The sequence below is a fragment of the Eilatimonas milleporae genome (assembly GCF_003688555.1).
GTDB lineage: Bacteria > Pseudomonadota > Alphaproteobacteria > Sphingomonadales > Kordiimonadaceae > Eilatimonas > Eilatimonas milleporae.
The window spans coordinates 1-115,343 of the sequence record NZ_REFR01000011.1; the positions used below are offsets into that span (position 1 = coordinate 1).

The 115,343-nt window shown below is 58.9% G+C and carries 78 protein-coding genes and 1 pseudogene (1 of these 79 running past the window's edge); 39 read left to right on the forward strand and 40 right to left on the reverse strand.

Annotated features, from left to right (window positions below; all coding sequences use genetic code 11):
• The first annotated feature begins 531 nt into the window (after positions 1-531).
• The 5 genes from BXY39_RS08320 to BXY39_RS08345 all read left to right on the forward strand — a co-directional run bounded on the left by BXY39_RS08320 (position 532) and on the right by BXY39_RS08345 (position 9,623).
• Positions 532-1,140, forward strand: coding sequence for an RNA polymerase sigma factor (locus tag BXY39_RS08320; protein ID WP_121938416.1), 609 nt, complete (start codon positions 532-534; stop codon positions 1,138-1,140).
• Positions 1,130-2,200, forward strand: coding sequence for a FecR family protein (locus BXY39_RS08325; RefSeq protein WP_170163707.1), 1,071 nt, complete (start codon positions 1,130-1,132; stop codon positions 2,198-2,200). The genes BXY39_RS08320 and BXY39_RS08325 overlap by 11 nt, the downstream gene beginning before the upstream one ends.
• 127 nt (positions 2,201-2,327) lie before the next feature.
• Positions 2,328-5,009, forward strand: a complete 2,682-nt coding sequence (locus BXY39_RS08330) for a TonB-dependent receptor (protein ID WP_147453517.1) — start codon at positions 2,328-2,330, stop codon at positions 5,007-5,009.
• Between the two features lie 1,179 nt (positions 5,010-6,188).
• Complete coding sequence (locus BXY39_RS08340) at positions 6,189-7,757, forward strand: FAD-binding protein (protein ID WP_121938419.1); 1,569 nt, start codon at positions 6,189-6,191, stop codon at positions 7,755-7,757.
• 285 nt (positions 7,758-8,042) lie between these two features.
• Positions 8,043-9,623 carry an FAD-binding oxidoreductase gene (locus BXY39_RS08345; protein ID WP_121938420.1) on the forward strand — a complete coding sequence of 527 codons (1,581 nt, stop codon included), beginning with the start codon at positions 8,043-8,045 and terminating at the stop codon, positions 9,621-9,623.
• 377 nt (positions 9,624-10,000) lie between these two features.
• On the opposite strand, the gene BXY39_RS08350 is transcribed toward BXY39_RS08345, so the two are convergent.
• Together BXY39_RS08350 and BXY39_RS08355 are read right to left on the reverse strand one after the other, a co-directional pair.
• Positions 10,001-10,792 carry a DUF2306 domain-containing protein gene (locus BXY39_RS08350; RefSeq protein WP_211332148.1) on the reverse strand — a complete coding sequence of 264 codons (792 nt, stop codon included), beginning with the start codon at positions 10,790-10,792 and terminating at the stop codon, positions 10,001-10,003.
• Positions 10,792-11,205, reverse strand: a complete 414-nt coding sequence (locus tag BXY39_RS08355) for a hypothetical protein (protein WP_147453518.1) — start codon at positions 11,203-11,205, stop codon at positions 10,792-10,794. Before BXY39_RS08355 ends, BXY39_RS08350 begins: the two co-directional genes overlap by 1 nt.
• A gap of 135 nt (positions 11,206-11,340) precedes the next feature.
• Here BXY39_RS08355 and BXY39_RS08360 point away from each other — a divergent pair, with 135 nt between their 5' ends.
• Both BXY39_RS08360 and nhaA read left to right on the forward strand, forming a co-directional pair.
• The gene (locus tag BXY39_RS08360; RefSeq protein WP_121938422.1) at positions 11,341-12,363 is read left to right on the forward strand and encodes an AraC family transcriptional regulator; all 1,023 of its coding nucleotides are present in this window, start codon (positions 11,341-11,343) and stop codon (positions 12,361-12,363) included.
• Positions 12,364-12,584: 221 nt separating this feature from the next.
• Positions 12,585-13,952, forward strand: coding sequence for a Na+/H+ antiporter NhaA (gene nhaA / locus BXY39_RS08365; protein WP_121938423.1), 1,368 nt, complete (start codon positions 12,585-12,587; stop codon positions 13,950-13,952).
• Between the two features lie 97 nt (positions 13,953-14,049).
• Here the strand turns inward: nhaA and BXY39_RS08370 are convergent, their stop codons facing one another.
• A complete protein-coding gene (locus BXY39_RS08370; RefSeq protein ID WP_121938424.1) occupies positions 14,050-15,183 on the reverse strand; it encodes an aromatic ring-hydroxylating oxygenase subunit alpha in 1,134 nt (377 codons plus the stop codon).
• A gap of 96 nt (positions 15,184-15,279) precedes the next feature.
• On the opposite strand from BXY39_RS08370, the gene BXY39_RS08375 reads away from it, so the two are divergent.
• The 7 genes from BXY39_RS08375 (at position 15,280) to BXY39_RS08405 (ending at position 23,544) form a co-directional block, all read left to right on the forward strand.
• Complete coding sequence (locus BXY39_RS08375; protein ID WP_121938425.1) at positions 15,280-15,897, forward strand: TetR/AcrR family transcriptional regulator; 618 nt, start codon at positions 15,280-15,282, stop codon at positions 15,895-15,897.
• A gap of 374 nt (positions 15,898-16,271) precedes the next feature.
• Positions 16,272-17,165, forward strand: coding sequence for a LytTR family DNA-binding domain-containing protein (locus BXY39_RS08380; RefSeq protein WP_170163708.1), 894 nt, complete (start codon positions 16,272-16,274; stop codon positions 17,163-17,165).
• Positions 17,166-17,460: 295 nt separating this feature from the next.
• A complete protein-coding gene (locus tag BXY39_RS08385) occupies positions 17,461-19,896 on the forward strand; it encodes a TonB-dependent receptor (RefSeq protein WP_121938427.1) in 2,436 nt (811 codons plus the stop codon).
• 136 nt (positions 19,897-20,032) lie between these two features.
• Positions 20,033-21,526, forward strand: a complete 1,494-nt coding sequence (locus BXY39_RS08390; protein ID WP_121938428.1) for a flavin monoamine oxidase family protein — start codon at positions 20,033-20,035, stop codon at positions 21,524-21,526.
• Positions 21,527-21,552: 26 nt separating this feature from the next.
• Positions 21,553-22,365 (forward strand): DUF1838 family protein, encoded by an 813-nt coding sequence (locus BXY39_RS08395; protein WP_121938429.1) that lies wholly within the window; start codon positions 21,553-21,555, stop codon positions 22,363-22,365.
• A 45-nt stretch (positions 22,366-22,410) separates the two neighbouring features.
• Complete coding sequence (locus tag BXY39_RS08400; RefSeq protein WP_121938430.1) at positions 22,411-22,644, forward strand: hypothetical protein; 234 nt, start codon at positions 22,411-22,413, stop codon at positions 22,642-22,644.
• Positions 22,645-22,794: 150 nt separating this feature from the next.
• Positions 22,795-23,544: a hypothetical protein gene (locus BXY39_RS08405; protein ID WP_147453519.1), complete on the forward strand. Its 750-nt coding sequence runs from the start codon at positions 22,795-22,797 to the stop codon at positions 23,542-23,544.
• A 244-nt stretch (positions 23,545-23,788) separates the two neighbouring features.
• On the opposite strand, the gene BXY39_RS08410 is transcribed toward BXY39_RS08405, so the two are convergent.
• The 4 genes from BXY39_RS08410 to BXY39_RS08425 form a co-directional block, all read right to left on the reverse strand.
• Entirely contained in the window at positions 23,789-24,820 is a 1,032-nt protein-coding gene (locus tag BXY39_RS08410) for an ATP-grasp domain-containing protein (RefSeq protein WP_121938432.1), read from the reverse strand.
• Positions 24,821-24,827: 7 nt separating this feature from the next.
• Entirely contained in the window at positions 24,828-28,268 is a 3,441-nt protein-coding gene (locus tag BXY39_RS08415) for a hypothetical protein (RefSeq protein WP_121938433.1), read from the reverse strand.
• Positions 28,269-28,595: 327 nt separating this feature from the next.
• Positions 28,596-29,888, reverse strand: a complete 1,293-nt coding sequence (locus BXY39_RS08420) for a Vgb family protein (RefSeq protein WP_211332149.1) — start codon at positions 29,886-29,888, stop codon at positions 28,596-28,598.
• Between the two features lie 137 nt (positions 29,889-30,025).
• Complete coding sequence (locus BXY39_RS08425; RefSeq protein ID WP_170163709.1) at positions 30,026-31,390, reverse strand: methyl-accepting chemotaxis protein; 1,365 nt, start codon at positions 31,388-31,390, stop codon at positions 30,026-30,028.
• Between the two features lie 512 nt (positions 31,391-31,902).
• Between BXY39_RS08425 and BXY39_RS08430 the strand changes: the two genes are divergently transcribed.
• The 4 genes from BXY39_RS08430 to BXY39_RS08445 all read left to right on the forward strand — a co-directional run bounded on the left by BXY39_RS08430 (position 31,903) and on the right by BXY39_RS08445 (position 36,421).
• Entirely contained in the window at positions 31,903-34,107 is a 2,205-nt protein-coding gene (locus BXY39_RS08430; protein ID WP_121938435.1) for a dehydrogenase E1 component subunit alpha/beta, read from the forward strand.
• A gap of 2 nt (positions 34,108-34,109) precedes the next feature.
• Positions 34,110-35,141 carry an ACP S-malonyltransferase gene (locus tag BXY39_RS08435; protein WP_121938436.1) on the forward strand — a complete coding sequence of 344 codons (1,032 nt, stop codon included), beginning with the start codon at positions 34,110-34,112 and terminating at the stop codon, positions 35,139-35,141.
• A gap of 181 nt (positions 35,142-35,322) precedes the next feature.
• Entirely contained in the window at positions 35,323-35,502 is a 180-nt protein-coding gene (locus BXY39_RS08440; RefSeq protein WP_121938437.1) for a hypothetical protein, read from the forward strand.
• Positions 35,495-36,421, forward strand: coding sequence for a trypsin-like serine peptidase (locus BXY39_RS08445; protein ID WP_121938438.1), 927 nt, complete (start codon positions 35,495-35,497; stop codon positions 36,419-36,421). The genes BXY39_RS08440 and BXY39_RS08445 overlap by 8 nt, the downstream gene beginning before the upstream one ends.
• A gap of 192 nt (positions 36,422-36,613) precedes the next feature.
• Here the strand turns inward: BXY39_RS08445 and BXY39_RS08450 are convergent, their stop codons facing one another.
• Both BXY39_RS08450 and BXY39_RS08455 read right to left on the reverse strand, forming a co-directional pair.
• Positions 36,614-37,774 carry a FecR family protein gene (locus BXY39_RS08450; protein ID WP_121938439.1) on the reverse strand — a complete coding sequence of 387 codons (1,161 nt, stop codon included), beginning with the start codon at positions 37,772-37,774 and terminating at the stop codon, positions 36,614-36,616.
• Between the two features lies 1 nt (position 37,775).
• A complete protein-coding gene (locus tag BXY39_RS08455; RefSeq protein ID WP_170163710.1) occupies positions 37,776-38,306 on the reverse strand; it encodes an RNA polymerase sigma factor in 531 nt (176 codons plus the stop codon).
• Positions 38,307-38,612: 306 nt separating this feature from the next.
• On the opposite strand from BXY39_RS08455, the gene BXY39_RS08460 reads away from it, so the two are divergent.
• The 3 genes from BXY39_RS08460 (at position 38,613) to BXY39_RS08470 (ending at position 43,047) form a co-directional block, all read left to right on the forward strand.
• Complete coding sequence (locus BXY39_RS08460) at positions 38,613-41,414, forward strand: TonB-dependent receptor (RefSeq protein WP_170163711.1); 2,802 nt, start codon at positions 38,613-38,615, stop codon at positions 41,412-41,414.
• Between the two features lie 30 nt (positions 41,415-41,444).
• Positions 41,445-42,497: a phytase gene (locus BXY39_RS08465; RefSeq protein ID WP_121938442.1), complete on the forward strand. Its 1,053-nt coding sequence runs from the start codon at positions 41,445-41,447 to the stop codon at positions 42,495-42,497.
• A gap of 247 nt (positions 42,498-42,744) precedes the next feature.
• The gene (locus tag BXY39_RS08470; RefSeq protein WP_211332150.1) at positions 42,745-43,047 is read left to right on the forward strand and encodes an antibiotic biosynthesis monooxygenase family protein; all 303 of its coding nucleotides are present in this window, start codon (positions 42,745-42,747) and stop codon (positions 43,045-43,047) included.
• A gap of 154 nt (positions 43,048-43,201) precedes the next feature.
• On the opposite strand, the gene BXY39_RS08475 is transcribed toward BXY39_RS08470, so the two are convergent.
• From BXY39_RS08475 to BXY39_RS08490, 4 genes are all read right to left on the reverse strand, one after another.
• On the reverse strand, positions 43,202-45,661 hold the full coding sequence (locus tag BXY39_RS08475; protein ID WP_170163712.1) for an ABC transporter permease: 2,460 nt from the start codon (positions 45,659-45,661) through the stop codon (positions 43,202-43,204).
• Between the two features lie 52 nt (positions 45,662-45,713).
• On the reverse strand, positions 45,714-48,188 hold the full coding sequence (locus tag BXY39_RS08480) for an ABC transporter permease (protein ID WP_170163713.1): 2,475 nt from the start codon (positions 48,186-48,188) through the stop codon (positions 45,714-45,716).
• Positions 48,189-48,270: 82 nt separating this feature from the next.
• A complete protein-coding gene (locus BXY39_RS08485; protein WP_121938445.1) occupies positions 48,271-48,951 on the reverse strand; it encodes an ABC transporter ATP-binding protein in 681 nt (226 codons plus the stop codon).
• 67 nt (positions 48,952-49,018) lie between these two features.
• Complete coding sequence (locus tag BXY39_RS08490) at positions 49,019-50,368, reverse strand: efflux RND transporter periplasmic adaptor subunit (protein WP_170163714.1); 1,350 nt, start codon at positions 50,366-50,368, stop codon at positions 49,019-49,021.
• A gap of 272 nt (positions 50,369-50,640) precedes the next feature.
• Here BXY39_RS08490 and BXY39_RS08495 point away from each other — a divergent pair, with 272 nt between their 5' ends.
• Positions 50,641-52,077, forward strand: a complete 1,437-nt coding sequence (locus tag BXY39_RS08495) for a sigma-54-dependent transcriptional regulator (RefSeq protein WP_121938447.1) — start codon at positions 50,641-50,643, stop codon at positions 52,075-52,077.
• A complete protein-coding gene (locus BXY39_RS08500; protein WP_121938448.1) occupies positions 52,067-53,563 on the forward strand; it encodes a sensor histidine kinase in 1,497 nt (498 codons plus the stop codon). The genes BXY39_RS08495 and BXY39_RS08500 overlap by 11 nt, the downstream gene beginning before the upstream one ends.
• 107 nt (positions 53,564-53,670) lie before the next feature.
• Here the strand turns inward: BXY39_RS08500 and BXY39_RS08505 are convergent, their stop codons facing one another.
• On the reverse strand, positions 53,671-54,279 hold the full coding sequence (locus BXY39_RS08505; RefSeq protein WP_121938449.1) for a TetR/AcrR family transcriptional regulator: 609 nt from the start codon (positions 54,277-54,279) through the stop codon (positions 53,671-53,673).
• Positions 54,280-54,408: 129 nt separating this feature from the next.
• Between BXY39_RS08505 and BXY39_RS08510 the strand changes: the two genes are divergently transcribed.
• From BXY39_RS08510 to BXY39_RS08520, 3 genes are read left to right on the forward strand one after another with little or no spacing between them, the layout of a single operon-like run.
• Positions 54,409-56,751 (forward strand): efflux RND transporter permease subunit, encoded by a 2,343-nt coding sequence (locus BXY39_RS08510; RefSeq protein WP_245999075.1) that lies wholly within the window; start codon positions 54,409-54,411, stop codon positions 56,749-56,751.
• An 11-nt stretch (positions 56,752-56,762) separates the two neighbouring features.
• Positions 56,763-57,605, forward strand: a complete 843-nt coding sequence (locus BXY39_RS08515) for an outer membrane lipoprotein-sorting protein (protein WP_121938451.1) — start codon at positions 56,763-56,765, stop codon at positions 57,603-57,605.
• Between the two features lie 15 nt (positions 57,606-57,620).
• The gene (locus BXY39_RS08520; protein ID WP_121938452.1) at positions 57,621-58,823 is read left to right on the forward strand and encodes a hypothetical protein; all 1,203 of its coding nucleotides are present in this window, start codon (positions 57,621-57,623) and stop codon (positions 58,821-58,823) included.
• A gap of 29 nt (positions 58,824-58,852) precedes the next feature.
• Here BXY39_RS08520 and BXY39_RS08525 read toward each other — a convergent pair whose 3' ends face one another.
• Genes BXY39_RS08525 through BXY39_RS08535 form a run of 3 tightly spaced genes read right to left on the reverse strand, consistent with a single transcriptional unit; the run spans position 58,853 to position 62,417 of the window.
• Positions 58,853-60,271 carry a DUF3526 domain-containing protein gene (locus BXY39_RS08525; RefSeq protein ID WP_121938453.1) on the reverse strand — a complete coding sequence of 473 codons (1,419 nt, stop codon included), beginning with the start codon at positions 60,269-60,271 and terminating at the stop codon, positions 58,853-58,855.
• Positions 60,268-61,701 (reverse strand): DUF3526 domain-containing protein, encoded by a 1,434-nt coding sequence (locus BXY39_RS08530; RefSeq protein ID WP_121938454.1) that lies wholly within the window; start codon positions 61,699-61,701, stop codon positions 60,268-60,270. Before BXY39_RS08530 ends, BXY39_RS08525 begins: the two co-directional genes overlap by 4 nt.
• Positions 61,698-62,417, reverse strand: a complete 720-nt coding sequence (locus tag BXY39_RS08535) for an ATP-binding cassette domain-containing protein (protein WP_121938947.1) — start codon at positions 62,415-62,417, stop codon at positions 61,698-61,700. The genes BXY39_RS08530 and BXY39_RS08535 overlap by 4 nt, the downstream gene beginning before the upstream one ends.
• 338 nt (positions 62,418-62,755) lie before the next feature.
• On the opposite strand from BXY39_RS08535, the gene BXY39_RS08540 reads away from it, so the two are divergent.
• The gene (locus tag BXY39_RS08540) at positions 62,756-63,748 is read left to right on the forward strand and encodes an NAD(P)H-dependent flavin oxidoreductase (protein WP_121938455.1); all 993 of its coding nucleotides are present in this window, start codon (positions 62,756-62,758) and stop codon (positions 63,746-63,748) included.
• Positions 63,749-63,897: 149 nt separating this feature from the next.
• Here BXY39_RS08540 and BXY39_RS08545 read toward each other — a convergent pair whose 3' ends face one another.
• From BXY39_RS08545 to BXY39_RS08555, 3 genes are all read right to left on the reverse strand, one after another.
• Positions 63,898-64,659 (reverse strand): isocitrate lyase/PEP mutase family protein, encoded by a 762-nt coding sequence (locus tag BXY39_RS08545; protein ID WP_121938456.1) that lies wholly within the window; start codon positions 64,657-64,659, stop codon positions 63,898-63,900.
• 153 nt (positions 64,660-64,812) lie between these two features.
• Positions 64,813-65,445, reverse strand: coding sequence for a bifunctional transcriptional activator/DNA repair enzyme AdaA (locus tag BXY39_RS08550; protein ID WP_121938457.1), 633 nt, complete (start codon positions 65,443-65,445; stop codon positions 64,813-64,815).
• 184 nt (positions 65,446-65,629) lie between these two features.
• Positions 65,630-66,421, reverse strand: a complete 792-nt coding sequence (locus BXY39_RS08555) for a hypothetical protein (protein WP_121938458.1) — start codon at positions 66,419-66,421, stop codon at positions 65,630-65,632.
• 275 nt (positions 66,422-66,696) lie between these two features.
• On the opposite strand from BXY39_RS08555, the pseudogene BXY39_RS20010 reads away from it, so the two are divergent.
• Positions 66,697-67,249 (forward strand): annotated as a pseudogene (locus BXY39_RS20010) (N-acetyltransferase family protein).
• A 122-nt stretch (positions 67,250-67,371) separates the two neighbouring features.
• Here the strand turns inward: BXY39_RS20010 and BXY39_RS08565 are convergent.
• Both BXY39_RS08565 and BXY39_RS08570 read right to left on the reverse strand, forming a co-directional pair.
• A complete protein-coding gene (locus BXY39_RS08565; RefSeq protein WP_170163716.1) occupies positions 67,372-68,265 on the reverse strand; it encodes a DNA/RNA non-specific endonuclease in 894 nt (297 codons plus the stop codon).
• A gap of 341 nt (positions 68,266-68,606) precedes the next feature.
• Complete coding sequence (locus tag BXY39_RS08570; RefSeq protein ID WP_121938460.1) at positions 68,607-69,386, reverse strand: crotonase/enoyl-CoA hydratase family protein; 780 nt, start codon at positions 69,384-69,386, stop codon at positions 68,607-68,609.
• Between the two features lie 1,217 nt (positions 69,387-70,603).
• On the opposite strand from BXY39_RS08570, the gene BXY39_RS08580 reads away from it, so the two are divergent.
• From BXY39_RS08580 to BXY39_RS08600, 5 genes are all read left to right on the forward strand, one after another.
• Positions 70,604-71,719 carry an S-(hydroxymethyl)glutathione dehydrogenase/class III alcohol dehydrogenase gene (locus BXY39_RS08580; protein WP_121938462.1) on the forward strand — a complete coding sequence of 372 codons (1,116 nt, stop codon included), beginning with the start codon at positions 70,604-70,606 and terminating at the stop codon, positions 71,717-71,719.
• The gene (gene fghA, locus BXY39_RS08585; protein ID WP_121938463.1) at positions 71,716-72,612 is read left to right on the forward strand and encodes an S-formylglutathione hydrolase; all 897 of its coding nucleotides are present in this window, start codon (positions 71,716-71,718) and stop codon (positions 72,610-72,612) included. The genes BXY39_RS08580 and fghA overlap by 4 nt, the downstream gene beginning before the upstream one ends.
• A gap of 554 nt (positions 72,613-73,166) precedes the next feature.
• Complete coding sequence (locus BXY39_RS08590) at positions 73,167-73,883, forward strand: RNA polymerase sigma factor (RefSeq protein ID WP_170163717.1); 717 nt, start codon at positions 73,167-73,169, stop codon at positions 73,881-73,883.
• On the forward strand, positions 73,870-75,015 hold the full coding sequence (locus tag BXY39_RS08595) for a FecR family protein (protein WP_170163718.1): 1,146 nt from the start codon (positions 73,870-73,872) through the stop codon (positions 75,013-75,015). Before BXY39_RS08590 ends, BXY39_RS08595 begins: the two co-directional genes overlap by 14 nt.
• A gap of 576 nt (positions 75,016-75,591) precedes the next feature.
• Positions 75,592-75,873, forward strand: coding sequence for a hypothetical protein (locus BXY39_RS08600; protein WP_121938466.1), 282 nt, complete (start codon positions 75,592-75,594; stop codon positions 75,871-75,873).
• Positions 75,874-76,347: 474 nt separating this feature from the next.
• Here BXY39_RS08600 and BXY39_RS08605 read toward each other — a convergent pair whose 3' ends face one another.
• The gene (locus tag BXY39_RS08605) at positions 76,348-76,617 is read right to left on the reverse strand and encodes a hypothetical protein (protein ID WP_121938467.1); all 270 of its coding nucleotides are present in this window, start codon (positions 76,615-76,617) and stop codon (positions 76,348-76,350) included.
• 375 nt (positions 76,618-76,992) lie between these two features.
• On the opposite strand from BXY39_RS08605, the gene BXY39_RS08610 reads away from it, so the two are divergent.
• Both BXY39_RS08610 and BXY39_RS08615 read left to right on the forward strand, forming a co-directional pair.
• On the forward strand, positions 76,993-80,271 hold the full coding sequence (locus tag BXY39_RS08610) for a TonB-dependent receptor (protein WP_121938468.1): 3,279 nt from the start codon (positions 76,993-76,995) through the stop codon (positions 80,269-80,271).
• A 50-nt stretch (positions 80,272-80,321) separates the two neighbouring features.
• On the forward strand, positions 80,322-82,931 hold the full coding sequence (locus tag BXY39_RS08615; protein WP_121938469.1) for an alpha/beta hydrolase family protein: 2,610 nt from the start codon (positions 80,322-80,324) through the stop codon (positions 82,929-82,931).
• A 376-nt stretch (positions 82,932-83,307) separates the two neighbouring features.
• Here BXY39_RS08615 and BXY39_RS08620 read toward each other — a convergent pair whose 3' ends face one another.
• From BXY39_RS08620 to BXY39_RS08675, 10 genes are all read right to left on the reverse strand, one after another.
• Positions 83,308-85,137, reverse strand: a complete 1,830-nt coding sequence (locus tag BXY39_RS08620; RefSeq protein ID WP_121938470.1) for an asparagine synthase-related protein — start codon at positions 85,135-85,137, stop codon at positions 83,308-83,310.
• A gap of 14 nt (positions 85,138-85,151) precedes the next feature.
• Positions 85,152-85,928, reverse strand: coding sequence for a lasso peptide biosynthesis B2 protein (locus tag BXY39_RS08625; RefSeq protein ID WP_170163719.1), 777 nt, complete (start codon positions 85,926-85,928; stop codon positions 85,152-85,154).
• A gap of 277 nt (positions 85,929-86,205) precedes the next feature.
• On the reverse strand, positions 86,206-88,272 hold the full coding sequence (locus BXY39_RS19705; RefSeq protein ID WP_245999021.1) for an ABC transporter transmembrane domain-containing protein: 2,067 nt from the start codon (positions 88,270-88,272) through the stop codon (positions 86,206-86,208).
• Between the two features lie 43 nt (positions 88,273-88,315).
• Positions 88,316-89,089 carry a GntR family transcriptional regulator gene (locus tag BXY39_RS08635; RefSeq protein ID WP_121938473.1) on the reverse strand — a complete coding sequence of 258 codons (774 nt, stop codon included), beginning with the start codon at positions 89,087-89,089 and terminating at the stop codon, positions 88,316-88,318.
• Between the two features lie 45 nt (positions 89,090-89,134).
• Positions 89,135-89,887 (reverse strand): hypothetical protein, encoded by a 753-nt coding sequence (locus BXY39_RS08640; protein WP_121938474.1) that lies wholly within the window; start codon positions 89,885-89,887, stop codon positions 89,135-89,137.
• 998 nt (positions 89,888-90,885) lie between these two features.
• Positions 90,886-91,602: a LuxR family transcriptional regulator gene (locus tag BXY39_RS08655; RefSeq protein WP_170163720.1), complete on the reverse strand. Its 717-nt coding sequence runs from the start codon at positions 91,600-91,602 to the stop codon at positions 90,886-90,888.
• A 521-nt stretch (positions 91,603-92,123) separates the two neighbouring features.
• The gene (locus tag BXY39_RS08660) at positions 92,124-92,363 is read right to left on the reverse strand and encodes a hypothetical protein (protein WP_121938478.1); all 240 of its coding nucleotides are present in this window, start codon (positions 92,361-92,363) and stop codon (positions 92,124-92,126) included.
• A gap of 349 nt (positions 92,364-92,712) precedes the next feature.
• Positions 92,713-95,865, reverse strand: a complete 3,153-nt coding sequence (locus BXY39_RS08665) for an efflux RND transporter permease subunit (RefSeq protein WP_121938479.1) — start codon at positions 95,863-95,865, stop codon at positions 92,713-92,715.
• 53 nt (positions 95,866-95,918) lie between these two features.
• Positions 95,919-97,067: an efflux RND transporter periplasmic adaptor subunit gene (locus BXY39_RS08670; RefSeq protein WP_121938480.1), complete on the reverse strand. Its 1,149-nt coding sequence runs from the start codon at positions 97,065-97,067 to the stop codon at positions 95,919-95,921.
• Position 97,068: 1 nt separating this feature from the next.
• A complete protein-coding gene (locus BXY39_RS08675) occupies positions 97,069-97,428 on the reverse strand; it encodes a hypothetical protein (protein WP_147453520.1) in 360 nt (119 codons plus the stop codon).
• A gap of 370 nt (positions 97,429-97,798) precedes the next feature.
• Between BXY39_RS08675 and BXY39_RS08680 the strand changes: the two genes are divergently transcribed.
• Positions 97,799-98,416, forward strand: a complete 618-nt coding sequence (locus tag BXY39_RS08680; protein WP_121938482.1) for a TetR/AcrR family transcriptional regulator — start codon at positions 97,799-97,801, stop codon at positions 98,414-98,416.
• A gap of 62 nt (positions 98,417-98,478) precedes the next feature.
• On the opposite strand, the gene kynU is transcribed toward BXY39_RS08680, so the two are convergent.
• The 5 genes from kynU to BXY39_RS08705 all read right to left on the reverse strand — a co-directional run bounded on the left by kynU (position 98,479) and on the right by BXY39_RS08705 (position 108,003).
• Positions 98,479-99,720: a kynureninase gene (gene kynU, locus BXY39_RS08685; RefSeq protein ID WP_121938483.1), complete on the reverse strand. Its 1,242-nt coding sequence runs from the start codon at positions 99,718-99,720 to the stop codon at positions 98,479-98,481.
• 82 nt (positions 99,721-99,802) lie between these two features.
• A complete protein-coding gene (locus tag BXY39_RS08690) occupies positions 99,803-101,773 on the reverse strand; it encodes an ATP-binding protein (protein ID WP_147453521.1) in 1,971 nt (656 codons plus the stop codon).
• Between the two features lie 666 nt (positions 101,774-102,439).
• The gene (locus tag BXY39_RS08695) at positions 102,440-105,631 is read right to left on the reverse strand and encodes an efflux RND transporter permease subunit (RefSeq protein ID WP_121938485.1); all 3,192 of its coding nucleotides are present in this window, start codon (positions 105,629-105,631) and stop codon (positions 102,440-102,442) included.
• Positions 105,632-105,667: 36 nt separating this feature from the next.
• Positions 105,668-106,894: an efflux RND transporter periplasmic adaptor subunit gene (locus tag BXY39_RS08700; RefSeq protein ID WP_121938486.1), complete on the reverse strand. Its 1,227-nt coding sequence runs from the start codon at positions 106,892-106,894 to the stop codon at positions 105,668-105,670.
• A 161-nt stretch (positions 106,895-107,055) separates the two neighbouring features.
• The gene (locus BXY39_RS08705) at positions 107,056-108,003 is read right to left on the reverse strand and encodes a LysR family transcriptional regulator (RefSeq protein WP_121938487.1); all 948 of its coding nucleotides are present in this window, start codon (positions 108,001-108,003) and stop codon (positions 107,056-107,058) included.
• A 135-nt stretch (positions 108,004-108,138) separates the two neighbouring features.
• On the opposite strand from BXY39_RS08705, the gene BXY39_RS08710 reads away from it, so the two are divergent.
• Positions 108,139-108,774 carry an NADPH-dependent F420 reductase gene (locus BXY39_RS08710; RefSeq protein WP_121938488.1) on the forward strand — a complete coding sequence of 212 codons (636 nt, stop codon included), beginning with the start codon at positions 108,139-108,141 and terminating at the stop codon, positions 108,772-108,774.
• A 110-nt stretch (positions 108,775-108,884) separates the two neighbouring features.
• On the opposite strand, the gene BXY39_RS08715 is transcribed toward BXY39_RS08710, so the two are convergent.
• Together BXY39_RS08715 and BXY39_RS08720 are read right to left on the reverse strand one after the other, a co-directional pair.
• A complete protein-coding gene (locus BXY39_RS08715) occupies positions 108,885-111,134 on the reverse strand; it encodes a TonB-dependent receptor (RefSeq protein WP_170163721.1) in 2,250 nt (749 codons plus the stop codon).
• A 174-nt stretch (positions 111,135-111,308) separates the two neighbouring features.
• On the reverse strand, positions 111,309-112,559 hold the full coding sequence (locus BXY39_RS08720; protein WP_121938490.1) for a cytochrome P450: 1,251 nt from the start codon (positions 112,557-112,559) through the stop codon (positions 111,309-111,311).
• A 267-nt stretch (positions 112,560-112,826) separates the two neighbouring features.
• On the opposite strand from BXY39_RS08720, the gene BXY39_RS08725 reads away from it, so the two are divergent.
• Both BXY39_RS08725 and BXY39_RS08730 read left to right on the forward strand, forming a co-directional pair.
• Positions 112,827-114,377, forward strand: a complete 1,551-nt coding sequence (locus tag BXY39_RS08725; RefSeq protein ID WP_121938491.1) for a class I adenylate-forming enzyme family protein — start codon at positions 112,827-112,829, stop codon at positions 114,375-114,377.
• 69 nt (positions 114,378-114,446) lie between these two features.
• Positions 114,447-115,343 carry the 5' portion of a thiolase family protein gene (locus BXY39_RS08730; RefSeq protein ID WP_121938492.1) on the forward strand. It continues 360 nt past the right edge of the window, so 897 of the gene's 1,257 nt are visible here — the first part of the coding sequence; it begins with the start codon at positions 114,447-114,449; its stop codon lies beyond the right edge, outside the window.

Consider the following 115,343-nt stretch of genomic DNA (forward strand, 5'->3'; position numbering starts at 1 on the left):
GCAGCCCGGTAGCTCGTCAGGCTCATAACCTGAAGGCCGCAGGTTCAAATCCTGCCCCCGCAACCATTCAAAACCCCCGCCAAAACAGCGGGGGTCTTTCTTTGAGACCGCGACCCAGAAGGCGATGCCGCCTAAAACACCCCAACAGAACAAAACAACTGACTGACCAGTCAGTCAACGTTTCCTAAAGTTCCCACATACCACCAATCAACAGGGTACTTCGCACGGAGACACACTAATCTATGAAAAGGTCCGATGAGGCCCCGTTCTCTCAGTCGGCCAATCCAATTCAAGGGAAGGCTTCGTGGAGCGCTTCCATCTATATCGTTTTCATGCTTGTAAACGCATCGTCATTGCCTAAAGTGCGAGTCACTCGCAATGGTGGGCCGCGCGCGTCACCGAGACGATGTTGAAACGGGCCCATGCATCAGACACGGCAGTCAATAATCAGGCAGATACAATGCCCATCGTCTTCGGCCGGAATTGAGCCGGCAGGGACTTGCCGTGCCTAGAAGTCCAGCTAGGCTGAAGATGAAAACCACGCCGGCGAAACCGGCACGGGTCAGCGCCCAAGCTTCGCATTGTTCGGCTTTATCGAAACAAGACCAGCGTAATCAGGACATTGCCGCGCTTTATGGCCAGCACGCACCTCAGCTCATCGCCACGCTGCGCACAATGTTCGGCAGCGGTCCTCCAGATCCGGAGGATGTCGCCCAGCAGGCGTTTGAGAAGATTTTGGCGCGCGACCATTTGAATGACATCAGGAACCTGAACGCATTTCTATGGCGGACCGCGCGCAATATCTGCCTGAAAGGCCGACGCCATGAAGATGTAAGATCGAAATTTGATTTCGAAATCGAGCACCTTTTTTTCCCGCGCCGAGGGGACGATTCCACGGCGGAAGGGGTCTTAAGGTCGAAACAGGAGTTGCAGGCAATCAACGACGCCTTGAGGCAGATGCCGGATAAACGCCGTCGCGCCTTTCTTTTGAACAAGGTGGAGGGCCTGAGCGTGACTGAGGTAGCGGAGCGCCTGAATATCGGCCGCAGTCCGGCGACCCGTCATATTTCCCGCGCCTATCGCGACATCGAATTGCATCTCGCGCGGCAGAACGCAGAGACGGATGACAATGACCGCTAACTCCGAGTTCGAACGGCTTTGCCATCTCGCCCATGATTGGCGCGAGCGGATCGAGGACGACAAGGCTTCCGATGCCGATCGCGCCGCGTTCGAGCGCTGGCTCGACGAAGATATCCGGCACGTGGAGGCGTGGGAGAAAAGCAAGACGCTGATCGCCGCCTATGACCATCTCCAGCCGGACGATATCGACGTTGATCTGCTGCGTCCCTTGCCGGAAGAAGGCCGGAGCGCAGGTATTCGATTTGCCGACGGTTTCCGTCATCAGTCCAAACCTGAAGTCTGGGCGGCAGCGGCGGCGGTGCTTGCCTGTATTGTCATCGTCCCGGTTTACCAGTCGATTTTCAATTCTGAAGATCCGGCGCAGTCCAGCGCCGCCGTGGTCGACGTCCGTTATACGACGGGCATCGCAGAGGCCGACGCTTTAGTTCTATCCGATGGTACCGAAATCACCATCGGGGCGGCAACGGATGTGCGGATTTCGTTTTCAGGCAGCGCGCGATCCGTCGAACTGGCCGCCGGCGCAGCGATTTTCGACGTGGCAAGCGATCCGGCACGTCCGTTTTCCGTTACAGCGGGCGACCTGACCGCCACTGCGCTTGGCACTGAATTTGAGGTGCGCGGAAATGGCGGCGTTTACCGGGTCGCCGTGTCCGAGGGTCGTGTCGACGTCGCCTACCCCCTCCTCCTGAATGGTGCGCCAAGCGGCCTGACAATGCGCCGTAAGCTGGCTGCGGGAGAACAGATCGCCGCCACACGGGCCAAAGGCCTGCGCGCCGTAACGCCCGTTCAGGTCTCAAGAATCGGGGCCTGGCGCAATCACAAGCTTGTTTATGACGGCGCGACCATCGAAGAACTCGTCGCCGACGCCAACCGCTATTTCGATGGCGAGATTGTTCTCGATGAAACCATCAACACTCTCGGTCAAAAGACGATCACGGCGTCGTTCGACGTGCGCGACCGCGATGCCATGCTGGAAACGCTCGCCTACGCCTTTCCCATCCGGATCGACGCTTCCGACCGCGATCGCATTATCCTTAAAAGTGACGACGACGCGCCATAAACTTTTCGGCTCCGCAAGCGAAAAAATTTGTTCTCCTAGGGGGTCACGCCGCTGTCTTCAAGGGTCATCATTTTGTAAATGCGAATGATCGGCGTTCGCATGATGTGGCCTGAGGGGGATCAGACCCGTGCCTTTTATCACGTTAAATCAAAAAACGAGGATTGCTTTTGCGGCTGGGACGGCGTTACTGGCGCTGAGTATCGCGGGGGTGCCGGCCTTCGCACAGGCGAGCGATCCTGAGGCTATGGAACGCTGGATCGACATCCCCGCCGGCCCGCTCGGTCAGTCGGTCCTTGCCCTGTCGGAGGCCTACGGTATTCAGGTTCTGGTGCCTAACGATCTTATCGCGGGCAAGCGCGCGGCGCCGCTCTCGGGCACGTTCAGCGCTTCAGTGGCGCTTGTGAGGCTGTTTGAAGATGCGAACCTGAAAGCCGAACGGCTTCCCAACGGGAATTACGTCGTCAGCGTACGAGCGGCGCAAAAACGATCCGCGCGCGAAGAGGCGCCGGCGGCGGACGTCATCCTGGTCGATACAATCACTGTCACCGGTGAGAAAATCGACCGCACCCTTCAGGAAACGGTCAGCTCTGTCGCTGTTTTCGATGAAGAGACGATCGACACGCAGAATTTTGTCGATCTGTTCGACCTGATCAACCAGACTGCCAACGTCGCGGGTATTGGCGACGATACCGGCTTCAGCATTCGAGGGCTTCGTAATGTGGGTGCGGGGTTTGGCGCGATCACCAGCGATGTGGCGACCGTCTATCTCGATGGTGTTTTTCTGCCGAGCGGTCTGTTCGCGAGCAGTCCGCTGAACCTTTGGGACATTGAGAGCGTCGAGATATTTCGCGGACCGCAATCGACCATTCAGGGGCGCAATGCACTGATCGGCGCAGTTGTGGCGCGCACCGTTGATCCGGGATCGGAGTATTCAGGTAAGGCCCAGTTTCGCTATGGCGAATTCAATTCATTAAGGGGTTCGGCTGCCCTGACCGCGCCGATCCTGCGCGACCAGGTCTCGCTGCGTCTCGCCAGCGATTACACCGAAACGGAAGGGTTCGTGGAAAACCTGAACCTGGATGAAGATGATGCAGCCGGCCGGAAGGCGCTGACGGCGCGCGCCAAGCTGCTCATTACGCCAGACGCCGTGCCTCGCCTCACGGCGCGGCTGAACTTCACCTATTCCGATGTCGATGAGCAGACCGCGTTTATCGCGGAAGGACTTTTTCCCGAGCAGCGCGTGACCTTCCAGGACGAGCGCAATATCGATCAGTCGGAGACTTTCCTCACATCGGCGGAGATCGATTATGCGTTGACGGACAGGTTAAGCGTGACCAGCGTCAGCGCTTTTATCGACACGGACCGCGCGGGGGCTTCTGATCTCGACCGGGGGCCGTCCGTATCTCCATCTAATGCAACATCTATCGGACGTGACAGGATATTCAGCCAGGAGCTTCGCTTTTTCTATGACGGCGACCGGTTGGATTTCATTTTGGGTGGTTATTATTTCAACAGCGACAATACTACCCGGCAGGGGAGCAGCGTGTTCCGCCCGTCCGGCGTACTGGTTCCTGCTCCTGAGATTCTGGCGAGACTGCTTTTGATGACGCCAACGCCAAATCCTGCTCAAGTCGCCCAGGCCAACGCGTTGCGAAACAGGCTTATTGCGGCGGTACCGACGACCGGGGTCGACACGCGCTTTCTCCAGAACAATGACATCGAAAACGTCGCCGTTTTCGGTGAAGCGACTTACGCCGTGACCGACAGATTGACGTTTACCTTTGGCGGACGGTTCGACAGCGAAAACATCGATCAGTCCCCTGCCTTTGCAGTGCAGATCATTCCAACGCCGCCCACGGGCGACCCTGCTGTGGATACGTTAATCGGTCTTCTGGCGACGGGTTTCAGCAGCGAAACCGACCTTCAGGCGACAAACGATTTCAACGCTTTTCTACCTAAAGGCGTTATCACCTATGACTGGACTGACGACCTGTCGACAAGCATCAGCGTACAACGCGCCTATCGGGCGGGCGGACTGTCGTTCAATCAGTTGCGTATCAATGTGGCCGGCGCGCTGCAGGGCGTCGAAACGCAGGAAGAACTGGAAAGGCTCGGTGTCGTTAACAGGTTCGATCCCGAATTCACAATGAACTACGAGTTTTCCCTGCGTTCGCAATGGTTCGACCGCAGGCTGACCGTCAACGCCAATGCGTACTACATCGATTACAATGATCAGCAGGTCGGCGTCGTTCTGAGCTCCAATCCAAGTGATCTGCTCACCGCGAATGTCGGCAATTCGCGATTGTTCGGTTTTGAGCTTGAAACTTTCGCCAGACCTTTCGACGGACTTGACATCTTCGCTAATGTCGGTTTCGCTGACACGAAGTTCCTTGATAACGCTAATATTCTGGACGTTATCGGCCGTGATATCGTCGACACCGGCGATGTTGATCTGAGCAATGATCTTGTAGGCGCCAGATTCGCCAACTCGCCGCGCTGGACCGGAGGTCTCGGCGGGCGCTACACGCATTCCACGGGGCTTTTTGCGAACATGCGTCTTCGTTATACGGGTAGGTCATTCTCGTCGGTCTTTAATGAACCAAGCTCCGTCAATGACCGTTTCGTTATCGCCGATATGATAATCGGCTACACGCAGGACCGTTACGCGATTGAGCTGTTCGGAGATAATCTGTTCAACAATGATTACCTGACGTTCAATCCTCGCGGCGAACTTGAAGATGGTTCGGTCGCCTTCGCCATCGCCGGGCCGCCGCGCGTCCTCGGCGTGCGCGTAACGGCGAACTTCTGACAGCGCCCTGTCCTCGCGCGTCGCAGTCACGGCGCATACTGATGACAGACAGCGCAAAGAGTGCTTCGGTGCGGGCTCTTAGCGGACGGAATGACCGCGTGCGGGACAAACCGGACTTTCGCCCGCAATTGCACCACTGTCGGCTTTGGGGACGGCATTCAACATACGGTCGTTTTCAGTGTGCTTCTGCCAAAGTATGAATGATGACATCAGGTCCCTGGCCGCAATATGTCTAAATGGTCGATCATGCGGCGTTTCTTGTTGCGGTTATTGAACCGAATTGTGTGTTGTCCTGCCAACACACGGTAAACTCGTTTCAGTGTCCAAACTGCCGAAAAAGAACACGCAGCATAATTGCCTATGTCACCGTCGGTGACGATGACATCGCTCGCGCGAAACAGTTTTACTCTGCGTTTCTGCCGTCCCTTGATTGCGAGCTGAAGAGGGTCCTGCGGGTTTCATCTACGCGCTGCCCGAACAACCGGGTCAGTCAGTCGCTCTGCCGGAATTCTACCTTAAATCAACCTTCAATGGACGACACGGACGACGAAAGTACATTATCCGCATGCCAGACTTGGGGACCGCGCAGCAAAGGCTCGTTTGCGGAGTGTGGCGTAACTGCTTTTTTACGCCACCATAATCCTTGTTCAAAACCAAAGCGGTTATCGAAGGTTTTTTCTCTCGCGCGATAGAAGCCATTCGCCGCGTTGCAGAAGATCGGTGAAACGGTCTCTTTCCGGTCATTGCTAAGTCCGCTGCCAATGATCGCCTCAGGCCGAACCCCACACCCGGGCGCTCTCATAGATTGGATTGACCTTTTATGTGGCTGCTTGGAAAAGACCATGCGGCTGTCGACGGTTGCGCTCGCCCGCAATCAGTTAAAGGGCTATCCTCCCTCATCAGCGGCGGGCCCTTTAACTCTGGCACCGGGGATCAAAACGAGGTGCTTTTGTGCGATGAACACAGCACCATGCTCCCCGGTCAGACCACATAAAAACAAACTGACCAGTCAGTCACCGCCCCCCTATAGCCCCCAACACGTTACCAATGGCCATGACACTCTGCATTTGAAGGCATCCTCATCAGGTGACCATTTCAAATTGTGTTTCGAATGCTATTTTTGCAATGTCTCCATTGAGCAGTGTGTGACATAGCCACGCGAAAATTGAGGAAAACAGGATGCGTATCGTCAGGAAAGGGGCACCCGGCTACGATGCCGCCCGGGAAATGAACAATGCGCGCTTCGACCTGAAACCGGATGCCATCTATTACTGCGACAACCAGCACGATGCTGCCGATGTGGTTCGGCGTCTGGGGATGTGTTCTCGGAAAACAGGCATCCGGGTACGCGCCGGTGGCCACCAGCATGAGGGTATGAGTTCCGGCGACGGCGTATCGGTTATCGATATTTCCGAGATCAGCCGCATCAATTTCGAACGTCGAAGCGGCCGGGTCTGGATCGGTGCCGGCGCCGAATTGCAGATCCTGTACGGCGCGACCGATGCCAAGAGGCGGTTGTTCCCCGGCGGCGGCTGTGACGATGTGCATATCGGCGGCCTGGTTCTGGGCGGTGGCTGGGGGTTTTACACGCGTCATCTGGGCCTGTGCTGTGACCGGCTGAAGGCCGTCCGGCTTGTGACGGCCGACGGCCAATCCATAGAGGTTTCAGACAAGATCGACGGTGACCTGATGTGGGCCCTCCGGGGTGGCGGCGGTGGTAATTTCGGCGTCGTCACCGATTTTTTCTACGAGTTGGACCCCTGGCCGGACGGGCTGGAACGGCCGAGCAACTTCACCATCCAATGGAACAGGCGCAGCCTGATTGCCGAGGTCATGGCTGAATGGGCGACGAATTTCCCGGTCAGCGCCGATAACAGGCTGACCAGCCTGTTGCAGATAACCCTGGTGGAGAAAGAGCTGGACGCACCCGAAGAGAGCGATGACGTGCCTCTTCTCCTGGAAGGCACCTATATCGGAACCGCCGAACAGACCGAAGCGGCGCTGGCCGAATTGCTGCCGACCACTTTCGACAAAAGATATCGGCCCAAGACAGCCAGTGGTGCCGGAAGCATCGTGCACACCGGATTTCGCCACAGTCATGCGCGCCGCCAGTACGGCCCGCCCCGGCGCGAGGTCGTTCGCATGGCCGGCCAGCTGGATCGTAACGGTTTGGCGGCGGCGCCGGCGGACGTCCAGTCGACCTGCGCAGGCAATCCTTACCCGCATAAGGTATCGGGTTTCATGCCCAAGACGAACATCGAGAAAAGCCAGTCCGGTTCCGGACAGCCGGTCCACACCCCGGATCCCGCCCTGATCGAAACCGTACACGGGATTTTCAACGAACCGGCGGCCCCCGCTTCGAAGGTGCGGCGCTATCTGTCGCTGCACTCTCTGGGTGGTGAGGTCTTCACCAATGAAACCTATCGCCGGCGCAGCGCGTTTCCCTATCGCGACAAGCCCTTCATCCTCCAACCCGAAGCCTGGTGGGCCGATCCTGACGACACGGCGGCGACCAGGGAGGGGCTTGATTTCATCGCCCGTCTCCGCGAGCGGCTGGCCCCCTACAGCGAGGGAGGCTTCATCAACTTCCCCGACCGCGACCTGACCGGTCCTGATCAGCGGGACCGGAACGCGCTGTTGCGGCCCTACTACGGCGAAGAGAATCTTGAAAAGCTGAAACAAATCAAAGCGCGGATGGACCCCAACAATCTGTTTGACTTTCCGATGGGCATCCCGCCGACCGATTGAATCTGTGTGATCCGCTATGGGCGGACCGCTCCATGTCGGGTGGTCCACCGGATTTTACACTGCCTGATCAAAAGAAAAACTGTCCAATAGGATGTCGGGCATGATGTAAAAAGTTGATTTCAGACACTTTATCTTATTTCCAATTAATAAAAATGATTATATGGTAATTTATAAGAATGGGTTTTGTAAAAATTACTTAAATTGATTTTTTATACCGATCGACTATTCTTTCGATGCAATGTTACGAGTGTGTCACCACGTTCCCATCAAAATCGGGGATCTGCGATGCGCGTTATCAGGAAAGGCGATCCGGACTACGAGCTTGCGCGCGAAATTTCCAATGCGCGTTTCGATCTGAACCCTGACACGATCTATTTCTGCGACAATCACCGAGACATTGCCGACCTGATCTGTAAACTGAGGGCCTCCCCGCCGCGAAGCGGCATCCGAGTGCGTGCCGGCGGCCATCAGCATGTGGGTATGAGCTCCGGCGACGGTGTGGCGGTCATCGATGTTTCGGAAATCAGCCGGATCAATTTCAGGCGCCGCAGCAGTGAGGTTTGGATAGGCGCCGGCACCGAATTGCAGACTCTATATGGCGCGGTGGACGCCAGAAGGCTGCTGTTCCCAGGCGGCGGTTGCAACGATGTCCATCTGGGCGGCCTGATACTGGGTGGCGGCTGGGGGCCCTATACCCGGTATCTGGGCCTTGGCTGTGATCAGCTGAAGGCCGTTCGGATCGTCAAGGCCGACGGCACTTTCGCAGAGGACGTCTCGGACCGGAACGACCCCGACCTGATGTGGGCGATTAGAGGGGGTGGTGGGGGTAATTTCGGTATCGTAACGGACTTCTTCTATGATTTGAAACCATGGCCGGAAGGTTTGCAGAAGCCGAGCATCTTCTCCTTGCGCTGGACCAAAAGAAGCCTGATCGCCGATGTCTTGCAGGAGTGGGCGGCGAATTTTCCGGTCAGCGACGACACGCGCCTGACCAGCTTTTGCCGGCTGACCCTGGTCGCGAAAGAATTGGACACGCCCCGAGACACCGATGATGTGCCGATTTCCATTGGCGGCACCTATATCGGCACGCCCGAAGAGGCCGAAGCGTTGCTGGCCAAACTGCTGCCGACCACCTATGCGAGACGGTATCGGCCGAAAACAGCCGACAGCGACGCGTTTGTAACCATTTTTTACGCCGATTTCAGCCATATCCATCCTGACTACCAGCCGGGCCCGCCCCATAAGGAAGCCGAGCGCGTGGCGAGAGAGCTTGGTTACGACGACCTGCTGGGGGCGCCGCCGGTGGAAGTTCAGTCGACCTGCTCCGGCATGCCCTTTCCGCACAAGGTTTCGGGCTTCGTGCCCAAAACAAGGATCGAGAAAAGCCAATCCGGATCCGGGCAACCGGTCCACCGCCCGGACCCGCACATGATAGAGACCTTGCGGCAGATCTTCACCAAGCAGGCACGCGCCGCCTCAAAGGTGCGGTGCTACCTGTCTCTGCACTCTCTGGGGGGCGAGGTCTTCACCAACGAAACCTACCGCGAGCGCAGTGCCTTCCCTTATCGTGACAGGCCCTTTCTGTTTCAGCCTCAAGCCTGGTGGGCCGATCCCAACGATCCGGAGGCGACGAAAGAAGGGCTCGGTTTCATTGCCCGGCTCCGCAAACACCTCGTGCCCTACACTGAGGGCGGGTTCATCAATTTCCCCGATCTCGATCTGGCCGGGCCCGCGCCCGCGTCTCGAGACGAATTGCTGCTGCCTTATTATGGCGAAACCAACCTGGCGCGCCTAAGGAAGATCAAGGCACGTGTCGATCCTGATAATCTGTTTGATTTTCCCATGGGTATCCTGCCCGCTGATTAGGCATTCGAACACCGGTTTGAGCCGTCCCGGGTGTGCTGTGCCGCCACCGTTCCCGGGGCAAGTCCGCGAAAGCCTGGACCAGCTGCCGCTGATCCTGGAGCAGGCATGGAGTGTCCCCTGCAAGCCATGTTTTCCCGTCATCGACAGAGGCCGTCGTGTCCAGAATGGACAAAGGCTCAGCGCTACCCATCTTGATACGGGCGGTCATCACCACAGCGTCCAAGGCGATGCGAAGGTCGAAGACGTAAGTCGGATGGGTCCCCCCGGCGGGGGATAAGACCTCTGTCAGCGGGGCAGGCCGAAAGTGCCGAGGCACGGGCCGGGACTGCGTGCAGAGCCATTGTACACTCTCTTCAGGTAAACGTTTTTTGGGGGGATCAGGAGAGGGCGGGGTTTTTTCTGCTTACCCGCACCAGGACAAGCCAGATGACAATGGCCACCAGGGGAAAGAAGACAGGGATGTCCTGAAGCAGGGTTCCGCGCACCCAATCGGGCAGCAATTGTTCCTGGCCGAAGAAAAAGGACCCCGAGGCAATGAAAAGGGACATGCACATCCGCCACAAATGCCGCGAGAGTCTGGCGATCTCCGTGATGGAGCGCCGCAGGATCAGGTGGAGGTCTTCCAGTGCCGCGATGACGCCCACAAAGACAAAGATAACAAAGGCATCGGGTGGAGAGCCGTCAACCGTGCCGGACGGATGGTTGGCGCCCTGATACATGAAAAGCGCGCCGGACGCTCCGACCAAGACCGCCACGGCAAGGCCGGCATAGTCCAACGGGCCAATGGAAAGTACCCTCCGGGTCGCTGCCCGCCAACTGGTCAGCAGGAGATACAGGGCGAGTACCCCGGCAACAAAGTTCGGGCGCTGACCCTCTGCGAGAAAGGGGGCGACGGCGGCGCCAACCGTGTAACAGGTCAACATCGACACGAAGAACACCTTGCCCGCCGCGCGGTGGAGCCTGTGCCCCTTCCGCGACAGGATCGCGATCGGTCCCGACATCATCCCGACGGCACCGCCGCCAATATGGAGATAAAGGAGGATATCCGCGCCCAGTCGCACCCAAAGCGCTGCGTCGGGATCCACCTCAAGCGTTGTCGCCGAAGCCGCGCCAAGCCCGGAGAGCAGACAAAATGCGAGTATGACCACGGCAAAACGGCGAAACATCATCAAAATCTCTTTTCTGGACGCCAGGGATCGAGAGAGGTCCGAAAAACAGCAGCGGCATATCGCCATGGCATGATGAAGAAGAAGGGAAGAACGAGGGATACGGCGAACATCATCTCGACGATGTCTGCATCGGCGGTACCCGCCAGCCAGTGGGGCAGCGCCACTGACAGTGTCCATATGAGTTTCCATGCCATTTCGAAAAGCAACAGCGGCAGCATGCGCAGTGGGGCCAACAGGCCGAGCACGGAAAGCCCCGCCAGCGCGCTGAGCATTGAGACCGCGGCACCGTCCATCGGCCGCATTCCCGCCACCGGGCCAAACAGGTCGGGGACCACCTCGATCGACAGGCCCGCGAAGAGCAACAGGTAACAGGCACGCAATAAATAAAGCCGCGTGAGCGAAACTCCGTTCAAGGCTCATACCTCATTTTTATCGAACTTTCGAAAGGTTCACCCCTTGCGATACACCACGCTTTTATTGACCATCCGTCAGATGTCCATGATCCTGGGTCCCTTAAAATCTGACCCGATGTAACAGGAGTGTCTTCGTTGACCCATCCCACGGTGTCCGCCGGCCTTTTGGCGGGGCTGATTGACTATGCGATATCCCGCGGGGCCGAAGCGGATACACTGATCGTCGGTCTCAATATCGCCCCCGACGATCTGCAAGACCCCGACAACCGATTGCCATTCATCCGCTATGTCGACCTGATGCGGCGCGCCCAAAGGTTAACAGGGGACCCTGCGCTCGCACTGCGTTGGGGCGAACATGTCTGCATGTCGGAAGTTTCCATCGTCGGCCTGATCATGAACGCCTCGGCAACGATGGGAGAGGCCTTTCAGCAGCTTCAGCGGTTCGGACGTCTTGCCATTGAGGTTGACGACGGCGCCGATGGCCCGAGTTTCGAACTGTCCCACCAGGATGGGAGGCTGTTCATGGTGCATCACCGTGCACATGCCCATGCCTTTCAGGAGTTGACGGAAAATGCCTTTGCACGATTGGTATGCGGCCCGAGACGTTTTCTGCCGGAACCTCATGTGCTCTCCGTTCATCTCGCCTATCCCGCGCCGTCCTACCAGGATGAATATGAGAGGGTGTTCCAGTGCCCGGTCCATTTTGACATGGCGCAGACCGCGATGGAGCTGCACCCCCAGATTGCCACATGGCGCGTGGCGCAAAACCCGCGCTACGTTTTCGATCTTCTGACAGTCCGGGCGGAAGAACTGATCGAGGAGCTCGATGCCAAGAAAACGGTTCGAGGCCTGCTTGAGAAGGAGCTGCTGCGCGTGATCCACCAGGGTAATGTGGGCGCGGACGCAATGGCCGGCAGACTGACCATGAGCCGGCAAACTCTGTTCCGCAAACTCAAGGAAGAAGGGACCAGCTTTGCCGTGGTGCTTGAGGATTTGCGGCACCGCTTAGCGATCCAGTATCTTAAAGGCAAGAATGCCTCGGTGAACGAAACCGCCTATCTGATCGGATTTTCCGAGCCGGCCGCTTTCTCCCGTGCTTTCAAACGGTGGACAGGCGAAACGCCGAGCGAATTCCGGAAAAATCGCATGGCGGAGTAAGTGTCGAACCCAAGAGCCCGACAAGTGGTTCAAAACCTCCTTCAGGACGAGCGTCCGGCGACGGCGCTTTGGCGGATGTTGAATGCTGTTGGGCTGCGATCGCGGCCTAACCCCATGGAAGGAGTGCGTCGAAGCGGGGGAGCTTGTGCTCAAGTTTCGATTGCGGCCCGTCTGCGCCCGGTTAACATGAGATCCAGTCAGTTTTTTTAAGGGAAGTTTTTATGTCGGAAAAGGACGCGCCTGAACATAACGGTGAGTATGTCGCCCCTTGGGAGCGCGCCTTTGACTGGGTTTTGACCCCGCTTGAAGAATTTATTCACCGGCAGTCGTCCAGCAGCATTCTGCTTGTTTTTGCCACGCTTCTGGCGCTTGTGTGCGCGAATACGGGGCTGGCGGACTATTACCAGCATTTTATCCATACATCCGTCGGTGCGGTTTTTGGCACTTTCAGTATTGAAAAAAGCCTGCATCATTGGGTGAATGACGGTCTGATGGCGGTTTTCTTTTTTGTCGTCGGGCTTGAACTGAAACGTGAATTCCTGATCGGCGAACTTGCCAATCCCAAGGCCGCAGCCCTTCCGATCATTGCGGCGATTGGCGGCATGGTGGTGCCGGCTTTTCTGTATTTGTTTTTGAACGGTGATGGCGACGCGGCCAGAGGCTGGGGTATCCCCATGGCAACCGATATCGCATTTGCCATGGGGGCCTTGGCCCTGCTGGGGCGCCGTATCCCAAGGTCATTGGTCACCTTCCTGCTGGCTTTGGCCATTATTGACGATCTGGGCGCTGTCCTGGTGATCGCCGTTTTTTACACGGACCAGATATCGCTCTCTTCGCTTGGCGTCGCGGCGGTGTTTTTCAGTGTGATGATCGCTTTCAAATATGGCGGCATTCGCGGCCCGTGGCCTTATCTGATCATGGCGGTGCTGCTGTGGTTTGCTCTGTTGAAATCCGGTGTTCATGCGACGCTTGCCGGTATATTGGGGGCGCTTACGGTTCCCGTCAGGCCCAAATACGATGCGCGCCGGTTTTCCGTGTTGGTGCGTGACCTGATGACACGCTTTGAAAGCTCCACACGCAATACCGCCGATCTGCTGCGCAATGTGGAGGCACGGGCAATATTGCAGACCCTGGAGAACGGCGTTCACCGTGTTCAGGCGCCGCTTCAGCGGTTGGAACACGCCTGGCATTTCCCCGTCGCCTATCTGATTTTACCGGTCTTTGCCTTCGTCAATGCCGGTATATCGATCCAGCCGGAAGCCCTGAGCGCGGCGTTTTCTCAAGGGGAAACCCGGGGCGTGGTGATTGGCCTCGTCGCCGGGAAAGTCCTGGGTGTTGCCGGTTTGAGCTTTTTCGTCGTCAGGATGGGCTGGATGCGTTGGCCGCCGGGGGTCACTCTGATGCATGTCATCGGTGTCGGGTTTTTAAGCGGTATCGGTTTTACCATGTCGATCTTTGTGTCCGAGCTTGCCTTCGCCGACACACCGCAGATGCTTGTGAATGCAAAGACGGGTGTATTGGCGGCCTCTATTCTATCCGGAGCCCTGGGTCTGGCTGTGTTGCGACTGTCCACCAGGCCGGTCGAGTAGCTGTAAGGCACGATCGGCACCGTCTCGGACGCGTGCCAACCGGAAAAACGGCGGCGCCTGCCGCCGGCCGGGACAGTCCAGATTCAGGGGTAAGGGGTCAGGGGTCCAGATAGCCTTCAACCGTACGGTTGAAGGTCCCGAGGGCCCCTTCAAACCGGCCGAACAGAACATGACGGTTGGCGCCTGAGGGCGCGCCGGCCTGAATGCCCTCGCCAATGACGAAATCTTCCGCAAGCGTGGTTGATGTAATCACATGGTTCCGGTGCCAGTGCGCCGTTTCATCCGCCTGCGCTCGCGGCGCCAATGTTGCAAGCGTGACACGTGTGGCATCCGCGCTGACAGGCTCCGTCTTGATCCAGACGATATGGTCCTGCATCACCAGAAGCTGGCTGGAGGGAAACAGGGTATACAGAATGTTGGCATGATCCCGAAGGCACCAGTCCTCGCGGTTGGTCTCTGACAGCTTTGACATGCTGGTGCGCGGCAGGACGGACCGCAGATGAGGACCAAAGGACCGGTAGCTTGACAGATTGTCCTCGAAATGCGGGCCGATCGTATGCCGGTGGGCGACCCTGAAATGATACGCCTCGATCCCGCCTTCGATGAGGATTTTCCAGTTTGCCTGACGGACGTTTGTCTCTTGTGCCGCAATCACCATGTCATCAAGCTTCAGGGCCTCCAGGTCCGGCGTCAGCCCGTCCAGAAGAACATCAAGGTCCAAACCGGCGTCCTGCCGGGGCGATACCCAGACAAAGCCAAACCGTTCCGCGCAGGGCAGGCGCGCCAAACCGATGTCCGACTTGTCCAGGCCGGGAAAGCCCTGCGCGAAATGAGGGGCCGCCAGCAGTTCTCCCGAATTGGCATAGGTCCAGGCATGATAGGGGCAGGTGAAGCGATGCTTGCAGCCCTTTTCATCCTGCACCAGCCGGGCGCCGCGATGGCGGCAGACATTGAAAAGGGCATGGGGTTGTCCGTTTTTGTCACGTGTGATGATCGCCGGGGAACCGGCAATATCGCGGCGCACAAAATCGCCCGGCCCGCTGATCTCACTGCTATGGGCGGCTGCCACCGGCAGCGTTCGGAATATCCTCTCCCGCTCGTGTTCAAACCGGACAGGGCTGGTGTAGTGATCCATCGGATTGTGCCGGACATCCTCGTCCAGGAACGCGGTCTTGGCGCTTTTCAGCGCCAGCAGTTCGTCAATCAGATCCAGTTCGGTTTTCCGGTCCATGAGCTTTCCTGTCCTGGCAAGGTGCTTACCGATCGGTAAGGAGGTTGACTTACCAATCGGTAAGTGTCAAGAGCGAACAGGGAGAACCGCACAATCATGGCCATATCGACCCGGGATCAGTTGCTGCTCACCGCCCGGACTCTCTTTGCCGAGCGGGGATTTGAAGGGGTCAGCCTCTCGCAAATCGCCAGTGCGCTTGGCTTTACGAAACAGGCGCTGCTCCACCATTTTTCGACAAAGGAAAAACTGTATGGCGAGGTTCTCGGCCAGATCTCGGATGAATTCGCCGAGCAGCTTCGCTCAGCGCGCGATGCCACGGCTGACCCCAGGGCGCGTTTCAGGCATTCTGTCCACAGCCTTCTGGGGCACACACCCGCCGAGGTCACGCGCACGCGCCTCCTGATGCGGGAACTGCTGGACAATCACCGCCGCGCCGAGACAGCGGAAAAATGGTACCTGAAACCTTTTCTTGAGGATCTCGCCGCGATGCTCAAGGCTGTCCCGGCGTGGAGCGACGCGCCGGATGCATCGGTGCGGGCGCATGTGTATCTCATCCTTGGCGCCTTGAACTATTACGCCATATCCGGCCCGACGCTCAAAAACATCTATGGCGATCAGGGTTTCCGGGCACTGGAACAGGCCTTTCCCGAAAGCCTGTGGACACTTGTCGATGACCTTCTGGAACGCTCTCACCCGCCGAACGGTGAGTTATGACGCTTTCAGGACCGGAACGCCGTGTGTCGATCTGTCGGTTCGGTTCGACGGGCCGGGGTAGTGTTCCCGCCGCACCCGACAAAAGGCATCTCAAACAGTCAGTCCGGAGGGCAGTCGCAAATCCCGACTGACCAGTCAGTCACGGCGCCCCATTTTAGGCGTGCGAATGGGGGCAAGCGGATCGGTTACGGAAACCGTCCCGGGTGTTGACAGTGCAAGTGCAGGGACCGACCTTCTCCAAGGTCACTGCAGATTACGACATTTTCTGAATTATTTCGCCATCTTTGCGCAATATTTGTTCCGACTTCTTTAAACAACCTTCTTGATGTGGTAACTGCGGAAGAAAGAATACAGTCTCTTAGAAAATGAAACTCATGGAAAAGCGGTTGATCGGGCGCAACGAGTCCATAGTTTTTTATTTCTCGGTACCCGCTTTGGCCGGCTTCATGCTCGGCTGGCATCAGGCCGGACTTGGCCAGTTCATGTCTGTGTGGGCCAGCATTGTAAGCTGGATAATACATTTCGAAATATTCTGGTTTGTCGGTTTGTTCGCGCTGGTCATTGCAAGGGTCCTTATCGGCGGCATCACCGGAAATCTGGCCGTTCATTTGATGTTCTCATCCGTTTTGACCGTCTTGATCGTGCGCCCGATTTTCTGGGTAACCTATGAACTGCGACTGAGCTATGTCCTCAACGCGGGCGCCGATCCGGTGGAAACGGTTCGCCCATTCATCTTTTTTGAACCGACACTCGATTTTCTGGCCGCTTTGTCCGACCTTTATCTTCAGGACGTTTTGTTGTGGCCGCTGACAACATATTTTGTCGCGCGGTATGGCTGGTTGCCTTTTTCACTGTTGCGGACCGGCAAGGCCGCGACACCGGAAATGAAACAGGGCCGGCATTCCGATGGCGAGACGTCTTTCGGCAAAGCCAGCCCCCCGGACATTGCCCGGCTTCCTTTCATACTGCGGCTGAAACCGCAACTTGGCACGGACATTATCACGCTGAAGGCCGAAGGGCACTATGTGCGCGTCGTTACGGAAAAAGGCGAAGAGCTGATCTACTACCGGTTTGGGGACGCAATTCTGCAAATGGCCCCATACGGCATCCAGGTTCATCGGTCCTATTGGATTTCCAACAGCCAGCTCAATCACGAAGATACGGTTCTTGCCGGCAGTGAATTGCGCCTGAAAAACGAAATGGTCGTACCGGTGGGGTCCACTTTCATAAGAGGCCTGAAAGAAGCACTTGAAAAAAACACCCGCTAGTCAGGCGCATCTCCTTCCCGGCACCGTTTTCAATATACCCCGTATTCGTCTTTTGAGTCCGATGACAGACACTTTCACGGTTGCACGTGATCATACGGAAAGACAGCGCGCCCGCTTCAAGCCGGGATGCGTGCGTCTTGTGCGGCACGTACCTTTTTCATGAAGCATGAACCTCTTTAGGGAAAAAACGCTGTGAAAGCCGAACGGGATTCCAAATCATCCCCTGGCACCTGACAAAAATTCAAAACAGCTGCCGCCAAGACAGGCATGCCCAAATTTTCCAGGGGGAGGGGAAATGAAACACCGGCCAACAAAGGGGTCCATATCACTCATAGCGGTCACGATCGCATTGTCCGCCACGGCATCTTCGGTCGCCGGCGCACAGTCCTTGGACACGGATGATGACATCAAGTTTGAAGAAATTATCGTGACGGCGAAAAACCGCGAGCAGAACCTGCAGGAAGTCCCGCTTGCCATTACAGTATTCAATAATGAAGCGCTCAAAGCGCGGGGCATTCTTGACGCCCGGGATGTCGCGCAATTTACACCCTCATTCAATTTCTACAGCGGGACGGGTCGGTCCGACCCGACCGCCCTGGCGGTCCGGGGGCTTGCGCCAAATACATCGGATGAGAGATTCCAGGGTCTGACCACATTTGTGGACGGCATTGCCATGTCGGGACAAACCATCGGGATTGACCTGACCCAATTAGAGCGTGTCGAGGTGATAAAAGGCCCGCAAAGCGCAACCTTTGGCCGGGCGACATATAGCGGCGCCATCAACTACATCACACGTGACCCGGAAGTGGATCAGCTTACAGGATACGTCCGGGGCCGGGGGGCCGTTATCGACAGCGATAACTCGGATGCCAGCTACTATATCGGCGGTCGGCTGGATTTCCCGATTGCGCCCGATCTTGCCTGGGGCTCTCTCAACGCGGTTTATCGCAAAGACGGCGCGGTATCCGTCGATCCGGGAGACGGCAGCAAAATCGGCGAGGAAAAAACATTCTCCATCGCCGGGACCCTGCTGATCAAGCCGACGCCGGACTGGAAATTGAAACTGCGCGGCAGCTATTCCGAAGAAGATGACACGCCATCGCTCGTTGACAATCAGCACCCCAGATATTGGTTGGCGGAAGGTGTCGACACCGTCGCCCTGCCGAGAGGCGGTTTCGCTCTTTGGCCGACGGAAGTGCCGGATGCCCGCATCGGGCTGACAGGAGGCAGCCAGGTGGCCGGTGGAACGCCGGCCGAAGCGGGCCGGACCCGCGAGCGGTATTTTGCAAGCCTGATCTCGGAACATGATTTCAACGGTTATAACCTGTCTTATAAGGGCGCCTACTTCAGTCAGAAAAACGCTATAAACACTGACTTCATGTTTCGCTCCACCGTGCCGGGCGCCGACCCGGTTTTCGCGGACGCGGTTGCTGGCGGTGACGTGATTGTCTCTCCGTTTGCGCCATTTTTTACCTCTGCAAGCCAGGAGGAATTTGAAAACACAAGTCATCAGATTCTTCTGCTTTCTCCGGAGGACGGGAGACTGCGCTGGGAAGGTGGGCTGTATTACTTCAAGGAATGGAACAGGAATTTTGACCGCCCGCTGCGCATCACCGACACCAATCCGGAAGCCCAGCTGCGCGGTGACGAAACCATTGAGAATTATGCCGTCTTTGGCGGCGCGTCATTTGATGTAAGCGATGTCTTCACGTTGAGTTTCGAGGGCCGGTATCAATGGGAAACCATCGGTATCGAAGGCTGTTCATTCTGCCGCTTCATAACGCCGAGCGACCTCGAAAACAGCGAATCCGCCTTTCTTCCAAGAATGACTGCCGAATATAAAATTTCGGAGAACCAGCTTCTTTACGCCCTTTATGCCCGTGGGGAGAAAAGCGCCAGGGTCACTGCCAATGCGGTCGATGTGAACGGCGACGGAACGATCCTGGACAATGAAGTCGCTTTCATTGTCGCGCGGCCTGAAGTGCTGGACAACTTCGAGGTCGGCCTGAAAAGTACGTTCCTTGATGGACGGGCGGTCCTGAATATTGCCGGTTACATTGCTAATGTGGATGACCAGCAACTGATTTCACAGGAACCCGTGACCAGACCGGATGGAACGGTGTCCATCATCAACGCGGCCCGCAATGTCGGCGGCTCGGATATCTGGGGGTTTGAGGTCGAAGGCCAGCTCAATGTAACCGACGCGCTTTCGTTCTCGGGCGGGCTTGGCTACGCCAGGCAGGAGTTCACCGGAACCGAACCCATTACCGTCGGGTCGGGCAGTGCGGTATTTTTCGAGGACACGCGCGACGACGGCACCATTGTCCTTGATGGCAGGTCACAGGCAAACGTACCGCGATGGACCGGTAATTTTGCCGCCGTCTATTCGCGGCCCCTTGGAAACACCGGATATGATCTGACAATTCGCGGCGATGCCGTATATCGCGGGTCATTCTACGCCGATTTGGGCAACATTGCGGAGGTGGATGACGCCTGGAGGTTCAACCTGCGGATTGCCGCCGGACGTGAAACCGTCGAGTTTGCATTGTTTGCCCGAAACCTGACCAACGATGCCACGCCAACGGGGGCTTTTCTTGGCGGCGGTGCGTATTTCTGCGCCTTCCGGGAAAACGATACCGACACATTCGGCGCGGGCGCGGCGCAGCGCTGCCTTTTTACGGCGGCCCCGCGCCCGAGGGAAGTGGGCCTGGAAGCCACCCTGAACTTTTAGCAGCGTCACCCGGGCGGCCCGCTCCCGCCGTCCGGGTGACCGCACTTTCCAAAAGGCCGTCGACATAACCCGGCGATCCGGACCGGGCCATTGATAAGGACAGGTGTTGGCAAATCGAACCAGGCATAAGTCTGACATGGCAGCGGGTACCGAGGCAGCGCCTCTGTCCCGGCGCGGCTTCATCGCCGGTGGCTTCGCGGGTCTGACGGTGCTCGCCGCGCCGGGTTTTCGGGGTGCCGCCACGGCGAATGTGTCGGATGTGATGATACTGGGCGCCGGTCTCGCGGGTCTAACTGCCGCCCTGATGCTTGAAGAGGCTGGCTTAAAGGTCGTCGTTCTGGAAGGCGACAACAGGGTCGGGGGCAGGGTCTTCACCTCAAACGAGGACGAGATACCGGGGCACCCCGAGTACGGCGCCAGCGGAATTGGCGGCCATTATGCAGGCGTGCGCCACATGGCCGACCGCTTCGGTGTGCCCTTGGTGCGCGAACGGCCGAGAACGGACCCTCGCAAAGGCGAGTTGATGTACCACGTCAAAGGTACCGGCGTCAGACCGGAAGACTGGGGCGCAAGTCCGGTCAATCCGTTTTCAGACGAAAGGCGCCGTACGATACCGCTGCATTCCTTCCAGTTTCTGGCGGCCGCCGAGGTGGAGAACCCGTTGCCGATCGGTGATCTGGAAGCCTGGCAAAACGGCACTTACGGTGACTATGACATTTCCTGTTATGATTTTCTGAAACGACGAGGGGTTGCCGATCCGGCCATAGAACTCGGGGCCGGCACAAATATGAGCTACGGCACCGTGGCGAGGGATCTCTCCGTGCTGATGGCGATGCAGAGCCGCAATCTGATCCGCAGTCTCTATGACGGTGACGGAACATTTGACCGGATACCGCGTGCGGGGGACGGTGGAAACCAGTGCATCCCCGAAGCAATGGCCGGCGGTCTCAAATCCGATATTTTATTGGGCCGGCATGTGACCGGCATCCGTTCGACACGCGAGGGCGTCGAGGCCCACACCCGGAATGGCCGAGTGTATCGGGCACGGTACTGCATATGCACACTGCCGTTTTCCGCGTTGCGTTTGGTGCGTATCGACCCCTGTCTGGAAGGGCTGCAAGCCGAGGCGGTTCAAAGTCTCGGGTACACGCCGGTCTTTCAGGCGCATTTTGCGCCAATTCGAAAATACTGGGCAATGGATGGATTGCCGCCCAGCATGTGGACCGACAGGTCCCCCGGCCGGTTTATGGCGTTGAAAAACGACCCGTCAAATCCCGATGCGGTAACGAGTTGCATGGCCTTTGTGAACGGTGCCATGGCGCTCTATCTCGACAGGTTGGACCCTGACGACGCTGCGGCACTTATTCTGATCGATCTGGGGCAAATGCGGCCGTCTACGGTCGGCGCTCTCAAGCTTCTCAAAACATTGTCCTGGAACCGCAATCCTTTTGCCGGTGGCGCTTATGCCTACTGGAAACCGGGGCAGATCACCCGCTTTTCAAAACGGATGAGAGCGCCTTGGCACCGTATCCATTTTGCCGGCGAACATACCGCCGTTCTCAATCGCGGCATGGAAGGCGCCATGGAATCCGGAGAGCGCGCCGCCTTCGAGGTGATGGACCGTCTTTGAGCATAGGCCAACAGGAGTGAAGAATCGTGAAGATATGGAAACTGAAACTTGTCTGTCTTGCCTGTATGTTGGTTTCTGCGGGGGCGCAAGGATTTGATCCCGACAATCCCAGGGACAACATCGAAGCTTGGGTCAAATTGCGCGGCGATGCGTCCGGTAAACCCACCTACCGCGTTTCATATATGTCCGCTTTTGGCGTGCCGCGGGGCGATTTCAGTGTCGAGATGTTCACTCTCGCGTCCGTTACCAAGCAGGTCATCAGGAAAATGCCGAACGGTGATTATGAAGCGCGTTGGCGCGGATGCGGCCTGTACACCGATCCGAGGACGGGCGAGTTTATCAGTTCTTTCAAAAACCCCTTCACAGGCGAAACCATCGCACTGAAACCCCTGTGCAGCATGGTCACCGGTGCCCGTTACAGTGTCAAGGACGGCATGTCCATGCTGTCGGACTTCCCAATGGAAAGCACGATTTTCAACAAACCCTATATCCTGAACTGGAAGATCGTCGGCGATACGGCGTTTGTGGAACGGGTGGCGCACACCGAATGGGAAGAGCCGGGTTCCGGCCGCCTCAAGCATGAAATGACAATCGACAGCTATGTTGCGCCCCTGTCTGAAATCATGGACCCCAATGTCACAAGTATAAATGTGCCCTACAGCTACACGCTCGTGACCGAATGGATGACAATGCTGAACATGCAGGATCGCGCCGGCGGCATGCTATGGAAATCCATCGGAACCAAGCATCACGATGTCAATGAGGTACCCGCCGAGTTGCTGGAAGAGATTGACAGGATCAAACCCGGGGAATTCGACAAGCCGATCACATTTGACTGAAGCGGGCCGGTCACCCGGACAGCCTTTAAAAGACGGGGGAATGATATGGAAAATGTCCGCCTGGAACGACTGAAAAGTCACCACAGATTGGGGGGACTTCTGCGTACCGAGAAATATTCCCTGGATGACAAAGCCCGGATACTCGACGCGATAAAGGAATTTCGCAATCAGGGGGCCAGCCTTGGCATTGCCTGCTGTCACGTCGGTATTTGCGAAGAAACCTATCGCCGTTGGAACCTGATCCTGCGGCGTGCCGTGAGACGGCGAGAACAATATTGATTGGGGCAGGAGGGAAAACTGTCCCCAAAAGCGCAGTCGTCCCTCGGACGAGACGCCGGCGCTTTTCCCATCAAATGCACAAGGGCGGTAACGGAGCGGCCGTCAAAACCGATAAACCTTAAGGAAACACGTATGCTTCAGGAGAGGAAAATGACCAAGCTGACGAGATTGTTTGCGGTTTTTCTAACCCTATCCGTACCGTTTCAGATTGCCGCTGCACAGAGCGATTCCAGAAGCAACACAAGTATTGTACGGCAGTCCCGGGGAACCCTTGAATACCGCAAGCTTTCGGATGGGGCGCTGGTTGGCTCGGAAGAGTGGACGCTGACGGTCCACCCCGATGGGTCGCGCACACTGGCCGCGCGCAACCGCTACGACGCTTATGACGTGCAACGCCACGTTACGCATCGCGTTGCAAAGGATTTTCGCCCGCTTGAAACGCTGGCTGTCTATTGGGCCAGAGGGGAATGGCGCGGGTCCGGGCTATTTATGACGCGCGGCAATCAATTTGAGGCCGTGGTCACAACGCCGGACGGTGTTTTGCGCCAGGAAATGCCAGTCCCCGAAAACTTTTCCCTGGTGCCGCACCCGCTTCAGTCCAATGCCTGGCATGGGTGGTACTACGATAAAGCGAAAGGCGGACCGCAACCGGTGAGGTGGATTGACATCATTGTTGCCCGTCCTGAAGCGACCTTCATGCTGGGGAAACTGTCTAAGACCACACTTGAGTTCATCGGTGAGGAAGAGATGACAACACCGGCGGGCACGTTCACGGTCGACCACTTTCGCGTTGGTGGTGTGGACTATTATGTAACGGGAGAAGACTCGATCATGGTCAGATTTGTCTGGGAACTGCTGGATACCGAGTTCGTCCTGACCAGCTACACCCGTGACCGCTAGTCCTGCTGGATGCCATGAGACATTGAGCAGAACACCCAAGCCATCCTGCCTAAACCATCCGGTCAGGTGCGTTTTGCTTTTGAGACGCGGCCCGGGGTCAGTCGCAAATCCCGACTGACCAGTCAGTCACGGCGCCCCATTTTAGGCGTGGGAATCGGGATGCCGACGCAAGGGCCGTCAGATATCGCGGCCCGATACCGGCTCAGCCGTCACTGGGCCGGCCGTTTGGACCGTTCCTTCGCGTTCAGCCGTGATTTTCCCGGCTCCGGCTTTCCGGCGGCCGCAGGCGTGTCAAAACAGACGGATCATGGACCGCTATATCGTCGATCCGGCCTCCATGCCCGCGAAGGCCGATCGTCTCGGGTCCGAGATAGTGCGCGACCAGATCCTCCCTCAGGGCGAGAGCAGGGGCAAGGTCGCGCGTGTTGATCACGATAAGGCGCATCCCGCCGTCCGGCATGCCAAGTGTCTTGAAACTGCCGTCCGGGGCGTATGAGGGCAGCTGCATATAGGTCACGCCCGCGGTCGCGGTCCACTGCCTCCAGAGCTTCGGCGGCGGTGGTGGATAATAGGCCGGCGGCGCAAATGCCACCACGCTGTAGCCGCCTGTATCCTCGATATCATGGTCCTCGGGGGCATATGCCCAGCGCCCCGTCTCGTACAGATGATGCAGCGCCCGCACGAAGCCGTCGCCATACAGATCGATCCACTGCACCGCGACCCGGGGGTGCGCTTCGATGATCGCGGTGCCGATACATTCGAAATTCAGCGCGCCGGTATAATCGCTAAGCTGTCGCGCGACGAAGTCCCGCAGACGGGCTTCGAGCGCTGCCGGGACAGGGATCTTGACGTGCCAGTAATCCCAGGTGCCCTTGTCCAGCGGGTACCCTTTGGCAACGCAGATCCACGGCATCTCACCCTGAACGGCGATGCAATCGACACTGTAGTGCGGGCCTTCCAGCAGCTCGCACCACATCATGCCGGGGCGCAGCGTGCTTTCAAACGCGTCGATCGTATCAAACCTGCGTGCGCCCACCGACATGCCGGAAAGGTTGTAGATCGGCTTGGCAAAAAGCGGCTCCACCGTCGGCGGCACGCCGAAGGGGCCGGCCCGCAAGCCTTGCAGTTCGGCCACATACAGTTTGTTGAACAGCCAGTGATGACGCGGGTTCAGACGGTAAGCATCCGCGTCATCGGTTGGCACGGCAGCGGTGTCGGGAAAGGCGAATGAGTCAAAATACGCCTTGCGCCAGCTGTTGCAGCACAGGATCGCCATGGACGTATCACGGGCTCGGATACACGGCCGTGGCGCCGACCTGCAGGACCCAGTCCTTGATCTCCGGTGTCTTGTCGCTGACCAGGTTTTCCACCAGATACATCAGCCGCTCCGTATCCGTGCCATGGCCTGTGCAGAAGCGGTCCTGCAGATAGAAGGGCGGCGTTGCCTGATACAACAGCCTTGCCGTGACCCTGGCAACAGGTTTGCTGTCGGACGGCAGATCAAAGGCATAGGTCAGACTGTCGGCCCCGGTGATCGGGCTGTCCCCACCGGGCGGCGGCGGGGCCTCGGTATCATAGTCGGGGTCGATGACGCCCGACGCATTGGTCACACCGACCGCTGTCGTGTCTTCAGCCAGGTTGGGCTGCGCGCCCAGGGCCTTGGCGATCCTGACGCGATGCGCCAGCGGCAAAAAGCCGGACGGGTAAAGCCGGTTGTCTTTGACCTCCGCACAGATCGACAGGAAACTGGTTGTCAACGTGCCTTCGGGTTTCGCGGCATGGCCGCAGCTTTTCGTCGTTGCGCCGGCCGGCGGCGTGCTGACCAGTTCCTGATAGATTTGCGCCTGATCCTGCGCCGTGATCAGCTCATAATGCGGCTGATGCGGCCTGTCCGTCCAGTCGGCCGGCCGCCTGCACTGTTTGGTCCACCAGACCTCGCCCGTGATCGTTTCCTGTTCTTGCGTGCCCTTGACGATTTGCCCGGCCGGGTTCACGGCCCCCGATTGCCACAGCACGGTGTCGTTGGCATCATACGCGGTGAACTCGATAAAGGCGCGGCGGAACCCGACGCCGGACGGGAACTTATGCCCGGTCAGGTTCGTCACCGTCACGTCATAGGCATGGCCGTAGGCTTTTTGGGTCTTCGGATTGGTTGGCGCGGATGTGCTTTTCGTCACCGCCACGCTCGCCGTTGCATCGTCTGCATTGTCGAGCATGGCAAGCTTTGTCAGATCGGCCGGGTTCAAGCCGTTGCTGACAAGCATCGGGCTCTGGGACGGAATGCCGAGCACGCTCGGGAATTGGTCCGCCATTTCCACAAGGAACATGTTCAGACCGACCAGCGTATGCTTGGCAAAGCCTTCGCGGTAGGGCAGATCGATAGCGTCCGCCGATTCCGCATAATCGGTGACCGGATAATTCGTACGCTCCTGAATGCCAGCGATCTTGCTGACGAAATCATCGCCCTTGGGCGTCTTGCTGGGCATGTGACAGTCCTGGCATTCGCCCGCCTTGCTGCCGGGATCGGGTTTGCCCAGCAGATACTGGTCCAGAAGTTTGCCAGAACGGAAATCGCTGAAGGCCCATTCCGGATAGGTCGTCTGTTCATAGACATAGCCAAGAATATTCGGCTCTGGGCTGTTTTTGTCCGTCTCGCCCAGCACCGGCAAATGCACCGTATGGCAGGATCCGCAAACGGCGGAGTCCGTAAAGCCCTCGTGATATTGCGGCGTGATGCCGAGGGCGTTCTGCATCGGCACGGGTCTGATCGCGCCGGCCTTGTCGTCCGGGCCGCCAAACGGGCCGTTGATATCCGTGGCCGGACCAACCTTGAAGCTGCCGGTGAACGTGGCGGCAAAGTTGGTGTTGGGCGGTTTGCCCGCGCCGTTCTGGCTGAAGATGTCCTGACGTTGCTCAACACATACGTTACGCGGCGCGACAGGGGCCGTTGCATGACCGCTGCCAGTGTTGCCGGTGGCAACGGTGGCATCGGCAAAGTCCATGCGGTGACAGGCGGTGCAATTGATGCCATCCCGGGCGAGCGCCGCGTGACGCGCTGCCAGGTCATCGAATGTTTTTGGAACGGTGTTCACAGCGCTGCGCGTGAAATCTTCGCAGGTGTTTGTTTTCGCATCATAGGTGTCGATTTGAAACTGGCGCTGGCCTGAAATGCCGTGGCAGCCCAGACAGGTGTTGTCGATGAAATCCGGCAGGGTCTTGTCCTCACCGGTGCCCGGGTGGAAGGTCTGGGTCTCCGAGGCCAGTTGCGCGAAAAAGATCGGATCCCGTCCGGCCAGTCCCATCGGAGAGGTCCGCCAGGTGGCGTAAGGCGAATAATTGTAAAGATACGGTACGGGTACGCCGCTGCCGGCATTCTCCACCAGCCGCGCATGTTCCGCCACCGTCAGCGGCTGGGTCATGTCAAACTGCATCCCCGTACCGCCCGCGTCATGGCAGCCGGCACATTGGTCCGATGTCAGATACTGGCTGGTATCTTTCAGCGGACCCGCGAAGGCGGTTGCCGTGTCATAGGTCGCGCTGATCATGCTGATACCGTCCGCGTCCGTGGGAACCGGGGTTTTGTCGTACAGATAGGTCTCGACCAGGCCCGCGACCGCCGCCAGGGCCCCGTCCATCGTCTTGTCCACCGTCTTGTCCATCGTTTCGTCCCGGGCCTGTGCCGCATCGATCGCGGCCTGCAGGGCGCGTTCCTTGTGCCCGTCCGGGGGGGAGAGCGGCGGCCTGACGGCCGCGGTCGACGGTGTCAAGGCGACCGGATCGCTGAACACCTGTTTTTCAAACCATGCATTGGTCAAATAGCTGTGGGGCTCGCCCGTGCCGAGCTGCATGTTGTTCATGCTGGAAAAGGTCGAGTTGTCGATCGCGGACGCGTGACAGTTCAGGCAATACTGCCCAAAGCCCATCGCCGGCGCGCCCTGATACTGCGCGGGCCAGTCATTGGCCGAGACGTTCTTGGTGGTCGGGTGTGGCTTGTATTTCGTGTTTTGCGTCGCGAAATTCTTTTGCGCCTTGGTCTTGGTCTCGCCAAGCGCCAGACCGTAATATCCCCAATACCAGCCGTCTTGCGTTGCCGCCGCGTCACGCACCATGAAAGCGATGCCGTTTTCGGGATAGAGGGTCATCGGATCGCGGTCCTGGCACACGGTGGCGGGCGCGGGAAACATTTCCTTCACGATGATCGCGCCATCGGGCATCGGGGTTTCCGGGGGGGTATACCGCGAGTCATCCCCTTTTCGGTACTGGGATATCCACTCATAGGCGGTCTGATTGTACCAGATCACGGCGGGGTCATGAAAACCCTTGCTCCTGGTTTGCCATTTGCCGGAACCGGAAGCGCCAAATGTCACGCCGGTGGCCATGTCCGGGCCCAGCTGGCGCACGAATTTGTCGCGGTACCAGCCCTCACCCGTGGGAACGCCGTTGCTGATGGGAGCCAGACGGCGATGGCACATATTGATGAAGAACTGGCTGACCAGATTTTCATACACTTCAGGCGCCGATTTATCGCCGACGGGTTGGGTCGCGCTGGGTGTTTCGAGCTGTGCCTCAAGCTGCGCGCACGTCGTGCCCTCGAATGTCCCTTTGGTCGGTTGAAGGTCCGCCGCGGTACTGTAGGGTTTTGGCGGTGTTGCCTCGCACCAGATCCCGGCCTGCGCGGAAAACGAGAAGACAACCATCGAAACGGCAGAAACAAAGGCTTTCATGAACGGTTTCCCCCAAACGTCTTTTTTAAGCAACTTGGAGACGCCGGCACACTGACGCCTTGACAGACAGGGCAGCGGGTACGGTGACGACAAGGGTCTTTTCCCCAAGTCGAAGACCCGGTTGGCAGGCAGGAAATCACCGCCTAAACACAATTAATGATTGTGTATTAATTTCATCCGGGTGTCAATTGCAAAGCCGTTTGGTCTGGTGCGGCAATCCGTTCGGGGACGAAACTGCGGCAAGACACTGAAAAAGACCGATGGGTTCGATGGAATAGGTCAGCCGGTCCGCCAAAATGCCTTGGGTGGCGGTTGGCTTCCGGCCGGTTACGGTTTGATCGTCACCAGCATAATCCGATTGGTGCCGCTTTGGTGGATCAGAAGATTGCCGTCGGCGGTGGCGCGCATGTGCCGGACGATGCCGGCATGGACGCCCCCCGACGGGATGGCCCAACTTTCGAAGGACTCCGTTTCGGGGTCGAAACGGATCAGCGTGTCTGGTCGCATGCCGGATTCATTGTACCAGACGATACCGTCGATTACCGCGATGGCGTATGGGTGGGCGGCAGCACCGCTGGGTGACGGCCATTCGCGGATTTTGTCGCTGTCGGGGTCATAATGGCCAAGGCGCCCCTGTCCCGAATTCACATACCAGATGGTGCCGTCATCGGCGATGTCCAGGCGGCGGACGGTGGTGCCCGGTGTGGGCAGGGCTACTTCCCGTACATCCATGGTGTCCCTGTCGACGCGCAGCAGGCAGGGGCGGCCGTTGCAGGCCACCCAGGGCACCCCGTCGGCGTCGATCTTGATACCGTAGGGTTTGGATTTGGCGCTCGGCGCGGTTGTCAGGGACACGGCGCCCGTCACCGGGTCCAGGCGACCGATCATATTGCTGTGCTGCAGGGTGAACCACAGGATGCCCTCGGCATCGAAGATGGCCGAATGCGGATCGCGGGCCGCCGGGTCGGGCATGGGATATTCGGTGATATCCCCGGTGGACGGGTCGAGGACACCGACCGTGCCGTTCCTGTTGCCGGTGTACCAGACCCGGTCGGCGGTATCCACGGTCACGGTGTGGGGGTGGGCGCCCGCTGGCATGGGATATTCGGTCATCTCGCCGCTTGCGGGATCAATGCGGCCGATCAGATTGCCCCACTGCCCGGCCCACCACACAGCGCCGTCCTGCGCCTGAACCGGGTCCCTGGGTCGTTGTCCCAGGGTCGGCACCACCCATTCGGTAAAGGTGATGTCTCTTTTGGCCGGGATGATCACGGGTGTGCGCCTGTCGTTCGGCGGAAAGTGGGTCGCCAGATAGTCGGCAATCACGGCCCGGTCTTCCGGCACGGCGGACAGGTCGATCATCGTGGCGGTCAGATCGCGCCATCCTCTTCTGTCATAGCCGGAACTGCGCGGGATCAGGTTGGTGCCGTGGCAGCCCGTGCAATAGGTTTGCACCTGTTCCCGACCCGCCCCGGCCGGCAGACCGTCAGCCCCGGCGGGCGGGATGAAGCCGCCACCACCCAAGGCAACGGCGAGCGCGGCCATCGCATGGCACGCCCAGGATGTGTTACGCCCTTTGTTCCAAAGCTTGTTTCGGTTGGCCGTCGGATTGTCACACATGGTCGGGCTCCATTGCCACGGGAACCGCTTCACAATATTCGCTCCGGCAGCGGAAGGCACACGAAAACCCCCGAAAGACGGCGGGGCCGGACCGGTTCGGCACCATCAGATACTTCGTTTCAGGGAGGGGGGATATCCTAACCTGCCGCCTTGAGGTCGCCCAGCAGGGCGACAACATCCTGCGAGGCCTTCTCCATCTCGTCGAATTGCGCCAGGGCCCCCACCCGGTCGCCTGTGGCGAACAGTTCGGCGGCTTTTTTCCCGTGGTTGTGAACGGCGGCATGCGGGGCTTCAATCTTCTTGAAGGCGGGATGCCGGATAATCGCCTCATCCTTGATCTGGTAATACCATTTCCCCAGCCGGCACTCATGGTGGCTCGCCAGTTCCGAGCTTTTGAGTTCGGCGGCCCCGACCAGCATGGCCGCCAGTTTCTTCTTCCACAGAAAATGGTCGGACATTGCATAATCAATCACGGCGTTGGGGATCTCCATCGCCTGAAACTCACCGAGAATCGTGTCGATCAGTTTCGAGGAGCGATTGACCGCCGCGACGGCTTTCTCCGCATTGGCGGCCGAGTGGTCGGTCTTCTCGCGGATCACATTGACACTGCGCGCCACTTCCTGAACCACGGCCGATTGTTCCGTGACGCTGGAGGCCGTCGCAGACATCTGGGCGGTGACATTGCGGACCGCGTCGACAATGCCCCTGATCTGTTCGCCTGTTTCATGGATTTCGCCGCGCTGTGTATCGACCGTGGTGGCGGTTTCGCTCATCGCCGTCGACATATGGCTCATCTCATCGCCGATCGTGCCGATCTTGTGGCGGATATCGTCCGTCGCCTTGGCGGTCTGACTGGCCAGTTGCTTGACCTCGCCGGCAACCACGGCAAAGCCCTTGCCGCTTTCGCCGGCACGCACCGCTTCGATCGTTGCGTTCAGGGCCAAAAGGTTGGTTTGCTTGGCAATCTCGTCGATGCTTGTCAGGACGGCTGCGATATCCTGAAAGGCGGTGGTCAGGCGCTCCATACGCTCGCCGGCGGTCGTGACGGTGCGCGAGATCATATCGATGCCCTCGATCGCGCGGGTGACGGAGGCCAGCCCGGCATCGACCGAGTTTTCGGTTGCCTGGGCGTCCTCGACCACGGCGTTGCTGGCCTCTGAGATCTGGTTGACCGTCGCGTCAAGCTCTTCCATCGCCGCTGCGATTGTCTGTGTGTTATTGGCGACATCCCGCACGTCACCGGTGACAAAGGACACTGCGGCGGTGGTTTCGCTGGCCTGCATGGAGAAAGAAACGGTGCGTACCAGATCCCGCCGCCGCTGTTGGTTGAGGGCATCCATTAAACGGCCCACAGCCTCCGCCAGTGGGCCTTTTGTCTTTGGTGTCTGTGAATAATCGCCGTCCGCCATTGCCTCCAGGCAGGCGATGATTTCCTGTTCCTGGGCACCGCCGGCTACGGCTTCACAGCCGTTTGTGACGGTGGTGTTGTGGTGCTGATCCATGTGCGTCCTGCCCGTTGAAAACACTTTAGTGAACACCATTCCATCGGTGTAATCCCCCCGACCTGAGGCGCCTCCCCGCGCGGGTCGCGGCCGTGGTGCTCCGAATATGCCGGTGACAGCATGGGCCGAGCGTGCAGGAAATTAAGTTAATCCATTATTAGCGGCCGCTTTTCGTCATGCGCTTGGGGTGCGATATGCGAATGCGCGGCCGGGGCGATGGATAAACTACCTTTATCCAGGGGGCGTGTCCGTCAGGGACACTGGCGCGCCCCCTGAAATCGTGTGCCTCCATCCCCGGCGCCGGCCTGACTGACCAGTCAGTCACGATGGCTTGCCCGTGGGGCCGGTCAGCACCGCCGGGCGCAACCCTGACGCCTTTGCCATGCCGGAAAATACGCGCAGGCTGCATTTGCCGCATGCTATCCGGGCAAATACTGGATACTGATACGGGATATAGGCTCTTGCTTTCGGGCCCACTGTTGATGTGCCGGTGAATTTTTTGAGGGAATGGGATGGACCGCGCGGATATTGTTCATGAGAATTTTCTGAACCGGGTCAGGGCCGGGAGCTTGCCGCCGCCTGCCGGCAACACGGGCCTGGTCGAGGCGGGGCTGACGCCGGAAGCCCTGGTGGAGATTTTTCACGCCCAGCTCACCAGCCGTCAGCTCGACCGGACCTCGCGCAAATTGCAGGCCCGGGGCGAGGGGTTTTATACCATCGGCTCCTCGGGCCATGAAGGCAACGCGGCCATTGCCACGGCCTGCCGGCCCACCGATATGGCGTTTCTGCATTACCGCGATGCCGCCTTTCAGATCGCGCGGTCGCGGCAGGTGCCCGGCACGACGGTGATCTGGGACATGCTGCTCAGCTTCACCGCCTCCAGCGAGGACCCCATCTCAGGCGGGCGGCACAAGGTGCTGGGCTCAAAGTCGCTGACCATCCCGCCGCAAACCTCGACAATTGCCTCCCATCTGCCGAAGGCCGTCGGCGCCGCCTACAGCGTCGGTCTCGCCAGGCGGCTGCGGCCGGACCATCGCGCCATGGCCGACGACGCCATTGTGCTGTGCAGTTTCGGCGATGCCTCGCTCAACCATTCGACGGCGCAGGGCGCCTTGAACACCGCCGGCTGGACTGCCTATCAGCATGTGCCGCTGCCGCTTCTGTTCGTGTGTGAGGACAATGGCATCGGCATTTCGGTGAAAACGCCGAAGGACTGGGTGGCCGCGTCCGTGTCCGGCCGCCCCGGTCTGACCTATCTGCGCTGCAACGGGCTGGACGTGGTCGAAACCCATGCCGTCGCCCGTGACGCGGTCGCCCATGTTCGCCGCCATAAAGCACCGGTGTTCCTGCATATGACCTGCGTGCGGCTATACGGTCATGCCGGTGCCGATGCCCAGACGGCCTATCTCAGCCGCCAGGAAATCGAGGCGGACGAGGCCAATGACCCGCTGTTGCACACCGCCCGGCGGCTGATGGACCTCGGCATCATGACAGCGGACGAGGTGGTGGAAACCTACACCGCAGTCGGCGCACGGGTGGAGCGCGCGGCGCGGCAGGTGGTCACCCGGCCGAAACTGAAAACCGCAGCGGATGTCAAGGCCAGTCTGATCCCCCCGACACGGCTGTGCAGGCCGGTTGCCCCGGTCGCGCAGGCGGCGCGCGAGACGACATTCGGCAGCAGCGACATGCGGCAGATGGGCGAACCGCTTCACATGGCCAAACTGATCAACATGACGCTCACCGACCTGATGCTGCAACATGGCGAGATCGTTCTCGCCGGCGAGGATGTTGGCCCAAAGGGCGGCGTTTACGGTGTGACCCAGCGTCTCAGCCAGCGCTTCGGGCGTCACCGGGTGATCGACACGCTGCTCGATGAACAGTCCATTCTCGGCCTGGCGATCGGTCTGGCGCACAACGGCCTGCTGCCCATACCGGAAATCCAGTTTCTCGCCTATCTGCACAATGCCGAGGACCAGTTGCGCGGCGAGGCCGCGACCCTGCCCTTTTTCTCAAACGGTCAATACAGCAACCCCATGGTGGTACGGATCGCCGGTCTTGGCTACCAGCGGGGCTTCGGCGGCCATTTCCACAATGACAACTCGCTCGCCGTGCTGCGCGACATTCCCGGTATCATTCTCGCCTGTCCGTCCAACGGGCGCGACGCGGTATTGATGCTGCGCGAAAGCGTGCGCCTTGCCCGTGAGGACCAGCGTGTCGTCGTTGTTGTCGAGCCCATCGCGCTTTATATGACGCGGGATCTGCACACCGCCGGTGACGGCGGCTGGGCCCACATGTATCCGGATGTGGAGGACCGCGCCGCCCTGGGCACGGTGGATGTGCGCGGACAGGGCACCGATCTCGCCGTGGTCACCTATGGCAACGGGGTCTATCTGTCCTGTCAGGCGGAAAAAATTCTCGCCGAACAGCACGGTCTGTCCGTGCGCATCGTCGACATGCGCTGGCTGTCCCCCATGCCGGCCGACGCCATTTTGGAGGCCGTCGCCCCGTGTCGGAAAGTCCTGATCGTCGATGAATGCCGCGCCACCGGCTCGCAGAGCGAGGCTTTGGTGACACTGTTTGCCGAACACGCCGGCAAGGTGGTCTCCCGCCTGGCCGCCGAGGACTGTTTCATCGCCACCGGCCCGGCCTACGGTGCGCCGTTGCCGTCCCGCGACGCTATTGTCGCGGCCGCCCTTGAACTGACGGCGGAGGTGTGACCATGGCACGGAAAACCGCCCTTGTCGTCTGTCCCGGACGCGGTGTCTACAATGCCGGGGAACTGGGCTATCTGGCCCGGTATCACGGGGACAGATCGCATATCATCGCCGGTTTTGACGAACAGCGCCGGGCCCTCGATCAGGACCCGGTCGCCGCGCTGGATGCCGCGCAGCGTTTCTCGGTGGCCAAATTTACGCGCGGGGACAATGCCTCCGCCCTCATTTATGCCTGTTCCTACGCCGATTTTCTCAGCATCGACCGGCAGGCGGTCGACATTGTTGCTGTCACCGGCAATTCCATGGGGTGGTACACCGCGCTGGCATGCGCCGGGGCGCTCAGCGCCGGCAACGGTTTCCGGGTCGTCAACACCATGGGCACCCTGATGCAGGACGCGCTCATCGGCGGACAGATGATTTATCCCTTTGTCGATGGTGACTGGCGCGCCGTTCCGGGCCAGTGTCAGGCGCTGATGGATTTGGTGCGGGACATTCCCGATCTGTATGTGTCCATCCATCTTGGCGGTATGATCGTTTTCGCCGGGTCCGAGGCGGCGCTGGCAGAGGCCGAGGCCCGTCTGGACCCTGTCGATGGCCGGTTCCCCATGCGGCTTGGCAATCACGCGGCATTTCACACGCCCCTGCAGGCGCCTGTGTCCGCCAAGGGCAGGGCGGTGCTTGGCGTGGACCTGTTTCAGCAGCCTGACCTGCCGTTGGTCGACGGGCGCGGCCACGTCTGGCTGCCGAAGGCCACGGCGCTCAATGCCCTGTGGGACTATACGTTCCGGCATCAGGTGCTGAAGCCCTATGATTTCACGCAGGCCATCGTCAGCGGTATGCGGGAGTTCGCGCCTGATATTCTGATCGTTCTGGGACCGGGCACAACCCTTGGCGGGGCGACGGCACAGGCCCTGATCGGGGCCGGTTGGCAGGGGTTGGAGTCCAAGGCTGATTTTCAAACCGTGCAGGACCGCGCGCCCATCCTGTTTGCGATGGGCATGGACGACCAGCGTGCGTCTGTCGTCACCACCGTATGACGGAAGCCCGCGGTCCTGAACCGGGCCTTCCCTAAGACATGCGTGGTGGCGATAAAAACAACCGATAATTGCTTTTATGGACTCCGTGTGAAATACTTGACCCATAAAATCGGGTGCCTTGTGCGATACTCTCCTCCCATCCGCCTTACAGGCTTGCAGCGATGCGTGAAGGAGCCGCGCCATGAGCAACGGCAAAACCACCCCGGACAAAAAGGCAAAGGTGAAAACCAAAAAATCCGCCAGGTCCCACGAGGATATTCTCGACTATTGGACGAAGGGGCGCATGGAAACGGCCAAACCGCGTCCCCTGGACATCGAAGGGGCAGCACCGGTCAAAAAGGATTTGAACGACGATGGCTGATCCGCTCAATCGGGTTGTTTCAAGCGATGACCTGCAATCCCTGACGGCGCGCGGCATGTCCGATGTGGAAACCTTCTGGACCGACGCGGAAATGGCCAGGGCCGAGCCGGTCGAAATGCGGTTTCCCGAACCTTCGATCCAACCTCTGAAAAAGGCACTGTGGCAACAGCCCGGTCCGCTGACCATGATGGAAAGCCAGGCCCCGGATGACGGCGTTCTGGACAATTTTCTGGAAAGCCTGCCGCTTGGCGATGGGTTTTCAACCTCCCCCGTGCAAGACCGGACCGTCCTGCCCTATAAGACCGTCGGCAAGATGTTCATGCAGTTTGACGGCGCCAATTTTGTCGGCACCGGCTGGGTCATCTCTGAGCGCGCCGTTTTTACCGCCGGTCACTGCGTATATGACAAAAATTCACAAGGGGGCTGGGCGGACCGCATTCTCTTTGTCCCGCAATACCATAATGGACAGGCGCCTGTCGGCCGCTGGACCGCCGAGCGTATCTGGACGCTGGACGGGTGGAGCAGCCAACACGATTACAAATACGATCTCGCCGTTTTTCTGGTCGACCGTCCGATCCGCCCCCGCACCGGCGCCCTCGGCTGGATCGCGAACGCGCCGCCCAATCAGGGTCCCTATACCGCCATTGGCTACCCCGCCGCACCGGTGCCCGGGTATAATTTCAACGGTGCCGAGATGTGGCAGTCACGCGGCAAATATATCGACGGCAACAATCCGGTCCAGATGCACAACAATATGACCGGCGGCTGCTCGGGCGGGCCCTGGGTCATTCAAAGAAGCAATGCTGTTTATGCCAACGGCATAAACAGCTTCCGCTATACCAGCAGTCCCGACACCATGTATTCACCCTATTTCGGTGAAGGGTTTCTCAGCCTGTATGACAAGGTCAAGGACGCTTAGGACGCATCGTCTGTTGTGTCGTCCATGCGCACCCGTTCGGCGATGCCGCCGCACCGGTAAACCCCTACTCTATAATGGAATTTAGGCTCGCCACAGGGTTCCAGCGGACAGCCCGCGTATGGACACCGCCTGACTGATTAGTCAGTCAGGCGGCCTTTCTTAAGGGCACTATATCTGCCCGCAAACCTGCCGTCACTCTGCCCCGGCTTGCCGGATGGTCAGCGTGTCGCCTGTCCGCTCCGTCGTCACGGTTCCGGTCAGTTCCAGAAAGGCGATGAAGGATGCCGGATCGTCGGAATTGAACACGCCGGAATATCGTTTTTTGCCCAGCGCGTCGCCGACGATCACCAGTTTAACGCGGTTATAACGATTGAATTCCGCGGCGATGGTGGTCAGGTCGTCCCCTTCGAACACCAGTTGACGGGCCCGCCAGGCGGCGATGGTATCCGGATTGGCCGTGCTGATGACGGGGCTTGTGTCCTGCGCGGTGAAGTGGGCGGTTTCCCCCACTGACAGCAGAATGCGTGTGTCCGTGCCCGCATCCTGTCCGGGGCTGGCGACATCCGGTGCCGCCGCGTTGCCCACAGCCACCGTGCCTTCGCTGACCGCGATGGTGGCCTCCCCGTCGATGAAACGCACATTGAAGGCCGTCCCGACAGCCTCGATCACCGTTTCACCGGCAATAACCCGGAACGGACGGTCCGGGTCCGGTGCCACGTTGAAAAATGCCTCCCCGCCGATCAGGGTGACCAGACGCGCATCCTTCTGAAGATCCGCGACCACCTGCGAGCGGGTGTTGACATGCACGGTGGACCCGTCCGTCAGAACGAGCCGGCGCTGCTCGCCCAGGTCGGTTTCCGCTTTGACGGTGGGTGCCCTGTCCGTCGCCCAATCTGACCCATTGTGCAACATGGTCAGGGACGCTCCGGTGAACAGGGCCAGGATCATGGCGGCCGCCATGGCCGATACCCTGTACCACAGGGGTCGCCCATGTCTGACGGTCCCCATATCGTTTCCGAGGGCGTCTTCAGGGCCCTGTCCGGGCCGTGTCCCCGCCAATCGGCCAGCATCTTCACCGGTATCCCGGTCCAGTCCCGTCAGCGTCACCACATTGCCTGCCCTGTCTTCCGCCCTGTCTTCCGCAATGTCTGGACAGGCGGTGCCGGTTCCCTGTTCAACACCCGCCAGGATGGACGACGCGATCAGCAGTTCCTCCACATGAACCGGTGACCTCTTCAGCCACTCAGCCAGCTTGCGGCGGTCCGCCGCGTTCAGGGCATTGTCATGGATGCGCAGCGCCCATTCGGCGGCCTCCTCGGCGATCTGTGTGTTGACGGCGGATTTGTTTTTCATCTTATGTCTCCGGCCATTCTGAACGGCATTTGGCCAGCGCTTTCTTCAGGCAGCGGTGCACCCTGTGGGTCGAGATTTTCAGACGCTCCGCGATCTCCCGGTGTGAATATCCGTCCCGCTTCCGCATCAGCAGAACCGTCCTGTACAGGGGCGGCAGGGTGTCCAGAATACTGTCCAGCCGGCGCACCGACGACCGAACCTCGATCTGTTGTTCAAACTGGGCCTCGTCACTGATGCCGCCGGTATCTTCCAGCCCGTCGAAATCCACCGTGTCGCCCGATTTGGCGCGTTTCAGCAGAAACTCATTGGCCAGGTTCGCGGAAATCCGGAAAAGATAGGCTTCGGGCTTTTCTATGATCTCCAGATCGGGAACCCGTAACAGCCGCAGATAGGCCTCCTGCGCCAGGTCGTGCGCTTCCGCCTCGCTGCCCAGACGCGAGGACAGATAGCGCAGCAGAAAGGGCGAATACTGCCGGAACACGCTGGCGATATCCGTCGGTTTCGACATGCTGTCCGTCTGCTGGTCCTGCATCCCTGTGCCGCCTCTGAATGCCTGTGCCGGCCATGTAGCTCCATGATCTCTCATGTAAAGAGCGGTCCGGCGCCCTGTTTTGGGCGCGTCCTTCAGTAAAAAAGCTGAAACCGTGCAGCCTGTCTTCCCGCCTCGCCGCTTCCGACTGTGAATTTTTTATGATGGGTCACCCAATTTTGCCGCCGCAGCCACTCTTAAGGGCGTGAGACACGCCGGCCGTTTGCCAGATAGCAAAGCCAGGCAGCAAAGCCGGATAGCAGAGCCAGAAATCAGAGACAGTCATCCATGATCCAGGGAAGAAACAGCATGCAACAGCCCTCTTGCCGGTTAAAACCGTTGGCTTATGGCGCGGCGCTCGGATGCGCGGCCATGATGACGGCCCTGCCGGCGGCAAGCGTCCAGGCACAGCCGGTGCGCCAGAAGGACATCGACCGGGACATCGACATCGCCGCCAAGCCCCTTGACGCGGCGCTCAACGATCTGGCCCAGCAGGTCGGCACCCAGATCGTTATTGACAGCGACGACGCCAGGGGGCACCGCTCGCGCCCTCTGAAAGGGGTCTATACGGTCGGGGAGGCACTCGACATGCTGCTGACGCCCGCCGGCCTGTCTTACCGCTATCTCAACGACCGCACCATTGCCGTTGTCCCGAACAGCCAGGTGCCCGAGGCCGGCGGTAAATCCCCTGCCCGCCGCAAACCGGCCCCCGAGGCACTGGAAACGGACAGCGATATCCCCGACAGATCCTTCCGGCGCGAGCGTTTCTCCACCATTGCCGCCGCCGACAGGTTGCCGGAAGAAATCATCGTCTCGGCTTCTGTACCGACCCGCAACCGCACGCGGTCCATCGCGCCCGAACTTGTCTATGACAACACCTTCTTCCAGCGGTTCGAGCCGCTATCGGTCGGCGATGCGCTGAAACGCGTACCGGGCATATCCTTCTCGACCGATGTCGGTGAGTTCGACGATCCGGGCTTTCGCGGGTTGGCGAACGGCTTTACGCAAATTCTGATCAACGGTAAGCCGGTCACCAGCGCAGGCGGCCCCGATGGTACGTCGCGCTCGGTCTTCGTCGACCGTATTCCCGCCGAACTGATCGAGCGGATCGAAGTCATCCGCAGCCCCAGCGCCAATATCGACAGCCAGGGCATTGCCGGGACCATCAATATCGTCCTGAAGGAAGGCGCCTCGCTGCCCGAAGGCGGCTACGTGCGCGGCACCGGTATCCTCTATACGCCTAGTGTTTCCGGAAACGACAGCCGGTTCCGGGGCGGCGGTGCCGTCGGCTATGCCGGCAAGGCACTGGATGATCGGCTGATCTATTCCCTCAACGCCAATGTCCAGCAGCGCTTCAACAACAAATTCACCGTTCAGGAGGTCTTCGATCCGGACAATTTCGCCAATGTCGATGCTGCGATCGACGCGCTCGGCATCCGCGACGGGACATCCATTATCAGCGACGGCGAGGAACGCACCATCCAGAACGATGTGCGCGACAACACCGATATCGCCTTGAGCGGCGATATGACCTACCGCTCCGAAGCCGGCCACGTTTTCGAAGTGTCCGCCTTTTTCATCAACACGGACCGCGAGGAACGCGAAGACGAACTGGTGTTCGAGGACGCGCCCGACAATCTTGTCGCCGTCACAGCTCAGGAGGCCGATTTCGATCAGGAAAACTACGGCCTGTCGGCAGCGGCGTCTTTCGAGCTCTCCGCCACCACGCGGCTGAATGTCCGCGCGGCCCTCAACCGGTTCGACAACCGGATCGAGGAAACCGATTTTGAACTGGACGCCGAGGATATCGACGGCCCCCTGCCGACCGAGACCGCCTTTCGCGACAGTTTCACTGTCGCACCCTTTAATCCCGACCCGGATGAGCTGGAGATTTTCGACATCGATGACCAGGAATGGCAATTGTCCGCCGGTATCGAAAGTGAACTGTCCGGCTTGGCCAAGGCGTTCGGTGTCGATGCCGTGACGCTGGAAACCGGTGTTCAGGTCAGATTGCGGGATCGTGACAGCGCCCTGCAGGTGTTCGGCTTTGATGATGGTGTGCCCGACATCGACAATCCGGAACCCAGCGATCTGGGCGGTGTCTTTTCCCTCCAGGAAAATCGCTATGACGGTTATGTTCTGGTCGACTGGCAGGTCTCCGACCGGATGTCGCTGGAAACCGGCGCCCGTTTTGAATACACCGAAACCGATCAGGACGGGTTTGCCGACGGTGCAGCCGTCTCGGCCACATCCGATGATTTTGATTTCAATCCCTCGGCGCATCTGCGCTACAGGCTGGCCAATGCCGTCACCCTTCGCGCGTCTTATGCCCGCACCGTCAGGCGCCCCGACTTTAACGAACGCATCCCTTTTCTGCTGGATGACCAGCCCGACGATCTCGACACCATCACCGGCAATCCGGATCTGGAATTTGAAACGTCCAACGGCTTCGATCTGGGGTTTGAATTTGATTTGCCGGGGGGTGGTGTGTTCGGTGTGAACGGGTTCTACCGCGATATTTCCAACCTGATCCAATTGATCAATCTGGGGGCCAACGGCGAAATCGAGGATGACGACGGCGACCTGATCGTCGGCGATGCCTTCACATTTGAAAATGTCGGCGACGCCGAAGTCTACGGCATCGAATTTGATGTCTCGACACCGCTCACCTTTCTCAACCTGCCGGACACCGGTCTGTTCGGTAACTTTACCCTTCTGCGGTCTAGCGCTGACAATGCCTTTGCCGGGACTGACGGTGTCCGTCTCAACGATCAGCCGCGATATGTCTATAATGTCGGTATGACCCACAGCTTCCGGCCGCAGGGTGTCACCCTTGGCTTTTCCTATCAGAAACAGGGCCGCTCCCGTGCGACCTTCTTTGATGAATTTGAAGAAACCCGCTTTTCCGCCAATCTGGAAGCCTTTGTCGAAAAACGCCTTGGGGACAGCATGGTCGTCCGCCTGTCGGGCAACAATCTCCTCGACGCCAACACCATCCAGGCCGAACAGGGGTTCGACGGGCCGATCACCGGCGGCGATCTCGACAATTTTGAGATTGAGCGCGAAACCGCGCAGCCCCGTGTTCAGTTGACCTTTCGCGCGGTCTTCTAGAAACCGGATACCGGAATAGGGAAAACATCCATGATGATTGCTACTATAACCCTGCTCGTCCTTTTGGCACCGGTGATCGATGTCCTGCCCATCCGTGAGACTGTGCCTGTGCAAAGCGCCGACGACGCCGCTGATGACCCCGCTCTCTGGTACAATACCGCCGCGCCGGAAAACAGCCTGATCCTCGGCACTGACAAAAAGGCGGGTTTGGCCGTCTACACACTCGACGGTCGCCAGCATGACTTCCTTGCCGTTGGCCGCGTGAACAATGTGGACGTCCTGCAGGGGGTGACATTGGCGGATTGGTCGGGCGATCTGGCCGCCGCGTCCAACCGCACCGACGATTCCATCACATTGTTTTCCGTGTCTTTTGCGGCCACGCGGCGTATCGGTACTTTCTCGGTTGCGCCGGAACCCTATGGTTTCTGCATGGGGCGGGACGGGGATGCAGTCGTTCTTTTCGTCGCGCACAAACAGGGCTATGTCCAGCCCTACAGGCTTCTATCACTTTCCGAGCCGCCGGTCGCCTTGCCACCCCTGTATCTGCGCAGCCAGATCGAGGGCTGCGTTTATGACCGTTTTCACAAAACCCTCCACGTGGGCGAGGAGGAAAAGGGTATCTGGGCCGTACCTTTTGCCGGCGGGGTATTTGACCGCGCCGGCATGACGCTGGTGGATATGGTGGGCGGTGCCACCGGCCTTGCGGCCGATGTCGAAGGCGTCACCCTGTATGAAAAACCGGACGGGCAGGGGTATCTGGTCGCCTCCTCGCAAGGGGACGATACCTATCATCTGTATGACCGCAGCCCGCCCTATGCCTTTGCCGGTATAATTCGCATCGCCGCCAATCGCGACGCCGCTGTCGACGGTGCCCAGGAAACCGACGGAATCGCCGCCATATCCGTGTCCCTGGGCGTGGATTTTCCCTTGGGTCTTCTGATCGTACAGGACGGTTTCAATGTAGGGCAGGGCGATTTGGCCCATGACGGCCGCACGGCGGACGATACCCCCCGGGCTGCGCAGAATTTCAAAATCGTCGACTGGCGCGCCGTCGAGGCCGGGCTTGCGGCCCCGCGGGAGTAAAACAGGATAAGATCGAAGGCCGGGTATAAGGCGAATAATGGCTATTTTACTCCTGCGCGGGCACAGCTTGACTGACCAGTCAGTCAGCAGCTCTTCGCGATGGGGCGTATATACAGGCCCTGCGGTGGCACGGCCGCGTGTGTTTTTCTTCCGGTACAAAATGAACCGACGCTTGTGTCCGCTGACATGGGGGTGGCAGTTGGCACCGCTTATGGTGATGTCCTCATTCATAAAAAGGCATTTCATCATGACCGCTCATATCATCGAAACAGTCACTTTCCGCTTGGAGGATGGTGTTTCGAAACAACGGTTTCTCGAAACCGTTGCCGCCTCGACCGAATTTATCAAGAATCGCCCCGGCTTCATCGCCCGCCGGCTGTCCTGTGGTGAGGACGGGACCTGGGTTGAGCATATCGAATGGGCAACGCTGGAAGCCGCGCAGTCAGCGGCTGCGGCCCTGCCGAAAACGGAGTCCGTGAGACCGTTTTTGGACTGCATAAACGGGCCGAGCGCCGTTCTGCGCCACAGTGTGCTTGCGGTGTCCGCCTGACAAAACATGCCGTATTTTCGCAGGGATCGTTGGTGGCAGCCATTCCACGCCGGAGTCGCCGTGCGACTGCTGCGGCTTCGGCGTGGCTGCAATGACGCGGTGTGAACCGCCTGGTGCCGACGGACCCGTTGGATGCAGGCCAACCCTCTATTACTTACTCGTACCGCAGGGCCTCTACCGGGTGGGTCCGCGCGGCCTTCAGGGCATGGCCCGCCATGGTCGCCAGCGCCACGGTCAATGCCGCAAGACCCGCCAGGATGAACCACAACGGATTGATCGCGACGCGGTAGGCAAAGGTTTCAAGCCACAGGCGCGTTGCGACAAACGCTACCGGCCAGGCAACCAGCATGGCCGCGAACACCGGTTTTGAAAATTGCCAGATGAAAAGCGCGACAATATCCCCGACCCTGGCGCCCAGCACCTTGCGGATGCTGATTTCACGCCGCCGCGACTGCGCGCTATAAGCCGCCAGTCCATATTGGCCGAATGTGGCGATCACAATGCCAAGGATTGCCAGAACCGTCACCGTCCGCAATTCCTGTGCCTCGGCCTCATACCCTTCGATCAGGGCGGTCGACAGAAAATCGCTGGATATGGCCTGGCCCGCCAGTACCTCGGCCCAGCCGTTGCGGATGGACTGCATGGCCTCCTCGCGCATTGTGGGATCGATGCGGACCATCATCAGGTTGAAGCTGGCCGGATCCGGGAAATAGACCATCGGTTGGATGATTTTTTTGAAGGATTCAAAATGCACATCGGGCACCACCCCGACGATTTCGGCCGCGCGGTCATAATTGCTGGATACCGTGAACTGCAGCATCTCGCCGACCGCCGCTGCGCTATTCTGGAAACCAAGGGCGCGTGCCGCCCGCTCATTGATCACCACCGGCAGGTTCAGGGTGTCCCGCGTCTCCAGATCCCACTGTCCCCTGTCGGCACCATATGCCTCGGAAAAGACACGGCCTGCCACCGGTTCAATGCCGAGCGTGTCGAAGAAATCCAGGTCCACGGACACCTGACCGATGGTAAAGCGGTCTTCCGGGGCCTCGGTGGCCCGGCGTATATCGGCCTCAGCCACATAATCCCACGACGGCGACGAATGTGTGCCTGACACGGATACGATACCCGGTCGTCCACTGATTGCCCTGTCGATTCGGCTGGTCAGTTCGATGGTGAAGGCGGGTGACCGGCGCACACCGTACAGCAGGATAACATTGTCCGCCTCGAAACCCAGATCGGCTCCGCGCGCATAGATCAGCTGGTTCCAGATCACGGCCGCCCCTGTCGCCAGCACGATGGAAACGGAAAACTGGAACACCACCAGCACTGTGCGCATCCGGCTGTGCCGGCTGCGTCCCTGCCCGTGCACCGACAGGATACGTCCCGGTCGGTACGCACTGGCAAGCCAGGCGGGATAGGCCCCGGCGGCAAGGACCACCGCCGTCATCAATGCGGACGTCCAGGCGATGAAGCCGGGTTCCGCCATGACTGACAGGTCAAGGTCCGTCAGCAACAGGGTGCCGGCCCGGTCCGCCAGCACTTCAACGGCCACCAGCGCCAGCAGAAAGGCGCCGCCGGCCAGAAGGGCCGCTTCCAGCAGAAACTGCAGCACCAGATGCCGGCGCTCCGCGCCCATCAGCTTGCGCACCGCGACTTCGCGGGCCCGTTCGATCGAGCGGGCCGTCGACATATTGATATGGTTGATACAGGCAATGGCGACAATCAGCACGGATATGGCTGTGAACACCGCAAGTTTCAGCGTATCCGCCGGCGGATTGAGCCAGGGGTAGTTTTTTCCGTTCAGATGCAGGTCCGCCACCGCCTGCAGGCTGATGTCGACCACATCATCCAATGGCTTGCCGCCCGGCACGGGTTCCCGTGTCTGGTAGCGGGCCAGAAAAATCTCCTCGACACGGCGGGCGAGCATGGTGGCGTCGGCACCCTCGCGCAGCAACAGATAGGTAAAAGTAGGCCTGGTGGACGTCCAATCGCTGTCGACCGTTTCACGTCCGCGCACCAATGCGGCCTGACCGTTCATCAATACGTCGAAACTGATATGGCTTGTCGTCGGCCATGGTTTGAAAATGCCGGCGACGGTCATGTCCTGCTCGTCGATGCGCACTGTTTGTCCGACAGCGTCCCTGTGTCCGAACACCCGCTCGGCCATGGTCGTGGACAGCAGTACCTGTGACGGGTCGCGGATCAGGCTGCGGTCGCCCGACATCATCTGCAAATCCACCAGATCCGCAAAGGCCGGATCGGCAGCAGCGATGATGTCGCTGAAATCCTCGGCATCCGGCAGATTGATCGTCGAATATTGCCGCCATACCCTCACTGCTGCCTCGATATCGGGGTTGGCGGCCTTGACGGCGGATGCCAGCGCCCCTGGTGTGGTTGCCAGCACCCTGACGGCCCTGTCCGGCCAGGCAATGCGCACATCCACAAGATGCAGGCGCTCGGCATTCGGAATATGGCTGTCATAGTGGGTTTCCTGCCAGGCATAGATCATGGCGAACAGCGCGACCGTCAGGCCGACGGTCAGACCAAGGATTGCCATCAGACCGTATAGACCCTGCCGGTAGAGCAGCCTGGCCGTGATCATAAGCTGGGACATGGATGTCTCCCGTATGGCGGTCGCGAGGGTTGTTGCCTTCGATCCGTATGCTTTACTCGTAGCGCAGGGCTTTGACAGGCTTGGCCCCGGCCACACGCGCGGCATTTCCACCCACCGTTGCCCAGGCGATGGCCAGGGCGACCAGGCCCGCGCCAAGGCATAGCGGTGCCATGACCCAGGCATTCAGGCGGTAGGGGAATGTTTCCAGCCAGATCATCATCGCCCACACGGCCACCGGCCAGGCGATCAGGTTGGCGATCAGCACCGGCTTGGCCGACTGCCACAGCAACAGGCGCACAATGTCGCGCACCCGTGCGCCCAGCACCTTGCGGATGCCGATTTCCTTTGTGCGGCGCTGTGCGGTGAAGGACGCCAGACCGAACAGGCCAAGGCATGCGATCAGGACCGCCAGCAGGGAAAACAGGGCCAGCATGGTCGCCGTGGCTTCTTCTGTTTCAAACTCCGACGCCATCATTTCATCAACGAAATGATATTCGAAGGGCACAAGCGGGGCGAGCGTGCGCCACAGATCGCCGATGCGCTCCACCAGCGGGCGGGGGTCTCCCTCGAAGCGGACGGCCATGTTGCGGATATCCGCCGGGTCGAGAAGATACATTTCCGGCCGGATTACGCGTTTGAGTGACTGGTAATGCATGTCGGGCACAATGCCGACAATGGTCAGTTGTGCCTTGCCGCCCCGGCCCCGTCCGATGGTAAACGTCTTGCCGATGGCCTCTGCGGTGTCGGGATACCCCATCTTGCGCAGGGCTGTGCGGTTGACCAGAACATTGCCATTGACGACGTCGCCCTCGGCAACCGAGCCGACCGGTGCCAGCACATCGCCCGCCACATTGCGGTCGTATGCGCGTCCGGCCACCAGCTCGATCTGAAAGGTCTCCAGAAAATCATAGTCGATGATCTGGATGCCGATCAGTGTGGTGTCATCGGGACTGCGTCCCGGCAGTTCGACATTGGTGTTATTGTCATTTGAATTGGCGGGGGTTTCCGCGACAAGGCTCGCCGTCAGCACACCGGGCAGGGCGGCCACCTGTTCGCGCAGGGTTTCCCGCGCCGTCTCCGCGCCCCTGCGGCGTATATTTTCCACAATCAGCACATTGTCCTTGTTGAAGCCGGGGTTCAGGCTGGTGGCGAAAACCTTCTGCCCGTACACCACTCCCGTCGCGATGATCAGCGCGATCGAAATCGCGAACTGCATCACCACAAGGACACCGCGCAGCGTGGCCGACCCGCCCGCGTCCGATGACCGGTTGGCCTTCAGCACCCGTGCCGGACGGAAACCGGACAGGATCAGCGCCGGGTAGAAACCGGCGACAAGGCCCACTGTCAGGATCAGACCCAAAAGCAGGCCCAGCACCTGACCGCTCGCCAGGTCAAGTGACAGGTCCTTTCCGACAAAGCCGGAAAATGCGGGCAGGGACGCTTCCACCAGGGCGATGGCGATCAGCAGCGCAATGACGGCCACCAGCGCGCTTTCCCCCAGAAACTGAAGGACAAGATTGCTGCGATGCGCGCCGAGAACCTTGCGCAGCGCGACCTCTCTGGCGCGCTGTGTTGATTTGGCGGTGGCCAGGTTCATGAAATTGATGCAGGCAATCATCAGGATCAGGCCGGCAATGGCTGAAAAGACAACAACCGTCTCGATGCTGCCGCCGGGAACATATTCCCCGTCCCCCGAAGCGTGCAGTCGCAGGTCGGTGATTTTCATCAGGGTGTAGCGGGCCACGTCCGACGGGTTGACGCCTTCGGGAAAACCTTCGCGCGGAACCGTCGCGTCGGTCCAGCTTTTCAGCCGGCGGTTGACACCGTCGAGGGAGGCCCCTTCTTTCAATTCCATGAAAATATGCGTGTTGATCGAAAACCAGCGGTCGAACAGCCATGGGCTGTCGGTGAAGTCGGCTTCGTCGATTTTGGTCAGAGCCGGCATATAGGTGACGGTATGGTCCGGTGCCTCGTAGATGGCGGCGATGCGGTAATCCCTGTTGATGTTGAAGGCGGTCATGGTCATCACCTCGCCGATGACATCGATATGCCCGAAAAGACGACGCGCCAGATCGCTCGACAGCGCGATGCTGGATGTATCGCGCAGCGCGTCCGCCATACTGCCCGCCATGACGGTGAAATCGAACATGTCTATGGTTTCGGGGTCGGTCCAGACCACGTTTTCCGCAACCGTTCTGTCACCGATTTCGATGACGGGCTGCAGTCTGGAAAAGCGTGTCACCGCCGCGATATCCTCGGCGAAATAGGCGGCCAGCGATTGTTTCGCGATGCCCGGGCCTGCGACCAGGTCAAACGGCTCGCGCCCCGGCGGTGTCAGCACCGCATGAAGGCGCGCTAGGCGGTCCGCTTTCGACCAATGGCTGTCATAGGACAGCTCGTCCCGGACAAAAAGCAGGATCAGGACGCAGGCGGCAAGCCCGATGCTGAGGCCCGCGACATTGATGACGCTGTACAGCCTGTTCTTGGCAAGCTGCCTGAGCGCGACGGTGAAAAAATTGCTGAACATGGTTTTCCTCGCTGTAGTCCCGGTTTCCGGCGGTTGGTTTGTTTTCGGTTCCTGCCGGATGTCTGGCCGTGGTCGTGCACTCTTACGCCGCGCGCAGGCTTTCGTTGACAATGCGCCCGTCGAACAGGTTGATCGTACGCTTGGCATAATCCGCATGGCTGGCGCTGTGGGTGACCATGACGATGGTGGTGCCTTCGTCGTTCAGTTGTTGCAGCATTTCCATCACTTCCTGTCCGTGGGCGCTGTCCAGATTGCCGGTCGGCTCGTCCGCCAGGATCAGGCTCTGATTGCCGACCACGGCACGGGCGACCGCCACACGCTGCTGCTGGCCGCCCGACAGCTGTCCCGGCATGTGTTTCGCCCGGTGGGCAATACCCACCTTGTCCATCACGGCAGTAACGCGCTCACGGCGTTCGCGGGCCGGAATATCGTGATACAGCAGGGCCAGTTCGATATTCTCGAACACGGTCAGTTCGTCGATCAGGTTGAAGCTCTGGAAGATGAAGCCGATATGTTTTTTCCGGATATTGGCCAGTTTTGCTTCCGGATAGCCGGCGACATTTTCGCCCAGGAAAAGATACTCCCCGCTGCTCGGGTTATCGAGCATGCCGATAATGTTCAGCAGGGTGGATTTGCCGCATCCGGACGGCCCCATGATGGCGGCGAATTCGCCGCGCTCAATGCCGAGCGTAACGTGATCAAGCGCCACGGTTTCCACTTCGTCCGTTCTGTAGGCTTTTGTCAGGTCGTTGAGCTGGATCATCGTGCGTTTCCTCTTTTATCGTTCATTCGCCTATATTGTTACGATCTCAGAATGACTGTGCCATGGTTTAGTCCAGTTTCAGCCGGTCCATGTCGCGGTAACTGGTGTAAGGGCTGGTTACGACCTGTTCGCCGGCCTCCAGCCCTTCGATGACCTCGATGTACCGGCTGTTGCGGCGGCCAAGGCGGACCGGGCGCCGCACCGCTTCTGTTCCGTCATTGTTGACGACGAAAAGCCACGCACCGCCGGTATCCTGATAGAAGGCCCCGTTGGGGATCAGCAGCGCCGGTTCGGCGTCGCCCAGCGTCAGCTTGGTCTGGATCGTCTGACCGCGCCTTATGTCGTCGGGCTGCCCACCCTTGAATTCCATATCCACCTGAAACTGGCCCGCCGTGACCTGGGGGTAGATTTTCGCCACGGTCAGCCGGTAGTCGGTCCCGCCGCGCTCAAAGACCGCGGTCTGGCCAAGGTCGACCCTGCCCAGATAAAATTCATCGATATCGGCGCTCAGCTTGTAATTGCTGGGATCGTCGATCTGTCCCAGCCGGCCACCCCGTGTGATCGACTGTCCCACCTCCACACTGAAGCCGGACAGCTTGCCGTCCACCGGGGCCCTCACATTCAGATTTTCAAGATTGGCCCGTGCGATCGTCAGATTGGCCTGCAGCTGTTCGCTGGACTCGCGCAGGTAAACCAGTTGCTGTTCCTGCAGGCGCGCGTCCGTCGCCTGGCTTTCCAGTGTCAGGTCCCGGCGTGCGATATTGTACGCCAGTTCGTCCTCCGTATCCTCGAACAGGGACACCGCAACCGCCCCCTTGGTCACCAGTTCGCGCTGGCGTGCGGCCAACCGGGTCAGACGCCGGATGTTATAGTTGAAATCGTTCAGGTTCCGTTTGTGGTCCAATCGGTTCTGTTCAAGTTGCAGTTCGATGGTGCGCATATTGTTCAGCTGTTCGGTGACAAGCGCCTCGTTGCGCGTCACATCCAGTTGAAGATTGGTGTTGGACAGAACGACAATGGGGTCGCCGGCCTTGACGATGGTCCCGTCCTCCACCAGCACCCTGTCGACACGGCCGCCTTCGATCGCATCCAGGAAGACGGTTTTCAGCGGGGTCACCCGTCCGCGCACCGGGATGAAATCCTCGAACGTGCCGGTGATCACGGTCGAAACGGCGATACGATCGCTTTGCACTTTCAGCGCCCGTCCGCCACCGGCTTCCAGGATCTGCCAGGCCGCCAGCGTGAAAATCAGCAGGCCGGCGGCGGCATACATCACCGTTTTCAAGGGGCGGCGGGGCTTTTCGATGGTGCGGTCCATGGCGATGCCGCTCTTGCTTGTCGTGCTGTACCCGGCCCCTTCGCCGGCAGGCGTGGACGCCTTGCCGTCTGCGGGGGTGTTGGGGGTGGGTCGGTCCATATTGGTCACACTTCCCATTTGTCCAATCCGTTGTCTCGATGTGTGCGGTGTTTCCGTCACATATTTGTTGCTGTCGTGCCCCGGGCATTGCCGTTGCACACCTAAATCAGCAAACTGCATGCCATATATTAAGCTATTGATATGAAATGATTTTCACTCTTGCGGTATTGTTCTTTACGGAAAAAGTGTACGAAAACGAACAGAAAACTGTACGGTTACGGACACCGCCCAACACATGGCGCGGACGGTATGGGACGCGGAGACAGCACAGCATGGCAGCCGGCAACATCCTGATCGTCGATGATGACGAAGACATTCTGACCGCAGGCAAACTTCTGCTGAAACGGCATTTCGACCGTGTTGTCACCTGCAACAGGCCAGAGCATATCCCCGACCTTCTGGCCGATCGGACCTTTGACGCCATTTTGCTGGATATGAATTTCGGTCCCGGTGAAAGCACCGGCCGTCAGGGTCTGGCCTGGCTGGACCGTATCATGACCATCGACCCCCGCGCCGTGGTGGTGCTGATCACCGCGCACGGCGGTGTCGATATGGCGGTTGAGGCGATGAAACGCGGCGCCACCGATTTCATCACCAAGCCGTGGCAGAATGAAAAAGTGGTGGCCACACTGTCGGCCGGCGTCAAGCTGGGGCAAAGCCGCTCCGAGGCCGACACCCTGAAAAAGGCCAACAAGGTTCTGGCGCGGACTCCCGAACAACCGATCATTTTCGACAATCCGGCCATGGCAGGCGTGATGGACATGGTAGAGCGTGCCGCGCCGACGGACGCCGGCGTTCTCCTCCTCGGTGAAAACGGGACGGGCAAGGAACTGGTTGCCCGCGCCATTCATGCCCGCAGCCTGCGTGCCGGTTCGGTGTTCATGAATGTCGATCTTGGCGCCCTCAGTGAAAGCCTGTTCGAAAGCGAACTGTTCGGCCATAAAAAGGGCGCCTTTACCGACGCCAGGGAAGATCGTACCGGCCTGATCGAGGCCGCATCGGGCGGTACCCTGTTTCTGGACGAGGTCGGTAATCTGGCACCGCATCTTCAGGCCAAACTGCTGACCGTTCTCGAACAGCGGCAGATCACACCAGTGGGGGCCACCCGCGCCGTTCGGGTTGATGTGCGCGTCATCGCCGCGACGAACCTGCCGCGCGAGCGACTGGCGGACGAAACCGTGTTCCGCCAGGATTTGCTGTTCCGGCTCAACACGGTTGAGATCGATTTGCCTCCCTTGCGGGACCGTGCCGGTGATATCCCGTTGCTGTCCCGCCATTATGCCGGTTTCTTCGCACGCAAATATCAACGCCCGGCGGTCACTGTGTCGGCAGCGGCACTGGACGTACTGTCGGCCTATGCGTGGCCGGGCAATGTGCGCGAACTCAGGCATGCGATTGAGCGGGCGGTGATCCTGTCCTCCGGCGATGTCCTGCGGCCTCAGGATTTCGCACTATCCTCCCCTTCTGTAACGCCCAAGCTGACGCCCGCCGGCGCACCTGCGGCACCTGGCGGCGATATGGACAGCGCGGCGGACGGGACCGGGCAAGATGGGGCCGGCCTGCCGGCGGACCTGAATCTGGGACGCCTCGAGAAAACGGCGATTGCAACGGCCCTCAGAAAACATCGCTACAATATTTCCCATGCGGCGAAAGATCTGGGAGTGACCCGCGCGGCTCTGTACCGCAGGATGGAAAAATATGGACTTTAAGCAGTTCTTCTGGATGGTCATGGCACGTCTGTGTCTTGTGCTTGCGGCGTTGGCGGCATTCCTGTGGCTGCTGATCCATCCGGGATATCACGCGGCTACGTTTCTCCTGCTGTCGGTTGCGGTCATCGCCTTTGTCAGTCTTTACCGTCTTGTCGCCAGGACGAATGCGGAACTGGCCCGTTTCCTGGATGCCATGCGCTACGGCGATTTCGGCCAGCGTTTCGATATGGGGGGACTGGGCGCGGGATTTGGCGGCCTCGGGGAAACCTTTACCTCCATTCTCGCTGAATACCGCGACGAGCGGTCCGCGCAGGAAGCCAGACAGCGGCATCTGAAGGTCATGGTCGAACATGTGCCCGTGCCCCTGATTTCCCTGCATGGCGATGGCATGGTGACAAGCTGGAACAATGCGGCGCGCCGTTTGTTCGGCAATGTCACGGTTACGCGTGCTGCCGATCTGCGGCAGTTCGGAGCCGCCTTTCTCGATACGCTGGAAAAGGCACGTCCGGGCGAGCGGGCCCTCGCCGTTTTTCACGTCGATGGCATGGAGCGGCAATTGACCGTTGCCACCACACAGGTGACCGTTGCCGGAAAAACGGAAAAACTGGTCAGTCTTCAGGATATTCAGAGCGAACTGGACGGCGCCCAGCTTGCCGCATGGCAGGATCTGGTGCGGGTTCTCACCCATGAAATCATGAACAGTATAACCCCTGTGGCCAGCCTTGCCCGTACAGCCGTCGACCTTGTGGACGAAGCGCGCGACAAGGCGGCGGACGATCCTGCCATTCATGATGACCTGACGGACGTGCGCGACGCGGTCGCCACGGTGGCGCGCCGCTCCGACGGACTGATGCAGTTTGTCTCAGGCTATCGACGGTTGACCCGCTTGCCGCCTCCCGACAGGGTGCGGATACGGCTGGATGACCTGTTCGCTGCGGTCGAGCGGTTGGCGCGGGATGACCTGCGGGACCGACGGATCTCCTTTGTAACGGTGGTGCAGCCGCCCGGATTGGAGTTGATGGCGGATCGCGGCATGATGGAACAGGTTCTGCTCAATCTGGTGCAGAATGCCGCCCAGGCCATGGTGCCGACCCCGGCCCGGCCTCCAACAGACGCGTTACAGGCGGAGGACACGCGGACGGATCTGTCACAGGCGCAGCGGGCGGCCGGTGACCGTTCGGCAGTGAATGCGGCGGAAACAAAGGATCAGGGCGAAATCCACCTTGCCGGCTGCCTGAACAGGCGTGGTCATGTGGTCATTACCGTGGCCGATACCGGTCCCGGGGTTCCTGAGGATATCGCCGCCAAGATCTTTGTCCCATTCTTCACGACCCGGCGCGACGGGTCCGGGGTCGGGCTGGCACTGACCCGCCAGGTGATGATCGCCCACGGCGGAAGCGTTCGTCTGTCGCGGCGCGGTGATATGGACCCGACGGAGCTGATCCCCGCAGGTCATACCGGTGCCGTTTTCACGCTGACATTCTGATCTCGACTGACGGATGGCGCCGCCGGGCAAGCGTCCCTTCAAACCGATCAGTGGTCGCTATTGATGGACACTGCTTGCAGGCGGCCTCGTTCCCTTGTTCCGCTTTTCTACAGTCTCAGCATGGTGTCGACGCATTTGCGTGACCAGTCTGCGGGGTCTTCAAAAGGGATTTCCGTCAGGTTCAGTTGTGCGCGGGTAAATCGCAGCCCCTCCCACATGCCGATCAGTTGTTCGGCCAGTTCCTCCGCTGTCAGTGCCGAACGGAAAAAGCCGCCTTTCAGTCCCAGTCCGAACATACCGGTGATGACATTGTGCGAGCGCTGGTATGAGACGGAATAGAAGTCATGCGCAATATCCGGGTGAGCGCGGGCTTCTTCCATCATCACTTGCGCGAATTGGATGATTTCTGGGTCATTCAGGAATGTCAGCAGATTGGTGCCGTAATGGGTCAGGCAGGTTCTCAGTTCTTTAAGCGAGGTTGGATTGGTCGGCACCCCTTTGGCGAAGGTGATTGATTCTGTCTCGACCACGGCGCGCAGGACGCCGGCCATATCGCCGAAATATTTATACAGCGTCGCCTTTGAAACGGCCGCTTCCCGCGCCAGCCGATCCGTCGAGACTTTTTCGAACCCGTCCCTGAAGAAAAGCCGCCGGCCTGCCGCGATGATCCTTTCAGGTGGCGGCGCCTTGTCAGAACTGTCTGTTTTTAATGGCATTTTCTGCCTCGTTTCATTTGCGCGCTCCTGAATTCAACATTTTTTGATCCGGAATGTCCAACAGGATCGTATGCTATGCCATACAGTACGGTACAGTACCGTTCTTTACGGGAGGTGAATGTGATAGCCATGAACTGGTCTGAAAACACCGGGCGCGTGATTGTGACGGCCTCGGTGCGCTGGCGGTGGGCTGTGGTGCCGATGCTGGCACTCGTCTGTGTCATGATTTCCTATGGCGCGGCCAATCTGAAATTTGCCGGCAACTACCGCGTTTTCTTCGGGCCCGACAATCCGGATTATATCGCGAACGAAAATTCCCAGGCCACGTTCGGTAAACCTGACAATGTCGCCTTTGTCGTCATTCCGAAGTCCGGTTCTGTCTATACCCGCGATACGCTGACCGCCGTGCACGCATTGACCGACGCGGCGTGGCGCCAACTGCCCTATGTCTCCCGCGTGGACAGCCTGACCAATTTTCAGAATACGCGTGGTGTCGGGGATGACCTGATGGTCGAAGATCTGGTGCTCGACCCGTCCGCGCTGGCAGGCGGCGATCTGACCGCGATCCGCCGCGCTGCCGAAAATGAACCCCTCGTCAACGGCTTTGTCGTCTCCCGTGACGGCGAGGCCACCATCGTCAACGCCGTTGTCCAATTGCCGGACGATATTCCCAATGTGACCTCACAGGCGGCCCAGGCCGCACGGGACATTCGCGCGCAAATTCTGGACCGTCATCCCGATCTGGATATCCATATCACCGGTGTCGCCAGTCTCAGCGCCGCGTTCGAGGAGGCTGGTGTCCGCGACTCCTCGACGCTCATCCCGGCGGTCTATGCATTTATTCTGATCGTCATGCTTGTGGCGCTGCGCTCGATCAGTGCGGTGACGGGCAGTCTGCTGGTGATTATGCTGTCAACACTTGTCGGTGTTGGCATCGGCGGATTGACAGGCGTTGAACTGACCCCCATATCGCTCGCCGCGCCGACGATCATTCTGACCATTGCCGTCGCGGATGCCATCCACATCATCGCCGGTATCCGGACGAGGATGCAGTCCGGTCTGTCCAAACGGGACGCGATTGTCGAGGCAACGGCCCTGAATTTCACGCCGATTGCCATCACATCCATCACCACGGTTATCGGCTTTCTGGCCCTTAACTTTTCCGACAGTCCGCCTTTCCATCATCTCGGCAATATGAGCGCCGCCGGCATTGGCGCGGCATGGTTCCTGTCCATCACCTTTTTGCCTGCGATCCTGGCCATCCTGCCGATGAAATTCGGTGCGGCCTCGTCCCGGGAAATCGGTACGGGCATTGTCGGGCGGGTGGCGGAAACCGTCATCGCCTACCCCAAAGCCATTCTGGCCGGGACATTGGGGGCATGTCTGATCATGATCGCCTTCATTCCCACAATGACAGTCAATGACCAGTGGTCCGGCTATTTCGACAAAAGCCTCGAATTTCGCCAGGCCATCGACGCCAGCGACCCTTATTTCGGATCCGATACGATTGAATTCATTCTGGACCCTGGTGCCCCCGGTGCTGTCACCGATCCCGATTTTCTGCGTATGGTCGATGGTTTTACCGCATGGCTGCGCACGCGGGAGGATGCGGTCGCCCATGCCTTTTCCCTGTCCGACATCATGAAACGCCTGAACAGGAATTTGAACCGCGACGACCCGGCCTATTACCGCATCCCAGCCGACCGGACCATGGCCAGCCAGTATCTTCTGGTCTATGAGCTGAGCCTGCCTTACGGGCTCGACCTCAACAACCGGGTGGATATCGACCGTCAGTCGACCCGTGTGACCGCAACCATGAAAGATATCTCCACACAGGAAACACGCTCCTTTATCGCCGATGCCCGTGCATGGTTCGACAAAAACGGCGGTCCTTACACGCTGGATATCACTGGCAGCAAGGTGTTGTTTGCCTTTGTCGCCCAGCGCAATATCGAGGCTGTTTTTGACGGCGCGCTTTATCTGATCCTGGCGATTTTCGTCATCCTGGCAGTGTGTTTTCGGTCGCTCGGCGTCGGCCTGGTCAGCGTGATCCCGAATGCCTTGCCGATCCTGACCGCATTTGGTGTCTGGGCTCTGTTGGTTGGGGTCGTGGGCTTTTCCGTTGCCGCTGTCGGTGCCGTCGCCGTCGGACTGGTCGTCGATTTTACTGTCCATTTTCTGTCGAAATATTTCCGGGCCCGGCGTCAGGACGGCGCCGGGATCGAGGATGCCGTACGCTATGCCTTCAGGACGGCCGGCGCCGCCATCTTTCTGACCACGGTGATCCTGGCGGCCGGTTTTGCCGTGCTGGTGACATCCACCTTCAAACTGAATGCCGACCTCGGTCTCTTGACGGCCATCGCCGTCATCCTGGCCATGCTGATCAATTTCCTCCTCCTGCCGGCGTTGTTTCTGGTCGCCGGTGCGAAAAACCGGTCCGGAGCCACGCTTCAGACCGCAGCCATCCAATAAGGAGACACATCATGACCCTTTTGCAACAGACCCTTGCCGCCGCCGGATTGCTGGCACTGATAACCCCCGGCACCGCACTGCCGGCCGCGGCCATGCAGGCCGGTGCAGCACAGCCGTCCGGGGACAGCCAAGCGGCGCGGGAAAAAGGCTACGCCATCGCGGAACGCTCCGACAAAACCGATGAAGGCTTTGGCACCAGCACCGTCGATCTCACCATGACCCTCATGGATCCGCGCGGCCGCGAGACGGTGCGCAAACTCCGGATCGACACATTCGAAAAAGAGGGCAGGGGCAGTGGCGACAAATCCCTGACCCGTTTTTTCTCGCCGCCCGATGTGGAAGGGACGGCGCTTCTCTCCCATGCGAAAATCCTCGATCCCGATAATCAGTGGCTGTATCTGCCGGCCCTTCGCCGGGTCAAGCGCATCTCGTCGTCCAACAAGTCCGGACCTTTCGTCGGGTCCGAGTTCGCGTTCGAGGATCTGACCTCGAACGAACTTGGAAAATACGAATACACCTATCTGGAAACGGTCGAGATGAACGGTCTGCAACTGGACAAGCTTGAATGCCGGCCGCTTTATGAACGCTCGGGCTATTCCAAGCTGCACTGCTATTTCGATACGGATGTTTTTCAGTCGCGCCGCGTTGAATTCTTCGACCGCGGCGGCCGCCTGCTCAAGACGCTGGAACTGGACGACTACCGCCAGTATCCGGGCGGCTACTGGCGGGCACATCGGCAGACCATGACCAACCATCTGACCGGTAAGAAAACGGTTCTGGTATCCAGCGATTACACATTTGGCATCAATCTGGACAATCGTGACTTCGAGCCGTCCGCCCTGGACCGGCTTTAGGGCGGGGTGCTGACAATGCGATCCGGTCTGCCCCTTTTGACCGCCCTTTCTGTCCTTGGCGGGGTCCTGACCGGCCCCGCCTTCGGCCAGTCCCTGCGCATCACGCCGGAGGTTGCCGCCGAAAGCAGGATTTTTGTTGACGACCCCCGTTTCGATGGCCAGTTCGGCACCTTTCAGGGCGGGCTGGTGCTCTCGGGCGATCTGCGTTGGACAAGCGCAGACAGAAACACGCGTATCCTGTTCGAGCCCTATCTGCGGCTGGACAGCCAGGACGGGGAAAGGTCCTACGGCGATATCCGCGAGGCCAGCCTGTCTCTCAGGCGCGGTGACTGGGATATTCTGCTTGGCGTCAGCCAAGTCTTCTGGGGTGTGGCGGAATCGCGCAACGTTGTCGATGTCATCAATCAATTTGACGCGATTGAGGATTTCGACGAGGGCGAAAAGCTCGGCCAGCCCATGGTGCGTGTGTCCCGGTCATTCCGTTTCGGCACGATACAGGCATTTTACCTGCCCTTTTTCCGTGAACGGCGTTTTCCGGGTGAAGACGGCCGGTTACGGTTCGACCCTGTGGTCGTCAATGACGCCGCCGTCTACGAGCGGGGCGGTGATGAATGGGCCGGCGATATCGCCCTGCGCTACACCAACCGTTTCGGCGGGTTCGATCTTGGACTGCATGCTTTTCATGGCACTAGCCGCAACCCGTTTCTTGCGCCCGGTGCACAGTCGCAGACGCTGCAGCCTCTTTATCAGGAACTCACCCAGGGCGGGATTGACCTGCAATATACCGGCGGGCCATGGCTGCTGAAGTTGGAGGCCGCCGCCATCGATGTGGGCGGCGATACCTTTGCGGCAACCGTCAGCGGTTTTGAATATACGTTTTTCGGCATCGGCGGCGGGGATATCGATATCGGTATTATCAGTGAATATCTGTATGACGGTCGCGACATGGCGCGCGCACCGATTACCATTTTCGAAAATGATATATTCGCCGGCACGCGCATCACCTTCAACGACACCCAGGACGCGGAAATTCTGGCGGGGGCCTTTGTCGATACCGAGACCGGTGCCCTTATCGCCTCTGTCGAATTTCAGCGCCGCATAGGCTCCAGGCTGCTGCTGGAAGTGGAGGGCCGCGCCTTTACCGGGTCGGGCAACCCCTTTACATCGGCCTTTCAGAATGACAGCCACATCACCCTGCGCCTGACACGGTATTTCTGAACGTCCGCCGGGCCGCTCCGGGCGCTTCCTTACAACAGCCGTTCGACAGACCCGTTCAGTCGGGCCCGTGCACCCCACAACAGAAACGCTGACAGCAGGACAAGAAATCCGACCGGTGCGCTTAGACGTCTGGCCAAGTCTGGTGTCGGCGTTTCTTCGAACGCATAGGGCCGGTAGCGGTCAAAATCGGCAAGCGTAATACGCTGGCGTGCGACCACGGCCGGGCCGACCAGGGCTGACAGGTCGCGCAAGGCGCCGCGGGCCTCTTTCTGAAAACGGTAATAGCGGTCCGCGTCCGCGCCCGCCGCCGCGCTCAAGGCATTCTGAGCGACGATCGCCGGCGACAAATACTGCAGCCAGCCGATGAACTGCCGCCGGCCCTCAAGAGCGCGTTCATATTGCTCCAAAATGGTCGACGTGCGTGTTTCCACTTCACTGTTGGCCAGATAGGCGGCGCGGTAATAGGCTGGCACGCTTTCATCGCCGACCGTCAGCTCCGGATGGTCCAGCAGAAAGCCTGCCGTCAGGCGGTCCACCTCCCGGTTGGCATCGGCCTGTGCACTGCGCATCGCCGACAGATAGGCCAGCCGTGACGGCGTCGGAAAGGCCGCTTCGCCCACCGTGCCCGCCACCGCCGGTATGGCGAGCGTCAGCAGCCCCCACACCGTGACCAGTGTGGCCGCCACCGTTTCAGCCCGCCGGACGCGCGTGGCGACAAACGCGATCACAGCCAGCCAGAAAACGGCGTAGACGCCGGCTGCGATCAACCAGATAGCAAAGCGGGCCAGCCTGTCAGTGGAGGGCGGAAAGCCGCCGCCCGCGAGAGCCACCGCTAACACGGGAAGAAGCACGGCGACGAGGACCACACCATTGCGGAAAACCAGACGTGTCCACATCACCTGTCCCGGACCGATGGATTGTGACAGGATGCTTTGCAGTCTTTTCGTCGACCGGTCCGCCGCCAGGATGTCGAAGGACACCGCGATCATCACAAGCGGCAGCAGAATGACGATGACGAAACTCATATCGATGGTGCCGTAACGCAGCAGTGTCGGATTCGCGAACTGATAATTGGTGAACAGATTGGCCGTGTTTTTCCACGGTGTGATGGCGGCGGAATGTGGCAACAGCATCCCGGCGCCAACGGCGAACTCCGCGAGCGGCGCCGGCGGCAATGTGGCCGGAAAACGCAGGTTCATCGGCCTTGCTGCATAAGCACCGCGGGTGTCTTCTCTGGTTTCAATGGCGGTAAGCTCATCATGCCATGCTTGCAGGCGTGTTTCGATCGATCGTGTGAAATCGGTATGGGTCTCCTGATTTCGTCCATGATAAGTGCCTGCCGCCGTCAGGGCGTAAACACTGACGACAAATGTAATGACCGCCGCCAGGGCACACAGCGGGGACCGGAAGAACTGCTTGTATTCAAGAAGGAGCAGGGCTCTGTTCATCGGGCGGCTCCCGAAACAGCGATGGTTTTCCGGGCACGGGCGATACTCCCGTATGCAAAGGCGAACCCGCCTGCAAGATACAGCGCGATGATGAGCAGACTGGGAATATACCGCGATGCCACATCTGTGAAGCGCGGTGGTATATGCGCGAAATCCTCCACTGCGGTCCAAAGGGCCCTGTCGGCCGTGTACCGGTAGCCGGCCTCGCCCGCATTGTTAAACATGTCTTCATTCAGTTGCTTGACCATATCGCGCCTGTGCCCTTCGGCTGCTGCTGCATATGCCACATGATGGATGCGGTCTGTCCCGGCAAGCCCGGATGACAGAAACGCCACCGCCACCGTCGGGGACATCAGTGCCGTCGCTGACATCAGCGTTTCCTGCCGTGCATGCACGGTGTCGAGCTCGCCATATATGGCATCGAACAGGGGATTGGCGTCCTCCTCGCTTTTTTGCAGCTGATAGGCCTCCCAGTTGACCGGCATATCCTTGACGTCGCTGACGCCGTAGCGTGCCATCAGCTCCGCTTTGTCGGCATCCTGTTTATCACTATCCTCCCAATAGGCGCTGGAGGCTGCCGACAGTTGCCGTTGTATGTCTTCGGTCCCCTGCTGTTTGAATATGGTTCCGGCCATGCCTGCTGACAGAACCGGCATGACAATCACCATGGCAGCCCATATCGCGATCAGCGTCAAAAAGGCATCGCGCCGTGTCTTCACAAGCGCCGAGACACCGACGGCGATCAGTCCCATGATGATGAAATAAACCGTGTAAAGGGCCACAAGGCCGATCAGGCGGACACTGAAATCCGACACGGATGTCTCGTGACCCGCACCGGCCGTGATCAGGACACCGACGCCGAGAGCCGGTGCCAGCACCAGCAGCATCGCCGCCATGCCGCCCAGAAGCTTGCCGGATATGATGGCCGGGGCGGCAACGCCACTGGCGACCAGTTGCCGCAGTGTGCCGTCCTCCCTTTCCCCCGCGATGGTGGAAAACAATAGCAGAATGATCACAAGCGGACCGACGCTTTGCAGAACCCAGGCCGGTGTCAGGGCTGCCAGTCCAAGTCCCTGCGCTGTGTCTTCGGCCCGGCGGAACAGGGCCGGATCCCGGTAATGCGCTTCCATCCAGATGGCGATCCCCGCATGGTCGACGATGCCGGGATCAAATGCCGACAGGCTTGGCACCGGTTTGAAGGCATAGCGCGCGAAATGTGCCGCTGAATGCGGGTTTCGGGCGCCTTGGCCATCCCATACGGTCCGGTCCATTTTTTCCGCTGCCATATGCTCTGCCTCGAACGCGGTTGTGCGTTGCACACTGGCAAGGGCGGCGGCAACCATCAGGCCGGTCAGCAGAACGGCCAGGGCCAAGGCGGGCCCGTTACGGGTCAAAAGCCTGATTTCATTGAGGGCGATGGCGGAAGTCATGCGGCCTGTCCCGTCTCGCCGTGCATATGGGCAAGATAGACACGCTCAATCTCGCCTGCGTCCAATGTGTCGGCGTCCAATATATCCACCAGTTGTCCCGATTTCATGATCCCGATCCGGCTGCCCACCTCCTTGGCGCGGAAAACGTCATGGGTTGCCATCAGAACCGCGCACCCGTCTGCCTGCAGCTTTTTCAGCAGCGCGCAAAACCCGTTCGCTGCGGCAGGGTCAAGTCCCGACAGGGGTTCGTCCAGAAGCAGCACCCGCGCCTTCTTTGCCAGCGCAATGGCAATGCCGACTTTCTGCCGCATGCCCTTGGAATAGGCGCCTGCCTTGCGTTCGGCGGCGTCCCGGTCGAGGCCGGCCTCCGCCAGAATGTCCAGCAGGGCCTCGCGAGGGGTCCGCTCTCCCGCCAGGCTGTCGAAAAACTCAAGATTCTCGATCCCGCTCAGGGTTGGGTAGAGGGCCACATTCTCCGGGATATAGGCCAGACGTTTTCTGGCGTCTTCCGGTGCATCGGCCACATTGCAGCCATCCACGAACGCGGTTCCGCCCGATGGCGTCAAAAACCCCAGAAAAAGATTGATCGTCGTGGTCTTGCCCGCACCGTTCGCCCCCAGAAGGCAGAAAATCTCACCTTCCGCGATGCTCAGATTCAGACCGGACAGTGCGGTCAATCCATTGAAATTTTTCGATAAATCCTCGGCCTTTAGCAATGCGTGCATTCTTGCCGTCCTTCATCTGTTTGAAAGCCGGGGCCATCCTTGGGCAAAACAGGAGAAAACCGGATATCATGCCATCAGACCCGACCCCGATACCTACTTTAGGTTCTCAATTGTTATACCATAACATTACGCATCTTATATCAAGGACTATCGGCACTGCGTACGCCCGGATTGGATGCGCGTGCGGCAGGCGGCCCTGGCGGTATAATGATGTTTGCGCCCGGTTGCATTCCACCTGAAACCGAATAGTGTTTGGCATGGCGGCGGCCGTGCCGGCCCCGGAAATCATATGACCCGGAATACGACCCCGATCTCATGAAAGGTGATCCATGAAAACCCGTATTACAGAGCTTTTCGGTATTGAACATCCCATCATACAGGGCGGCATGCATTATGTCGGATTTGCCGAAATGGCGGCCGCCGTCTCGAATGCCGGTGGCCTGGGCATCATTACGGGACTGACCCAGAAAACCGCCGGCGATCTCGCTAATGAAATCGCCCGGTGCCGCGACATGACCGACAAGCCCTTCGGTGTCAATCTGACCTTTCTGCCGACGCTGAACCCGCCCGATTACCCGGCCTATGTAAAAGCGATTATTGAAGGCGGGATCAAGGTGGTGGAAACCGCCGGGAGGAATCCGGAACCCGTGCTGCCGGCGCTGAAAGATGCCGGTATCAGGGTCATCCATAAATGCACCTCCGTCCGCCATTCGCTGAAAGCGCAAAGCATCGGCTGTGATGCGGTATCGGTTGACGGGTTTGAATGCGGCGGCCATCCGGGCGAGGATGACGTGCCCAACATGATCCTCCTCCCCCGTGCGGCGGACGAGCTGGAAATCCCCTTCGTGTCCTCGGGCGGTATGGCCGACGGCCGGTCGCTTGTCGCTTCCCTTGCCATGGGGGCGGACGGTATGAATATGGGCACCCGCTTCATCGCCACGAAGGAGGCGCCGGTTCATGACAATGTCAAAGCCGCCATCGTCGCCGCATCCGAGCTGGACACCCGCCTGGTCATGCGGCCCCTGCGCAACACCGAACGGGTTCTCAGCAATGCGGCGGTCGAACGCCTTCTGGAAAAGGAGAAGGAACTGGGCGCCAGCCTCAAATTCGAAGACATCATCGAGGAAGTTGCCGGCGTCTATCCCCGTATCATGACGGAAGGCGACATGGATGCGGGCGCCTGGTCCTGCGGCATGGTGGTCGGTCTGATCAACGACATTCCCACCTGCAAGGAACTGATTGACCGCATCATGTCCGAGGCCGAGCAGATCATCCGGCAGCGGCTGGAAGGCGCTCTCGCCGAAACGGTTGCCGCCGCCTGACCCGGCGCACATGCCCATCCTGCCACGCGGGTGCCTGCCGGCTGCCCGCGTGGTGACGGCCCCGAACCGGTGCCCCCAGATCCCTTGCTCTCAGATTCCTTGCCCCCAGATTCCTGCCATCAGACCCTTAGCGGTCGTGCCTGTTGCGATCAGGCCGCGTCCCTGAACCGGGCTGCCAGGTCCTGCATGGCGTCGATATAGGGGCCGGGCCCGTAACTGACACGGGCCACTCCGAGCGCCGCCAGGTCCTGCACGGACGGCGCCCCGTCCAGCATCATGACATTGACCGGCAGGCTCACGCCGTCGCAAACCTTGCCGATCAGGTCCCCATCGACAAGGCCGGGCACAAAGAAACCGCTGGCACCCGCTTCCGTATAGGCTGCGGCCCGGTCCAGTGCATCCGCCAGCAGACCGGCATGTTTGCTGCGGTCGGGTTCCTTCAGGAAAACATCCGTTCTGGCGTTGATAAACAAGGGCAGGCCGGTGCTGTCCGCCGCCTGACGGATTGCTCTGATCCTGTCCGCCTGCGTCTGCGTATCGTACAGCCCTTCGCCGTTAACAACCCGGTCTTCGTAATTGATGCCGGTGGCCCCTGTCTCCATAAGCCGGGCGGCATTGGCGGCGGTGTCTTCCGCCGTCTCGGCGTAACCGCCTTCGAAGTCGACAGTGACCGGCACGTCCACCGTTGCCGCGATGCGCCCGGCGATCCGCAGGAGTAGGTCCAGCGGGATTTCCTCGCCGTCGCCGTATCCTTGTGCCGCCGCCACCGACCAGCTGCCGGTGGCAACCGCCTTTGCGCCGGCCTCGGCAATGGCCCTGGCGCTGCCAGCATCCCAGATATTGTACAGGATCACAGGATCCCCAGGCACGTGAAGGTCAGCAAACAGGCGGGCTTTTTCGGTTTGGGTCATGATCTTCTCCCTGAAGATGAAAATGGTGAATGGGGTGCGATAAAAGCGTCTGCCCGCTGTCGGTCGGCCTCGTCTGCGGAGTTCCGGCGGTGAAGAGAAAATCGGTCTCAACGGTCGGCATGCCCGTTACCTTTGAGTATCCCGACCGCCAGGTCATGGGGCGGTATTGATTGGTCGGGGACATGCTTTCTGTCTGCCGTTTCTTATGTCGGCGGTGCCTGCGGCGTGTCTGCCACGGCCGCGCAGGGATGACGGCGGCCGTCCGTACAGCTTTCGGAAGGCGGCGTTCATGCGCCGGACGCTGCCGAAGCCGGCCTGGGCGGCAACATCCGCCATCGCAAGCCGGGTGTCGCTGATCAGCCGTTTGGCCCTTTGCAGGCGCAGCGTCTGCGCCACCTGAATGGGGGATGCGCCCAGATGTTCCGCAAACAGGCGCGACATGTGGCGCGGCCCGATGCCCAGCCGGTCTGACAGGGCCGCGACGCTGCCCTCGTCCAGGGCGCCGGCCTCGATCAGTTTCAGGGCCCGTTCCACCGTGCTCCGCGTGCCGTTCCAGGCCGGGCAGAAGGGCGCGGTTTCCGGCCGGCAACGCAGACAGGGCCGGTAGCCGGCCTGTTCGGCCCCCGCCGCACTGGGGTAAAAGCGGATATTTCTGGTCAGCGGTTGCCGCACCCGGCAGACCGGGCGGCAATATACCCCCGTGGTATCGACCGCGACAAAGAACACCCCGTCAAAGGCGGGGTCGCGGCGCAGCCGGGCCTGATTGCATGTCTCGAAATCCAGCATGTCTCCGGACTATCATATCTGCCCCCGCCGGCGCGAGGGCGCCTGAAAGGATGATGTCCGAAAGCGGCCGGTCTTTCCGCATACCCGGTCAAGCGGATCCTGATCCGCCCGTTATGCGGATTCTTCGTTCAGTCCCAGCCGTTAGGGCAGGTCTTCAGGCCCAGAGCTCGTCAGTCCAGAGTCATCAGGACCCGCTCTCTGTGCCGTCCTGCTGTTGCTCATGCCACTGCGGCATGCGGCGGCACCATTCGCGCCATGCGCCTTCGGCCAGTAGGCCGGCAGGCGCCGGCAGGAACAGGGGCAGGTCCAGCGCGGCGCGGGCCGCATGCACGGCCTCATCGCTCAGTCGGCTGCCGTCCGCCGGGTTCCAGCCCTGGGCAATGGCGGTTTCAACCAGATCCAGTTCCTGGCCCCAGTAATAAAGCTCCTCAGCCTGGACATTGGCCTGCATCTTTCGTGTCTCGGCCAGGTTTTCCGCCTGTCCCATGACCGGCCACGTGTCGGCAAACATGAAATCGACCGGCGTGTCCGGTTTCCATTCCCGGGCGTCGGCCATGATGACGCGCACCTTTTCCCATTCCGCCGGGCGGTGTTCGGGCGGCAGTGTCTGCTCGAACAGGGCCGGCACCTGAGGGTTGATCTCGATGACCGTGACCCGGTCCACATCTTCGCGGCAGGCGGCGGCCACAGCGGTCCAGCCCATGCCGAACCCCATGATCACCGTGTGTCCGCGGGCAGGGCGCACCCCCCATTCGCTGCTTTCGATTTCCAAAGGCGTGGTCGACATCCATGTCTTGGGGGCGTCGCCCCTGTGCGACAGGATGGCGGCGTTCTGGATGAAATATCCCTTGTCCGAACGCCAGTAGCCGATGCCCGAGGCAAAAGGCATGACCTGCAATTCCCAGTCGCCATATGTGCCGGGTTGATAGGCCGGCATGTAAAGATCGGTTGAAAACAGGGCAGGTGTCTCTGACATGGCGGTCTCCGCGACGGGATGTGGGCATTGGTGGGGCGTTCGTGGCCGAAAAGGATATCATCTTGTGCTCAGATCGACTTTTAATTGAGTTTTACCCACTGTGAAAGACGGTTTTTCCGCTTGCGAAACGGACAATTGAAAATCAACGTTCCCTGCGGCACCTTCCGGGACGAAGCCTGTGCGGTCCGCGTATGGCAGCACCGGTGTCGGTTTCCGACAGCCGGCCCGGTCATCCCGGAGCGCGCAATCGATGCCAGGCAGTTCAGGACAAGACCATGACCGATCCGGTGACAGTTGCACGCCCCGGCCTTGTCGTCCGCGCAGCGGCAGGACAGGACTTTCCCGCCATACACGCCATTTATGAACGGGAAGTGCTGCACGGCGTCGCCACGTTTGAGGAAGACCCGCCCACGGTGGACACCCTGCTGTCGCGCTGCGACACGGTCCGGGCTCTCGGTCTGCCCTATCTGGTGGCCGAACTGGATGGCCGGGTTGCCGGCTATGCCTATGCGGCCGAATACCGTTCGCGCCCGGCCTACCGCTGGACGGTTGAGGATTCCGTCTATGTCGCAGAAGGGATGCACGGGCGCGGGGTTGGCACCGCCCTGCTCCAGGCCCTGATTCACCGCATGCGAGGCCGGGCCCTGGCGCCAGATGATCGCCGTCATCGGCAACAGCGGCAATGCCGGCTCAATCGCCCTGCATGCGCGTCTCGGCTTTCGCACCGTCGGCACGTTCCAGGCCGCCGGTTTCAAATTCGGCCGCTGGGTGGACACCGTCCTCATGCAGCGCCCGCTCGGCCCCGGCGCGGACAGCCCGCCCACCTGATTACCGAGCCGTCCGGTGCCGAACGGTCCGGGACGGCGCCCGCCGGGTACGGTGCCCATCCCATGGCCGGGGTGGGGTGGAGCTTGCGGCCTTGCCCGTATCTTATGTCCGGGTTGCCCGCTTTACTGGTCGGGCTCGATTTCCAGGGCCGTTCGTCTGCGTCTTGGCGTCGGCGCCCAGATGTCGTCCGCCATCAGGGCCTCGGCCCTGGCCTCCGCCCGGTTCGGCAGACGTGTCAGGAAATCCAGCTGTGTGGCCCGCTCGATCGCGTCGATGCTGGTGATGTGGCGCTGCGACAGTTGTTCGCGCCCGGCGGACTGTGGAATGGTCAGGGCCAGGACCTCCACATTCGACATGCGGCCGTAAGGATAGCGTATGGGGTCGAAAAGGATGCAGTAATAGGATTCTGGCACGGGGATTTGCACACCGCTGCCGCTGCGGGTCACCACCGGCGGATTGTCGCCGAAAATCGGTCCCACCAACACCCACACATGGTCCATGGCCGGTGCATAGTCATTCAGGATGCGGGCTTCCAGATTGGCCCAGATGCCCTGATTCATACGGGCGTATTGCGGGCTCATATTCGACATGAAAAAGGTTTCCATCTGGGCCAGCCGCCCGAATTGCTGGTTGATGGCCTCGTTCGGCACCAGATGGCCCCGGTTTAGCGGAACCTGGCGGCCACCGGCATTCGGGTCGGGGTCCGGGATCTTGCCGAAGGGGCGCGGGTCGATCCGGTCGCCCGCGGACAATCTTTCATCGTCATAGAACAGCTGCGGCCGGTCATAGTCCACATGATGGTCGGCGTCCGCCACCCGGTACGCCGCCCACAGCGGCTGCTTGCGGAAGGATGAAAAGCCGACCACATATCCGTGATTGATCAGCACCGTGACCTTGTGGTCCGGATCCTTGTTGAACGGACGGCCGTTGAAACAGAACAGGTCGATCAGATATTCGGACGGTTTGCAGTCCGGATGGATTTCGGAATTGTCGTATGTGTCGTCTGTCTCAGGCATTGTTGGTCCCCCAGGCATGCCGGCTGTTGCTGTCGGCCCGCGAAGCGGCGGCCCCTTCCCACGGGTGGCCGCCGGCCAGACCGGTGCGTGGACAAGGAAAATCCGCCCAGTGATCTTCCGGGATCTTCCGGTGACCTTTTGGGATCTTAAGGGCAAATCATATTCCCTTTAAGCGGGAAGATGTGACACTTTTTCAGGTGATGCGCGACAGGGCCGCCCTGCGGGGCGGTGCCCGTTTCCCACCGTCAGACCTGCGGCGCCCATACCGGCCGCGTCAAAGCCACGGGTCCAAATGCTTGGGCCATGGCTCCCGCTGTCAAGGACGGGTGCAAGGCGGCGGCTTACCCGTCCTTTGATGCGGGGAAAGCGCCGTGCCGCCCGGCGCCGCCGGCAAACCGTCCGGCGCCGGCGGCGGTCTCGCCGCTGCCGATGGTGTCGAGGCCGCGCCGCAGTTCAAAGCGCGTGGCCTCCTCCAGGCTCAGGTCCCACTGCGCCAGCACCGAGGCCCGGTCGTTGCGCATACAGTTTTGCGGAAAGGCGGCGATCTGCCCGGCCAGTTCCAGCGCGCCTTCAAGGGCCTTGCCCGGTGGGGTCACCCGGTTGGCCAGACCGATCCGCAGGGCCTCGTCCGCCGCCACCGGGCGGCCTGTCAGGATCAGGTCCAGCGCGTGCGACTGGCCGATCAGACGCGGCAGCCTGACCGTGCCAAGGTCGATCAGGGGCACGCCGAAGCGCCGGCAGAAAATCCCGAATGTGGCGTCTTCCGCCATCACCCGCAGGTCGCACCAAAGGGCCAGTTCCATCCCGCCGGCCACCGCATAGCCCTCCACCGCCGCGATCACCGGCTTTGACAGGGTCATGCGGGTCGGTCCCATGGGGCCGTCGCCGTCCTCGGCCACCCGGTTGCCCCGGCCGTCCGCCAGCGCTTTCAGGTCCGCGCCGGCGCAGAAATGGCCGCCGTCGCCTTGCAGCACCGCCACCGATGCCCCGGCATCTTCCTCAAACTGCTGGAATGCCGCCGCCAGGGCCGCGGCGGTGGCGCCGTCGACGGCATTGCGGCGTTCGGCCCGTCTGATGGTGACGACGGCAACGGACCCGTCACGCGCATAGCTCACAGTCATTGCATTCCTCCAAGTAAAAGACGGCGGATCAACCGCATTGACGCACAGAAAAGACGCCACCGCCACCCCATGACTGTCCATGCCCGTCCATGCCCATACGAGGTGGCGCTGCGCCCTGTATCGACTGGGGCCATGGGCGGGCATAGGCGGCGTCAGGCAGGGTCCTCAGGGGGGCGGCGGGTGGCCGGGACCCGTGGTTTGCAGGCTGCCGCCGGCGGACGGTCCGTCATCCGCGTGTATTTTTTACAGTGGTCTCGTGGGGCTCCGCAGTCTGGGCATATCTGGGCGGGGCGCCGTTTGGTCGGGGTCGGAACCGGTTTCCGTGTCCTCCAGACAAGCCGTGGGTCGTGCTCCGTCATTACATTGCTTCCGTACCTTGGGGTGTCGCGCCAAGCTACGGACAATGGGCTGCGCGACGCACTCTGTTGCTCCCACATGCCCAGTCTTCCCAATCCCAGTCTCCTGGTCCCGGTGTTCCCGGTGATTTTATGGGGTCCCCAGCGGTTCCATGGCTAAACCAATATGGCGATCAGTCAATTTTTGCGTGGGTTTTTATGACTATAACACCCGTTTTTTAGTCATTTCCTCACGAAAAAAAGCAATCTTAAAGCGATGTAGTCAGAAGGGAACAGGGCTGTGCCGGAGGGAAAGGCTATGGCGCCGGTTCTGAATTGTAGATGAAGAGGAATTGCAGACAAAACCGGGGGTTGGGTTTTTTCCGCCAAGGGCCTCTCGGTGAACCGCTGTTTTCCTTGGATTCCGGGCTTTGTCTCCTATGCGGATGGGGTGGCATCACAAGGCTATCAACCCTTTGTGATACAGATATCTGTTTCCGCAGGTGAGGGGATTAGGAGGTGTTGTTTTGTCATAGGCGCGAGGGTCCCTCTTAAAATTCAAGGGCTATCATGGCTGAAAGGCTGAAGCGCGGAAATGAAGTATACGGCAGAGCAAGCCGGATGCGGCCGCGCGCACCGGCCGAGACGTGTGGTGCGAAACCTGTCTTGACGTGGTCTTCCCTGTCCGTCATCAGAAACCCAAGGGTTTGGCACCGTGAACGCGCAGCGGATTGATCCGTGGTCGGGTCCGAACACACTTGGGCGTCTGGCCGGGCTTTGCCGTCCGGCAGGCACTTTACGGCTGTCATACTGTCCGACGATTGGGAAAGGCTCCAGGTACTTTGCGACTTTTCCGATCCGGCATGAAGGGAAACAAGGTTCATGAAAACACGCGCGGCCATTGCGGTGGCACCCAACCAGCCCTTGGTGATCGACGAGGTGGACTTGAGCGGCCCCAGACAGGGCGAAGTGCTGGTGGAAATCATGGCGACCGGCATTTGCCATACCGACGCCTACACGCTGGAGGGCAAGGATTCCGAGGGCATATTCCCCTCCATCCTCGGCCATGAGGGCGCCGGCATCGTCCGCGACGTCGGACCCGGCGTCACCAGTGTCCAGCCGGGTGACCATGTGATCCCGCTCTACACGCCCGAATGCCGCACATGCAAAACCTGTCTCAGTCAAAAATCCAATCTGTGCACGTCCATCCGGGCGACGCAGGGGCAGGGGGTGATGCCGGACGGCACCAGCCGCTTCAGCCTCGGCGGCGAGACGCTGTATCATTATATGGGCTGTTCGACCTTTTCCAATTTCACCGTCATGCCCGAAATCGCGGTGGCCAAGGTGCGCAAGGACGCGCCCTTTGACAAAATCTGCTATATCGGCTGCGGCGTCACCACGGGCATCGGGGCGGTCATCTACACCGCCCGGGTCGAGGCCGGCGCCACCGTGGCGGTGTTCGGTCTGGGCGGCATCGGCCTCAATGTGATCCAGGCGGCCCGCATGGTCGGCGCCGACAGGATCATCGGCGTCGATGTCAACCCGGCCAAGCGGGCCATGGCGGAAAAATTCGGCATGACCCATTTCATCAACCCGCTTGAGGTTGGCGCGGACAAGGTTGTCGACGCTATCGTCGATGCCACCGACGGCGGCGCCGATTACAGTTTCGACTGCACCGGCAAGGTGGACGTGATGCGCCAGGCGCTGGAATGCTGTCACCGTGGCTGGGGCCAGTCCATCATCATCGGCGTGGCCGAGGCGGGCGAGGAAATCGCCACCCGGCCGTTTCAGCTTGTCACCGGGCGGGTGTGGAAGGGTTCGGCCTTCGGCGGGGCGCGCGGCCGCACCGACGTGCCCAAAATCGTCGACTGGTATATGGAAGGCAAGATCAACATCGACGACCTGATCACCCACACCATGCCGCTGGACAACATCAATAACGCTTTCGATCTGATGCATCAGGGCAAAAGCATCCGCTCCGTGGTGCAATACGCATGACCGCCCCGGATAATATTCTGGAAAACGGCCAGGAAAACGGTTCCGGGACCGGAACAGTCGCCGCCCTTGAGACGGTCGCCACCGCGACATGTTTCGGCGGCACGCAGGGCACCTATGCCCATCACAGCGTCGTCACCGGCACGGCCATGCGTTTTGCCGTGTTCACGCCGCCGGGCGACGGGCCGTTTCCGGTCCTGTTCTGGCTGTCGGGTCTGACCTGCACCGAGGACAATTTCACCCAGAAGGCCGGGGCGCAGCGTGTGGCGGCCGAACTGGGCCTGATACTGGTCATGCCGGACACCAGCCCGCGCGGCGATGATGTGCCGGACGATCCGGACGGGGCGTATGATTTCGGCCTCGGCGCCGGCTTTTATGTGGATGCGACGGTGGCGCCGTGGGCGCGGCACTACCGCATGTACAGCTATATCCGCGATGAACTGCCGCCCCTGGTGGCGGCTCATTTCCCGGCCGACATGGACCGCCGTGCCATATCCGGCCACTCCATGGGTGGCCACGGCGCCATCACCATCGCGCTGAAAAATCCGCACATGTTCCGCTCCGTGTCCGCCTTCGCCCCCATCGCGTCACCGTCCCGCTGCCCGTGGGGGCAAAAGGCGCTCAGCGGCTATCTGGGGCCGGACCGGGCGGCTTGGCGCGGCCATGACGCCTGCGCCCTGATCGGGGATGGGGCCCGCCTGCCCGATTTGCTGGTCGACCAGGGTGCGGCCGACCCCTTTCTGGACGAGCAACTGCAGCCCCATCTGCTGCGGGAGGCCTGTGCGGATGCCGGCCAGCCACTGACCCTCAACCTGCGTCCCGGCTACGATCACAGCTATTTCTTCGTCGCCAGCTTTATCGAGGACCATCTGCGCTGGCACGCCGCCCACCTTTAGAAAACGGCCTGCCAGCACTGTTTATCTGTGAACGGCCTGCCATATGCGGGAGACAGCCCCGTCTCTCTTCCCCTGGCGCGTGTCCGGGGCGCAGTCTTCCGCAGCTGCACCCCTGAAAGTCAGCCCCCCTGTCCGGTTTCCATGGTCTGAAGTCCGTCGGCAGGCGGCCAGTTTCATGCCGGATTTCCGGCTTTGGCATTCCCCTGCCGAAGCCCGTGATTTTCCCGGTGAGACCTGTGTCAGTTTCAGGACTATTGAATCCTATAATCGCCTTTTCATAGTTTATTCACACGTGAAGGGAGAGTGTTCCATAATATTGCCAGAATGCTGTTATTGAGCCTGACTGTAATACCAATGAGTATTATTTGTACAACTGTCATAAATAAAGACATCATAAGCACATTTTCAGGTTGTATATTGTAGAAAACGCACCTCAGAAGAGAAAAATGCGAGAATTGCGGGCAGAATTAAAGTATAGGTAACGCGGGGGTGTGAAGGATACTTGCGAGGCCAATGTGAAAGGCAGGTATCCGGGCTTCAGAGGGGTTGTGTACGTGAGAGGGTTACAGCTTGATCCTGCATTGGACCTGAGCGGTTTTGACGATGACAGCGATATTGCACCCGGTCTTTCCGGGTTGAACGGGTCGGCCGCCCCGTCGGCCAATGGCGGCCCATCTTCTGGTCCCTCTTCTGGTAATGGCGCGGCCAATGGTCATGCGGGCGATGCCGGTGACGGCAAGGGCTATTCCCTGTCCCAGTTGTACGACAAATATGCAAAATACCTGTACGCCTATATCCGGGCGGCCTTTCGCGAAAGCGAACCGGACGACATTGTCCAGCAGGTGTTCGTCAATATCGCGAAATCCCACAACACCGAGGATATTGCCAACCCCAAGGCGTTTTTGCGCCGGTCCGCCCACAATGTTATCATTTCCCGGCAGCGCCGGGAAAACACCTTCAATGCCTATCGCCAGGCCGAGGCCGTGCGCCAGCATGACGGTCCGCAAGGGCACCAGATCACGCCGGAACAGATCGCCAGCGACAGGGAAGACTTGCAACGCATCATACAGGTCTTGAAAAGGATGCCGTACAAGCGGCGGCAGATTTTTATCATGCACCGTATCGACGGCGTGCCGTGTGCGCAAATCGCCCGGCGTCTGGGTATATCGCCCTCCGCCGCCAAAAAGCATGTTGCCAAAGCGGTCCGTGATCTGGATGAATTTATGAATATGTCGGGAACCAGCCTTTCAGATGACCATGCCGATACATGACGACGACAGGATCCGGGCGGAAGCGTATGACTGGGTTGCCGAACTGACAGATGCCGATGTAAGCCCGCAAACCCGCGACGCATTTGAACAGTGGCGCCGCCGTGACCCCCGCCATGACCAGATTTATGCGCGGGTGGCGCGCACCGCCGCGCTGGCCGGGGAAATTCCCGCGCATGATCTCGCCGTCCTGAGGGGGCCGGCCACCTGGCGCGAAAGATTGGCCGGGGTGATCACAGGCCTTCTGGACGCGGTTCGGCCCCATGGGCGCTGGTCTGTGCCACGCGTCGCCGTGGCAGGCCTGGCCGCCATGTGCCTGGCCGTTGTGCTTGCCGGCCTTGTCACCCTGCGACCGCCGGCGCCGCAGGTTCATACCACGGCGGTGGCTGAAATCCGTGATGTCCTTCTGGCCGATGGCAGCACCGTTACGCTCGGTGCCCGCTCCCGCATCGATGTGCGCTTCACGGACGGGGGCCGCCATGTCCGCCTCCTGGAGGGGGAGGCCTTCTTTTCTGTTGCCAGCGATGCGGCCCGCCCGTTTTTCGTCGAGGCTGACGAGACCCTGGTCCGGGTCGTCGGCACCAAATTCGGCATGCGCCGCGGGCCGTCGGGCCTGCGTGTCGCGGTCGAGGAAGGTGTGGTCGAGGTCAGCCGCCCGGCGAACCGCCGGCAATCGGGTGCCCCGACCCGCCCGGTTGACAGCGATGTTGCGGACCGACCGGCTCCCGCCGCCGTCCTGACCGCGGGCAAGCAGATCGTCTCCACCACCGATACCGCCATCAGCGCTGATCAGGTCAAAGACATCGCCGCCCCGCCCAGCGCCTGGCGGGATGGCCGCCTGATTTACGAAAACGCCAGCTTTTCCGACATCATTGCCGACATCAATCGCTATTATCACGGCCAACTGGTCATCATATCCGACGATCTGGCGGATTTGCGCTTCAGCTCGGTGTTCCGCACCGATGAAATCGACAGCGTGGTGGACTCCCTGCCGGCCTATCTGCCGGTGGAACTGATCCGCCAGGGCAACAGCCGCATCCTGATCCGCAGTCTTCCGGCCCACCGCCAAAATCCCGATGCCGTGCCCGCTAGCACCCCGAGCGCCGCCACGGCTCTGGAAACCACCATCGGTTAACGCGCACGCCCTGACTGACGCGTGGAACCCCGGCGCTCGGGGGCCTGCGTGGGCTGCTGGCCGGTCCGGTATTTCATGCCTTCGCCGTCTGACACGGTGCACGGTGGCCCGGCCCGATCTGTCCCGGTTCCGATCTGTCCCGGCCCGATCTGACTTGGATTGACCCGGCGCATCTGGGCGTTTCCGGCACGGCATGTGCCCCGAGTGCCCGCACCGCCCTACACACCCGGTTCTCCAACGCGGTGTCTCTCGGCGTGCGGGTGTGGAGCATACGCTTTTCGGTCTTGTGATTAATCGTTTTGATTGTTTTCTGATGGTACCCGCCCGGCGTGTGCAAAACAGACCGGCCGTGGCCCCGGCCATGTGGCGTCCCCGCCGCTATGGACGGCACGAAAACTCTTTATATACGGCCTGTCAGGGGGTTGCGGTGGTAACGACGGTGCTGCCGCCTGTTCAGATCATACAACTCTGGGGGTCTTTTGGCCGCAGTAACAGAAATGTATTATTGATGACCTGACCGGTCTAATTATACCTTTGCGAGAAAATAGACAGGTTTTCAGTAAAACTGGGGTAGACATGAACGCATTGACCAAATGTTTTCCAAAAGGTGTCAGCGACCTCACCTCACCGGAAGAGGTTGCGGCGGTGTTACGGCGGATTTATCCGGACAATCCCGGCGCCGATGTGGCGCGCCGGCAGGAGCGCGCCTTGGCCCGAAACAAAATGGAAGACTATTTTTTCTGGGAAAAGGTCAAGCTGCTGCTCGGTACCGGCGACGGCTTGCCCGCCCCGCAGGAAAGCGCCGTCGCTGACGACTGGGCCTGCGCCGTCGGTCTCGGCACCGGCGCCAGTCACTGATCAGCCACTGATCGGTGGACCTGACCGGGCGTTGGTCGTCTGCGTATCGGTCTTTGACCGGCAGGTGTTTTAGTTTGACCGGGCCGCCCTGCGGTATCAGGCGCGTTGAAACAGGTTTACTGGCTGGCATGTTTGATCATGCCGGCCCTTTTTTAATGCCCCCAAGCCTTTTTGGACCTCCAATACACCCTGCGGCCCAATATACTCTTTGACAACGCCCCTTGTGCGGCCGCGCGTCCGGGGTCCCGGAAGTCCCGCGTCTGCGCTGGTGGTCGCCCGCCGTACCATCTGCCGTGTCCATGCCATTTGCGATGCGTGTGGCTGCCGCCATCGGTCACAGGTAGGTCTGCCGCCCGCCGAGGCTAAAATCCCACAACCCGTGTGGATCAGCCCGTGGTTAGGGCCCTCCTACACTGTGCCCGTCCGCCGCGCGGGCGGGCCATGTGCCGCCCGGCCCGTCCGGCCACAGTCCGCTCACAGTTTTGTTTTGTCGATCAGACCCCATTTCATCGCCTGATAGATCGCGCCGCAGGTTGTGCTGGTGCCCAGTGCCGCCTTCGCGTCCGCGATATGGCGCCGCGCCGTTTCCGCGCTCATGTCCAGAACCGATGCGGCCGCGTCCAGTTCCAGGTCACGGCTCGCCATGATGGTCAGCAGCATCAGCGCGCGTGGGTGCAGATCCATGGGTTCGCTTTCGATCCGGCCGGCCTTGCGGCAGGGGGCCGACACGCCGCTTGTGGCCATAACGTCTCCCCCATGGGATGGACTGGAAGGTTTCTGTCTCACACTGCGGCCGTTTCCCCGTGATGCCATGGCGGCCTGTATCGGGCTGCCACACCATTATGTATTGCCAATATCAACTCTACAGTAGCTGAGTTGTAATTCGCCGTCTAGGCGAAAGGATTGGTAAAATGCAGACTGTATAGATGACGTATCGGCCCCCCTTATCGACACCGGATACAAGAAAAAACTTTTTATTTGTCAAAAGGTGTCGCTCTCCGATTTGCGTGCGTCTGTGTAAGCAGTTGTTATCGATAACAAAATCGTAACGTTATCAAACAACCTAAAATTTTATATGTGCGAGTAAAACTTAATACTCGCGGGCTCAGGGGGCAGACCATGACGGATCGGGGCAATATATTTCAGGGCACCATGATAAAGGCGGTTGCTCCAAAAAAGACCGCTCAACAGAAAATGACGACGGCAAGCCCAAGAGGCCTGAGATCGGTGCCCCTGAGATCGACGTGTCTGAGATCGGTTTTCGGTTCTGTGTCCGTTATGGCGCTGGCCATCGGCCTGTCCGCGGCGCAAGGGTCGGCGGCCCTTGCGGATGCGGCGGCGGACGCTGCGGGGCAGCAGGGTGCGCGCACCGGTGCCGTCCCCTTGCAGGAAACCGCCCGCTTTGACCTCAGCCGTCGCCCCCTGGACAAGGCCCTGATCGATTTCTCTCTGCAGGCGGACGCTCGCATCTTTGTCTCGCAGGATCTGCTGACCGGCAAACAGGCCACCCCCGTCACCGGCACCATGCCGCGCGGCGAGGCCCTGCGCCGCTTGCTGCAGGGCACAGGTCTGGAATACCGCGAGGATGACAGCGGCCGCATCCACATCGTCCCCATCGGTGCCAGTGACCTGGGTGCCAGCACGGACACCGGCGCCCGCGTGCAGTATGCCTCCGTCGCCTCGATGAACCGCCAGACGGACGCCGCCTACGGTGCCCAGGTGTCGCAGCAGGGGCCCGTCAATGCGGATGACGATGGCGGCCCCAGAAGCTTCTTCGATGACCTGGACGAGGAAGAGGTCGAGGAGATTCGCGTCACCGGCTCCAACATTCGCGGGGTCGGTGTGTCGGCCGGCTCCAACGTTATCGTCATTGGCCGTCAGGAAATCGACCAAAGCGGTTTCGCCACCACACAGGAAATCCTTCAGGCCCTGCCGCAGAATTTTGGTGGTGGCGTGAATGAGGGGGGGGTTACACAGATAAATCAGAGCGGAGCTTCGACTATTAATCTGCGAGGTTTAGGGGCCAGTGCCACTTTAGTGCTTGTTAATGGACGACGTGTGCCGGCAGCAGGTTCAGATGGAAGTTTTGTCGATATTTCCACCATTCCTGCTACGGCGATAAAACGGGTTGAAGTCTTGGCTGATGGAGCATCCGCTGTCTATGGCTCCGATGCTATTGCCGGAGTAACGAATATCATTTTACGCGATGATTTTGAGGGCGCTGAAACCCGTCTGCGTTTCGGAACCGTGACGGATGGTGATACTCAGGAATACCAATTAGGACAGACTTTCGGCACAACATGGAATAATGGACACGCTCTTCTGTCCTATGAGTATTATAAGCGGGATCCATTGGCGCGGGCTGATCGGGACTTTACAGCCACTACCGATTTGACTGCCTTTGGTGGTGATGATTTCAGAACCAGCCGTAGCAATCCGGGAAACATCCTGGATCCTGTGACGCGTCAACCTGTGTTTGCTATTCCTGAAGGACAAGATGGTACTAATTTGCAGATTACCGATTTATTACCAAATGTTGTAAATTTGAGTAACCAAAATGAAGGTCAAGACCAACTGCCAAGGCAAGAAAGGCATACCTTCTTTCTCTCTGGTTCACAATCAATTGATGAAGAAATTGAGTTCTTTTTTGAAGGAAATTACGGACTGAGAGAATTTGCGACAAATAGAGGGCGTCAAGCTTCAACACTTAGTGTTCCATCATCAAATCCATTTTTTGTAAACCCATTTGATAATGATTTACCAGTTCTAATTGATTATGATTTTTTAGAAGACTTGGGGCCCATATCTGAACTTGGGGAAATAGAAAATTATTCTGGCCTTCTGGGTATGACGATCGCTCTCAGTGATACTTGGTATGTTGATGCTTACGGTTTTTATGGTGAAAGAAAGAGAGATTTTACGAGTAGTGGGTTTATAAATTTTTCTGCTCTTTCTGCAGCACTTGCAGACTCTGATCCAAGAAGTGCATTTAATCCTTTTGGTGATGGTAGCAATACTGATCCGGCTACATTAGATCAGATTAATCTTGTGACGGATATTAATTCGCAGACATCTACCTTTATAGCGAATGCTATGGCGAGTGGCAGTTTATTCGATATTCCTGGTGGTGAAGTGAAGGCTGTATTTGGTGTGGAGTACCGTGAAGAAACTTTTGAAACCCAGCTTATTAGGAGTGACAATTTTTCTTCTAACTCTGATTTTAAACGAGATGTAGCTGCAATATTTAGTGAAGTTAATATACCATTATTTTCAGAAGAAAATGGAATTCCTGGATTTAAGAAACTATTGTTATCTGCCTCTCTAAGGCATGAGAATTACGGAGGAATAGTAGATGCAAGTACTACAAATCCAAAATTAGGATTGTTATGGTCTCCAATAAAGGGAATCAGTTTTCGTAGTAGTTTTGGCACTTCTTTCAGAGTGCCAGATTTCTTAGAACTTGACGTAAATCCAAGTTCAGTTGGCGCTATAGCGCGTATACTTCCAGATCATTTATCTCAAAATGGAACATCTACACAATTACTCTATCTTGGCTCAAATGCTGATCTTGAAAATGAAACAGCAACAACTTGGACAATAGGAGCTGATTTCGTGCCAGTGTCCTTGCCACGTTTAGCCTTAAACGTGACATATTTTGATATTGATTTTGAAGACCGCATTATAGGACGGGGTGGTGACGTTTTTGGTGCATTATCTAGCCCTGATAATGAAGAGCTTTTTGGTGAACTAATTACGCGCAATCCTAGTCAATTAGATTTAGATGCTATTTGTAACAATCAAAATATTACAGTATTTGCGGATTGTACCGAAGGTGTAATAAATTCTATTATTGACGGTCGTTTTAATAATACAGCAGAAACAAAAGTTTCTGGTCTTGATTTTTCAGGTCAATATAGCTTTGATACTAATAGTTTAGGAAATTTTATGTTTCGAGTTAATGGGAGTTATATTTTTGATTTTGAAGAGTCAATTAATCCTGCTGCTGAATCTATAGATAGAGTTGATACTCTCAATAGTCCTGTTGATCTTCGAATGCGCAACAGTGTCAGCTGGAATAATGGAAATGGTATAACTGCAACGAGCTTTTTCAATTATACAGATAGCTATGTAGATAGAATTAGTTCTCCAGAAAGAAAAATTAAATCACATTCAACAGTAGACTTTAACATAAGCTATGAATTAGGGGGTGATAATTCGAATGTTTTTTTAAAAAATACAACGTTTTCTGTAAATATAATAAATTTATTTGATAATGACCCTCCATTTGTAAATAATAACGCAGGTAGCCTGATTCTAGATTCGGCTATCGGTTTTGATCCTGCAAATGCCAATCCCTTAGGTCGTTTCGTAGCATTCAATATCATCAAAACTTGGTAGTATAAATATTCTATGTAAAGTATTTGATATCGTAAATAGGTAATATTTTGATGAAAAATTTTTTTTATATTATATTTTTAAATTTATTATTGGGTGTATGCAATTCAGGTTTGCATGCATTAAATAATGAAAAGCACTCATTTCGTATTGATGATCTCTTACAGATAGAAGATATTAGAACTGTTATATTTAGCCCAAATGGGCAACGAGTTATTTTTCAAAAAATGCCGCCTTATCATTCTATTAGCGATTTTAGCGCTCATGCTCTAACGGTTTCACATCAAACAAAACTGTATAGTTTTGATTGGAAAGGCGAGGAAGGCCTTAAACCTTTATTTCCACAAGAAGATGCAGCAGGTTACTTTTTAAATGCTGGATCAAGTGATTGGTCGACTATACCTAATAACGGGTTCAATGATGATGGTTCTCGTATTATCGTTTATAGAATTTTCAACGGGAAAATTGATTTAGGTGTATTTGATTTTAATTTGAATCAAATATTTTGGCTGCCAATAGAGCCAAATCTCGATTCTCGGATTTCGACATATCCCATATGGATTTCTCCAGACGAGTTTATAGTTTCAGCCTTCCTGGAAGGACAGCAAGTTTCACCTCCCTTAAAAGCTAAGACGGCCAAAAAGCAATTGTTTGCTGATTGGCAGAATGCATGGCGTGGCGACACTGTAACTGCTCAAGTCTTGACTAGTAGTCCAATCGGTAAAGATGTAAATACTGATTTTGCTAATAATTTCAGAGATGGATCACTTTTATTAGTAAATGCTAGTACTGGTAAAATCATAAAAATTGCTGATGGCCTCTACAGTAGTTTGCGATTATCACCGGATGGTCGTTATTTAGCGGCACATAGGCATGGCGGTGAATTGCTATTAGATCCAGATTATCCTGTTATGGCTGTACCATTAACGAAATATCGTTTGCAACCAGTGGTGTTCGATATTGAAATGGGATACAAAAAAAATGTAGTTTGTGAGAAATGTGATGCTTTTTCTACGAGAGTAGAATGGTCAACGGATAGTCAGAATTTATTGTTTTTTGTGAAATCTTTTGATGATTTTTGGCACAAAGGGCGTTTTTTACGTTACAATGTTAATGAAAAAATAGCATATTATATAAATCACAATGGCCTTGACTTGGCTCCGGTATCATCAAATCGTATGTTGGCGGGGCCTGACCGTCCTTCTTGGATTGGTGACAGACTGGCAGTCTTTGCGCGACCCATAATAAGTAACGTTATAAAGAAAGAATATAGACCAAGTACTTATCATATAGCGGGAGAGCTTTCTGAGCAAGGACCAATAGAAGTGGGTAGGCCAGATTGGTATCTTTTGGCGGAAAATGGTGAACACATAAACTTAACATCGAATTTTGAAAAGATTTCTTTTGAAATTTTAGGTGAGGATAATAATAGTATTGTTATCTTTGCAGATAAAGATTTATGGCAGATTAAATCTGACGGCAGTAAGCAAAATTTAACAAGAGATATTTTTACCTCTCTTTCGGCGCCTAATATTAATACGACAAGGGCTAGGTTGGCTGCATCTCAAAATTTGAACCCCGATATAATACTAGAATCAGAAGAAAAAGGCGATGTGTGGATTGTATCTTTTAACTATATTACTGGTCTGTATAGTAGATTATTTAAAAAAACATACGATGATACAGATGTAAAGTCTATTTCTTTTGATTCTAAAGTGGCGATTGTATCAGAGAAAAAAGAATATTCTACAGAATACTATATTTTAAATATAGAAAATAAAAAGAAAAGTAAAATTGTAGAAATTAATGGACACTTAAAAAATGTCAAAAAAATGCATAAGAAAATTATTGAATACACATATAAAAACGGGAAAAATCAAAGAAAATTAAATAGTTGTATGATTTTGCCTCCAGATTGGAATCCAGATAATACTTATCCGATGATTGTTTGGGATTACCCGCAATTAAAAGGGAGTTGCCCTTCGTTAACATCGTCAGACTGGCTTGTTTTGAATATGGCTCCTATCGCAGCGAGTGGATATATAGTTATGTATACCGATCATGCGGTCGATTTACTTTCTACTGAAGATCGGGCTTTTCCTTTTGGAAACCTAACCGATATGGTTTTGTCAGCTGTCGATGCAGCAGTGGCACAAGGCTATGCTGATCCAGATAGGATTGGGCTTTATGGCGTTAGTTTAGGGGGGATTGGCAGTCTGTGGATGCTAACCCAAACAGATCGCTTTAAAGCTACGGTATCTTCATATGGTGCCGCCAATTTTGCTCGTATGTATGGTACCGTGTCTCTTATAGATTCTGTAACAGGTCCTACAGCTGCTTATGGCCAAATGGGTTTTTTTGAAATTCCTGCAAATGAATTATATCTCGGAGGCGCGAGGCCTTGGGAAGACCCACAAAGATATACTGCTGCGAGCGCTTTTTTTTCCGTTGATAAGATCACAACGCCAGTTATGCTTATACATTCTGATTTAGATGTCAAAGATGCTGGTGAATATCGTCAGATGTTTTCTGCGCTTAGGCGTTTAAGAAAAGATGCAATTTATATAGAGTATAGAGGAGAGGGGCATATACCAACAAGCCCGGCTAATATCCGACATAAAATTGAATCTGTAATCAATTGGTACGACAAATACTTGAAATAAATTTTACCATTTTGATTTAAATGCAGGGTATATGAATTTAACCACCATATACCCTGCTTTTTTTAGCTGAGGCTCAGGGTGTTATCAGCTTCACCCGGTACTCCAACGATGAATTTGGTAACTTCAGAGGCTTTTCCAAGGTCAATCATCTTACTCTCCTTTGTTTGATGATAATATCGAATTAAATTCGACACTTAAATATTAATTGATAGAGCAATATTTTTGTGGGAAAATAAAAGTAATATATTTTTATAATAATGAATAATTTATATTGCACACTATCTAGTTTCTTTGAGTATGCTGTCCATCAGCCTCTATATATTGATGAGGTATACTCCACTTTGTTATACCAGAAACATTTCCTAGTGTTTTCATTTTAGATGCTATGTTGCAATTTTGAATTTGATTGAGTCCAAGATTCAATGTTTATTAATGCAGATATTATTGGTACTTCAGAGATTGCCTTATCATCAGATAAATATTTATCAATTAATTCATGGTTAATTAATTTATTTTTTGACAGAAAACCTTCCATTAAATAGTTTCTTAAGAAAACTCTTTCTTTAGAAATTAGATTTTTATAATAAGATACAGCGCTTGATTTAGATTCGCGACAAATAATTTCTCTGGGTAAATGCTCGGCAAATGCATAGCGCGCTAAACCTCTTTGCATTCCGTTTTTTGCTAACAACCAGGTTGGAATTCGAAAGCATAATTCTAATAATGGTTGAGACATTATTGGATCAACAGGTGTCACGTGGTGTGGTGGTAGGAACAAACCTCTATAATCTAGAGATAAACTACAAAAATAAAGATGATGTTTTTTACCATTTGGTATTTTTTGATTATCAGAATCAAACCAATGTTCTATGTTTTTAATAGGTTCAGCTATATTTTGACTTATTAATGGTGAGTTAGTTAATTTATTGTTTATATGAGCATCGAATTTTTTTTCTGAAAAAAAATCAAATAAAGTATTTTTTAAACTTTTCCAAATAGAAATATTTTGAATTTGCGCTGATTCTATTATATATTTAAATGTGTTAATATTTATTCCTTTTGTTTTTATGTGATCGCTGGGGCCATGATTCTGAACTGGAGCCATATAGACTTGATCCCCACCAATTCCAGTAAAAGATGCTTGGGCTCTAGTTTTTTTTGCTAGATCGCACTCAAAGTCACTTAACTCAACGGCATGAAAATAATTTTCAGGTATGGGACTATGGTAAACGTTTTTAAAACGAGCCATGTTTATTTTCGATATAGACCGTTCTTGTTCGAATAAAGAAACACCCATATGTTCTGTTGCCATACGAACATAAATTCTTTCATCCCCGTCTAGTGCCCCGGTTGTGTAATAGGTGAAGCAAGTAATATCTGGCGGATTATCCATTTGTGTCAGGCAGGCCAATACGATGGAGGAATCCAAACCACCGATACGGTGTAAGATCCGCTCATAATTGCCGGCCCAGGCGGCGACGCAATTCATCGTCATAGTGCGCAGCAAGCGGGCAGCTTCTTCCACATCCTCGATCATATTCGTTTGGGATATGGTGGCCGGGTCCCATAATTGCTCGATTATGCGCTTGTCGCCCATAATGGATAGCCGTTCGCCGGGCATTAATTGAGTGACTTTTTTATAACAAGTACTGCTGCGTATTAAGAATAAATATTTCAAATAAAGTCCGATATTCTCCCAATCTAAAGACAGATCCAAAAATTCGAAATTGGCGATGGTTTCCATATCGGAAAAGAAAATATCCACCCCTTGATGGGGAATATAGTGGCAGGAAAACTGACCGATCGGATCGCGTACCACCCAGCGTTCATTCTGCTGTTCATCATGGACAAAGGCCACATACCGACCCCAGTGATGATCGACCAAAGCCTGGCCCCGGCTGTCCAGAATGCGCTGGGACTGTGCCATGTCCAGATGGGCATTGGGGGCCATGGGCTGGTCATCCGCCGTGGGCCGGTCGAACAGTTTGCCGGTAACGACGCCGCGTTGCCGGCCGTCCTTGCCGATAATGGGATAGGCCTGCATGCACCCTTCCTTCGGGTCGGTGTGCAGCACCAGCAGGCCGGGGCTGTCAAACGCGGTGTCCCATGTCAGCGGCCCGGCGTTAATGCGCGCGGCGATCATCCCGGCCGCTGATGCAGCGGCGGGAATGGTGTGGTCCCAGGACAGGGCGATATACCGGTACATGATCGTTTCCCCCGTCACACGGCCATGATCGGCGTCATCAGATCGATGTCGCTGATACAGCCATTATAGATATAGGTATCGTCCTGCACCCAGGCATGGGCCTGAAACGGGCCCATTTTCACGCCCAGAATCAGGTCGGGATATATGCCGTACGGCGCCAGGAAATCGACCAGAACCAGCGAGTCATACAGGCAGAAATCCTTTGACGTGAACAGGAACAGCCGCACCAGACGGAAAATTTCAACCAGTTCCCGTACCCGTTCCCGGTCCGGCGTTGCCGGGGCCTGGCCGGCCCGCACCTTTGCCGCATGGGTCTGTTTGCGCCGGCGCACGCGGGCGATCACCTTTTCCAGCGATGTAAAGCGCATGCCCAGGCTGACGCCGATGGCAGCTTTCACCAGGGTGACCACATGACCGGGCCGCACCCGGCGTTTTTTCGTCACGTCATATCCGGTCAGATCCAGCGGCGGGCAGGAAACCGTGACGGTTTCGGCCTGTTTTCCGTGGGCCGCGTCCTGCGTCAGCACCCCCTTGGCCACCATGTCCCGGCAAAAACGATCCAGGTCCAGTGTGCCGCCGTCCTTCCGGCCTGGCGTGGCCGTGTCGTGCCCGGATACATGGCGCAGGCCCAGAACCGTTTGCAGGGCCCGTGCCTCATCATCGTCCAGGCCCACATATTGGTCATGCCGCAGGTCCAGCAGGATCACCCCGCCGTCGACAAAACAGGGGAACATATGTTCAGCCAGAAAATAACGGGGCGGGGCAACCGTGTCCGTGGCCATCATGTTCATGTGCGGTCCTTTCACGTGCAAAGGGGCAGGGCCTGCCGGTGCGGGGGCCGCCATGTGCCGGGCCCGGTATGTCGTCCATTCTCAGGGCGGGTGCCGCCGATGGTGACCAGATATAGTCACGGTGTTACACCACATCCTGAAAAATGGTTTCTAATAATACCGGGGTGTGGTAACTGGTTTGTTCGATATATCGGAAAAATATTCTTTTATATTTTGGTCATGACAAAATATTCAGCCGAAATGCTGATATGAAAACTTGAGTTTCATTTGATATAATTTACGCGATTTCCTTTTCGCTCAGACTGTTCGTATTCCCTTGATGCTGTGTGTGCCACATGGCGGCATACAGGCCGCCCTGTTGGAGAAGGGCGCTGTGGCTGCCGCGTTCAACAATGCGGCCCTGGTCCAGCACGATGATGGTATCGGCATGGACAACCGTTGACAGGCGGTGGGCGATGACCAGCGTGGTCATGCCCCTGGAAACCGCGATCAGATTGTCCAGAATGTCCCGTTCCGTCCGGCTGTCCAGCGATGATGTGGCCTCGTCAAAGACGAAGATCTGCGGGTTTTTCAATGCCGCGCGGGCGATGGACACGCGCTGTTTTTCCCCGCCGGACAGTTTCAGCCCCCGCTCGCCGACAATGGTGTCATAGCCGTCCGGCATCGCCATCACCCTGTCGTGGATATGGGCCAGTTTGGCGGCACGCTCAATCTCGCCGCGCGCGCAGCCGGGCCGGCCAAAGGCGATGTTGTAGGCGATGCTGTCATTGAACAGCACGGTGTCCTGCGGCACGATCGCAATCGCCTGACGCAGAGCGTCGAGCGGCAGGGCCCGTGTGGACACGCCGTTCAGGCGGATGTCGCCCCCCTTTTCGCCGGATCCCCCATCCGCCCCTGACGGGCCGTCCGGATCGTAAAGCCGCATCAGCAGGCGGATGATCGAGGATTTGCCCGCCCCGCTGCCGCCGACAATGGCCACCGTCTTGCCCCGGCCCACGGTAAAGCTGATGCCCTTTAGCACCGGTTTGCCGGGCAGGTAGGAAAAGCGCACCGTGTCAAACACCAGCTCGCCGGCGCCGGCCGCGGCGCCCATATCGCCCCGTAGTGTCTGCGTGGCCTGTGATTCTTGCGCGGCCTGGGCCGCCGCGCTGATATTCCTGGTGGGCGGCCGGTGTGTGTCGGCCTCCGGCAGGCTGCCGGGCTCCCGCTCCCGCGCCATCAGGTCGGCCATCTTCTCGATAAAGGCGGCGCCATATGCAATGTCGCGGAAGGCCGCGCCCAGGGTTTCCATCGGCTTGACGATCTGCAGCATGTAGGCATTGACCAGAACGAAATCGCCCACGGTCATGACGCCCGCCGTCACCTGCGACACGCCCAGAAAAATGGCGGCCCCCAGCGACAGGGCGAACACACAGGCCACCAGCACGCCGTTCAGCGATTTGCGCAGGTAAAAGCGCCGCCATTCGGCTTCCGACTTTTTCAGGGCGGTGTCATAGCGCGCCTTCACTTCCCGCTCGGCGGTGAAATATTTCACCGTCTCAGTGTTGAGAATACTGTCCGTCATATTGGCAAAGGCATCGACCTGCGCGGTGGATACCGCGCGGCTCGGCCTGATAATCTGCCGCACGCCGAGGGTAAAGGCGGCGCCGTACGCCGCGATGGACCCGATCAGGATCAGGACGAACCCGCTGTCGAGAAAGGCGGCGATGACCGCGCCGATGATCGCCAGTTCCACCAGCACCGGCAGCAGGGTGAAAATGGCATGGTTCAACAGGATGCTGTACCCCGCCAGGCCCTGCACCAGTGTCTGGTTCAGCGCGCCGGTCTTGCGGTCCAGATGGAAACTCATCGGCAGTTTGATCACATGGTCCAGCAGCCGCCGGCTTAAATTGCGGTGCAGCCGCCGGTCCGCCGTGCCGTACAGATACCAGCGCATTTCGCCAAAGGTGCGCGATGCCCACAATCCGCCCAGATACAGGGCGATCAGCAGGCCGGGGCCCAGCGCCACGGCCTGCCCGCCTGTCAGCGCCACCGTCCTTGCCTGCCCGGTGCCCAGACCGTCCACGGCATATTTCAGCGCCACCGGCGCCAACCCGGCCAGGACTGCGGTCACCAAAACCAGAAACACGGCCGCTCCCAGCCGCGCGCGGATAAATCCGTCGGTTTCCGCAAGCGCCAGCGCGACGGCGCCGGCCAGCGGTCCTTTGCCCTCATTGGCCCCGTCAGCGGGTCTCGCGGCGCGCGCCCCGGCAGGTGCCCGCCCTTCGGCTGATGTGCGTGCGGGGGGTGTGCGGGTGTGCGGGGTGGATGCGGGTTCAGTGGATACGGGCCGGGCGTGGGGCATGGGGGGGTGTCCTTTGGCCGGTAAGGGCGCAGGGGTGCCGGTTTCACGGCCGCTGCTTTTGCAGGGCGCGGATATGGCGCTCAGTGCGGGCCTGGCGCACCGCGCGGATGACATCCGGCAGCAGGGCCAGGCGTTTTTCATGAAAATCGTTCAGCGCCGGGCGCAGTGCTTTCAGCTCTCGCGCATAATACAGGGCGCACAGGGCCGCCACATCAGTGGCCATGTCTTCCACAAGGGTGCATTCCTGCAGGCGGATATAATGGGTGCGGTCATTGATGTTGCCGGTCATATGCACAATGTCCGCATTGCCGGACTGGCGGGCGATGTGATTGAACAGGTCGTCCATCATCTCCACAATCGAGCCGGCGGGCAGGTCGGCCAGCCGGTCGCCAATGTCGAACAGTTTCGGCGGTTTCAACAGGCCCGGAATCTGCCGGTTGCGGGTGGCCGCCGCCAGCGACCAGTCCAGCAGATGCTGGCCCAGCCGGTACAGGTCGCGGGTTTCCGCCTCCGAGATGTCCTTGGTGAAAAAGCCGGCCTTGGGCATGTCGCTGATCACGCGTTCGGCGGCCAGCTGGATCAGCGCCTCGCGCACCGGGGTGTTGCTGACACGCAGCCGGTCGGCCAGCGGTTCCAGGCGAATACGTGCGCCGGGGCCCAGCTCGTGGGTGATGACCATGGCCTTGATCGCGTCATAGACGCCGGTATGGCCCTTGGCGTCCGGCACATCATCATGGTGTTGTGTTCCGTCCCGGTGCGGCGGCTGCGGCTGTGTCGTCTTCGGGCGTGTTTTGTTCGGGTCTGTCAGTGTCTGCATGGTTCCTGTCCCAATCGCGTTCAGATATCAAGGGGCTCCTTCGGCTCACAGCAGGGTCATCAGCCTGGGTAAAAGCTGAAACCGCCGCCCGTGATAGGTTTTGATCGCGCGCCGCAGCGCGCCGATCCGCCTGCCCCCATACAGGCTGTGCAGGGTGCTCAACTCCCCGTCCCCGTCAGTCATCAGCACGCCTTCGCACAGGCGGGCGTAAAACAGTTTTCTGTTGCCGGCATGGATCGCTTTGGCCGCCCCTGCATCCGCGTGCAGGCTGGCGATGTGGCTGAAAAAACGGCCCGTTCTGCCGGCCAGAGATACAGCTCCCTGTCTGTCTGCGTCACAGGGGCCGCCTGTATCGCTGTCTGGGACGCGGTCGGTATTGTTTCCGCCGGTTTGCCCTTCGCTTATGTGGGTGGTCTGGCTGCATACGGCATCGGCATCCCCGCCGGCGCGCCCCGTCAGCGGGGTGAACAGACCCGGCCGTTTCATCAGCCTGTCGAGCGCCTGGTCCAGGATGGTTTCCGTGTGGTCGTACAGGTGCGTCAGTTCGTGGTGTGACAGCGGTTTGACGCAGTCCCAGGCCGGACTGTTCCCCTCCAGAACCCGCCGGATCAGGTCGTCCAGGGCCTCGCGCACCTCTCTGCCGGTCACGGTGTCGGTGGCCGCGTACATCTGGGCGACCAGTGCCCGCGTGGCGGGGGAAATATGGCGTGCCAGAATGTCCAGCGCCCCTGCCGTGCCATAGGCCGGGACGGTGTGCATGGCCTGTCCGGTGACGGTGGAACGGACAGGTCTGGTCATAGGGCCGTCTCGCGGGCCGTCATCGTGCGAAACGCGGCCAGCCGGCCGCTGGCCCCCTGGGGGGTCTGGCCGGGTTTTATCCGGTTGGGGCCTCCCGCGGCGGTCGTGGTCCGGTCCGTTGGTGTGTGTTGCTGCGGCGTCCGGGTTTTGCCCGCATCCCCGCCATGGGACGGGTATCCCAACCCGGTGGCCGGCGCCGATGTACCGGAAGATTGGCCAGGTGGTATATAGGCGGCCTGGTCGGGCGGGCTGTCGTCAAACGCGGCCTCTCCGCCCTGCGTGCTGCGGCTTGGGGAACAGGGGACGGCGTTTGCGCTCCTGTACGGGGCCGGTGCTGACATCCAGGTGGTCCCCTGAAGGGTGGTGATGGTACCATTTCGGATGTGGAACGGCATCTGTATATCCTTAACATCGATAGTCGCTGGCGGTCAGGCCCGCCTCGTCAGCCGCATCAGACGGCTTTGTCAGGCGGCTTTGTCAGGCGGCCGGGTCAGCGGGGCCTCTTCCGGCCGGACGGCGGTGTCCGATCGTATCGTGCTGCCGGTTCGGCCCATATTTTTCGACGTGACCGGGGCGGCGATCTCCTCGCGGCCATGCCCGTCCGGTTGCGGACTGCCGGCGCTACGGCTTGCGGCGTTGTCCATGCCGGGGCAGAGGGCCATGGCGACCGTTCGGCGGAAACTGTGCGACGATGGCGGAACATCCGGTCCGGTTGCTTACCGTATCGCTGGCGGCGGATGTGGGTGACGACGTGAATCATCGGCTTCTCTGAACAGTTGCATTTACCGGAGAAGTGTGCGGATAAACGCGGTCTTCAGAAACCCGTAGAAATACCTGAAAAAGAAATAATATATAAAAATCAAATATTTATGATGTTATAAGCCTCTCAGCAATCTTTCGGGAATACCACTGGAATTGTCCAATAGGTTGTAAGGCGGCCAGCCGGATTCGCGCCGTCGGGGCCCTGTGCGGGGGCCTGTTTCACAAGGGGGCTGGGTTCAGGGTATGACCAGGCCGCCCGATACCGCCAGGGCGACGGCCTGGGTGCGTGTGCTGACATTGAATTTCTTGCGAATATTTTCCATATAGCCGTTCACCGTGCGGGCCGAAATTGACAGGATGCGGCCGATTTCATAATCGCTTTTGCCCTTTGCCATCCACACCAGGCATTCCCGTTCCCGCGGTGTCAGCGACGGTGGATCGAACAGCTGTGTCTGCCGCCCCGTCAATTCAACGATTTTCAGGACATAGTATTCGGCCAGAAGGTGCAGGATGTGGAATGTGGCCGGGTCCACATCCGTGTGGGCGCCGGCCATATTGACACAGCATGGATAATGGCCGGGCAGGGTGACGGGCACCGTCATGCCTTCGCGGATGCCATACTGTTCCGCCTCGGCAAAAATCCGGCGGTTGCGTTTGTCGGACCGGTCCAGGCTGCTCCATCTGTAAGGGCCGATATTGCTGAAAGCGGTCTTCAGCACAACATCGTCACGGAAATAACCCTCGCGTTTATATCGTTCAATCCATGCCGGCGGATAATCGAAAATCTGAATGGCGTTTGGCGGCGGGTTGTTCATATCCACCAGTGAAATGCAGATATGCTTGCCAAAGCCAAGCTGGGCGATCTCGCTGGCAAAAGCCCGCCGCAGGTCATCCACCGTGTCGACCGTCTTGATCTTGGTGATGAAGTTTTCGACCAGTTCAAGACCTGGCATCATCATTTCCATCATGGCGGCTGGCGGATGACGGTATGCGCGCGATATCCGTATGAAACATCTTTGATGTATGCCGGCGTCGGCTGTTTCCAAGCCCCCGCACAATCAGCGTCGGCACAGCCAGTCCGGTCAGTTCGGAAACGGAAGACCCCCACACAGTGCAAGGTTTGAAGGACAGATCATATATGGGCCGGGCATTGATGCGCCGGCCCTGTCCTGCCTTGAAAGACTCAAACCGTTTGGTCGTCTTTTATTTCGCCGCTTGCGGGTCTCTGTCTCCGCCATGATCAAGACCAGAGTCCGCTTCCTTGACTTAATACTCTGGATAGCAAAAAACGCCAATAGCCTATCTTATTACGCGTAAATTTTTACTATCAATCTATCTATAGTCGCACATTGTGGTGTGATTGTGGTCCTAATATGGCAAGCCCTGCCCCACGCACCTAGGGCGCGCGGGCGCAGGGCCGGTCAAGTGTGGGGGCGATTGCGGCAGTGTCGTGTAAACGGCGGGATAGTGCTGCCTAGTCGGTTTGGAGCCCTTGCTCCAGGGTGGTGCAGACATCCGCCCAGAAATCAGCGTCGGCCAGCCGGCCTTCCCGGTGTGCGGCCTGCCGCCGCCGCTGTGCTTCTGCGGTCGGGGCGTCATAACACTGGCGCAGCACATCCGCCGCTTCCGCCGGCGATGTGACCGTGTGCAGGCAATGCGATGGTTCTTCCGGCTGTTCGGGCCGGCCTTCACGCTTTTCGTGCGCAATTTTCATTTTTGGCTCTCATGATGATCCCATCTCTCACTCCTCCAAAAGAGCCATTGTTTGCAATTACAATCTTGTAGCTTGTTGCATATTGAAAAGACTGTGGCCTGCCTGCCGCAGGATGCATCAACCCATGGTTTTTGGTATATAATTTTGCCTCTTCAGGTTGCTTCGAGCAACCTCTGTACAGCTGGACATATGCGCGTGTCATTCTGGTGGCCGTGGTTGAGACTGCCGCGAGTCTGCCCAAGAACTATCCAGAAACTAACCGGTACCGGTGTGGAAACTGTTCCCGCGCCGTCCAGCCTGCACCGGCAGCATGAAAAGCGCACATTTCCTTGAAAGACGGGCCCGGCCCTTACTTTAAGGCCGGTGCCGGGCTGTTGGCCATATCTACCGGACCCGATGCGGGTACCGGAGTAATCCCGAAAAACAGGCTGTACAGGATGGGCACCACACCAAGCGTCAGGACCGTTCCCACCAGCAGGCCGAAGGCGATGACACAGGCCATGCCGTAAAACAGCGCGTCCTGGAACAGGATCAGAGGCAACAGGCCCAGAATGGTCGTCACCGTTGTCATGATGATCGGCCGCAGCCGCCTTACCGATGCGATGATGATGGCCGTGTGTGCGTCCTTACCGCCTTCGCGCCGTTCAATGTCGATACGGTCGATCAGGACAATGGCGTTGTTGATGATGATGCCGGCCAGCGAATACAGGCCCAGAATAACCATGAAACCGAAATTCGCCTGCATGGTGAACAGGCCAAGCACCGCGCCGATCAAAAGCAGGGGGATCGTCATGACGATGATGGCAGGCCGTTTGAACGAATTGAACTGGGTGACCAGCAGAATAAGGACCGCTCCGATACACAAGGGGATGTTGGCGGCAAGCGCCTGGCGTGCCTCCGCGGACTGTGTCACCACGCCGTCGAATTCGATGCTGTGGCCAGGGGGCAGGGTGGCCCGCAGCCGGTTCAAATCGTCCTGGACCAGGGGCACCATGTCTTCCGCCGTCATATGGGTGTTGCGGGCCTCTATTGTGATGGTGCGGACCATGTTTTCCCGTTGGATATGGGAGAACCCGTTTTCCAGGTCAAAGTCCGCCACCTGCACCAGCGGGACGGACACCCCCGTATCCCGGGTGAAGATATTCAGGGTTTTGACCCGGTCCAGATCGGTGCGTTCCTGGCCCTCGGCCCTTGCGATGATGGGAAAGATATCGTCGCCTTCGCGGAACTCGGATATCTGCTGTCCGGAAAAATAGCTGGCCATGGAGTCCGCGATGTCCGCCGATGTGATCCCCGCCCGGCGTGCCCGTGCCTGGTCCACCCGGACGGCGATCTTGGCAATACGGTTTTCCCAGTCATGACGGATATCGATGGCGCCCGGCAGGCGGGCGAATATCGCTTCGATCTCCTCGGCTGTGCGGTACAGGAAATCGGCGTCGGGACCGCGCACCTGTATGTCGACCTTGGTCGAATCGCTGGGCCCCAGGAACATGCCGGTCACGCGGGCGTCCAGACCGGGAAAGCTTTCGTGGAACATCTGGCGCAGCGCCGTCACGGTGGTCTCCATCGCGGTGAAGTCATCGATATTCAGCACCATGAACCCCCTGTGCGGAGCGGAATCCACCGGTGTCAGTGACAGCACGAACCGTGGCCCGCCAAAACCCACATAGCCCACATGGCTGACAATGTGCGGAAACCGTATCGGGTTTTCCAGCGCCGCGAAAACCTCCTGCATGCGCAGGTCCATGGCATTGGCCGATACCCCCGCCGGCATGTCCAGATAAACCAGCACCTGCGCCCGGTCGGAATCAGGGAAAAATTTCTGCGGTACCACCGACATGGCGGCGATAGAGGCCGCCAGCAGGGCCGCCATGCCCCCCATGAACAGCCAGCGTCGCCGCAGGATGCGGATGAGAACACGTTCATACCCCGCATTCATGGCTGTGAACAGGCGCTGGGATATGCCCTGGTCGCCCCGGCGATCCGGTGCGCTGTGTGCGGACGGCCTGTTGCCTGTGTTTTCGGGGTCGATTTTGATGAAACGGTGGCACAGGCTGGGCGTCAGCATCATGGCCAGCAGCCACGATGTCAGCAATGTGATGAGAATGACGATCGATATGGAGCGGGTATATTCCCCGGCCACATGCTCAGCCAGCATCAGCGGCAGAAAGACCAGAATGGTCGTCAGTGTCGAGGACAGCAGAGGGATCGCCAGCTCCCCGCCGGTTTCCCGTAAGGCCGCGTCCCTGTCCGCGCCGCCTTCCAGGCGGCGCTTGAAATCCTCGGCGATGACAATGCCGTTGTCCACCAGCAGGCCGAGGGCGATGACCAGTGTCGCCAGGCTCATCCGTTGCAGGGTCATGTCGAAAAAGCCCATGACCGCAAGTGTGACCAGCATGACCGCCGGTACGATGGAGCCGACGATCAGCCCCGTGCGCAGGCCCAGGAACAGGATGACGACGCCCAGCACGATGCCGAGGGTTTGCAACACATTCGCCGTCACCCCGTAAACGGCGCCGGCCACCTGTGTCGCCTGATAGGTGACGATATCCAGCTGATAGCCGACAGGCAGCCCCTCGCCAAGCGTGCCAAGGGCCGCTTTCAACCGGGCCCCGTAATCCAGCACGCTGTAATCGGGTAGCATGGCGATGGCCAACAGAATGGCGGGTTTGCCGTTATAATAAGCCTTTTGGCGCGGCGGATCGATATAGCCGCGCCGGATGGTGGCCAGGTCGCGCAAGGGCACCACGCCGCCCGTATCCGGCAGGCGGATCAGGGTTTCGCCGATTTCCTCGACCGTGCGGTAATTGCCGCTTGGTTCGATGATGAAGGCGCGCACGCCGGTGTCTATTTCCCCGCCGGGGTGGATGACATTTTGCTGCGCCAATGTGTCCTGCAGTATTTTCTGCGAAATGCCCAACTCCGTGCGTCGGGCATTCTGCACCTCGACATAGATCCGTTCCTGCTGGGCCCCCAGAATATCGACCCGCTTTGTACCATCCACCGTGTACAGCGTATCGCGGACATGCTGCGCCATGTCGAACATCTCGGCCATGGTGAAATCCGCTGACGTGAGCGCGGCGGTGACGACCGCCACATCGCCGAAATCGTCATTGACCACCGGGGTGGATGCGCCCTCCGGCAGGCCTGCCTGTGCTTCCGAGACCCGGGTGCGCAGGTCATCCCAGATTTGGTCCAGATCGAAATAGCGGTCGTGCGCCTCCACATGGATGATGGACACGCCAGCCATGGACGTGGACCGGATTTCCTCCACTTCCGGCATCTGGCGGATCGCTTCTTCCAGGGTTTTGGTGACCAGAAGTTCCATACGCTCCGCCGACAGTCCGGGATAGCGCGTGGTGACCACGGCCTCACGAATGGTGACGTCCGGATCTTCCCGTGTCGGCAGGGAGAAATAGCTGAAAATGCCATATATCATCAGCACCACGGTCATCGTATAGACCACAGGCCGATAAAGATAAGCGATCTGACTGAGGTTCATGGGTGCTCACGTCTGTCTGTGTCTGGTTTGAACGGGATCATGGGGCAAAGAGGTCAAGGGTTGTAGCGGGCGATGCCGGTATCCAACCGGGCGACCTTCTGGCCGTCCTGCAGGAAGGGCAGCCCTTTCATGGCGATGATCTCGCCGACGTTCAGCCCCTGCGAAATCAGTGCCCGGTCGCCCGAAATATCCGCAACGGTGATATCTCTTCTGGAGACGGTGCCTTCCGCCTTGTCGTAGACAAAGGCCACGCTGCTTTGCCCGCTTGCGGCCAGAAATCCCGTCACCGGGATGGATACAAGTCGGTCTGTCGGTGTCTGAGAGCCGTCCATGTTGAAGCTGAGCATCACTTCGGCTGTTACACCTGACCGCAGGGTGTCCGGCGCGTCATCCAGTCTGAGGGTCACGGGAAAGGCATTTCTGACCGATGCATTTGTGGCGACCTCGGTAATGGTGGCCGACAGCATCATGCCGCGATGAGCGGGCAGGAAAACGGTGTGCCGGCTGCCGGGCGCCAGTTGATCGATCATGGTCTCGGGCGCCGTGACCACCACCTCCAGGCCGCTGCCGTCGCCCTGGATTTCGAACACCGTTTCTCCGGGGCTGACCTGCTGCGAGGGTTCGGCCAGCCGTTCGGCGACCGAGCCGGCATAAGGGGCGGTCAGAACCGTGTCCTCCAGGTCTTCGGCCGCGATGGCCGCGCGGGTCCGGGCGATTTCCACACGGCTCTGCGCGGTTTCAAGGCCGGCAAGGGCGGTGTCGTAACCGGCGCGGGCAACCCAGCCCTTGGCGTGCAGTTCCTTCTGCCGTTCATATTCGTTCCGGGCTTCTACCAGGCGGGCGCGGGCCTCGGCCAGCTCGCTTTCACGTTCTTCCATGGCCAACCGGTAGGTCCGTCGGTCCAAGGTCGCCAGCGTGTCGCCCGCCTCGAAATGATCACCGATATCAACGGTCACGCTTGCCACTCTGCCGCCGACTTCGAAACTGATCGGTGCACGCTGGATGGCGCGCACGACCCCCGACAGGGTGCGGGTGATTTCATGGTCCACCGGCTCGACAACGGTCCAGGCGATGGGACGCGGCAGTGCGGGTGTCCGGTCCGTGCCGTCCGAACAGGCGCCAAGGCCCGCCCATAACAGGATGCAGACCGGCAGCAGGCTGGGCCGTGCCTGTCCGCGCGGCCCGGTGCGGGGTGCGGCCATTTTACTGCGTCCCCTTCTTGGTCGGGAAACTGTCGCGCAGCAGGCTCAGTGCTTTGATCTGGACGGTGGTGCTCATTTCGCCCAGTTCGTGAATGCCGAGGGTCGCCTGCTCGAACCACCGGGACGAATCCCGATGGGGCACGGGCTCGCAGGCCGCGCCCGTTTGTGCCAGTGACATGTTGATCCTGCCGACAAGGCTGTTCAGCCCAAGCACGATCTGCTGTTCGCGTCGCAGAATTCGCTCGGTACCCTGCCGGATGCAGTGATTGGCGCGGGCGAGTGCTTCGGCATCGTAATGCAGGGGGATGGAACTGCGGCTGATCTCCAAGAACGGCCAGAAATGATAGGTCTCGGATGCCATTTTGGGTGACTCCATGATCAGAAAAAAAGCCGGCCCCGCCTGGGCGTTTGGGCAAGGGGTAAGGGGCGGGGCCGGCTCAGGGGACGATGCCGCCAGGGAGGAATGGTCGGCACCGCCAGGGGATCGTGAACGGTGCATCCGGAAGCCTGTCCGCCGGGGGCGGACACCAAGACGTGCGCGGTGAGATGAGAAAGCAACATGGTCCTGATCCACTTCCAAAATGACTGAACCGTTCGGTCATCGATACTGTGCTTATCCCATAAAATCGGATGAGTCAACAATGACTGAACGGTTCAGTCATTTTTATTGTGTATCTCTATAAAAACCAATATACTCACCGCTGACCGAACGGTTCAGTATGGAGAAGAACATGGCATTGCCGCAAAAAGCCGGCCTGGACAGTCCAAAGGCACGCCAGATTCTGGAGGGGGCCAAGGACGCCTTTCTGGAACTGGGATATGAAGGCACCAGCGTTGACGAAATTGTCCGCCGTGCCCGCGTATCAAAGGGGACGCTGTATAATTATTTCCCAGACAAGGTCAGCGTGTTTGTCGCTGTGGTCGACGAGGAATGCCAGAAGCATGCGGACAGGGTTTTCACGGTCGATATCGCGGACGAGAATATCGAAGACGCCCTGCGCTCCATGGCCCATGATTTTACCGCTTTCGTGTTGTCGCCTTTCGCGCAGGGGATTTACCGCGTGGCCGTGGCCGAATCCCAGCGTTTTCCCGAAGTGGGGCGCGCATTTTATGAGGCAGGCCCGGATCTCGGCGTACGCCGCCTTACCCAGTTTCTCGCCGTGGCGGTGGCGCGCGGTGACCTTGCCATCGACGACCTTGAACTGGCGGCCCATCAGTTTGTCGAATTGTGCAAGGCCGATCTGTTCATTGAATGCAGCCTCGGTATCCGGGATACATTCTCGGATGCCGACATTCACCGGGTTGCCGAAGCGGCGGTCAGGGCCTTCATGCGGGCATATGCGCCGTAAGGTTTTGCCCTGGCTTTTAGCCTGTCGGTTGACCTGCCGAAGGTATCGTGTCCGCTTTGGCTCTATGTTACGGTTTTCCGCACGCCGTAGTGTGGCGCGCGCCACAGGCCGCTGTCCATGACGGTGCGGATTCGCTCGACCGCTTGGTGCACATCGCTGTAACCCAGATACAGCGGTGCGAATCCGAAGCGCATATAATCCGGTGCCCGGAAATCGCCGATCACGCCGTGATCGATCAGTGCCTGCACGATCTGATAGCCATGAGGGTGCCGGATCGTGACATGTCCGCCGCGCCGCGCACCCTCACGCGGGCTGGCCAGGGTGAAACCGTATTCCGACAGGTCACTGTCCAGGGCATCGATAAACAGGCTGCTCAGGGCTAGGGATTTCTCTCGCGCCAGCGCCATGTCCACGCGGTCGAAGACGTCCAGCGCCGCGTCCAGTGCCGCGGCGCCGAGAATGCCGGTGGTTCCCGTCAACAGTTTTGTCATGCCGGCTGCCGGCTCATACCGGGCGTTAAAGGCAAAGGGCCGGGCGTGACCGAACCAGCCTGTCAGCGGCTGGCGGACTGTTTCATGATGCCGCTCTGCGGCATAGACAAAGGCGGGCGCGCCGGGTCCCCCATTCAGATATTTGTATCCGCAGCCGACGGCGAAATCGGCCCCGGCTGCCGTAAGGTCGACCGGCACTGCCCCGGCTGAATGGCTCAGGTCCCACAGGATCAGCGCGCCTTTCTGTTGGGCTGCCCGCGTCACGGCAGCCATGTCGGCAATATCGGCGCTGACATAATGCACGTGGCTGACCAAGACAAGCGCGGTATCCCCGTCCACGGCCTTGGCAAGTCCGGTGCGCGGCACGGTGACAAGCCGCTTGTCCCCTGCCATGAAATCCGTCAGGCCCTGCATCATGTACAGGTCGGTCGGAAAATCGTCCTCCGCCGCCAGGATTATGTGCCGCTCGGGGCGCAGCCGGCAGGCGGCGGCGGCCAGCTTGAACAGATTGGCCGACACCGTATCCGCCATGATCACTTCATGCGGATGCGCGCCGATCAGCGGTGCGATCCGGCCGCCGACGCGGGCCGGCAGGCCGAACCAGCCGGCCGCGTTCCAGCTTTTGGTCAGGCCGATTGACCAGTCAGTCAGCACGGTCTTTTCCAGGCGGGGGGGAACCGCCTTTGGCAACGGTCCGAGGGAATTGCCGTTCAGATAGATGACACCGTCCGGCAGGCGAAAGGCGTCGCGCCAGGGCCTTAACGGGTCACGGTTGTCCAGGGTCCTGCATGTATCGGCATCGGGAAAAGACATGTCCGATGTCTATCCTGCCGTGCCTGCCTTGGAAAGCGGGTATCTCTAGCCGTGTGGTTTGTAGGGTGCGTATCGCCCGACCTCAATTCCGTTGGGCGCGGTCGGTGTGTCTTAGTTCCAGCATGCGCAAAAGGGCGTCCAGGGCCGCATCGGCATCCTGTTTTGCGTTGCCGCGCGGCACAGCGGAGGGCGTGCTGCGGTCCGCATCGGCCATGGAGGCCGGCGCGGGTTTCACGCAGCTGTAGGGAATCTTGCCGGTAAGAGCCCGTTCGATGGCGGTCTGAAGGACAGCGGGGTCGATCGGTTTCGGTACGAAGTCCGTCATGCCGGCGTCCAGATAGCTGTCGCGCTGGTCGTCAAAGCTGTTGGCGGTCAACGCAATGATCGGAATCCCGGCAAGCCGTCCGCCGCGCGCCCGGATATGGCGGGTGGCGGTGACGCCGTCCATAACGGGCATCTGTACGTCCATCAGGATCAGGTCAAACCCTTCCGCCTCGTCGGACAGGATATCCAAGGCCTGTTGTCCGTTATGGGCCGTTTCATGATCATATCCCAATTTGTCGAGCAGATGCTTGGCAAGCGTCCGGTTGACCGGATTGTCTTCGACCACAAGAATGCGCGCGCCGGCGGTCTCTGCGGCCGCCTTTTTCTCGGTGACGGGGGGCTCTGCGTCCGGAATGCCGGGATGGATGGGGATGATGAAATGAAAGCGGCTGCCCTTACCGGGGCGGCTCGTATATCCGATTTGTCCGCCCATCAGTCCGATCAGCTGTTTGCTGATGGACAGGCCAAGCCCCGTTCCCTCAAACCTGCGGGCGGATGAGGTATCTGCCTGTGTGAAACGTTCGAAAAGATCGACGCCGATACTGTCCGGGATGCCGATACCCGTGTCTTCAACCTCGATCCGCAACATATCCCGCCCGTCGCTGTGCCCGGCCATCCGGGCCCGCACGTCGATACCGCCCGTCTCGGTGAACTTGACCGCATTGCCGATCAGATTGAACAGAATCTGGCGCAGCCGTGCGGCGTCCACCCGAATCCACTCGGGAACGTCCGGCGCGATATCGATGGAGAGCCTCAGGTCTTTTTCTCTGGCGCGGGGGGTGAACAGGGTGGTAATCCGCTTCAGGGCCATGTGCAGGTTGGTGTTTGTTTCCTTCAGGGTCAGCTTGCCGGCCTCCAGTTGGGAAAAATCCAGCACATCGTTGATGACGGTCAGGAGCGCCGTGGCGGATTCCTGTGCCGTCTCGGCGAAATCCCGCTGCTCACCGGTCAGTTTTGTATCCAGTAGCAGGCCCATCATGCCGATGACGCCGTTCATGGGGGTGCGGATTTCATGGCTCATGGTGGCCAGAAAATCCGACTTTGCCCGGCTGGCGATTTCCGCTTTGTCCCGGGTCAGCACAAGATCGGCAAAACGCTGATAACCTGTCCGGGCAAGAAACATCAGGGACACCGCAAAGGTGACCAGCAGCAGGACGGTCACGAGATACAGGATATCGCCTTGACGGATGAAGACGATCCCGATGGGAATCAGGCTGGGCATGATGTAGCCGTTGGCGACGGCCGGGATGGCTGAAAAACTGCTGCACGCACCGGCCATCATGCCGCAAATGATCAGGACGATGAAAAACTGGTGCGCGATGGACGTGGGGTCGTACAGTAAAACGGCCGACAGGCCCCATGCCATGCCGATGAACATGGCGGACCACCCTGCCATCCTGAGGCCGCGCCCGCTGACGGTTTCGGGTCTGGGCAGCCGGCGAATGCGCCACCAGCCAAAGAGCTGGAAAAGCGCCAGTCCGGTCAGGGGGAAATACCACAGAGCCACCTGCCATGCCGGCATGCGGTTCCAGAAAATGATGGCGACAAGGGTCGCGTTCAGCAGCATGACCCCGAAGACGACAGGCACCTGGCGCACCAGTTCGACCTGCTGCTCCACCATCAATTTCTGTCTTAAGGTCGGATCTTCAGGGCGCTCGCCGAACCACAGGGTTTGAAGCGCATGTGCTGATCGCAGCGCCCAGTACCGCACTTTCGTGCCTATCGCCATGTCATACCCCTTCAACCCATAATCAATACTTTGCGCGCCACGCAAGAGGAAGCCCGGAATGCGCAGGGAGGGTGCGTTCTGCAAAGATTCGGTGCCAAAACGCAAAAAAGACGGCAGGTTGGGAAAACCTGCCGTCAGGTTTGACAAGCGGGGAGTGGAAATCGGTAACGGGTTTACTGCGTCACGATATAGGCAACGGATGCAACGAAGAACGCCAGGTTGAAAACGGTTACAAACGCGCCAAGACCGGTGCTTCTGGGATGGTCCAGAACGCGGCTGCGGCGGGGGCTCATGTCGGGTCTCCTTCAAATCTCACTGTGATCATTTCGGCGGGGGATACCCCCCTCTTGGCAATCAATATAGCGCACCCCGGGACCTGGATAATGGGGCTTGCCGTCCTTTTACTGTCCACCCTGTGTCATCAATGACATCCCGCTGCCCTCGGATGTCGCCTGATGTCGTCAGGGTTTTTTCCATGACTGTATTATAAGCAAGTCGCATGCCGTTTGCGGTGGCCCGGCTGGATCGCGACGCTCGATATTGGTCCAGGTTCCCGCTGTACCTCCAATATCTCTGTGCTTGCAAACTCCATAAAAAGACCCCCGGGCACGAGGACACCCGGGGGCAAGGTCGGCCGTTTCCGGCCGGGGCTTGCAGGGAGTTGGCTCAGACCCCGCCCGGGGCCGGGGAGGAAACGCCGTTGGGATTTTTGCTGTTCCCGCTCGCGGTGCGATTTTTCAGCCAGGTTTCCGGGCCGCGTGTCAGCACATAGAAAACCGGCGTGAACAACAATCCCATCACCGTTACGCCCAGCATGCCGGAAAACACCACCGTGCCGAGGGCCGCCCGCATCTCGGCGGCTGCGCCGCTGGCCAGCATCAGGGGCACCACGCCCAGAATGAAGGCCATGGACGTCATCAGAATGGGACGCAGGCGCAGCCGGGCGGCTTCAATCGCCGCTTCGAAGCGGTCTTTGCCGTCTTCTTCCTCGGCCTGGCGGGCAAACTCCACGATCAGGATGGCGTTTTTGGCGGCCAGTCCGACCAGGACGACAAAGCCGATCTGGACGAGGATGTTATTGTCCATCCCCCGCAGATCGACGCCGATGATACCGAACAGAAGCGCCATCGGCACAATCAGGATCACCGCCAGCGGCAGGGCCCAGCTTTCATACTGAGCCGCCAGCACCAGAAAGACGAAGACAACCGCGAGGATAAAGGCCAGCGCCGCCGTATCGCCGGTGTTTTTCTCCTGATAGGACAGTTCCGTCCACTCATAGCCGATGCCGTCGGGCAGGATGTCTGCGGCCAGACGCTCCATGGCCTCGATTGCCTCACCGGAAGAAACACCCGGAAGGGTCGCTCCCTGTATGGCTGCGGCGGGGAAGAGATTGTAGCGCGGTACCCGTGCCGGGCCGGTGATATCCCGGAAGGTGGCGACCGAGCCCAAGGGTACCATGCGGCCGTCGTCGCTGCGGGTGCGCAGGGCTGCCACATCGCGCGCGGTTTTGCGGAAGTCGGTATCGGCCTGTGCCGTTACCCGGTAGGTCCGGCCCAGAAAGTTGAACTCATTCACAAAGTTGGAACCGACATAGACTTCCATGGCCTCGAACACCCGGGTCACGGGCACGCGCAGCATTTCCGCCTTGGCCCGATCGATATCCGCATAAAGCTGCGGTGTCGACGTGTTGAACAGGGTGAACACGCCCACCAGTCCCGATTCCTGATTGGCGGCGATGGCAAGATCCCCCGCCGCTTTTTCCATGGCCTGTGGGCCCAGACCGGCACGATCCTGCAACATCATTTTGAAACCGCCGGAATTACCGATCCCGCGCACCGGCGGCGGTGCAATGACCAGGATCTGCGCGTCCTGATATTGCCCCATACGGGCCCAGGCCTCCTGATGAATGGCATTGGCGGTAATGCCTTTTTCAAGGCGGCTTTCGAAACCTTCAAACGTGAAGAAGATTGCCGCCGTGTTGGTTTCATTGGTGAAGGTGGCCCCGTTGAAGCCGGCAAAGGCAGCCGCATGGGCAACGCCGTCAATGTCCAGAAGGTCGGCGGTGGTGGCCTGTACCAGCGCATCCGTCCGGTCGAGGGATGCCCCCGGTGGCAGTTGGATGACGGTGATCAGGTATCCCTGATCCTGTTCCGGGATAAACCCGCCGGGGACGGACTTGAACTGCTCGTTCGTCAGCAGCACCAGGCCACCGTAGACCGCCAGTATGATGGCCGACATCCGGACCAGGCGCCGCGTCAGGCCGGTATAGCCAAGCGTCAGTTTGTCCAGCCCGCCGTTGAACCGGCCGATGATGGCGTTTACGGGTCGCAGCAGTGGGGACGGTCTGGTCGTGCTTTTCGGACGCAGCAACAGGGCGGCAAGCGCCGGGCTCAGTGTCAGGGATACCAGGGTCGACAGGACCGTCGCGGTCGCGATGGTCAGCGCGAACTGACGGTAAAACTGGCCCGACAGGCCGTCGAGAAAGGCGGTGGGCACAAACACGGCGGTCAGCACCAGCGAGGTTGCGACGAGCGCGCCGCTGACCTCCGTCATGGTTTGCCGCGTCGCCTCTTTCGGACTGAGGCCCCGTTCGATATTGCGGGTGACATTCTCCACCACGATGATGGCGTCATCGACCACGATGCCGATGGCCAGTACAAGGCCGAACAGCGACAGTGTGTTGATGGAAAAGCCGAATGCCGCCATCACCGCGAATGTCCCGATCAGCGAGACCGGGATGGCGATGATCGGTGTGATTGCCGCCCGCCAGCTTTGCAGGAACAGCAGCACCACCAGCACGACCAGAACCAGGGCTTCGAACAGGGTTTCTTCCACTGCGTCGATGGACGCGCTGATATATTCCGTTGGATTGTAGATGATGTCATAGGCCAGCCCTGCCGGAAAATCGGCGGACATGCGCTGCATGGTTTCCTGAACCTGGTCGGCGGCTTCCAGCGCATTGGTGCCCGGCCGCTGGAAAATCGGCATGGCGACCGCGCTTTTGTCATCCAGATAGGCACGTGTGCCATAATCGCGGGCGCCCAGCTCAATCCGTGCCACATCGCGCAGGCGTGTCACGCGGCCGTCTGGCGTGCGTTTGACGACGATGCTCTCGAATTGGCCGGGCTCGACAAGGCGGCCGAGGGTTTGCAGATTCACCTCGAAAGCACCGGGCGTGCCCGAGGGTTGCTGGCCGAGAATACCACTGGCCACCTGTATGTTCTGGCTGCGGATGGCGGCGACCACTTCGCCCGCCGTCATGTTCAGGCTGGCGATTCGGTCCGGGTCCAGCCAGACGCGCATGGCGTATTCCCGGGCCCCGAACATCTGAACCGCGCCCACGCCCTCGATCCGGGACAGCTGGTCGCGCACGCGCTGGGCATGGTTGGTAATATACAGGCCGTCCCGCGAGCCGTCGGGCGAATACAAATGCACGACAATCATCAGATTGGGTGAGTTTTTGCGCACCGAGACGCCAATGCGCCGTACTTCTTCGGGCAGGCGCGGTTCGGCGATGGCCACCCGGTTCTGGACCAGCACCTGCGCCGTGTCCAGATCGGTGCCGAGCTTGAAACTGACCGTGACGGTGAGCTGTCCGTCGGCGGTTGATTGCGACGACATGTAGATCATGTCTTCCACGCCGTTGATTTCCTGTTCCAGCGGCGTGGCGACGGTGTCAGCCAGAACCTCGGCGCTGGCACCGGGATAGCTGGCGGTCACCTGAATGGTCGGCGGGGCCACATCCGGATACTGCGCGACAGGTAGGGTGACATAGGCAAGTGCGCCCAAAATGATGGCGAAGACCGAGATCACGATGGCGAAAATCGGCCGGTCGATAAAGAAATGACTGAAACGCATGGGTCTATCCTTCCCTTGGTAAAGGGGTTTGAGACATTAGCGGGCGGCCAGAATCCGTGCCGGTTCGCCGTCCTCGCCCTTTTGGGGCTGATGTGCCACGAGAACACCGTCGCGCACGCGCTGAAGACCGAGTACGACCACATCATCCTCTGCCGTAAGGCCGCTGCGCACCACGCGCAGACCGTCGACAATGGGGCCGAGCGTGACGGTGCGGCGCTCGGTCCGGCTGGTGCCGTCAACCACCCAGACATATTTGCTGCCCTGATCCGTCAGGATTGCGGCATCCTGCAACAGCACCGCCGGATGGGCGTTGCTGGCTACAAGCTGAAGGCGGCCGAACAGACCGGGGGTCAGCAGATGGTCGGGGTTGTCAAAAATAGCCCGGCCTAGAATAGTGCCTGATGCTCTGTCCACATGGTTGTCGACAAAGTCCATGCGACCGGCATGGTCATAGGTGTCTTCATCCACCAGACGCACTTTCACAGGGTTCGCCGCATCGCGCGAACTGGGCCGTGTGCCTTGCTGTGACAGGCGTTGATATTTCAGATATTCGGCTTCGCTGGCCTCGAAAACAAAGTGGATGGGATCAAGAGAGACGATATTCGTCAGCAGCGTGGCTCCCGGAGAACCGCCGCTGACCAGATTGCCGACACTGACGAAATCCCGGCTGATCCGGCCGGTGACCGGTGCCCGCACAATGGTGAAGTCAAGGTCCAGCCGCGCCCGCTCTAGGGCTGCACCGGCGGCGGCAAGATCCGCCCTGGCGGCTTCCAGCGTTTGCAGGCGCTGGTCATAAACACTTTGGGAGACATGACCGCGATCCCGCAGGTATGCGGCGCGCTCCAGCTCGGTCTCGGCCAGTTTGACGCGTGACCCGGCCTGGGCGCTTTGGGCGGTGCGTTCGGCGACCACCGCCTGGAGCGGACGCGGATCGATGCGGAAGAGCACATCGCCCTGCTGTACGATCTGCCCGTCTTCAAACAGGATCTCTTCCAGATAGCCCGACACGCGGGCACGCACTTCCACTTCCTCGATGGCTTCGAAACGGCCGAGATACTCGTCCCATTCGACAATGTCCCGCACATGCGGTCTGGCAATCGTCACGCCGACGGGTGCCGGCGCGGCGGTGGCAGGGGCTGTGGTTGCCTGTGCGCCGCCGTTGTCTTCGGGCGCTGTGAAGAAGGCCGCGCCCGCGATCAGGGCGGCTGTACTGATACCGGCAATCCATCTGGCACCTGCACTCAGTTTGGTGGTCGATGTCATGATTTTTCCTCGCAGTTGGCGGCGGGCGCATGAGCCGTGGCCGCGCGTTCAAATTCCTGCGAAGAAATAATCCATGGGGCTTTGCCCGATAATCGGGCTTGGGGTGGTTTTATAATCCACCAACAGTCATGAATCAAAAGCCGGCCGGTTTCAGCAGCCGGTCAGGCGGATTGTTTCATCCGTTCCATGGCCTTGAGTTCCATGGCTTTCAGCATGCATTGCGGTCTGTGTTCGATCAGATAATCGATAAACACGCGGATACGCGGTGACACCAGCCGCCGGTCCAGATAGAGAATGCTGTATGGATAGGGGTCAGGCCGGAAATCGGGCAGCACTTCCTCCAGCCGTCCGTCCAGCAGCGCGCTGCGCACCGTATAGCTCGGCAACTGGCAGATTCCCGCGCCGCCCATGACGGCGGTGGCCAGCGCTTCGGCATCATTGATGACAAGCGGGCTGTTGAAGCTTCCGTTGACGGTTTCTCCGTCTACCGACAGCCGCCACGGGAAAATCCGCCCTTGGCTGGCGTTACGGAACATCAGGCAGGCATGGTCTTTCAGGTCCGCGATCGTCCGGGGACGTCCGTGCGTGTCCAGATAGTCCGGTGTGGCACACATATAAAGCTGGTCGTCGAAGAAACGGCGGGCCACCAGATTGACATTGTCGGCGAGGGCGCCGGTGCGAATGACCACATCGAAGCCGTCCGCCGCCAGATCGACCTCCCGGTCGTCCAGGGACAGTTCGACGGTGATTTCGGGGTAGCGTTTCTGGAAGTCGCAGATTTTCGATGTCAGCCAGACCCGGCCGAACACGGCGGGGGCGCTGACCGCCAAACGCCCGCGCGGGGTGCCCATACTGTCGCTGATTTCATTCGTCAGTGCCTCCATCTCACCGATCAGGCGGGAGGCTCCTTCGAGAAACCGCTCCCCCTCCGGGGTCAGTCCGACACTGCGGGTCGTGCGGTGCAGCAGTTTCACACCCAGCTCTTCCTCCAGCCGGGCGACTGCCTTGCTGGTGGCTGATGTGGACAGGCCCAGCCGGGTTGATGCCTCGGCAAAGCTGCGGGTCGAGGCTACCTGGATAAAGGTCGCGATGTTGGCGAGACTGCGCATGTCCCATTAATGACAGAAGGTGGATATAGAAGCCAGCTTATTCCGCTTCAATCTGTGGAGTCCCGCCTGCATCTTCAATGGCAAGACTGATTGGCTTACCCGTTTTCAACACCCGTGTGCGGAGGGACAGGAATCATGAAGATCGGTATCATCGGCGCCGGACGGCTGGCCCAGACCATCGCCCATCTCTGGATAAAAGCCGGACACCGGGTTTGTTTAAGCTCCCGTCATCCGGAACGCCTGGTATCGCTTCTCGCCGAACTGGGTCCCGGCGCCACCGCCGGCACCATAGATCAGGCGGCGGATTTCGGCGATGTGGTCATGCTGGCCATGCCTTACACCTGTCTGGACGGTGTTTTGTCGGACATCGCCGCGACGGTTGCAGGCAAAACCGTGATCGATGCCACCAACCCCTTGAAACTGGTCGAAGGCGGTGCCTCGGCAAAGCTGATCGCCGAGACGGACACCTCCGCTCTCATCCTTCAGCGCCGTCTGCCGTCTTCTCATGTAGTCAAGGCCTTCAACACCATGTGGACCGGTTATCTGGAACAATATGCCGATTGCCCCCATTGCCGGGCCTGTGTGCCTTTTTCCGCCAATGACGGTCCGTCGTCGGAAATTGTCGTCGGTCTTATCCAGGATGCCGGATTCGATCCCTTTTTTGTCGGACGGTTGGCCGCATCCCGCCCGTTGGACCCGCCCAGCGCTATCTGGAACAAGGTCCTGACCTGCAGCGAGGTCAACGCCTTGCTGACCAGTCAGGCGGCCTGAAGGTCGCCGCTTGCAGGCCGGGCCGGCATTGAAAAGGCTATCCGGGGATTGGAAAAAAGGCCCCCGCCATGGCGGGGGCCCTTGTGCGTGTTTTCACCTAGTGGTCGTCTTCAAAACCGCGCGAGAGCCGACAGCCCCCATTCGCGCGGACGACTGTAATAGGCCTCGACATAGCCCAGTCCCAGCACCTCGACCCCGTTCGTGATGTAGACCTCATCTGTCAGATTGGTGACGAAAAAGGCGATTTCGTAATTGCCCGACGGGTCCTGATAGGCGATCCGGCTGTTCACATTCCAGTAGGCATCGGCCAGAAGCTGTGGCGTGTTGACGGCATCGCGGAACTGTTCGGTCTTGTAGGTCGCATCGCCGCGCAGCAGAATATTGCCGCCATTTTTCAGGTCGATCGTGTATTCGCCGCCCAGCAGCAGGATCCATTCCGGCGCATTGATGAATTCGTTGTTCTCGGTGATGCCGGCATTTTCCGCGTCCGGGTCGATATCCGTATATTCGGTGTCGAGATAACTCAGTCCCGCATTCAGCAGCAGATTGGGCGTCGGCCGCGCGGTGATTTCAAGCTCGCCGCCGATGATCCGGCCCTCGCCTGCGTTTTCGATCACCGTCTCCACATTGCCGCCGCCCAGATTCAGGACCGCCAGCAACTGGATATCGGTGTAATCATTGTAGAAACCGGCACCATTGATGGTGACCCGCCCGTCCGCCAGACTGGCCTTGAAACCTGCTTCATAGGCCCAGATGAATTCCGGATCATAGGGCTGCGGCGCGATGCCGGACAGGGCGCGGGCATTGAAACCGCCGGCCTTGTATCCCTTGGACGCGGACGCATACAGCAGCAGGTCGTCGCTGGGTGTATATTCAACCGCCGCCTTGGGCAGGAATTCCGTCCAGTCGGCGACCAGATCTTCCGGCGGCAGCGGCACCTGGCCGGATTCCGGGCGGCTCAGGCCGTAATTGTAAGTCTTGTCGTCATAGGCCAGGCGTCCGCCCAGCGTCAGCCCGAAATCGGGCGTGAAATAATAGGTACCCTCACCAAAGACAGCCAGCGAATAGGCCTCGATCTCCGATGTGATAAAGGCGGTGTTGTCGGCCAGCCCGCCTGTTGCCTCGAACAGGCCGGACAGAAGCGGTGCGAACAGCTCGCCGGTGCCCCAGTCATGAATACCGAAGGCTCCGACGACCCAGTTCAGTTTTTCGTCGAAGGACAGGCCCGATACGCGCACTTCCTGACTGAACTGGCGGGTGTTTTCCGGATTGTCCACACGCACGATGTCGAACGGTGTGTGCTCGCTGTCCCGGCGGATGTCGATATCGTAGCGCCTGTGCGACGTGACGGAGGTGACGGTCACATTGTCCCCTGTCCACACCGCGTTCAGGGACACGCCGAAAATGTCGGCCCAGTCGCGCGTTTCCACCGTACCGAAGCTGTTGTAAACATCCTTGCCATCTTCCTCCAGCGTCTTGACGAAAGCGTCGCCATACTGGTCGAACGGCGGCTCCAGCCCGAATCGGGCAATTTCATCCTGCACCAGAAGGGAATTGATCAGGTCGATCCCGCCGGCGTTGGCGTCGTTGCGTTCGAAGTGAACCATGGAGCCCGCCGGGCCGTTCTGACGTTGCCGCAGGTAATCGGATGTCAGCGACACATCCCAGGAGGCATTGGGTACCCAGCGCACGACACCGCGGATGGTAGCCTCGTCCTCGTTGCCCAGGTCCTGCTCGATCAGGTTGGTGCCCAGTCCGTCGCGCGTGCGCTGCGCACCGGAAATCTTGGCGAAAACGGTATCGCTTAAGGGAAACTCCACATTGCCGTAAAAATCCAGCCGTTCAAACCGGCCGACAGTAACGCCGAATTCGCCCCGTGTGTCGCCCTCGGGCTGGCGGGTGATGACCTTAACGGCCCCGCCGATGGTGTTCTTGCCGTAAAGCGTTGCCTGAGGTCCGCGCAGCACCTCGATCCGCTCGATATCCATGAAGCCGAAATCGCCGCCGGCCGTCCGGCTGATATAGACGTCATCTATGTACAGGCCCACGCCCGGTTCATTGGGAAAGGCATAATCATTCTGCCCGACACCGCGCAGGAAAATCTGGGTCGCGCTGCCGCCGCCGTTCGGGATGCCGCCATTGATATCCAGACTGGGGGCGGCATTGGCCAGCTCGTTGAAGCTGTCGATCGACCGCACCACCAGATCCTCGCCCCCGATTGCGGTGACGGACACCGGTGTGCGCTGAAGGCTTTCGGCGCGACGGCGGGCGGTTACCGTGATTTCATCGATGCGGAAGACCTCACTCGTGCCGCTGGTGGTATCCTGTGCGCTGTCCGCCTGCTGTGCTGTCGCGGGCATAAGCCCGACCCCCAGGGGTCCGCAAAGTGCGGTCGCCACCAGACATGCCCTGATCCGTTGCCGCATATATGAGGCTGTTATTGGCTGTATCATGTGTCTCCTCCCAAACTTCCCAAAAGTCACATGGCGTCCCCCTCCCAGAAGAGGCCCTGTGGATCGAAACACTCGGAACCATCATACCGTTTTCCGGCCTTGGCCGCCCGCATCCGGATTGTGCACGGGCATGGACCGGGCCCCGCGCATCACCAGCGTGTCCATATAGGTCACCGGACCGCCGGTCTGTTGCAGTCTTGGAAACCGCTTGACCGCTTCGCCGATGGCGATTTCCCCCTCCAGACGCGCCAGCGGCGCGCCCAGACAGAAATGGATGCCATGGTTGAAGGTCAGATGCGGATTGGGACTGCGCCGGATATCCAGTATCTCCGGCCGTTCGAACACGGATGCATCGTGATTGGCGGCGTTGACCATGGCATAGACCCGCTCGCCCTTGTGCATGGTCTTGCCGTGCCAGTCATGCGTGACCTTGACGACTCGCACGACACCGCCGGTGGGTCCGTCAAACCGCAGAAACTCCTCCACCGCCGATTTGATCAGGCCCGGGTCCCGCTGCAACAGCGCCAGTTGACCCGGGTTCTGCAACAGGGCGCGCATGCCGTTGCCGATCAGGTTGGTGGTCGTCTCGTGGCCACCGAACAGAAACAGCATGCAGGTGCCGATGACCTCGTCCTCGGTCAGCTTGTCGTCCTCGTCGCGAAGGGCGCGCAATAGGCTGATCAGATCGTCGCCGGGATTCTTGGCCCGATCCGCCACCAGGCCGCGGAAATAATCCGCCATGGCAACGGCCCCCCGGCCGGCCCGCTCGTACTTGTCGGGCGAGGCCGAGGCGTTGCCGATAAAAGGCTGCATCATGTCCGACCAGTGTTTCAGGTCCGCCATGTCGGCAAAGGGGATGCCCATCATGCTCATGATTACCTGCGCCGGCAGCGGAAAGGCGAATTCGGAAATGAAGTCGAAGTCCGCCCGGTCCTCAAGGCCGTCCAGAAGGTGGCGCACCAATTCCTCGATCCGGGGCCGCAAATGTTTCACCCGGCTGGGTGTGAAGGTCTTGATCAGCAATTGGCGCAGGCGCGTATGGTCCGGCGGGTCCTTGAAGGCGATCCAGGTGTTCAGATAGCGAATCAGATCGGCAATGACGGTGCGGCGCTCATCCGGCAGACGTTCGAAAAAGGGTGTCAGCCTGTCCGCCGATATGTCCTTGTTGGACTGGATACGCTTGACATCGTCATAGCGTGTGATGATCCAGCTGCGCATATGCCCCGACCAGTGAACGGGGTCCACATCCTGCAGATGCCGCAGAAACGGCACGGGATTCTCGATCATCGCCGGGTCCGCCGGGTTGAAGGACAGGTCCGCCGGCCTGCTCATGATCGGTACCTTCTCATAGCCATAAACAAACGTCCGTTAGTTTTTGGTTTTAAAACACTGCGTCCCTCGCTGTCCGGCAAGGTCCGTATCTGCTTGTCTGCTGATATGCCATGGATGCTTTTCCGGCCGTATACCGAACCCATGGCTTTCAGTCCCCATTCCCTGTAGATCAGTATAGGATGATTTTTCTTACCAAGCAATCGTTCGGTTGTTATTGTATCCGAACCATGTGGGACTGAACGCGGACGCGCAAGGGGGGAGACCGATATGCCGCTGGACGACGCGCAGCTTTTTCTGCCCGACATATGGGCCAGCCACGCCCGCTATTTCAGCGGCAGGACCGCTGTGGCATGCGGCGATACACGCCTGACCTGGGAACAGTTCGGTGCCGCCGTCAACCGTGTCGCCAACCGTCTGGGCGATATGGGGATCGGTCGGGGGAACTGCGTGGCCGTACTGATGACCAACAGTGCCGACATGCTCGTTATCCTGTGCGGCATTGTCAGGGCGGGCGCCTGTGTGGTGCCCGTCAGCGCCCTTCTCACCGGCGAACAGGTATGCCGCCTCATATCCGACAGCGGTGCGGTGGCCGTGTTTGCGTCCGCCTCCCTTGTGACCCTGATCGAGGACGGGCGCGGTGCCCTGCCGGCCCTGCGCGGTGAGGGCCTGATCCTGCATGGCGGCAACCGGGCCGGGTGGCAGCCCTATGATGACTGGATCGCGGGCAGCAGCGCGGCACCACCCGGCGTCACCTATGCCATGGAGGACCGGTTCAACATCATCTATTCATCCGGAACCACCGGCCTGCCCAAGGGGATTGTCCAGACCCACCGCGCGCGTCAGCACTGGTCATATTCCAATGCGATCGAAATGGGGTTCGCCCGGTCCTCGGTCGCGCTGACAACCACATCGCTTTATTCCAACGGGACATGGCTGATGGTTCTGCCGACACTGTTCGTCGGCGGGACGCTTGTCATCATGGACACCTTCACCCCGTCAGGATTTCTCGACGCGGTCGCGCGCGAAGGCGTCACCCACAGTTTCATGGTGCCGACGCAATATATCATGACCATGGCCGATCCCGCCTTTGACGGTGCCGATCTTTCCAGTCTCAGGGTCATGCTGTCGGCGGGCTCGACCCTCCGTCCCGATACCAAGCGTGATATCCTCGCCCGTATGACGCCCAATCTTTACGAGCTTTACGGAACGTCCGAGGGCTTGGCGACCATGATAAAGCCGGAGGACAGCGCCAGGGCCGGGTCCGTCGGTACCCCTGTCCTCGGGTTTGAAATCGACATCATCGACGATGCGGGCACTCCCGTCTCGCCCGGACAGGCGGGGGAGATTGTCGGCTACGGTGCTGGACTGATGGCCGCGTACCACAATCGCCCGGATGAGACCGAGGCCATTATCTGGCGCGATGGACGCGGACGCAGCTTTATCCGGACCGGTGATATCGGCCGCGTGGACGCGGATGGCTTTCTTTATATTCTCGACCGCAAGAAAGACATGATCGTCAGCGGTGGGTTCAATGTTTTTCCCGGCGATATCGAGGCCGTTGTCGCCGGACATCCGGGCGTACGCGATGTGGCGGTGATCGCCGTCCCCCATGACAAATGGGGCGAGACCCCGCTGGCTCTGGTGATCCCCGACCCGGATACGGGTGCGGACGTCGAGGCCATTCTGGCCTGGGCCAACGATCGGTTGGCGAAGACCCAGCGCCTCGCCGGTGTCGAATTCCGCGATGATTTTCCGCGCAATGCCCTCGGCAAGGTGTTGAAGCGCGTGCTGCGCGATCCTTACTGGCAGCAGGCATGATCTCTATTCGACCCACGCTTGCCAGCAATGCAGCTGACCGACTTGTGGAATTGTAAAGGATTCTGATCCATGACCGATGCCTATATTATCGCCGCCGCCGCCACCCGGTTCGGCCGGCAGTCCGATGTCAGCGAAAAACAGCTGGCGCGCCAGGTCTATCTGGATGTGCTCGCTGACGCCGGGTGGGTGACGGGCGACGACATCGACATCGCCTATTTCGGCAATTGCGGCATGTGGGTGGTGGGCCAGGGCAGTGTGCGCGGCCAGGTCTGTTTCACCGCGCTGGTGGCGGACGGCCTGTTTCCTGAACGCGTACCCATGGTCAATGTGGAAGGGGCCTGTGCCACCGCGTCCATGGCCCTGCACATGGCCGCGAGGGACGTGCTGTCGGGGCAGAGCCGCGTGGCACTGGCGGTGGGGGTCGAAAAGACCTTCTACCCCGACCGGCCCGAGCTGACCGCCCGGCTTTATGACGGCGGCATCGACCGTTTCGATCCCCATGAATGGCAGGATTATTACAAGGCGGCGGGCACGGCTGCGGGCAAGCCGTTCGAGCCCGGACCGGGACGCACCATTTTCATGGACACCTATGCCATGCAGGCCTGCTATCATATGAAACGCTATGGGACGACGCAGGCACAGATCGCCGCGGCGGCGGCCAAGAATCACGCCCATTCCGTCCACAATGCCAAGGCCCAGTACCGCAAGGCGATGAGCGTCGAGGAGGTGCTGGCCGACAAGCCGATCAGCTATCCGCTGACCCGGTCCATGTGCTCGCCCATCGGCGACGGCGCGGCGGCGGCCATTGTCTGCACAAAGGATGTGTTGGACGGTCTGCCGGCGGAGGTTCGCGACCGGGCCGTGCGGATCGCCGCCTTCCAATTGTCCGGCGGTAAATACCGGACCTTGGACGAAGACGGTCTCAGCCGCATTGCCGGCGACCGCGCCTATGCCCGCGCCGGCATC

Excerpts from the sequence above, each read along its gene's own strand:
- BXY39_RS08320 (WP_121938416.1), top strand. The coding sequence starts at position 532 with ATGAAAACCACGCCGGCGAAACCGGCACGGGTCAGCGCCCAAGCTTCG.
- BXY39_RS08325 (WP_170163707.1), top strand. The coding sequence starts at position 1,130 with ATGACCGCTAACTCCGAGTTCGAACGGCTTTGCCATCTCGCCCATGAT.
- BXY39_RS08340 (WP_121938419.1), top strand. The coding sequence starts at position 6,189 with ATGCGTATCGTCAGGAAAGGGGCACCCGGCTACGATGCCGCCCGGGAA.
- BXY39_RS08345 (WP_121938420.1), top strand. The coding sequence starts at position 8,043 with ATGCGCGTTATCAGGAAAGGCGATCCGGACTACGAGCTTGCGCGCGAA.
- BXY39_RS08350 (WP_211332148.1), bottom strand. The coding sequence starts at position 10,792 with ATGATGTTTCGCCGTTTTGCCGTGGTCATACTCGCATTTTGTCTGCTC.
- nhaA (WP_121938423.1), top strand. The coding sequence starts at position 12,585 with ATGTCGGAAAAGGACGCGCCTGAACATAACGGTGAGTATGTCGCCCCT.
- BXY39_RS08370 (WP_121938424.1), bottom strand. The coding sequence starts at position 15,183 with ATGGACCGGAAAACCGAACTGGATCTGATTGACGAACTGCTGGCGCTG.
- BXY39_RS08375 (WP_121938425.1), top strand. The coding sequence starts at position 15,280 with ATGGCCATATCGACCCGGGATCAGTTGCTGCTCACCGCCCGGACTCTC.
- BXY39_RS08380 (WP_170163708.1), top strand. The coding sequence starts at position 16,272 with ATGGAAAAGCGGTTGATCGGGCGCAACGAGTCCATAGTTTTTTATTTC.
- BXY39_RS08385 (WP_121938427.1), top strand. The coding sequence starts at position 17,461 with ATGAAACACCGGCCAACAAAGGGGTCCATATCACTCATAGCGGTCACG.
- BXY39_RS08390 (WP_121938428.1), top strand. The coding sequence starts at position 20,033 with ATGGCAGCGGGTACCGAGGCAGCGCCTCTGTCCCGGCGCGGCTTCATC.
- BXY39_RS08400 (WP_121938430.1), top strand. The coding sequence starts at position 22,411 with ATGGAAAATGTCCGCCTGGAACGACTGAAAAGTCACCACAGATTGGGG.
- BXY39_RS08405 (WP_147453519.1), top strand. The coding sequence starts at position 22,795 with ATGACCAAGCTGACGAGATTGTTTGCGGTTTTTCTAACCCTATCCGTA.
- BXY39_RS08410 (WP_121938432.1), bottom strand. The coding sequence starts at position 24,820 with ATGGCGATCCTGTGCTGCAACAGCTGGCGCAAGGCGTATTTTGACTCA.
- BXY39_RS08415 (WP_121938433.1), bottom strand. The coding sequence starts at position 28,268 with ATGAAAGCCTTTGTTTCTGCCGTTTCGATGGTTGTCTTCTCGTTTTCC.
- BXY39_RS08420 (WP_211332149.1), bottom strand. The coding sequence starts at position 29,888 with ATGTGTGACAATCCGACGGCCAACCGAAACAAGCTTTGGAACAAAGGG.
- BXY39_RS08425 (WP_170163709.1), bottom strand. The coding sequence starts at position 31,390 with ATGGATCAGCACCACAACACCACCGTCACAAACGGCTGTGAAGCCGTA.
- BXY39_RS08430 (WP_121938435.1), top strand. The coding sequence starts at position 31,903 with ATGGACCGCGCGGATATTGTTCATGAGAATTTTCTGAACCGGGTCAGG.
- BXY39_RS08435 (WP_121938436.1), top strand. The coding sequence starts at position 34,110 with ATGGCACGGAAAACCGCCCTTGTCGTCTGTCCCGGACGCGGTGTCTAC.
- BXY39_RS08440 (WP_121938437.1), top strand. The coding sequence starts at position 35,323 with ATGAGCAACGGCAAAACCACCCCGGACAAAAAGGCAAAGGTGAAAACC.
- BXY39_RS08445 (WP_121938438.1), top strand. The coding sequence starts at position 35,495 with ATGGCTGATCCGCTCAATCGGGTTGTTTCAAGCGATGACCTGCAATCC.
- BXY39_RS08450 (WP_121938439.1), bottom strand. The coding sequence starts at position 37,774 with ATGAAAAACAAATCCGCCGTCAACACACAGATCGCCGAGGAGGCCGCC.
- BXY39_RS08455 (WP_170163710.1), bottom strand. The coding sequence starts at position 38,306 with ATGCAGGACCAGCAGACGGACAGCATGTCGAAACCGACGGATATCGCC.
- BXY39_RS08460 (WP_170163711.1), top strand. The coding sequence starts at position 38,613 with ATGCAACAGCCCTCTTGCCGGTTAAAACCGTTGGCTTATGGCGCGGCG.
- BXY39_RS08465 (WP_121938442.1), top strand. The coding sequence starts at position 41,445 with ATGATGATTGCTACTATAACCCTGCTCGTCCTTTTGGCACCGGTGATC.
- BXY39_RS08470 (WP_211332150.1), top strand. The coding sequence starts at position 42,745 with ATGACCGCTCATATCATCGAAACAGTCACTTTCCGCTTGGAGGATGGT.
- BXY39_RS08475 (WP_170163712.1), bottom strand. The coding sequence starts at position 45,661 with ATGTCCCAGCTTATGATCACGGCCAGGCTGCTCTACCGGCAGGGTCTA.
- BXY39_RS08480 (WP_170163713.1), bottom strand. The coding sequence starts at position 48,188 with ATGTTCAGCAATTTTTTCACCGTCGCGCTCAGGCAGCTTGCCAAGAAC.
- BXY39_RS08485 (WP_121938445.1), bottom strand. The coding sequence starts at position 48,951 with ATGATCCAGCTCAACGACCTGACAAAAGCCTACAGAACGGACGAAGTG.
- BXY39_RS08490 (WP_170163714.1), bottom strand. The coding sequence starts at position 50,368 with ATGGACCGACCCACCCCCAACACCCCCGCAGACGGCAAGGCGTCCACG.
- BXY39_RS08495 (WP_121938447.1), top strand. The coding sequence starts at position 50,641 with ATGGCAGCCGGCAACATCCTGATCGTCGATGATGACGAAGACATTCTG.
- BXY39_RS08500 (WP_121938448.1), top strand. The coding sequence starts at position 52,067 with ATGGACTTTAAGCAGTTCTTCTGGATGGTCATGGCACGTCTGTGTCTT.
- BXY39_RS08505 (WP_121938449.1), bottom strand. The coding sequence starts at position 54,279 with ATGCCATTAAAAACAGACAGTTCTGACAAGGCGCCGCCACCTGAAAGG.
- BXY39_RS08510 (WP_245999075.1), top strand. The coding sequence starts at position 54,409 with ATGAACTGGTCTGAAAACACCGGGCGCGTGATTGTGACGGCCTCGGTG.
- BXY39_RS08515 (WP_121938451.1), top strand. The coding sequence starts at position 56,763 with ATGACCCTTTTGCAACAGACCCTTGCCGCCGCCGGATTGCTGGCACTG.
- BXY39_RS08520 (WP_121938452.1), top strand. The coding sequence starts at position 57,621 with ATGCGATCCGGTCTGCCCCTTTTGACCGCCCTTTCTGTCCTTGGCGGG.
- BXY39_RS08525 (WP_121938453.1), bottom strand. The coding sequence starts at position 60,271 with ATGAACAGAGCCCTGCTCCTTCTTGAATACAAGCAGTTCTTCCGGTCC.
- BXY39_RS08530 (WP_121938454.1), bottom strand. The coding sequence starts at position 61,701 with ATGACTTCCGCCATCGCCCTCAATGAAATCAGGCTTTTGACCCGTAAC.
- BXY39_RS08540 (WP_121938455.1), top strand. The coding sequence starts at position 62,756 with ATGAAAACCCGTATTACAGAGCTTTTCGGTATTGAACATCCCATCATA.
- BXY39_RS08545 (WP_121938456.1), bottom strand. The coding sequence starts at position 64,659 with ATGACCCAAACCGAAAAAGCCCGCCTGTTTGCTGACCTTCACGTGCCT.
- BXY39_RS08550 (WP_121938457.1), bottom strand. The coding sequence starts at position 65,445 with ATGCTGGATTTCGAGACATGCAATCAGGCCCGGCTGCGCCGCGACCCC.
- BXY39_RS08555 (WP_121938458.1), bottom strand. The coding sequence starts at position 66,421 with ATGTCAGAGACACCTGCCCTGTTTTCAACCGATCTTTACATGCCGGCC.
- BXY39_RS08565 (WP_170163716.1), bottom strand. The coding sequence starts at position 68,265 with ATGCCTGAGACAGACGACACATACGACAATTCCGAAATCCATCCGGAC.
- BXY39_RS08570 (WP_121938460.1), bottom strand. The coding sequence starts at position 69,386 with ATGACTGTGAGCTATGCGCGTGACGGGTCCGTTGCCGTCGTCACCATC.
- BXY39_RS08580 (WP_121938462.1), top strand. The coding sequence starts at position 70,604 with ATGAAAACACGCGCGGCCATTGCGGTGGCACCCAACCAGCCCTTGGTG.
- fghA (WP_121938463.1), top strand. The coding sequence starts at position 71,716 with ATGACCGCCCCGGATAATATTCTGGAAAACGGCCAGGAAAACGGTTCC.
- BXY39_RS08595 (WP_170163718.1), top strand. The coding sequence starts at position 73,870 with ATGCCGATACATGACGACGACAGGATCCGGGCGGAAGCGTATGACTGG.
- BXY39_RS08600 (WP_121938466.1), top strand. The coding sequence starts at position 75,592 with ATGAACGCATTGACCAAATGTTTTCCAAAAGGTGTCAGCGACCTCACC.
- BXY39_RS08605 (WP_121938467.1), bottom strand. The coding sequence starts at position 76,617 with ATGGCCACAAGCGGCGTGTCGGCCCCCTGCCGCAAGGCCGGCCGGATC.
- BXY39_RS08610 (WP_121938468.1), top strand. The coding sequence starts at position 76,993 with ATGACGGATCGGGGCAATATATTTCAGGGCACCATGATAAAGGCGGTT.
- BXY39_RS08615 (WP_121938469.1), top strand. The coding sequence starts at position 80,322 with ATGAAAAATTTTTTTTATATTATATTTTTAAATTTATTATTGGGTGTA.
- BXY39_RS08620 (WP_121938470.1), bottom strand. The coding sequence starts at position 85,137 with ATGTACCGGTATATCGCCCTGTCCTGGGACCACACCATTCCCGCCGCT.
- BXY39_RS08625 (WP_170163719.1), bottom strand. The coding sequence starts at position 85,928 with ATGAACATGATGGCCACGGACACGGTTGCCCCGCCCCGTTATTTTCTG.
- BXY39_RS19705 (WP_245999021.1), bottom strand. The coding sequence starts at position 88,272 with ATGCCCCACGCCCGGCCCGTATCCACTGAACCCGCATCCACCCCGCAC.
- BXY39_RS08635 (WP_121938473.1), bottom strand. The coding sequence starts at position 89,089 with ATGCAGACACTGACAGACCCGAACAAAACACGCCCGAAGACGACACAG.
- BXY39_RS08640 (WP_121938474.1), bottom strand. The coding sequence starts at position 89,887 with ATGACCAGACCTGTCCGTTCCACCGTCACCGGACAGGCCATGCACACC.
- BXY39_RS08655 (WP_170163720.1), bottom strand. The coding sequence starts at position 91,602 with ATGCCAGGTCTTGAACTGGTCGAAAACTTCATCACCAAGATCAAGACG.
- BXY39_RS08660 (WP_121938478.1), bottom strand. The coding sequence starts at position 92,363 with ATGAAAATTGCGCACGAAAAGCGTGAAGGCCGGCCCGAACAGCCGGAA.
- BXY39_RS08665 (WP_121938479.1), bottom strand. The coding sequence starts at position 95,865 with ATGAACCTCAGTCAGATCGCTTATCTTTATCGGCCTGTGGTCTATACG.
- BXY39_RS08670 (WP_121938480.1), bottom strand. The coding sequence starts at position 97,067 with ATGGCCGCACCCCGCACCGGGCCGCGCGGACAGGCACGGCCCAGCCTG.
- BXY39_RS08675 (WP_147453520.1), bottom strand. The coding sequence starts at position 97,428 with ATGGCATCCGAGACCTATCATTTCTGGCCGTTCTTGGAGATCAGCCGC.
- BXY39_RS08680 (WP_121938482.1), top strand. The coding sequence starts at position 97,799 with ATGGCATTGCCGCAAAAAGCCGGCCTGGACAGTCCAAAGGCACGCCAG.
- kynU (WP_121938483.1), bottom strand. The coding sequence starts at position 99,720 with ATGTCTTTTCCCGATGCCGATACATGCAGGACCCTGGACAACCGTGAC.
- BXY39_RS08690 (WP_147453521.1), bottom strand. The coding sequence starts at position 101,773 with ATGGCGATAGGCACGAAAGTGCGGTACTGGGCGCTGCGATCAGCACAT.
- BXY39_RS08695 (WP_121938485.1), bottom strand. The coding sequence starts at position 105,631 with ATGCGTTTCAGTCATTTCTTTATCGACCGGCCGATTTTCGCCATCGTG.
- BXY39_RS08700 (WP_121938486.1), bottom strand. The coding sequence starts at position 106,894 with ATGACATCGACCACCAAACTGAGTGCAGGTGCCAGATGGATTGCCGGT.
- BXY39_RS08705 (WP_121938487.1), bottom strand. The coding sequence starts at position 108,003 with ATGCGCAGTCTCGCCAACATCGCGACCTTTATCCAGGTAGCCTCGACC.
- BXY39_RS08710 (WP_121938488.1), top strand. The coding sequence starts at position 108,139 with ATGAAGATCGGTATCATCGGCGCCGGACGGCTGGCCCAGACCATCGCC.
- BXY39_RS08715 (WP_170163721.1), bottom strand. The coding sequence starts at position 111,134 with ATGCCCGCGACAGCACAGCAGGCGGACAGCGCACAGGATACCACCAGC.
- BXY39_RS08720 (WP_121938490.1), bottom strand. The coding sequence starts at position 112,559 with ATGAGCAGGCCGGCGGACCTGTCCTTCAACCCGGCGGACCCGGCGATG.
- BXY39_RS08725 (WP_121938491.1), top strand. The coding sequence starts at position 112,827 with ATGCCGCTGGACGACGCGCAGCTTTTTCTGCCCGACATATGGGCCAGC.